The following is a 113,476-nucleotide window of genomic DNA, read 5'->3' as shown; positions in this document are numbered from 1 at the left end:
CACGGCCGCCCAGGACCGAGCAGGTCCGACCCCCACGGCACAGGACCCAGCGGTTCCGACCCGTACGGCACAGGACCCAGCGGTTCCGACCCGTACGGCGCGGGATCGGGTGGGGGGAACCCGTACGGCGCCGGACGTGACGCGTTCAGCCGCCCGCCCGCGCAGGAGCGTCCGCAGGACTCGGAGCGCACCGTGAGCATGATGCGCCCGAAGACCCCGCTCCCCCAGACGCCGAGCCCGCAGGGCCCGCCCCCGCAGCGCGGGCCGCACTCCGACGAGGGCGCCTTCACCACGACCCGTCTCCCCCGCCCCCAGCCGAACTCCCCCGGCCTCCAGGTCTACCCGCCCGCCCCGCAGCAGCAGCCCGGCCAGGGCCCGCAGCAGATGCCGCACCCGTCGGGCCCTCAGCAGATGCCGCCGCGTCGGCAGCAGCAGCAGTTCCCGCCGGCCCTGCCGCCGGAGCCGGACGACGCGCCCGGTCTCGGCACCGACCTGTTCTCGATCGTCGGCCCCGAGCAACGCCCCAGCAACCGCACCGGCATGCTGGTGCTCATGGGGGTGGCCGCCGCGGCCGCCGTGGTGATCGCCATCCTCGTCGTGGCACTGCTGACGAACTGATCCGCCCGCTGTGGGTAAGACTGGGAGGCATGACCGAGTATCGCGTTGAACACGACTCGATGGGCGAGGTGCACGTCCCCGTCAGCGCCAAGTGGCGCGCGCAGACCCAGCGGGCGGTGGAGAACTTCCCCGTTTCCGGCCGTGCCCTGGAGCCGTCCCACATCGCCGCCCTCGGCCTGATCAAGGCGGTGGCCGCCGAGGTCAACGGCGAGCTCGGGGTGATCGACAAGGATCTGGCCGAGGCGATCGCCCAGGCGGCCGCCGACGTGGCGGAGAACGAGCATGACGCCCACTTCCCCGTCGACGTCTTCCAGACCGGCTCCGGCACCTCCTCCAACATGAACGTCAACGAGGTCGTCGCGACGCTGGCCGAGGAGCGGCTGGGCCGTCCGGTCCACCCGAACGACCACGTCAACGCCTCGCAGTCGTCCAACGACGTGTTCCCGACGTCGATCCGCGTGGCGGCGGCGACGGAGGTCTCGTTCCACCTGCTGCCCTCGCTGGAGCATCTGGCGGTCGCGCTGCGGACCAAGGAGCTGCAGTTCGGCGACGTGGTGAAGGCCGGGCGGACCCACCTGATGGACGCCACGCCGGTGACGCTGGGCCAGGAGTTCGGCGGCTACGCCACCCAGATCGAGCACGGCGTGGTCCGGGTGCGGCGGGCTCTCGGCCACGTGCTGGAGCTCCCGCTGGGCGGCACCGCGGTCGGCACCGGCATCAACACCCCGCCGGGCTTCGCCGAGAAGGCGATCGCCAAGCTCCGCGAGGCCACGGGCATCGACTTCCGCGAGGCGGCCGACCGCTTCGAGGCCCAGAGCACGCAGGACTCCATCGTGGAGCTGTCGGGCCAGCTCAAGGTCGTGGCCGTCTCGCTCAACAAGATCGCCAACGACCTGCGGTGGATGGGCTCCGGCCCCCGCGCGGGCCTCGGCGAGATCAACCTGCCCGACCTGCAGCCGGGCTCGTCCATCATGCCGGGCAAGGTCAACCCCGTCATCCCCGAGGCCACGGCCATGGTCGCCGCCCAGGTCATCGGCAACGACGCCGCCATCACCTTCGCGGGCGCCTCCGGCTCCTTCGAGCTGAACGTCCAGCTCCCGGTCATCGCCCGCAACATCCTGGAGTCCGTGCGCCTGCTGGCCGGCATCTCCCGCCTGCTGGCCGACCGCTGCGTGGCCGGCATCACGGCCAACGTCGACCGCATGCGCGAGTACGCCGAGTCCTCCCCGTCGATCGTCACCCCGCTCAACCGGTACGTCGGTTACGAGGAAGCCGCCAAGATCGCCAAGCAGGCCCTCGCGGAGCGCAGGACGATCCGCGAGGTGGTCATCGAGCGCGGTCACGTCGCTGACGGCACCCTGACGGAAGCCCAGCTGGACGCCGCCCTCGACGTGCTGTCGATGACCCGCCCGTCCTAACGGGCGGTCTGCCGCTGGGTGGCGGCGGCCCACCGTTCGAGGAGGTCGGTGGCGGCTCCGCTGTCGACCGCCGTCCTGGCTCGCTCGTACGCCTTCTCCAGCGCGGGCGTGAGGTCGTCGGCGCCCGGCGCGCCCTCGGCGGCGACCAGGGCGGCGGCGGCGTTCAGCAGCACGATGTCGCGGACGGGCCCGCGCACGCCCGACAGCGTGTCGCGGGCCACCTCGGCGTTGCGGGCCGGCGGGCCGCCGCGCAGGTCGCCGGGATCGCAGCGCGGGATGCCGAGGTCGGCGGGGTCGAAGCGGGTGCGGCTGACGGTGCCCTTGCGCACCACGTAGATGGTGGAGGGGCCGGAGGTGGTGAGCTCGTCCAGGCCGTCGTCGCCGCGGAAGACCAGGCTGGAGGCGCCGCGCTCGGCCAGCACGCCAGCGATGGTCTCGGCCATCGTGGGGTGGTAGACGCCGATGGCGGAGGCGGTGGGCAGGGCCGGGTTGGTGAGCGGGGCGAGGAAGTTGAAGACCGTGGGCACCCCCAGCTCGCGGCGCGGGCGTGAGGCGTGCTTGAGCGCGGGATGGAAGACGGGGGCGAAGCAGAACGTGATGCCCACCTCCTCCGCCACCTCCACGACGGCGGCCGGCGGCAGGTCGACGACGACGCCCAGCTCCTCCAGGACGTCGGCGGCGCCGGTGCTGGAGGAGGCGGCCCGGCCGCCGTGCTTGACCACCTTGGCCCCCGCGGCGGCGGCGACGACGGCGGCCATGGTGGAGACGTTGACCGTGTTGGCCCGGTCGCCGCCCGTGCCGACCAGGTCTACGGTCTCACCGGGGATCCTGATCGCGGACGTCCCGGCGAGCAGGCCGTCGGCCAGGCCGGAGAGCTCCGCGACGCTCTCGCCCTTGGCGCGCAGCGCGACGGCGAAGGCGGCGATCTGGGCGTCCGTGGCCCCGCCCGACATGATCTCCGACATGGCCCAGGAGGTCTGGGCCGAGCTGAGCGGCTCACCGTCGAGGAGCGTGGTGAGCAGTGCGGGCCAGGTGGTGGTGCCGGTCATGGATGACGCCCTTTCTCGTCTCGAATGCTCGACGGGGGGCGCCCCTTGCCGGGTGGCCGCCTCGTCGAGGCGGCCGGGGTGCGTACGCGCGCTGCAGGACCGCCTAGAGGGCGGGCCACCACAGCATCGGGTACGCGGTCATGAGCGCAAGAGTATCAGGCGAGCGCCCACACATAGGGCTGCACCGATCTATGTCGTGAGCACCCATGCCGTGGCCCGAGGGGCGACGCTTAGGGTCGGATCCATGGCGAAGGAGCTGACTGGGCGGACTGCGCTGGTGACGGGAGCCGGGAGCGGGATCGGCGCGGCGTGCGCCAGGCGGCTGGCCATCGACGGGGCGCGGGTGCTGGTCGTGGACCGGCTGGCCGAGCCGGCCGCCGAGGTCGCCGCGGAGGTCGGCGGCGTGGCGGTGGTGGCCGACCTGACGGACCCGGGGTTCGTCGCCGCGCTGCCGGACGAGCCGGTCGACATCGTGGTGAACAACGCCGGCTTCCAGCACGTGGCCGCGATCGAGGAGTTCCCGCCCGAGGTGTTCTCGGCGATACTCAAGGTGATGGTCGAGGCGCCGTTCCTGATCGCGCGGCGGGTGCTGCCGGGCATGTACGAGAGAGGGTGGGGACGTTTCGTCAACATCTCCTCGGTGCACGGATTGCGCGCTTCACCGTACAAGTCGGCTTACACGACGGCGAAGCACGCGCTGGAGGGGTTCTCCAAGACGCTGGCGCTCGAAGGGGCGCCGCACGGCGTGACCTCCACCTGCGTCTGCCCCGCGTACGTGCGCACCCCGCTGGTCGAGGGCCAGATCGCCGGCCAGGCCAGGGTCCACGGCGTCGGCCCCGACCAGGTCGTGGAGGAGATCATGCTGCGGCCCGCCGCGATCAAGCGGCTGATCGAGCCCGAGGAGGTGGCCGAGCTGGCCGCCTACCTCTGCGGGCCGGCCGGTTCGTTCATCACCGGGGTGTCCCTGCCGGTCGACGGCGGCTGGACGGCGCGGTAGTGCCCTCACGACGGCCGGGGCGGCGGCGATGACCAAGCGTTTCCTGGAGCTCCTCGCCAGGGAGGCGTCGGCGGTCGAGTTCGAGGGGCCGGTGATCGAGGCCAGGGCCGCGGGCGCCGATCCGGCCGCCGTCGAGGAGCTGGAGAGGGCCAAGGTCGAGGCGCTCAAGGTGCGGGCGCTGCTGCGGCGCAGGGCCAGGCGCGAGGCCGAGCTGTCGGCGCTGTACGACACGGCGGGCGACCTGTCGGCGCTGCGCGACCTGGACGCGGTGCTGGAGGCGATCGTGCACCGCGCCAGGCAGCTCCTGGCGACCGACACCGCCTACCTGACACTGCACGACCCGGCCCGCGGCGACACCTACATGCGGGTCACCGACGGCTCGATCTCGGCCAAGTTCCGATCGCTGCGGCTGGCCATGGGGTCGGGGCTGGGCGGGCTGGTGGCGCAGACCGCGGTCCCGTACGCGACCGCCGACTACTTCGCCGACGCCCGTTTCCGCCACAAGCACGACATCGACGAGGCCGTCACCGAGGAGGGCCTGGTCGCGATCCTGGGGGTGCCGCTGCGGCTGGGCCAGCGGGTGATCGGCGTGCTGTTCGCGGCCAACCGCAGCGCCCGGCCGTTCCACCAGGAGGAGGTCTCGCTGCTGGGCAGCCTGGCGGCGCACGCCGCGGTGGCGATCGACAACGCCCGGCTGCTGCAGGAGACCAGGAACGCGCTGGAGGAGCTGTCGCAGGCGCACCGCGTCGCCAGGGAGCACGCCGAGGCGGTGGAGCGGGCGGCGACGGCGCACGACCGGATGACCTCGCTGGTGCTGCGCGGCGGCGGCATCGAGGACGTGGCCGCCGTGGTGACGGACGTGCTCGGCGGCGAGCTGGCCGTGCTGGACGACCTGGGCAGGCCGCTCGCGGGCGACGCGGCCGGGCTCGACGCCGGCGTGTTCGAGGCGGCCCAGGCCTCGCGCGCGCTCGGCCGTACCGTGCGCAGGGGCGACCTGCGCATCGCGTCGGTGGACGTCGGCGGCGCGCCGCTCTGCACGCTGGTGCTGCGCAGCGACGACGCCGACGAGCGCATCCTGGAGCGGGCCGCGCTGGTGTGCGCGCTGCTGCTGCTGTTCCGCAGGAGCGTGGCGGAGGCCGAGGGGCGCGTACGGGGCGAGCTGCTGGACGACCTGATCTCCCGGCCCGGCTCGCCCGGCCTGCGCGACCGCGCCCTGCGGCTGGGCGTCGACCTGTCGGCGCCGCACGTCGTGGTCGTGGCCCGGCACGACGGGCAGCGTGAGCGGGCCGCGTTCTGGGCGTCGGCGGAGGCGGCGCTCCGGCACGGGCTGGCCGCGGGGCGCGGCGACGAGGTGGTGCTGCTGCTGCCCGGCACGGACGCGGGCCCGCTCGCCCGGCGCGTGGCCGCGGAGCTGAGCGTCTCGCTGCACGCCCCCGCGACGGCCGGCGCGGCCCGGGCCGGAGACGTCGCGGGCGCCTACCGCGAGGCGCGGCGCTGCGCGGACGCGCTGGTCGCGCTCGGCCGGGCGGGCGACGGCGCGAGCACCGCCGAGCTGGGGTTCGTCGGGCTGCTCATCGGCGAGGGCCGCGACGTGCCCGGCTTCGTCACGTCCGCGCTCGGCCCGGTGATCGAGTACGACACGCGCCGCGGCACCGCGCTGGCCGCCACGCTCGCGGCGTACTTCGCCGCCGGAGGCTCCCCCTCGCGCACGGCCGAGACCATGCACATCCACGTGAACACCGTCACCCAGCGGCTGGACCGCATCGGCAAGCTGCTCGGCGACGGCTGGCAGGAGCCGGACCGGGCGCTGGAGATCCAGCTCGCCCTCCGCCTGCACCGGCTCGGCCACACAGGCACCGGCGACAGTGTGGGTTCTCAGCCCATATGAGTGACGCCGGTCACTCCCTAGCGTGACGGCATGGCCACCACATCCATCAAGAAGATCGTCGGCGCGAGTCTGATCGGCACCACCATCGAGTGGTACGACTTCTTCCTGTACGGCTCGGCAGCCGCACTCGTGTTCAACAAGCTGTTCTTCCCCGAGTCCGATCCGCTCACCGGGACGCTGCTGGCGTTCCTCACCTACGCCGTCGGCTTCGTCGCCCGCCCGCTCGGCGGGCTGGTGTTCGGCCACTACGGCGACCGGTTCGGCCGCAAGACGCTGCTCGTCGTCAGCCTGCTGATGATGGGCGGCGCGACGTTCCTCATGGGCCTCCTGCCCACGCACGCCGCGATCGGCGCGGCGGCGCCGCTGCTGCTCACGACGCTCCGCCTGGTGCAGGGCTTCGCGCTGGGCGGCGAGTGGGGCGGCGCGGTGCTGATCGTCTCCGAGCACGGGGACGCCAGGCGCCGCGGCTTCTGGGCGTCCTGGCCGCAGGCGGGCGCGCCCGGCGGCAACCTGCTGGCGACCGGCGTGCTGGCCGCGCTCGCCGCCTGGCAGCCGGAGGAGCAGTTCCTCGCCTGGGGCTGGCGGATCCCGTTCCTGCTGTCGGGCGTGCTGGTGCTGGTCGGGCTCTGGATCCGGCTGACGATCACCGAGTCGCCGGTCTTCCAGCGGGCCGAGCCGGAGAAGGCGCCGCCGATCGTCGGCGTGCTGCGGCACCACTCCAAGGACGTCGTCATCGCGATCGGCGCGCGGATGGCGGAGAACATCTCCTTCTACCTGCTCACCGTCTTCGTCATCACCTACGCGAAGAGCACCGGGGTGTCGAACTCGACCGTGCTCAACGCGGTGCTGCTCGCCTCGGCCATCCACTTCGTCACGATCCCGATGTGGGGCGCGCTGTCGGACCGGATCGGCCGCCGCCCGACCTACCTCGCCGGGGCGGCCGGCGTCGGGGTGTGGATCTTCGCGTTCTTCCCGCTGATCGACACCGGCAACTTCCTGGCGATCACGCTCGCGGTCACGGTGGGTCTGCTGTTCCACGGCATGATGTACGGCCCGCAGGCGGCCTTCTTCTCCGAGCTGTTCGGGACCAGGATGAGGTACACAGGAGTCTCGATCGGCGCCCAGCTGTCGGCGATCGTGGCCGGTGCGCTGGCGCCGGTGATCGCGGTGGCGCTGCTCCGCGACTTCGGCAGCAGCCTGCCGATCTCCATCTACCTGGCGGCCGCGGCGGTCATCACGCTGGTCGCGGTCTACGCCGCCAAGGAGACGCAGGGACGCGACCTGGCCGAGAGGATACGCGCGTGAAGGTCACCACGCCGAGGCTCACCCAGCACGTCAGGACCGTCGACGGCAGGACCGGCGAGCCGGTGCTGTTCGTGCACGGCAACGTCTCCTCCGGCGCGTTCTGGCGCGACACCATGGCCGCGCTGCCCGGCGGCTTCCGGCCGCTCGCGGTGGACCTGCGCGGGTTCGGCGAGACCGACTCCCTCCCGGTCGACGCCACCCGCGGCGCGCGCGACTTCTCCGACGACCTGGCCGAGCTGGTCGAGGCGCTGGACCTGGCCCCGGTGCACCTGGTGGGCTGGAGCATGGGCGGCGGCGTGGTGCTCAGCCTGCTGCGCGACCGCCCGGCCGCCGTCCGGAGCGTCACCCTGGTCAACCCGGTCTCGCCGTACGGGTTCGGCGGCACCGAGGGCGCCGGCGGCCGGCTCACCCACCCCGACGGCGCCGGCTCGGGGGCGGGCGGCGTGAACCCCGACTTCGTGGCCAGGCTGGCGGCGGGTGACCTGTCGGACGAGGCGATGACCTCGCCGCGCTCGGTCTTCCGCGCCACGTACGTCAAGAACCCGGTCCCCGATGAGGACTTCTACGTCCGCGCCATGCTCACCACCCGCACCGGCGAGGGCAACTACCCCGGCGACGCGGCCACCTCGGAAGCCTGGCCGCACGTCGCGCCCGGCAAGACGGGCGTGCTCAACGCGATGGCCCCGACCCGCTTCCGGCTGGACGACCTGCACGAGATCGACCCGAAGCCGCCGATCCTGTGGATCAGGGGCGCCGACGACCAGATCGTCTCCGACACCTCGATGTACGACCTCGCCCACCTGGGCGCGCTGGGCCTGGTGCCCGGCTCGCCCGGCACCCCGGCCCAGCCGATGGTCACGCAGACCAGGGCCGTCCTGGACCGCTACGGCCGTTACCGGGAGGCGGTGCTGGCCGACTGCGGCCACAGCCCGCATCTGGAGCACCCGGAGGCGTTCGTCCGCCTGCTGGCCGGACACCTGAGGGAGGCCCGATCCTGACCGCTCTCAGTCCCTGAGGTAGCGGTGCTTGCCCGCGCGCGCCAGCCGGATGAGCCGGCGCGCGCCGGGCAGGCGGCGGGCCAGCCGCAGCCAGGCGGTGTCGCGGGCCAGCGGGAAGCGCCGTTCCGGGGTGACGGCCGTGGCGGGCCGCACCACCGCCCTGCCGTGCCGCAGCTCCACCGCGAACCGCAGCCCGAGCTCCTCCTCGGCGCCGCGCAGCGACGCCAGCCAGACGCCGGGCCCCAGGTTGTCCCTGCCGGGCATCCGCCGCTTGATCGGCACCTTGGCCACAAGCTGGCCGGCCAGCCTGCCGGGCACGCCCGCCTCCACCAGCGCGGGAGCCGACAGCTCGCGCTCGCGCCGCCCGCCCGTGCGCAGCACCAGCTCCAGCGGCGGCCCGCCGCTCGGCGGCACGTACGGCACGGGCAGCACCACCCACAGATGCTCGCCGAGCAGCTTGACGTTCACGCCGGGCGAGACCAGCGCGATCGACTCGGTGAACGAGCGCGGCTCGACGGCCAGCCCCAGCTCCCCCGTGTCCGTCCAGCACGGCACCACCAGCCGCGTCCTGGGCCGCTGGGCGAGCACGCCGAGGCAGTTGAGCGGCCCGTCCGGCCGCCGCACCCGGCTCCTGGCCTGGTGGGCGCCGCCGAACATGCGCACGTGCACCTCCCACTGGCCGGGCCTGAGCGGCTCGCCGTGCGCGGCCGTCGTCACGTCCACCCTGGCCTCGCCGAGGATGCGCACGCGGGCGTGCCTGCGCCCGTCCTGGACCTTGTCCACCTGGTACGCGACGGGTAGGAAGTGCACGTCACCGGTCTCGGCGTGGCGCACGTACACCTCGATGCGGGCGCGCTCGACGGCGCCGGTGACGTCGGTGACGCTCTCCGGCAGCAGCCTGGCGTCGACGGCACGCGGCGGCTTCCAGAACAGCCGGTCGCCGTCCGTCAGGAACCGCTCGGGCCTGCCCTCGCCGCTCAGCACCTCCACGCTCAGCCCGAGCGCCAGCACGTGCGCGTCCCAGCGGACCTCGGTCAGGTCGGCGCGCAGCCCGGCCCGCCGCCCGGAGTTGGCCAGCAGGACGAGCTGGTCCAGCCGTCCGGCCCTGATGAGCGCGGCCACGGCCCTGAGCTGGACGGGCAGGTAGCGGTCGAGGCGCTCGGGGAAGCGCTCTTCGACGAGCTCCTGGACCATGCGGAAGTAGGCGCCCCGGTCGATCGAGGAACCGGCGAACGCGGTCGTCAGGAACGGCCGCAGCACCGCCGAGCGGAACCAGTACGCGTACATCCGGTCACGCTGGCGGCCCTCGCCCACGTACCCGTCGATGTCGCCGAGCAGGGACCGGAGCTCGCGCACGGCGGTGCGCGGCTCCTCGGCGGCGACCTCGCGCGCGCCCAGGTGGCAGCAGACCTGGTCGGCGAGCACCGCGATGATCTTGGCGCGCAGGTAGGCGCGGACCACGAACGCCTGCTCGGCGATGACCCCGCCGGGCACGGCGAAGCCGAGCTCGTGCTCCTCCAGGAAGGCGCGGCGGTAGAGCTTGTGCGGGGTGAGCAGGGTGAGCAGGCGGTCGCGGAGGATGTCGGCGCGGGGCTTGTTGCGGTCGAAGGCGGTCATGGGCGGCCCGCCGTCGCGCACCAGACGCCCCACGAGCACGTCGGCGTCGGCCTCCACGGCCCGCTCGTGCATGCGTTCCAGGCCGTCGCGCGCCAGCCGGTCCTGCTGGCCGAGCATGAAGACGTAGTCGCCCTTGGCGGCGGCCACGCCGACGTTCCGGCCGCGCATGGGGGAGCCCGTGTGCGGCAGGTGCAGCACGCGCACGTTCCTGCGGACCGCGGCGATGGTGTCGAGCCGCTCGGCTATCCCGTCCGTGGACCCGTCGTCCACGAAGATCACTTCGTACGCGTCCGCTGGGAGGGTCTGTTCCAGCGTCGACCGGATGCACGGATCGGCTGAGTCACCCGGATTGTGGACATTGACGATCACACTGACCTTCACACCCATGCGGCCAGCGTGCGGGGTCCTTCCCGGACGGGCGTGACGGCTTGCCGATTACAGGGGGAAAGATGCCTTGTTAATACCATCCCCTGGCCTGGGAGTGCCCCCAGGCTCCACAGGGAGTGCCGTAGCGGCCCTTGATGTAACCGAGACCCCACTTGATCTGGGTGGCGGGGTTGGTCTGCCAGTCGGCGCCGGCGCTGGCCATCTTGGTGCCGGGCAGCGACTGCGGGATGCCGTAGGCGCCGGAGTAGCGGTTCATCGCCCGCTCGTTCCAGCCGCTCTCCTTCTGCCAGAGGCTCTCCAGGCAGCCCCACTGGTCGGTGCCGAAGCCGAACGAGCCGAGCATCTCCTTGGCGACGGCCTTGTTGGAGCCGGGTGAGGGGGTGCTGCCGGGCGGGAAGTTGGCGGGCGGGAAGCCGTCGCCGCCGGGCGCCTTCTTCTTGATGATGATGGTGTCGAGCGGGTCGTTGCCCTGGCGCGACTGCTTCAGCCTGTCGGCCTTGTGCGCCTGCACGGCGGCGGCCTTGAGCTGGTCGGTCTTGGGGTCGGCGCCCGACAGGTCGCCGCTGGCGATGCGGGCGAACTCCTCCAGCGTGGGCCCCTCGACCGGTGGCCTGTTGGCGTTCTCGATGGCGCGGTGGACGACGAAACCGCCGCCGCCGAACACGACCACGGCGGACAGGCCGATGATCATCACCCGCTTGGGGCTCAGCCGCGAACGCTTGCGCGCCGCCCGGGCGGCCTGGCGCGTGGGACGTTCGCTCAAAGTCGGACCTGGACTCACGGTCCATGAGCTTGCCCTGACTTGGGGGGTGCTCCGCAACCGAATCGGTCAATTCGCTTGGCACTCCCTTGGCCAACCAGCAGGTAGGCCCGACTTTCTCCCCTGTGTGATTTTGGTCACACAGGGCGGCCTGCCCTCCGGGCACCCGATTCCGGAGGGAAGGCCGGTATTCAGGGTCGGTCAGCCAGTTGTTCATGGCATGCGCGGCACGTCACAGTTTAGTTACAGAACGCGGGCATACCCGACATAGCACAATAATGTGGCCGTGGCTGGCATTCTCCTCGTCGAAGACGATCCCTCGGTGCGCACGGCGCTCGAACTCGCGCTGTCCCGCCAAGGGCACTCCGTCACCTCGTACACCACAGGCGAGGAGGCTCTCGACCACATCAGGGCGCGCCGTCCCGAGATCGCCATCCTGGACGTCATGCTGCCCGGGATCGACGGCGTCGAGGTGTGCCGGCGCATCCGCAAACTCGACCAGCTCCCCGTGATCCTGCTCACCGCGCGCGGCGACGACCTGGACATCGTGGTCGGCCTGGAGGCGGGCGCCGACGACTACGTGGTCAAGCCGGTCGAGCCGCGCGTCCTGGACGCCCGCATCAGGGCCATCCTGCGCAGGGCCGAGTCCGCCGCCTCCGACCGCATCACCTTCGGCGACCTGGTCATCGACCGGGGCGCGCTCAAGGTGACGCTGGCCGGCAAGGAGATCCACCTGACGCCCACCGAGCTGCGCCTGCTGCTGGAGCTGGTGCGCCACCCCGGGCAGGTGCTCAACCGGCGCTACCTGCTGCGCTCGGTCTGGGACCACACGCACGTCGCCGACTCCCGGCTGGTCGACGCGTGCGTGCAGCGGGTCCGGGCCAAGATCGAGCCGAGGCCCGCCGAGCCGGTGTTCATCCACACCGTGCGCGGCTTCGGCTACCGGTTCAGCCCTCCGTGACCGGCTCGTGATCAGGTTCCCCACCGGGTTCCGCGCCCGGCTCGTCTTCACCTTCACCCTGGTCGCCATCACCGCCTCCGTCCTGGTGGCCACCATCGGGTTCGAGCTGGCCAAGTCCGCGCTGGTGAAGCGCGCCGAGGACACCGCCATCGACCTCGTGACCAGGGAGCTCAACCGGATAACGTTCCCCATCGGCAGGCTCAGGCAGGGCGAGGCCGCGCCCGGCATGAGCGAGCTGGCCGACCTCGCGGACGCGCTCGACGGGCCGGGGCGCAGCGTCGTCATCGAGTACGGCGACCTGCTCCACTCCGACGGCCCGATGACGCTGAACGACGTGCCCAACGAGCTGCACGGCCGGGCCAAGCGGTTCGTCGTCACCCAGCGCAAGGTGGTGCGCAACGAGCTGTGGCTCATCGTCGGCTCCGCCGTCTACCGCGACAACGGCCAGGAGCCCGAGGCCACCGGCCTGCGCGCGTTCGTCTTCTTCCCGATGCGCGACGAGCAGAGCCAGCTCGTCACCCTGCGCACCACGATGGCCCAGGGCGGCGGGGCCATCGTGCTCATCGCCCTGGTGGTGGCGCTGGCGTCGGCGCGGCAGGTGCTGCGGCCCGTCGGGCGGCTCAGCGCGGCCGCGCAGGCGCTCGGCCAGGGCCGCCTGGACACCCGCCTGCCCGTGCACGGCCAGGACGAGCTGGCCGAGCTGACCGCCCGGTTCAACGACGCCGCCGCCGCGCTGGAGCTCAGCGTGTCGGAGCTGCGCTCGCTGGAGGCCATGTCGCGCCGGTTCGTCGCCGACGTCTCGCACGAGCTGCGCACCCCGCTCACCGCGATGACCGCCGTGGCCGACATGCTGTACGAGGAGGCGAACCGGCTGCCCGACGCCCCGGCGGAGGCCGTACGGCTGGTGCTGCACGAGATCGAGCGCCTGCGCGAGCTGGTCGAGCACCTCATCGAGGTGAGCCGGTTCGACGCCGGCACCGCGACGCTCAGCCTGGAGCCGGTGAACGTGGCCGACACGATCCAGGACTGCCTGGAGGTGCGCGGCTGGACCGAGCAGGTGCGGGTCAACGCCTCCCGCAGCCTCGTCGTCAACCTGGACCCGAGCAGGTTCGACGTCATCGTGGCCAACCTGGTCGGCAACGCGCTCAAGCACGGCGCCCCGCCGGTGCTGGTCAACGCCAGGGGCACGGAGAACGGCCTGGAGGTGAAGGTGCGCGACCACGGCAAGGGCATCCCTCCCGAGGCGATGCCGCACGTCTTCGACCGCTTCTTCAAGGCGGGCGCGGGCCGCAGCCGCAGCCAGGGCAGCGGCCTGGGCCTGTCCATCGCGCGCGCCAACGTGCACCTGCACGGCGGCACGATCTCCGTACGCGCGCAGAACCCCGGCACCCTGTTCACGGTCTGGCTCCCGCACGCATGAGGGCGGCACGCGAGCTCCTGGGCGCGGCGGCGCTGGTGGTCGGCGTCGCCGCCTGCGGCATCCCGCCCACCGACGTGATCGAGCGGGCCGCGGCGCCCGTCATAGAGGTCCCGCCCCCGTCCAAGACCATCTACCTGCTCAAGGACGGCGAGCTGACCATGGAGCCGGCCGACGTGAGCTCGGCCTCGGTGGAGAGCCTCCTGCGCGCGCTGTTCGCCGCCTCCACCCAGCCGCTGGGCAAGCTGGACACCGCCCTGCACGGGTTCGTCTTCGACGGCATCGAGGACTCGCTCAACCCCATCCAGCGCGACGAGGTCAAGCTGCCCAGGACCTCCACCCTGACCGTGTACGTGAGAGGCGACGGCACGCTGAGCAAGACGGCGATGGCCCAGATCGTCTGCACGGCCCAGCAGGACACGGCCATCGAGGGCGTGAAGATCGTGCAGAAGTTCGGAGACCGCCCTCCGGTGACGGAGAGCGGTCTCACGTGCGGCGAGCTCCGGTGAGCCCGCCGGACGACTAGATGGTGATGTCCTCCAGCATCTCCGTCACCAGCGCCGCGATCGGCGAGCGCTCCGACCTGGTCAGCGTGACGTGCGCGAACAGCGGGTGGCCCTTGAGCTTCTCCACCACCGCCACCACGCCGTCGTGCCGCCCGACGCGCAGGTTGTCGCGCTGGGCGATGTCGTGCGTGAGCACCACGCGGGAGTTGGCGCCGATGCGGCTGAGCACGGTCAGCAGCACCCCGCGCTCCAGCGACTGGGCCTCGTCCACGATCACGAAAGCGTCGTGCAGCGACCGCCCGCGGATGTGCGTGAGCGGCAGCACCTCCAGCATGCCGCGGTCGAGCACCTCCTCGATCACCTCGGGCGAGGTGACGGCGCTCAGCGTGTCGAAGACCGCCTGCGCCCAGGGGCCCATCTTCTCGCCCTCGGTGCCCGGCAGGTAGCCCAGCTCCTGGCCGCCGACCGCGTACAGCGGGCGGAAGACGACCACCTTGCGGTGCTGGCGGCGCTCCAGGACGGCCTCCAGGCCCGCGCAGAGGGCGAGCGCCGACTTGCCGGTGCCGGCCCGGCCGCCGAGCGACACGATGCCGATCTCCGGGTCCATCAGCAGCTCCAGCGCGATGCGCTGCTCGGCGGAGCGGCCGTGCAGGCCGAACACCTCGCGGTCGCCGCGCACCAGCCGCACCGACTTGTCGGGCTGGACCCGGCCGAGCGCCGAGCCGTTGGCCGACAGCAGCCGCAGGCCGGTGTGGGTCGGCAGTTCTCTGGCCTCCTCAAGGTCGGCGGTGCCGGAGTCGAAGAGCGACTCGACGTCCTCCGCCGTCACCTGCATCTCTGCCATCCCCGTCCAGCCGGACTCGATGACCAGCCCGGCGCGGTACTCCTCGGCCGCCAGGCCGATCGAGGCCGCCTTGACCCGCATGGGCAGGTCCTTGGAGACGAGCACGACGTCCTGGCCCTCGGCGGCCAGCGAGCGGGCCACGGTGAGGATGCGGGTGTCGTTGTCGCCCAGGCGGAAGCCGACGGGCAGGATGGACGGATCGCTGTGGTTGAGCTCGACCCTGATCGTGCCTTCCCCTGTGGGCATCGGCTCGTCCAGCCGGCCGTGCTCGACCCGCAGCTCATCCAGGTAACGCAAGGCCTTTCTCGCGAAGTAGCCCAGCTCCGGGTGATGCCGCTTCCCCTCAAGCTCCGTGATGACGACGATCGGCAGGACGACATCGTGCTCCGCGAAGCGGGTCATCGCCGCCGGGTCGGCCAGCAGGACCGAGGTGTCCAGCACGTAGGTGCGCTTGGCGGGACTGGTCGTAGGGTTGCTCGAGGACACTGCCACACGTTCTCCCCCGGGCGCCCGTGCGGACGGGCACCCTGCAGACGAGGCGGGATTCGGACCGGACCCGTGCCCCCGACCGCGACGTGCCGCCGGCGCCGGATTCCGGCCCCCTCGGCTCGAATCGGCGCAAAGGCGGGCCCTTTCCGGAATGTCCGGCCTTTGACCGGACACTTCCAACGTTACGTCCCAAGTGCCGGGATGTCCCGTTATGAACCGTAACGCCGGTGTCTCGCGGCGTAATCCCGCAGGGCTCGCAGGAAGTCCACCCTGCGGAAATCCGGCCAGTAGGCCTCGTGGAAGTAGAACTCAGAGTGAGCGCTCTGCCACAACATGAAGCCCGACAGGCGCTGCTCGCCCGAGGTCCGGATGAGGAGGTCCGGGTCGGGCTGGCCGCGAGTGTAGAGATGCTCAGCGATGTGTTCGACATCGAGACCCTCCACGAGGTCCTCGATGCTCGCGCCCCTGCTCGCTTGCTCCTGCAGGAGTGAGCGCACCGCATCGGCAATCTCACGCCTTCCTCCATACCCAACTGCAACGTTCACAATCAGGCCGGGACGGTGCGATGTCACTTCTTTTGCGTTCTTCAGGACATTGGCCGTGCGGTCCGGCAGCAGGTCCAGCGCCCCCACAGGGCTGATCCGCCAGCCCTGGTCGACCAGCTCCTGGACGACGTCCTCGATGATGCGCAGCAGCGGCTCCAGCTCGTTGGGCGGCCGGTTGAGATTGTCGTTGGACAGCATCCAGACGGTGACGACCTCGACCCCGGTCTCGCGGCACCACGTGAGCAGCTCGGAGATCTTGTCGGCGCCCTTGCGATGCCCTTTGGCGACATCGGTCATGCCCATGGCACGCGCCCAGCGGCGGTTGCCATCGATGATCACCCCGACGTGCCGGGGGATGCTGTCCTTGGACAGCTTGGCCTCCAGCCGGCGCTCGTACAGCCGGTAGACCAGGTCGCGCAGGCTCACGGAGTCCCTCCCCAGCACTGCCATGTACAGGTCGGAAGACCCGACAGGCCATTATCACCGTGTTTCGCCCGTGCCCGTGCCCTGAACGCGGACCTTGCCCGGGTCCGTATTGCCCAGGCAGCCCTCGGCCTCGTCCACCAGAGCGCGCACGAACCCCGCCAGCTCACCGGAGGTGAGGATCGCCCGCGTGCCCAGGCCGCCCACGCCCCACGCCTCCACGAAGGCCCTGCGGGTCAGCCGCCACTCGCCGCGCTGCTCAGGCCGGGGTGTCCAGAGGGGGATCGTGCGCAGCTGACAGCGCAGCTCGCCGCCCGCGACGCCGCCCCACCTGCTGCGGTACCGGAACGAGAAGAGTTCGGCCCCGCCCTCTTCCGGCGGGAACCGGTCGTCGGGATCCGGCCACCGACCAGCCTGCCCGTGGTCGCGCCGGGCCGCCTCCACGCCGCGCGCCAGGCGCGCTAGCCGCCACGCGCACCGCTCGCCGACGGTCCCGTACGGGACGCCGTCGTGGCACAGCTCCAGCGTGACCTCGTACGGCATGCCCGCGCTGTCGTTGCAGAGCACCGGTGTCACGGAGAGAAAGGAGCCGTCGGCGCAGCGTAGTCCCACCACGCCGGTTCCCTTCCCTCACGAAGGCGGGTGAATCTCCTGGTCAAGGCCATAGACGCGGGCGGCGGTCGCGCCGAAGACCTGCTCGGCGCCGGCGCCGCCGAGCAGCGCGCGGGCCGCCTCCAGGACTGTCCGGTAGTCGGCCGCCAGCAGGGCGACCGGCCAGTCGCTGCCGAACATCAGCCGCTCAGGCCCGAAACACGCGACCGCGTGCTCCACGTACGGCCGCAGGTCCTCCACCGACCACCGCTCGTGGTCGGCCTCGGTGACCAGGCCCGACACCTTGGCGAAGACATTCGGGTACGCGGCCGCGGCGGCGATCTTCGTGGCCCACGGCTCCCACGCGCGGTCCCTGATCCGCGGCTTCGACAGGTGGTCGACGACCAGCTTCAGCCCAGGATGGCGCCCGGCCACCGTGACCACGTGATCCAGGTGCCTGGGCAGCAGCGACACCACGTCGAACGCGAGCCCGGCCGCGGCCAGCAGCCCCAGCGACTCCAGCACCCCGTCGCGGACCAGCCAGTCGGGGTCGGGCTCGTCGTGGATCAGGTGGCGGACGCCGACGAACTTCGGGTGCGGCCGGTAGCGGTCGAGGGCCTTCGCCGCCTCGCCCGGGTCGGTCAGGTCGATCCATCCGACGACTCCGGCGATGAACGGGTGCGTGTCGGCGTGCGCGAGCATCGCGTCCGTCTCGGCGCGGGAGTCGGCGGCCTGCACGAGCACCGTCCGATCCACCCCGGTGGCGCGCAGCTCAGGGATCAGGTCCTCGGGGGCGTAGGTGCGGTAGAGCACGCCGGAGGCGGGGGTCAGCCAGGGGTACTCGACGGTCTCGAGGTTCCAGAAGTGCTGGTGCGCGTCCACGATCACAGGGAAAACCTAGGATCTCTGCACCGCCCCCGGCAAGAGTCACCCGCCGCATCCCCCGCACCCGCCGCCTCCGCAACCGGAGCCTCCGCCGTCGCCTCCCGACCCGAAGTCGCCGCCGCCGTCGCCCGCCGGGTCGGTGCCGAGGCCGAACACGGTCCTGTCCTCGCCGGTGCCACCGCCGCAGGCGCCCGCCCCGCAACCCGCGGACCCGTCCTGCACCCGCTTGAGCTCCGCCACGACGCGCGCGTCGTCCAGGTGCTCCAGCCCGAACACCGCGACGGGCGCGAAGGCGAGGATCCGGCCACCGCCCTCCGCGTAGGCGTCCCGCGCCTCCAGCCGCCCTTCACGTACCGCGTAGGCGTCCCGCGCCTCCAGGAGCCGCTCACGTCCCGCGTAGGTGAGCAGATTGTCCATCACCGCCCGCTTGCGCCGGTGCAGCCGCACCCCCCGCGCCCCCATCACGACGAAGACACCCGCCGCGCCGAACAGCACGAAGGCCACCTCGCCCGACAGCTGGGCGACCGGCACGCCCGCGAGCGCCGAGGCGACCGCCACCCCCATCGTCACCCACGACCAGCGGCGCAGCCGACGGAGCAGCGTGCGTACCTGGGCCAACTGGTCGTCCCCGGCCAGCAGCGCCATCCCCTGGAGCCGGTGCCGCACCGCCTCCACCTCCCGGCCCGCGGAGACCTCGCGCCGCGCCTCGGGCACCCCGAGCCGCCCGCCGTGCCGGTCGACGGCGTCGAGCAGGGCCCGTTCGACGTCGTACTCCCCCGGATCAGCCCCGGCCACCCGGTGCAGCACCCCGCCCCTGGAAAGGCGCAGCCGCCCGGTGCCGAGCAGCGCGGCCAGGCCGGTGTTCACCACCCGCAACGGCCCGCCCGCCAGAAAGGCCAGCTCGTACGTGCCGAGCCCGCGCCCCCGCCTGTCCCGCGCGCCGCCGCGCATGCGCCGGTACGCCTCCTCCGCCTGCGACGCGATGCCGGAGACGGACATGCCGAGAAGAGCGCCGACGACCACGGCGAGAGTCAACGCGATCATGAACGCCACGACGGCCTCCACCGAGAGAATCGAGAGCGGGTCGCGCTCCGATGCCATGGTCTCGCCGGGAAGTCAGCGACGCAGCAGCCGTGACCACCAGAGTCTGCTACCGGCGGGCCGTGTCCTCGCCCGCCGCCGGAGCCAGGCGGCGAAGTCGTCGGCGTCCGCCCGGTAGCCGGACGGCGGCTCGGCCCGCTCCGCCGCGTAGGCGGCGAACAGCGCCGCCAGGTCGTCCCCGGCAGCCGCCGCGGCGTCCGGACGCAGCCTCGCCACCACGCTCCTCCGCTTGGCCACCAGGCTCCGGGCCTGCACCCGCATCCGCTCGGCGTCGAACCCCTCCGGCACCTCACCCCCGGCCACCAGGGCGGCCACCACCCGCCCCTGCCGCTCCGCCAGCCTCCGCCGCGGCTCCTCGTTCACGAGGGGATCCTCGTCATGGCGGCGGCGACGCGGGACAGCTCGGCCGCGAGCGCGGCGTCGCTCGGGTAGGTGTCGTCCCATTCCAGCAGGACGCCCGGCGGGGCGGCGCGGGCGCAGAGTTCGGCCAGGACGTCCAGGATCGCCTCGGGCACCGTGGCGGTGTGGGTGTCGTGCCAGAGCCCGCCGTGCTCCTCCCCGCCCGCGACGTGGACGTAGGCGAGCCGCGAGAGCGGCAGCCGGTCCAGCGCCTCGACGGCGGACAGGCCGAGGTTGACCTGGTTGGTGTAGAGGTTGGCCACGTCGACGAGCAGCAGCACGCCGGTGCGCTCGACCAGCTCGGCCAGGAACTCGGCGTCGGTCAGCTCGTCGTCGGGCCAGCCGAACAGGGCCGCCACGTTCTCCAGGGCGAGCGGCACCGGAAGGGCGTCCTGGGCGCGGCGCACGTTCTCGGTGACGACGTCGAGCGCCTCCCGGGTGCGCGGCACCGGCAGCAGGTGGCCGGCCTCGACACCGCCCGCCCTGACGAACGCCAGATGCTCGCTGACCAGCGGCGAGTCCAGCGCCAGGGCGCACTCCGCCAGGTGGGCCAGCCGGGCGGGGGAAGGCGGTTCGGCGCCGCCGACGCCGAGTCCGACGCCGTGGGGCACCACGGGCACGCCGCGCCCGCGCAGCACCCGCAGCGACTCGGGCAGCCGGGCCGGCCGGATGTGCTCGGCGACCACCTCGACGAACTCCACCCCGGGCAGCCGCTCGACGGTCAGGTCGATCTCGGCCCGCCAGCCGATCCCCAGCCCGAGCCTGGGCAGCTCAGCCGCCGCCACCGCAGCCACCTCCTCCGCAGCCCGACCCGCCGCCGCCGTCCCCGCCGCCGGAGTCGCCGTGGGAGCCGCACGCGGCGGCACCGCTCGACACGGGCGCCTTCTGCCGGCGGGACGACCTGGCCAGCTCAGTGAACCGCGGCTCGTCCCGCCCGTCCAGACCGTGCAGCGCCACCGGGATCGCGGGGCCGAGCCGCTCCTGGGAAGCCGTCAGCGTCTCTCGCCCGTACCGCTCCAGCACCTGGCGGCCGGCCCACGTGGGCGCGTCGCGCAGGGCGCGGCGCTCGCCGGCGTGGCGGGTGAAGCCGACGACGCCGGTCGCCGCCATGGCGAGCGTGCTCAGACCGGTGAACCCGTCGGGCGCGAGCACGGACGCGACGGCCCCCACCGCCGCCATGCCCCAGGCCAGTACGGGGACGGCCAGCAGGAGAGCGAGCTTGGCGCGTACCGGGCCGGTGCCGGACGGCCGGTGCACCAGCCCAGCGCTCACGAGCCGCCGCCGCAGCCCGGCCACCTCGGGCCCACGCGCGACGGTCCGCAGGGGACGCCCCGCGTCCATGCCGCCGCGGCAGGCCCGTACGGCCGCGAACAGGGCGCGCTCGACGTCGGCGGCGGGCTCAGCAGCCCCGGCGACGGCGTGCAGGTCGCCTGTCCTGTCGAGGCGCAGCGCCTCGTCCGCGATGAGGACGGCGGCGGCGGTCTCGGCGACCCGCCACGGCCCGCCTGCCAGGAAGGCCAGCTCGTACACGTCCAGGCCGGCGGACGGAGCGGGGCCGGGCCCGGTGCGGTGGGCGTCGAGCCGGATGTCCCCGGATTACCACGTTCACCCGACGTCAGAATCGCTTTCCTGACATGATTCCTGCGTTCGAAACGGGCAGGGCTTGTCCGTCGCCTCTCAGTCCGGGGAGCGAGAAGCCGCTCCCTGAGGGAGCGGAGGAGTCACAAAGAACTCCTCCCGTGTGGAGAGGGTTCCCGCCGAAGCGGAAACGCGATGGCGCCGGCCGTCACGGGGACGACCGGCGCCGCGATGATCGATCAGCCGAGGCGGTCGAGCAGCGCCTGGTGCTCCTCCCACAGCTCCTTGGGCAGCTGGGCGCCGAACTTCTCGAAGTGGGCCGGGATCAGCGCGGCCTCCTCGCGCCAGACCTCGCGGTCGACGCCGAGCAGCGTGCGCAGGTCCTCCTCGGACAGGTCGAGCCCGTCGGTGTCGAGCGTCTCGGGCACCAGCCCGATCGGCGTCGGGACGGCCTTCGCCTCGCCGTTGAGCCGGTCGACGATCCACTTGAGCACGCGGCTGTTCTCGCCGAAGCCGGGCCAGATGAACCTGCCGTCGGCGTCCTTGCGGAACCAGTTGACGTAGTAGATGCGCGGCAGCACGACGTCCTCGCGCCGGCCCAGCTTCAGCCAGTGGCCGAAGTAGTCGCCCATGTTGTAGCCGCAGAACGGCAGCATGGCGAACGGGTCGTGGCGCAGCTCGCCGACCTTGCCTTCGGCGGCGGCGGTCTTCTCGGAGGCGACGTTGGCTCCGAGGAAGACGCCGTGCTGCCAGCTCAGCGATTCGGTGACCAGCGGCACCGCGGTGGCGCGGCGCCCGCCGAACAGGATCGCCGAGATCGGCACGCCCTTGGGGTCCTGCCATTCCGGTGCGATGGTCGGGCACTGGGAGGCCGGGGTGGTGAAGCGGGCGTTCGGATGGGCCGCGGGCTCGCGGCTGTCCGGCGTCCAGGACCGGCCCTTCCAGTCGGTCAGGTGAGCGGGCGGCTCCTCGGTCAGCCCCTCCCACCACACGTCGCCGTCGTCGGTCAGCGCGACGTTGGTGAAGATGCTGTTGCCCCAGAGCGTCCTGATCGCGTTGGCGTTGGTGACCTCGCCGGTGCCGGGCGCGACGCCGAAGAACCCGGCCTCCGGGTTGATGGCGTACAGCCGCCCGTCGTCGCCGAAGCGCATCCAGGCGATGTCGTCGCCGATGGTCTCCACCTTCCAGCCGGGAATGGTGGGCTGCAGCATGGCCAGGTTGGTCTTGCCGCAGGCGCTCGGGAAGGCGGCGGCGATGTAGCGGACCTCGCCCGACGGCGGGGTCAGCTTGAGAATGAGCATGTGCTCGGCCAGCCAGCCCTGGTCACGGGCCATGACGCTGGCGATCCGCAGCGCGTAGCACTTCTTGCCGAGCAGCGCGTTGCCGCCGTAGCCGGACCCGTACGACCAGATCTCGCGGGTCTCCGGGAAGTGGCTGATGTACTTGGTCGTGCTGCACGGCCAGGGCACGTCCTCCTGGCCCGGCTCCAGCGGCGCGCCGACGCTGTGCACGGCCTTGACGAAGCTGCTGTGCTCATGGTCGCGCTTGCTGCGGCCTCCGTTGGCTCGTTCCTCGCTCTCTCCGGCCTTTCGCGCCGCTCCGCGCTCCTCGATGAGCCGCAGCGCCCTGTCGCCCATGCGGGTCATGATCCGCATGGACACCGCGACGTACGGCGAGTCGGTGATCTCGACGCCGACCTGGGAGATCTCTCCGCCGAGCGGCCCCATGCAGAACGGCACCACGTACATGGTGCGGCCGCGCATGCAGCCCTTGAAGAGCTCTCCGAAGGTCTCGCGCATCTCGGCGGGCGCGATCCAGTTGTTCGTCGGGCCGGCGTCCTGCTCGCGCTCCGAGCAGATGAAGGTACGGTCCTCCACCCGGGCGACGTCGCTCGGGTCGGAGGCGGCGTAGAAGCTGTTGGGCCGCTTCGCGAGACGCGTGAACGTGCCCTGGTCGACGAGGAGGTTGGTCAGGCGCGTCCACTCCTCCTCCGAACCGTCACACCATTCGATCCGGTCCGGTTGGGTAAGCGCGGCTATCTGATTGACCCAGGTGACCAATTCGACGTTGCTGGTCGGGGCGGGAACTTCCACGGTTACAGACACGACAGCGGCTCCTCCACTCTCTCAGGGCTCGCTCATCATTAACGACGAGGACACCCGGAAGCCAATTGGCGTAGACCTCTTGGCCCCGGGCGTCGCCGCAGGCAGCGGCCTTGACGACTGGGGGACCCTACCCATCGCGACAGGGTTTAAAAAGAACTCACCAGCCCACTGGTATATACCAATGCGGCTGGTCTAAACCAATTCCGCAAATGGTTTAGTCCATTCTCCGGGAATTCACGTCGGGCCCTTCGGACCGCACCCGGTCGACATGTTGCAGCGCGTCGCGCAGTTCGGCCAGCCAGGTGTCGGCGTTCTGGCCGACGAGCCGGACGCACCAGGCGAGGGCGTCGCTGCGGCTGCGCGCCACGCCGGCGGCCACCAGCGTGTCGAGAACCTGACGCTCCGGCTGCCGCAGCCTGGTCATGACGGGCACGGACAGTGTGGTGAACATCACAGCCTGGCCGCCGCAGGTGACGCCCCAGGAGACCTTCTGGCGGAACCTCCGCTCGGCCTCCTTGGCGATCTCGACGCGCCGCTCCCTGGTCTCCTCGCGGAAGCGCCCGATCAGGCCGTCGATGAGCGCGGCCCGCTCGCCCTCGTCCATCTCGCCGGGCGGGTCGGGCAGCGTGCCGAGAACCGCGATCTCCTCGCGGTCCCTGATGATCTCGGGCGCGCCGGTGAACCAGCCCTCGGGGAGCCGCCCGGCGAACCATCCGCGCACCTGCGCGGTGCCATCGTCGCTTGCCATGTAATCACCATTACACAGTTGCGAGGAAAAAGCACCCCCTCCCCGCACGGTCCTGGCAGGTGCGGGGGCCGGGGGTGGGGGCGTAGTTTACGGAGCGTGGACCTGGAATTCGTCAGCCGCCACGCGGGCCGCCCGGCCGCCGCGCTGACCCGCAGAGATCTGGCCAGGGCGCTGCTGGCCGTGCCCTCGGGCGTGGCGCTGGTGGCGCTGCCCGACCTGCGCAGGGCCATGATGGCCGCGGGCAACCCGCTGTCCCGCCCGTTCTGGGAGTCGGCCAGGACCACGCTCGCCGCCATCGAGTCCGGCGCGGCCACGGTGGGTGACGTCCAACGCTGGGTCGAGTCGACGGGCACCGAACCCATCCTGATGACGCCGAGCTACTTCGTCTGGCCGGAGGAGAACGAACGCGGGCCGGTGGCCCACGAGATGCACGACCGGCTCGTGGCCCACCTGGAGGAGCGGGTGCGCGCGGGCGAGATCGACCCGGACGCGCTCGCGTCCGGCGATCTTCAAGCCCGCAGGGCGTACGAGGAACTGCAGGAGAGCTGGCTGGCCACGCCGCTGCCCGATGGGCGGGTGCCGGGGTTCTCGGTGAGCGACGAGCAGGACGAGGAGCTGTTCGCGGCCTGGGACGAGGAGGAGGAGTTCGCGCTGTCGGAGCTGCGGCGCATCCTGGGCGAGCTGGTCAAGCAGCCCGAGCTGCCGATCGCCGAGCTCGACCGCGCCGTCACCCGCCTGCGCGAGCTGCTGGCGGTCGCGGGCTACCCGGGCAACGTGCTGCGGGCCTGCGCGGGCTTCGAGGGCGAGCCGATGCCTGACGACGACGTGGAGCTGTGGCTGACCGTGGCCGCCGGCGTCGCCGGGCCGGTCTCGGACCTGCCGGAGGAGGGCGACCTGCTGGAGGAGTTCGCCGACCTGAACGGCGAGGTCAGCCTGGAGGACGAGATGATGGCCCACATCTGCGCCATCCAGCACGCCGACTGGCTCGCCGCCGTGACGGCGCTGGCCCGGATGGGGCCCGGCGCGCTCGCCTCGCCGGAACGCATCGCCCGCCTGATCGCCGAGTCGGAGGACATCGACGCCGACGAGCAGGACTCCGACGACCTGGCCTCGACCGAGAGCCTCTTCAGGCCGGTGGTCGCGCTGTGGGCCCAGCTCGGCATCGTCGACGAGGACGACGTGCTCACGCCGCTCGGCTGGTGGGGCCTGCCCAAGGCGTTGGAGCGCGCCTGGTCAGCCGGTGACTGAGGGATCGAGCAGGTCCTTGTAGGCGGGGTTGCGCTCGATGTAGCCGGCGACGTACTCACACCGGGGCACGACCTTCAGGCCGGTGTCGCGGGTGAGGTCGAGCGCGTGCGCGACCAGCCGGCCCGCGAGCCCCTGCCCGCCGTACTCGGGCAGCACCTCGGTGTGGGTGAAGACGACCTTGGTGGGCAGCAGCAGGTAGTCGGCGAACCCGGCGACCTTCCCGTCCACGCGGATCTCGAAGCGGCTCTTCCCCGGGTTGTCGACGACCTCTTCAGACATCTACTCGGCCTTCTTCTCGAGCTCGCGCTCCTCGTCCTCGAGGTCGCGCTCGTGGGGCACCTCGATCTTGCCCATCTGCTTGTTCATGGACTTGACCAGGAAGTAGAGAGCGAACCCGAGAAGGGCTACCACGACGAAGCCGAGCAGGCCCGGGCTGACTTCACCTGCTGCTAGAACCATCACCCTTCCAGTCTGCCACCCGGGGGTCGTGCCCGGACCTCCGGATCAGTGGCAGGCCGGGGACGTCTCCTCGGCGTGGATGCCGGAGAACAGGTCGTCCTCGGGCAGACCGGTGTCGACGAGCGAGCGGGCCAGGTGGTAGTCCTCCGTCGGCCAGATCTCCTGCTGCAGCTCGCGCGGGCAGACGAACCACCAGCCGTCGGGGTCGACCTGGGTGGCGTGCGCCATGAGCGCCTCGTCGCGGATCTGGAAGTAGTCGCCGCAGGGCACCCGGGTCGTGACCTCCCACTTGGCGGGGCGGTCCTCCCAGCGGGCGATCCAGTCGCCGTACGGGGAACCCATGTCGCGCTCCTGCATGGCCTCGTGCAGCGCCTCGAACCGGGCCCGGTGGAAGCCCATGTGGTAGTAGAGCTTGAGCGGCTGCCACGGGTCGCCGGTGCCGGGGTAGCGGTCGGGGTCGCCGGCCGCCTCGAACGCCTCCACCGACACCCTGTTGGTCATGATGTGGTCGGGGTGCGGGTAGCCGCCGTCGTCGTCGTAGGTGAGGATCACGTGCGGCCTGAACTCCCGCACGGCCGCCACCAGCGGGGCCGCCGCGACTTCGAGCTTCTGCAGCCCGAAGCAGCCCTCGGGCAGCTCCTCCTCCTCGCTCTCCGGCAGCCCCGAGTCCACGAAGCCCATGAACCGCTGCCGCACGCCGAGGATCTCGCGCGCCCGGTCCATCTCGGCCTTGCGCACCCGGGCGATGTCGGCCACGATCTCGGGCCGGTCCATCTTGGGGTTGAGCACGGAGCCGCGTTCACCACCCGTGAGGGTACAAACCAAGACGTCAACGCCTTCGCGGACATAGCGCGCCATCGTCGCGGCGCCCTTGCTCGACTCGTCGTCGGGGTGGGCATGGACGGCCATCAACCTCAGCGGTGCACTCACGGGCTCGACGTCTCCTCAGACACATGGACCGATCAGTCGCCCACAGAGGCTAGTTTCTGCTGGGCGGTCGCGAGGGCATGACCCCCGCGGGCGACAATTGTCTCGGATAACGCCGAGGGAGTGCAGGGAGATTCCACCATGGCCACCAGAGATGCCGGGAACGGCCCAGTTCTCGGCACACCCGACGACTTCCCGGACCGTCCCGAGCGAGGCGGCCGGATCGTCGTGCACGTCGTCATCGGCGTGCTCGTGGCCATCATCGCCGGAGGCTGGGGCTACGTCATGTGGTCGATGAACGGCAGCGCCAACGGGGCGATCGCCCAGGTAGTCTCATTCCACGTGCGGGGGCCGTCAGAGGCCGAGATCGCGTTCACGGTGAGCAAGCCCGACGACCGCGAGGCGGTGTGCCGCATCCGTGCGATGGACGTCCACCACGTGGAAGTGGGCAGCAAAGAAGTAAGAATCCGGCCTGGTGAGGGTACGAAGCAGGTCAAGGAACGCCTGGGCACCAGCGCCGAGGCGACTTCCGTCCACATCCAGTACTGCAATCTCGTATAGTGAGACATTTGGGGAAGCGTTCGTGCGACTGACTTGTTAGCCTTTCGCAATTCAACCGTACGTAACCTTCAGTGATCTCAGGGCCCCCTAGGCAAGCAAGGAGAACCCGTGGCCGACTCTCGCGATGAGAACGTCACATGGCTGACGCAGGAGGCGTACGACCGCCTGAAGGCCGAGTACGAATATCTCTCGGGGCCCGGGCGCGTCGATATCGCCAAGAAGATCGAGGCCGCCCGGGAAGAGGGCGACCTGCGCGAGAACGGCGGCTACCACGCCGCCAAGGACGAGCAGGGCAAGATGGAGGCGCGGATCTTCCATCTGCGCCAGATCCTCGACAACGCGCGCGCCGGCAAGCCGCCCGCGGCCGACGGCATAGTCGAGCCGGGCATGACCGTGACCATCCGGTTCGTCGGCGACGACGACGAGGTCACCTTCCTGCTCGCCTCGCGTGAGGAGAGCGGCGCGCCGATCGACGTCTACTCCCCCAAGTCACCGCTCGGCGCCGCGATCAACGGCAAGAGGATCGGTGACAAGGCGACCTACAGCCTGCCCAACGGCCGCCAGAACACCGTCGAGATCCTCGAGGCCGTGCCCTACATCGGCAACTGATGCACCCCGAACGGCACCGCCGGGCCCACCAAGGCCCGGCGGATCTCACGCGCGGTGGCTCCGGCATCCGTCAGGACCTCGGCTTCCTGCTGAGGTCCCGCAGACGCCGTGACCACCGCCGTCTGATCCCGTTCATCGTGGTGACGCTGGTCGCGGTGCTCACGGCCGACGTGCTGCTGCTCACGGAGAACCGTGAGGCCGCCGACGAACCGGCCGCCGCCGAGCCCGTACGTGCCCGCCAGACGCCCCAGCAGAGCCTGATGGCCGACGCCCACACCGTGCGGCCGGTGGCGCCGGTCGGCAGGCTCCACAAGCCGCACGTGTTCGTGGTCACGCGCAAGCCGTTCAGCCAGAAGCAGTTACAGAAGATCGCCCGCCTGTCCGGGATCCGCGCGATGGAGCTGGCCGACGCGGCCAGCGTCATGCTCGACGGGAAGCGGGTGCAGACGCTGGCCGTCGAGCCGTCGACCTTCCGCGCCTACACGCCGAAGGTGACGGCCACCTCCGACCCGTTGTGGAACAACGTGGCCGCGGGTGACGTCGCGGTCTCGTTCGTGCTCGGCAACGACGGCGGCCTCAGCCTGCACCGCAAGATCAACGGCCCGTCCGGGCCGCTGCGCATCGGCGCCTACGCCACCACCGGCTTCGGCGCCGTGGACGCGGTCGTGTCCAAGGACACCGGCCGCGAGCTCGGGCTGCCCCGCGACAACGCGCTGATCATCAGCGCGCCCAAGGCCGACTCGGCGAGGCTGCGCGACCGGGTGCTCAAGCTGCTGCCCAAGGGCACCCAGGCGGCCCTGGTCAACCCCGTGCGGCCGCAGCCGCAGGTCAGGGCCCGCGACTGGCCCACCGGGGCGTTCATGACCGGAGACCAGCTCACCGTGGCGCTGCGGGCCGCCGCCTCCAAGCTGGGCAGGCCGTACGTGTGGGGCGCCGAAGGGCCTGACAGCTTCGACTGCTCCGGGCTCGTGCAGTGGGCCTTCGCCCAGGCCGGCATCAGGATGCCGCGGGTGACGCACCAGCAGTGGGTCACCGGCCCGCAGGTGCCGCTCTCGCAGGCGCACCCGGGCGACCTGCTGTTCTGGCGGCACGACCCGACCAATCCCGGCTACATCTCCCACGTGGCGATCTACTGGGGCGACGGCAAGATGCTGCACGCCCCGCGCACCGGCGACGTGGTGAAGATCGTCCCGGTCAGCACCCGCAACCTGGCCGGGGTCGTCCGCGTCAGCCCGCAGGCCGCGGCGAAGGTCCGCTGACCCGCCCCCGGAGGAGCATGTGAGAGCCTGAACTTATGAACAGGCTCGGTAGTGAGACGTCTCCCTACCTCCTTCAGCACGCAGGGAATCCGGTCCACTGGTGGCCCTGGGGCGAGGAGGCGATGCGGGAGGCCAAGCGGCGTGACGTGCCCCTGCTGGTCAGCGTGGGCTACTCGTCCTGCCACTGGTGTCATGTCATGGCTCACGAGAGCTTCGAGGACCCCGCGACCGCCCGGCTGATGAACGAGCACTTCGTCAACGTCAAGGTCGACCGCGAGGAGCGGCCCGACGTCGACGCCGTCTACATGAGCGCCACCCAGGCGATGACCCAGCAGGGCGGCTGGCCGATGACGGTGTTCGCCACCCCGGAAGGCCACCCGTTCTACTGCGGCACCTACTTCCCCCGCCCGCAGTTCCAGCGGCTGCTGACGGGGCTGCACAACGCCTGGACCACCGACCGCGACAACGTCCTGAAGCAGGGCGCCAAGGTGGTGGAGGTGCTCAACTCCGGCACCGCCCTGCCCAACGGCCCGCTGCCCACGGCCGAGACGCTGGAGCAGGCCCTCGCCAACCTGCGCGAGTCGTTCGACCCGGTGCGCGGCGGGTTCGGCGGGGCGCCGAAGTTCCCACCGTCGATGGTGCTGGAGTTCCTGCTGCGCTCGGGCGAGCGCGAGATGTCCGGCAGGACCCTGGAGTCGATGGCCCGCGGCGGCATCTACGACCAGCTCGCGGGCGGGTTCGCCCGCTACAGCGTGGACGCCGGCTGGGTGGTGCCGCACTTCGAGAAGATGCTCTACGACAACGCGCTGCTGCTGCGGGTCTACACCCACTGGTGGACCGCGACGGGCGAGCCGCTGGCCCGCCGGGTCGCGCTGGAGACCGCCGGCTGGCTGCTGCGCGAGCTGCGCACCCCCGAGGGCGGCTTCGCCTCCGCGCTGGACGCCGACAGCGAGGGCGAGGAGGGCAGGTTCTACGTCTGGACCCCCGAGCAGCTGCGCGAGGTGCTCGGGCCCGACGACGGCGACTGGGCGGTGCGGGTCTTCCAGGTGACCGGCACGTTCGAGCACGGCACGTCGGTGCTGCAGCTCCCGGAGGAGCCCGACGACCCCGAGCGGCTGGCGCGGGTGAGAGAGCGGCTGCTCGCCGCGCGGGAGCTGCGGGTACGTCCTGAACGCGACGACAAGGTGGTGGCGAGCTGGACCGGGCTGACCATCGCGGCCCTGGCCGAGACCGGCGTGGTGTTCGACCGGCCCGACCTGGTGGAGGCGGCCACGGCCGCGGCGGTGCTGCTGGACGAGGTCCACGTCGACGGCGGCAGGCTGCTGCGCACCTCGCGTGACGGGCGGGCGGGGCGCAACGCCGGCGTGCTGGAGGACTACGCCAACCTGGCCGAGGGGCTCATCGCGCTCTACGGGGTGACCGGGGAGACGCGCTGGTTCCGGCTGGCGGGCACGCTCCTCGACACCGTGCTCGACCGGTTCGCCGACGGCACCGGCGGGTTCTACGACACCGCCGACGACGCCGAGCGGCTGTTCCAGCGCCCGCAGGACCCCACGGACAACGCCACGCCCTCCGGCCAGTACGCGGCGGCGGGGGCGCTGCTGTCCTACGCGGCGCTGACCGGGTCCGCCCGCCACCGGGAGGCGGCGCACGCCGCGCTCGGCACGGTGTCGGTGCTGGCCGGGAAGCACGCCAGGTTCGCCGGATGGGGGCTGGCGGTGGCCAGGGCGGCGCTCGACGGGCCCGTCGAGGTGGCGGTCGTGGGCCCGCCCGGCGATCCGCGCACCCGTGCCCTGCACCGCGAGGCCTACCTGTCCGGCTCCCCCGGCCTCGTGGTCGCTCCCGGGCCCGCCCCGGACGACGCCGTGCCGCTGCTGCTGGGGCGCGACCTCATCGGCGGGGCGCCGGCGGCGTACGTGTGCCGGGGGTTCACCTGCGAGCTGCCGGTGACGACCGCGGAGGACCTGCGGGCCCAGCTGAGCCGGTGAGGGCGCCGGAACTCAGTCGAAACGCGGGCCGCCGTCGCCGTCGGTGGCGGCCGTCGGCTCGGGGACGGACTCCTCGACGGAAGGCGGCCCGAAGTCCTGGTCGAACGTTTCTGACCGGCGGGCGTCGTCCTCAGGTTCCAGGTCGGCGGGCGGCTCCTCGTCCGTGAACGGCGGCTGGGTCGGCTCGGCCGTGGGCCCCTCGTCCCACTGCTCCGGCTCGCGGGACCGCGTGTCGTCGCGCCAGCCGCGATCCTGGTCGCGCGGCTGGTCGTAGCCGGGCGCGTGGCCCACGCCCTGCGGCTCGGGGAACTGCTCGACCGGCTCGCCGTCCATGGCCTCGGCCATGAACGCCCGCCACACCTGCGCGGGCAGCTGGCCGCCGAACTGCACCCCGTAGCCGGGGATGTTCACGGTCTCGTTGTCGTCGCGGAACATGTTGACGGCGGTCGCGAGCTGCGGCGTGAACCCGTTGAACCACACGGCCTTGGAGTCGTCGGTGGTGCCCGTCTTGCCCGCCACGGGACGGTCGTAGAGGCGGGCGGCGGTGCCGGTGCCGTACTCGACGACCTGCCGCATGGCGTAGACGGCGTCGGCGGCGGCCCCCTTGCCGATCGCCTGGGAGGCGGCGGGCTTGACGACGTCCTTCACCCCGTCGGCGTCGGTGACCGACTTGATCACGTGGGTCTCCATGTGGACGCCGGCGTTGGCGAGGGTGCCGAAGCCGGCGGCGTTCTGCACGGCGCTGACCGAGGCCACGCCGAGCGGGAACGAGGCGGCGTCCACGTGCTGTTCGAGCTGCTCGGCCGGGATGCCCATGGCCTCGGCGGTGGCGGCCACCTTGCGCGGCCCGACCTTCTGGGCCAGGTCCACGAACGCGGTGTTGACCGAGTTGCGGATGGCGCTCACCAGGTCGATCTGGCCGTAGGAGCGGCCGCCGTCGTTGGGGATGGGATGGTCGGGGTCGGCCGCCACGCGCATCGGCGAGTTGCCGTCGACCCTGGTCGACAGGCTCAGCCCGTTGTCCAGCGCCGCCGCCAGCGTGTAGGGCTTGAAGGTGGACCCGGCCATGACCTTGGCCGAGAACGCGTTGTCGTACTGGGACTTGTCGGGGTTGCCGCCGTAGAAGGCGACCACCTCGCCCGTGTCGGGGGCGACGGCCGCCAGCCCGGTGCGCACCTTCTTCGGCGTGGCCTGCGGCAGCGTGCCCTTCACGGCCCGCTCGGCCGCCTCCATGAGCTTCTTGTCGAACGTGGTGACGATCTTCAGCCCGCCGCCGTTGATGTCCTCGTCGCTGTAGCCGCGCCGGTTGAGCTCGTCGGTGACCTGCTGGAGCATGTACTGAGCCTGGCCCTTGAGCTGGAACGGCTTCTTCGGCTCCTTGAGCTCGGGGAAGCGCTGCGCGGCCGCCTCGTCGGCGCCGAGCGCGCCCGTCTCGGCCATGGCCCTGATCACCGACTGCCAGCGGGCCTTCGCCGCGTCGAGGTCGGCGCCCTCCGGGTCGGCGAACCGGGACGGCTGCTGGATCACCGAGGCCAGGTAGGCGCCCTGGGCCACGTCGAGATCGTCGACGCCCTTGCCGAAGTAGGCCTGGGCGGCTGCCTGCACGCCGTTGGCGCCCCGGCCGAAGTAGATCGTGTTGAGGTACTGCTCCAGCACCCAGTCCTTGGACTGGGACTGGTCGACCTTGATCGAGATCATGATCTCTTTGGCCTTGCGGACCACCGAGCGTTCCTGGCTCAGGCCGCTGTAGTAGTTGCGCACGAGCTGCTGGGTGATGGTGGAGCCGCCCTGGAGCTGCTGCCCGGTGACGGTGGACCACAGGGCGCGCGCGGTGCCCTTGACCGAGACGCCGCTGTCTTCGTAGAAGGAGCGGTTCTCGGCGGCGATGACGGCGTCGCGCACGTGCCGGGGCACCTTGGCCAGCTCGACGTTCCTGCGGTCGATGCCCTGCCGGGCGATGACGGTCTTGCCGTCGCGGTAGTAGATGACCGAACCCTGGGCCGTCGCGTCCTCCTGCGTGCTGTCGGGGATGGGCGTCAGCGCCCACGCGACGCCGAACAGCGCCGCCAGCACCAGGACCCCCGCCGCGACCACGATCAGCAGCCAACGGAGCACTCGCCGTTTTCGCATCGCCGTCTTCACCACCCGGTCACGCCTCCCCGACCCCCCGTCATCTGGGCGAACGTCAAGGGTAAGCGCTCGATAACGGTGCCTCGTCCCTTCGGGTGATGCTACGGCTCGCGCATCGCCCGGCGTGGGACATCGGCGACCAACGGCAGCACCCGGTAGGGAACGGGAGTGTCCAGGGCGACGATCGAGGAGGTCCTGAGCACGCCCCGGACCTCGACGATCTCGTCGATGACGCGCTGGAGATCGGCGTTCGTCCGCGCCACCACCCGGCACATGAGGTCGCTCCCGCCGGTGACCGTGTGGACCTCCAGCACCTCGGGGATGTGCGCCAGCCGGTGCGCCACCGGGTCGTGGCCGGACACCTGCCGGATCTCCAGCAGCACGAACGCGGTCACGTCGTAGCCGAGCGCCACGGCCGAGACGTCCGGCCCGAACCCCGTGATGACGCCCCTGGACATGAGCCGGTCCAGCCGCGCCTGGACGGTCCCCCTGGCCACGCCGAGCCGGCGCGAGCACTCCAGCACGCCGAGCCTCGGCTCGGCGCTCAGCAGCGCGATGAGCCGGGCGTCCAGTTCGTCGATCGTCATGATGTACAGATTCTCCGCGGTACAGGCCGGTCAACTAGGCAGATTGTCCACTCATTCAAGCAACTCTTGCGCAACTCGTCCAGATATATCGAGAGTTGTCGGTATGAGTGATGTCTTTCCGGTGAACGGTATGCACGCCGTGGTCTTCGCTGTCGGCAACGCCAAGCAGTCCGCCCACTACTACTCGACCGCGTTCGGCATGAGGCTGGTGGCCTACCGCGGGCCGGAGAACGGCAGCCGCGACGAGGCCGCCTACGTGCTCAGTTCCGGCGGCGCCACCTTCGAGTTCCGTGCCTCCCTCCGGCCGGGCACGGACCTGGCCGGACACGTGGCCGAGCACGGCGACGGGGTGATCGACCTCGCGCTCGACGTGCCCGACGTGGAGGCCGCCTACCGGCACGCCGTCTCCCACGGCGCCCGCGGGCTGGCCGAGCCGCACGTGCTGGAGGACGAGCACGGCAAGGTGGTGGTCGCCGCCATCGCCACGTACGGCCAGACCCGCCACACGCTGGTCGACCGGTCCAACTACACCGGCCCCTACCTGCCTGGTTACGCGGCCGCGCGGCCCCTCGTGGCCCCGCCCGCCACCAAGTCGGGACGGCTGTTCCAGGCCGTCGACCACTGCGTCGGCAACGTGGAGCTCGGCAAGATGGACGAGTGGGTGGCGTTCTACCGCGAGGTGATGGGCTTCACGAACATGGCCGAGTTCGTCGGCGACGACATCGCCACCGAGTACTCGGCGCTGATGTCGAAGGTCGTGGCCGACGGCTCGCGCAAGGTCAAGTTCCCGCTCAACGAGCCGGCCGTCAGCCGCAAGAAGTCGCAGATCGACGAGTATCTGGAGTTCTACGGCGGGCCGGGCGTCCAGCACGTCGCGCTGGCGACCAACGACATCCTCACCACGGTCGACCACATGCGGGCGGCCGGGGTCGAGTTCCTCGACACGCCTGACTCGTACTACGAGGACCCCGAGCTGCGCGCCCGCATCGGCACCGTGCGCGCGCCCATCGAGGAGCTGAAGAAGCGCAAGATCCTGGTCGACCGGGACGAGGACGGCTATCTGCTGCAGATCTTCACCAAGCCGGTGCAGGACCGGCCCACGGTGTTCTTCGAGCTCATCGAGCGCCACGGCTCGCTGGGTTTCGGCAAGGGCAACTTCAAGGCCCTGTTCGAGGCGATCGAGCGTGAGCAGGAGCGCAGGGGCAACCTCTGAACCGGGTTCCCATGAGCGGGTGGCGATCAGAGGTTGACCGAGCGTACTCTTCTGATCACTGACCGGAAGGGGGCGCTCCCGCTCATGGGGTCGATGACACAGCGGGCCGCCGCGCTGCTGGCCACGCTGAGCCTGCTGGCGTGCGGCGCGACGGACCGGCCGTCCGAAGGGGCGACCGGTGCCGACTCGGGCTCCCCCCGGACCGCCGCGCCGGCCGGGCCGACGCGGGGCGCGCCCGGCATCGGCGACCCCGACTTCCCGCTCGACGGCAACGGCGGCTACGACGTCGCCCACTACGCGCTGAAGATCGGCTACGTGCCGGAGAGCAAACACCTCGACGGCGAGGCGACGATCCGGGCGACGGCCACCCAGTCGCTGTCGCGCTTCAACCTCGACCTGCGCGGGTTCGAGGTGAGCGGGGTGTCCGTCGACGGCGCCGCCGCCACGTTCTCCCGCGAGGGCGACGAGCTGTCCGTCACTCCCGCCCGGCCGCTGGCGCGCGGGGCCGCCTTCGCGGTGAAGGTGACCTACTCCGGGGTGCCGCGGCCGGTGCGCGGCTCGTCCAACCTCGGCTCCTACGGGTTCATCCCGACAGGGGACGGCGCGTTCGTCGCGTGCGAGCCCAACGGCGCCAGGACCTGGTTCCCGGCCAACGACCACCCGGCCGACAAGGCCACCTTCGACTTCGAGATCACGGTGCCCGCCGGGGTGACCGTGCTGGCCAACGGCGAGCTGGTGAGCCGCGAGCCGGCCGCCGGCGGCGGCACCACGTTCACCTGGCGCGAGTCCCACCCGATGGTCACCTACCTGGCCACGGCCACCATGGGCGAGTTCCAGCTCCGCGAGGGCAGAACCCCGGGCGGCATCCGCAACCTGGCGGCGGTCGACCCGCGCTTCGCCGGCGAGCTCGGCGACCTCTACACGAGGTCGGGCCAGATCACCGACCACTGGGTGACGGTCTTCGGCCCCTACCCGTTCTCGTCCACCGGCGGCGTGGTCGACGACTTCTCGGCGGGCTACGCACTGGAGAACCAGACCAAGCCCATGTACGGCGGCTTCAGGCCCGACCAGTCGATCATCGCGCACGAGCTGGCCCACCAGTGGTTCGGCAACAGCCTGAGCATCGAGCGCTGGGAGGACCTCTGGCTCAACGAGGGGTTCGCCACCTACGCCGAGTGGCTGTGGACCGAACACACCGGCGGCGACACGGCCGACGAGCGCTTCCGGGCCGGCCACGACCGGCCGGCGGGCGACCCGATCTGGTCCTACCCGCCCGGCGACGCCCGGCCCGACGACCTGTTCAACGAGTCCGTCTACCTCCGCGGCGCGATGACGCTGCACGCCCTGCGCGAGAAGATCGGCGACGACACGTTCTTCCGGCTGCTCAAGACCTGGACTGCGGAGCACGAGCACGGCAGCGTGACGACGGAGGAGTTCACGGCGCTGGCCGAGCGGCTGTCCGGCAAGCAGCTCGACTCCCTTTTCGACGCCTGGCTCTTCCAGCCCCGCCGCCCGGCGGCCTGACCACTCGCCGGGCTTGCCCGCGTCCCGCAGCTCGTGGATCGGTGCCGTCGGTGTTCTCGCTCACCGCGTAGCCCGGCCTATGCGGTGTTCTCGCTCACCGCGCAGGCCGCGCTCGCGGTGCCGATCAGCGTCGGCACGGCGACCGCCGCCGCCGCGCTCAGCACCAGCCGACGGCCTTCATGACGGCCGCGGCCGCGCTGGTCACCGAGCGCTCTCCCGCGTCCACCACCACGTCCTCGACCCGGGCCGCCACGAGGATGTCATCGAGCGCGCCGGAGCGGTCGAGATGCCAGCGCAGCCCCGCCTCGTCACCCTCGTGGCGTCGCGCGAGGCGCTGGTGGACGACGGGGATCGGGACCCGCAGCCGGCACACCGTGAGGTCCACGCCGACGGCCTCCTGGTGGCGCCGGCGCTCGTCCCGCGACTCGACGACGCCGGCCAGCACGAGCCGTCGCGCCCCGGCCTCCAGGTGGTTGCGCGCGACGTCGCGCAGGTTGCGCAGGGTGAGTTCGAGATTGAACGGGTCGTCCGCCGGGGCGGGCCAGGACCGGCGGAGCCAGTCGAGGTCGATGACCGCGTGCGGGATCCCGGCGGCGGCGAGAAGATCACCGGCCGCGTCCGCGACCGACGTCTTGCCGGCCCCCACGGTCCCGGTGATCAGCAGAGCGGCGGGCATCCCACCAGGGTGGCAGCGCGAGCGCTGACCGGGCAAACCGTCAGTACATGTCGCTGAAGGTGCCAGCGCGAGCGGTGACCGAGCAAAACCTCAGTACATGCCGCTAAGAGCTGCGGCGCGAGCGGTGACCGGGCGAACCGTCAGTACGTGTCGCTCGCGAGGATCAGGGCGGCGGCGCCGATCAGGCCCGCGTCCTGGCCGAGCGACGCGGGCACCACCCGCAGGCGGCGGGCAAACTCCATCCGGGCGTGCTCCCCCAGCGCCTCCTCCAGCGGGCCGAACAGCGGCTCCCCGGCCTGTGACAGGCCGCCGCCGATGGTGACCAGGTCCAGGTCGCACAGGTGGGTGGCGGAGGCGATGGCGATCCCGAGCGCCCGGCCCGCCCTGCGCATGGCGGCCACGGCCACCTCGTCGCCCGCCCGCGCGTCCGCCGCCAGCGTCCGGGCGGTGACGGCCCGCTCCTCCCGGTAGTCCCCCTGAGCCGCGGGATCGCCCGGGGTCCAGCCGTGGCCGAGCGCCCAGGCGGTCAGGGCGGGGCCGCGGGCGACCGCTTCCAGGCAGCCGTGGCCGCCGCAGCCGCACGGCGGCCCGCCGTCCGGCTCCACCACCACGTGGCCGATGTGCCCAGCGTTGCCGGTGCCGCCGTCGACCAGCCGCCCGCCCAGGACGAGCCCGCCGCCGACGCCCGTCGAGACCACCATGCCCAGCATGTCCGCCACGCCCCGCCCGGCACCGCGCCAGTGTTCGGCCACCGCCAGGCAGATGGCGTCGTTGTGGACCCGTACCGGAACCCCGGGGAACAGCCCGGAGAGCCGGGCACGCAACGGGAAGCCCCGCCAGCCGGGGATGTTGAGAGGTGAGACCACGCCGGACGGCCACTCCATCGGCCCGCCGCAGCCGACGCCCACGCCCGCGACCCCGTCGGAGAGCGGGCCGATCACCTCGCGCAGGGCCCGCCAGAGCGTCTCGGCGTCCGCGTCCTGCGGGGTCGCCGCACGCCTGGTCTCCACGATCGCGCCCTCGGGGGACACCCGGGCGGCCGCCAGCTTGGTCCCGCCGACGTCGACCGCCAGGATCACTCTCCGCCCGCCGAGGAGAACACCAGGACCGACGCCGTGAACCCGTGCACGTGGTTGTGCCCGCCCACCGGCCCGACCTCGCCGGCCGCGAAGAAGCCCGCCACGCCGATCGGCCCCAGCGTGTCGCGCAGCGCCAGCGGGTCGTGGTCGGCGGTGCCGAACATCGCCGACCCGCGCCCGTTGCACGAGAACAGCAGCGCCCCGTCGACCCTGCCCAGCTCCTGCCGGTGCGCGTCGAGCATGTCGTACAGGTCCTCGTCGGCGGTGGCCGCGTCGCGCACCTGGAAGCGCACCGTACGGCCGATCTCCACGATGTCGCCGATGGCCACCGCCTCGCGCTCCGGGTCGATGCCGATCACGCCGCGGATCAGGAAGTCGCCGCGCTCGTGGCGCTCGGCGTACTCGTCCATGGCGAGCCCGATCTGCAGCCCGGCGGCGACCAGCTCGCGGTCGTCCTCGTCCAGGTCGGTGACGATGTCCTCCAGCCGGGACAGCGCGGGCTGCCCGGCCAGCTCCAGCAGCAGGTTCTCCTCGGCGCGGGTGACGACCATGTTGGGCCCGATCGGCCGGCAGCCCTGGCTGACCACGGTGGTCACGTTGACGGACCCGCTGATCAGGACGCCGATGGCGCCCTCGGTGTACATCTCGCCGTCGGCGAACAGCCGCACGGAGCCGCGCCCCTGCACCCCGTTGGCCAGCCCGCCGACCAGCGGCAGGTCGCCGAGCACGTCCATGGAGCGCTCGACGAAGGCGTCGGCCGGGAACGAGTACGGGTCGGCCAGCAGGATCGCCACGTGGTCGTCGGGGCTGCGCTCGGGCAGCCCGACCACCACGAACCGGTCCTCGGCCGTGAGCGTCTCCAGCGCGAACGTGGTCAGCTCGGCCCCTTCCAGGGTGGCCGCCCAGGCGCTCACGGAGGGCGTCAGCTCCACCCCCGTGTCGCCGCCGATCACGCCGGTGGCGCTGCAGCCGATCACGTGCGCGTCGGGCGCCATCCGCATCGCGCGCTCGCCCGCTCTGGCCACGTCGTCGGGATCGTCGCCGCACACGAAGAAGCAGACCAGGTCAGCCTGGCCGCTGAGTCGCGACAGGGCCTGGTTCACGGCCCTCTCCGCGGCTCCCACCAGGTCGGAGTCCACGGCGAGGCCGTCGGCGAAGCGGCTTGTCATCACTGCCACGCGTCTCGCCTCCCTCTGCTGGTCCAAGTACCCTAGGCCCGATTCTCCCCACTAACGGACCGAGCACGCATACGAACCGTGACGGAATAGCCGAGATCCTGATATCTCCACCAGATGCGAAACTCCCTGCCGCATCGCGTCCGGGGGACGTAGTCTCGATCCCGTGCATCAGCCTCGTATTCTGCGCGAGTTGCGAGAGAGCGGCCACGTTCATCGCACCGTAAAAGCCGAGGTCCGCGAAAACCTGCTGGCCAAGCTCCGGGCGGGCGAGCCCCGCTTTCCCGGCATCGTGGGCTTCGACGACACTGTCCTGCCTCATCTCGAACGGGCGCTGCTCGCCGGTCACGATCTGGTCCTGCTCGGTGAGCGCGGCCAGGGCAAGACCCGGCTCATCCGCACCGTCGCCGGCCTCCTCGACGAGTGGACGCCCGTCGTCGAGGGCTGCGAGATCAACGACCATCCGTACGCTCCGGTCTGCGGACGCTGCCAGGCCCTGGCCGCCGAGCTGGGCGACGAGCTGCCCGTGGCGTGGAAGCACCGCGACGAGCGCTACGGCGAGAAGCTCGCCACGCCCGACACCTCGGTCGGCGACCTGATCGGCGACATCGACCCGATCAAGATCGCGGAGGGCCGGCGGCTCGGCGACCCGGAGACCGTCCACTACGGCCTGGTGCCGCGCACCAACCGCGGCGTGTTCTCCGTCAACGAGCTGCCCGACCTGGCCGAGCGCATCCAGGTGTCGCTGCTCAACGTGCTGGAGGAGCGCGACATCCAGGTCCGCGGCTACAACCTGCGGCTGCCGCTCGACATCCTGCTCATCGCCAGCGCCAACCCCGAGGACTACACCAACAGGGGCCGGATCATCACCCCGCTGAAGGACCGCTTCGGCGCCGAGATCCGCACCCACTACCCGACGTCGGTCGAGGACGAGCTGACGCTCATCCGCCAGGAGTCCGTGCCCGACATCGGGGCGGACGTGCCCGAGCACCTCGTCGAGGCCATCGCCCGCTTCACCCGCCTGGTGCGCGAGTCCACCGCCGTCGACGCCCGGTCGGGCGTGTCGGCCCGGTTCTCGATCGCGGCCGCCGAGACCGCCGCCGCCTCGGCCGTGCGCCGGGCCGCGCTGGCCGGCGAGGAGCAGCCGGTGGCGCGGGTGTGCGACCTCGGGCCCGGCGTCCACAGCCTGCGCGGCAAGGTGGAGTTCGAGGTCAGCGAGGAGGGCAGGGAGACCGAGATCCTCGCCCACCTGCTGCGCCGGGCCGTCGCCGAGACGTTCAGGAGCCGGCTGGGGGGCATGGACCTGTCGCCGCTGACCGACAAGTTCGCCGAGGGCAACCAGGTGGAGTCGGGCGAGCTGGTGCCGGCCGGAGAGCTGCTCCGCCGCATCGGCCCGGTCCAGGGGCTGGCCAAGATCATGTCCAGGCTGGGCATGGGCGCCGGCGACGAGTCGCCCGGTCACGCGGCCGCCGCCCTGGAGTTCACGCTGGAGGGCCTCTACCTGATGCGCCGGCTGTCGAAGGACGACCTCGACGGGGTCACGGTCTACCGGACATGACGGGCATCCCGGCTCGGGTTAGCGTGGGTTCGTGATGGCCTACCGCTACGGCGAGTACCACGACGGCCCGGATCCCCTCGCTCCGCCCTACGACGTGCGGGCGGCGCTGGACGAGATGGGTGACGCCATCCTGTCCGGCTCGACCCCGGTGCACGCGCTGCGCGACCTGCTCAAGCGCGGCCTGCCCGGGGCCCGCGACCGCCGCGGCCTGGACGACATGCTGCGCGAGGTGCGGCGGCGGCGGCGCGAGCTTCGCGAGGGCGGCCGGCTCGACGGCACGCTCGAACGGGCCAGGGCGCTGCTCGACAAGGCCGTCGGCCAGGAGCGGGCCGAGCTGTTCCCCGACCCGGCCGACGACGCCAGGATGCGTGAGGCCGAGCTCGACTCGCTGCCGGAAGACACGGCCAGCGCCATCCAGCAGCTGAGCTCGTACGAATGGCGCTCGGAGGCGGCCCGGCGGACCTTCGAGGAGCTGCGCGACCTGCTGCGGCGTGAGGTGCTCGACAGCCAGTTCAGGGGGATGCGCGACGCGCTGGCCAACCCGGACCCGGAGGCGATGGAGCGGGTCCGGCAGATGATGACGGACCTGAACGACATGCTGGACAAGGACGCCAGGGGCGAGCACACCCAGGCGGACTTCGACGCCTTCATGGCCAAGTACGGCGACATGTTCCCGGAGAAGCCGCGCGACCTCGGCGAGCTGGTCGACGTCCTTGCCCGCCGCGCCGCGGCCACCCAGCGCATGCTCGCCTCCATGACCCCGCGCCAGCGCGAGGAGCTCGGCAACCTGATCAACCAGACCCTCGACCAGGCCGGCCTGTCCGAGCAGATGCGCCGCCTCGGCGAGGCGCTGCACGCCCGCCGCCCCGACCTGGCGTGGGACTCCAGCGAGCGGATGACCGGCGACGAGCCGCTGGGCATGGGCGACGCCGTCACCGCCCTGGAGGAGCTGGCCGACCTGAGCCGGCTGGAGTCGGCGCTGCGCCAGGACTACCCGGGCGCGCGGCTGGACGACATCGACGAGACCGCGGTCCGCCGCGCCCTGGGCCGCTCCGCGGTGGACGACCTGGAGGCGCTCAAGCGCATCGAACGCGAGCTGGAGGAGCAGGGCTATCTCCTGCGCCGCCGCGGCAAGCTGGAGCTGACCCCCAAGGCGGTGCGGCGGCTCGGCGAGACCGCGCTGCGCCGGGTGTTCTCCTCGCTCGACGCCGGCCGGCGCGGCGACCACGACCAGCACGACGCCGGCTCGGCCGGCGAGCTGACCGGCTCGTCACGGCCCTGGCGGTTCGGCGACGAGCAGCCGCTCGACGTGGTGCGGACCCTGGTCAACGGCGTGCGCGCGGGCGGCCTGCGCACCACCGGCGACGGCCCGTCCGTCCGGCTGTCGGTGGACGACTTCGAGGTGGCCGAGACCGAGCGGCGCACCGCCGCGGCCGTCTGCCTGCTGGTCGACCTGTCGTACTCGATGGCGCTGCGCGGCACCTGGGCCGCGGCCAAGCAGACGGCGCTGGCCCTTCAGGCGCTGGTGTCGTCCAAGTTCCCGCAGGACGCCGTGCAGATCATCGGCTTCTCCAACTACGCGAGGGTGCTGCAGCCGGACGAGCTGGCGGGCCTCGACTGGGACATGGTCCAGGGCACGAACCTGCACCACGCGCTGCTGATCGCCGGCCGCCACCTGGACCGCCACCCCGACTTCGAGCCGGTGGTGCTCGTGGTCACCGACGGCGAGCCGACCGCCCACCTGCTGCGCAACGGCCACTCCGCCTTCGAGTGGCCGCCGTCGCCGGAGACGCTGGAGCTGACTCTGGCCGAGGTCGACAAGATGACCCGCCGCCGGGCCACGATCAACGTGTTCATGTTGGCGGGCGACGACCGGCTCAAGGACTTCGTCGACGAGGTGGCCCGCCGCAACGGCGGACGCGTCTTCTCCCCCAGCGCCGACCGGCTGGGCGAGTATGTGGTCAGCGACTTCCTGAGAGTGCGCCGGGCGCGCTGGCGCTAGCGGTGTAGTAGTCGAGCGCCACGTCGAAGCCGTCGCGGCAGTTGCGGTGGGAGCGGTAGCAGGGGCGCCAGGCGGTGCTGGAGCCGAGGCCGGCGCGGGCGTCGCGGAGCGCCTCCGGCACCCGCTCCGGCCGGGGCACCAGCCCGTTGCCGAGGTAGCGGACGCCGGTCAGCTCGGTGCGGCCGCCGGCCTCTCCCGCGACGAGACGGCCCAGCCGCCACCCGCTCTCCTCGTCCCACACCAGCGCGGCGCCGTCGGCGAGGCGGATCGTCGCCTCGCGCGGCTCGCACGGGCCTTCCCACCATCCGCCGGCCTCGGCCCCGAGCTCCTCGACGACCCGGCTCACGTAGCGGCTCGGCTGGTGAAGCCACTCGTCCGAGTACGGCTCGACATGCCTGATGGCCACGGACGGCACCCCCTTGTGCCCTAAGAGTAAGGAAAAAGCAGCGGTCAATAACCCTACCCGCGATGAACGGATGCCGTCGCCCGCGCATCTAGTCATTACGGGCGATATTCGCTTCGTTTACGGGGAAGGAGGGAGCACCTATGTTCGCCATGATTGTTTTGATCGTGCTGATGGTCGTCGCCGTCACAGCCATGGAGTTGATCATGCGCAGCTCCCCCGAGGGCAAAGAGAGTGTCGAGTCTCCCTTCGAGATCGTCGGGGACTAGTCTCTCCCGCATGTCGACCCTGTTTCTTCTGCTGCACGTCGGGTTCGCGATCTTCACCCTCGGCCCGCTGACCGCGGCCCTCATGGCCGCGCCGCGTGCCATCAGGGGCAAGAACGTGCCCGTGCTGCGCAACATCGAGCGCACGACCCGGATCTACGGTTTCGCGTCGCTGGGCGTGTTCGTGTTCGGCCTGGTCCTCGGCATCGTCATGGGCGGCGGTGTGCTCGGCCGGTGGTACATGAGCGCCTCGATGACGCTGTTCATCGTCGGGATCGTGCTGCTGTTCCTCATCGACCGTGACCTGCGCGCCGCCACGAAGGCCCTCGCCAGCGAGGACACCGGTGACGACGCGCAGGTCCAGAACGGCCGGATCGCCGCGATCGGCGGCCTGCTGGCGCTGATCTGGCTGGTGATCCTGGTCCTGATGATCGTGCCTGAGTGATCAGGCGAGGGCCCGGGTGAGGTCGGCGAGCAGGTCGTCGACCGTCTCGATGCCCACCGACAGGCGCACCAGGTCGTCCGGCACCTCCAGCGGGGAGCCGGCCGCCGAGGCGTGCGTCATCCTGCCCGGGTGCTCGATGAGCGACTCGACCCCGCCGAGCGACTCGCCCAGCGTGAACAGCTCGGTGCGGCCGCACACGTCGACGGCCTCCTGCGCGCCGCCGGCCACCCTGAACGACACCATGCCGCCGAAGCGCCGCATCTGCTTGGCCGCGGTCTCGTGGCCGGGGTGCTCGGCGAGCCCCGGGTAGAGCACCTCGGTCACCTTCGGGTGCGCCAGCAGCAGGTCGACGACCCGCTCGGCGTTGTCGCAGTGACGGTCCATGCGCACGCCGAGCGTCTTGAGCCCGCGCAGCGTCAGCCACGCGTCGAACGGCCCGGCCACCGCGCCCATCGCGTTCTGGTGGTAGGCCAGCTCCTCGCCCAGCTCCCGGTCGGCGGCCACCAGCGCGCCGCCGATCACGTCGGAGTGGCCGCCGATGTACTTCGTCGTGGAGTGCACGACCACGTCGGCGCCGAGCGCGAGCGGCTGCTGGAGGTACGGCGAGGCGAAGGTGTTGTCGACGACCAGCAGCGCGCCGTTGTCGTGGGCGAGCTGGGCCAGCGCCGCGATGTCGTTGACGCCGAGCAGCGGGTTGGTCGGCGTCTCCACCCAGACGACCTTCGTCTTCTGGGTCATCGCCGCCGCCACCGCGTCGAGGTCGCCGAGCGGCACCGGGTCGAAGTGCAGGTCCCAGCGCTCGTAGACCTTCGAGAACAGCCGGTAGGTGCCGCCGTACGCGTCGTTCGGGATGATCACGTGGTCCTGCGGCCGGCACACCGCGCGGAGCAGCGCGTCCTCGGCGGCCAGGCCGGAGGCGAACGCCAGCCCGCGCGTCCCGCCCTCCACCGCGGCCAGCGCCTCCTCCAGCGCGGTCCTGGTGGGGTTGGCCGAGCGGCTGTATTCGTAGCCGTTGCGCAGGCCGCCCACGCCGTCCTGCTTGTAGGTGGACGTGGCGTATATGGGCGGCACCACCGCGCCGGTCACGGGGTCCGGGTCCTGACCTGCGTGGATCGCCAAAGTTTCGAAACCATTGGTCATACCGCCACGGTAACGGACCCGGCCCGCGATCCGGTCCCCTGCGGATCGCGGGCCGGGCCCCGGCGCCGTTCCCCGACGGCGCCATGGACGCTCGCGGCCCCTGCGAAGGCGCGAGCCCGTCTCTCAGGCCGCCGTGTGCTCCTCCGCCAGGCGGGTCTCGCGGCGCGGCAGCGGCACCACGCGGTCCTGGTCGATGTAACGGCCGCTCGCCCCCTGGGCGGGCTCGCCGTTGATGCGGGAGAGCAGCACGGGGTCGGTCAGCGCCAGCAGCACCCCGACGAGGAGCCCGGCACCCAGCAGAACGAATCCGATCGTCACCATTTCTTGCCCCCTTCTCGGACATATCCAGAATCGGGCAACGGAGGGCTGCGGCGCCTCGGCTGAAGTGCCGGTCCGCGCGGTGGGGGGTCAGCCGAATGACTGATACGACTTATCCGACTTGCGACTTACTCTCAAGGGCGTGGGGGACTCCAAACGCGTCGTGTACTGGGTCCGCCGGCTGAGTGAGATCGCCATGCTCGGCTGGCTGGGCCTGATGCTCCTGGCCGACCTCGCGGTCGCCGCCGGCGGCCTCGGCGGCGGCCTGCAGTGGCTGGTGTTCGTCGCCGGCAACGCGGGCATCGCCGCCGTGATCCTCCGCCGCCGCCACCGCGTCGAGACGTACGGGATCATGCTGTGCCTGTCGTTCGCCGTGTCGGTGCTCATGGGGGTGACCGGGACCTCCGGCGTGCCGGGGGCGGCGGAGACGGGCGCGCTGCTCATCCTGATGCTGGGCGTGCTCCGCCACGTCGAGCCGGTCAGGGACGCGGCGATGCTCGCCGTCGCCGGGCTGATCGTGCTCATGGCCGAGTCCATCGGCCGGGCGTCCACCATGGAATCGCTCGCCTACTCGTTCATGCTGTTCGCCGGCTGGTCGACGATCGCGGGCGTCGGCGGCTACCTCCGCTTCCAGCAGGAGCGCCGCAAGGAGGCCGTGCACTCCGTACGGCGCGCCGAACGGCTGGAGCTGGCCAGGGAACTGCATGACCTGGTGGCCCACCACATCACCGGCATCGTCGTCCAGGCCCAGGCGGCGCGCACCGTCGCCACGACCAGGCCGGAGGCGGTCCTGCCCGCGCTGGACGCCATCGCCGCGGCGGGCGGCGACGCGCTGACCTCCATGCGCCGGATGGTGACCGTGCTCCGCGCCGAGGAGGCGGCCCGCACGCCCGGCAGCTCACTGGCGGACCTGCGGCTGCTCACCGAGCGGTTCTCGACGGAGGGGCCCAAGGTGGCGTTCGAGATCGGCTCCGGGATCGACGACCGGACTCTGCCGCCCGAGGTCCTCACCACCCTGCACCGGGTGCTCCAGGAGGCGCTCACCAACATCCGCAAGCACGCCCAGCAGACCGCGTGGGTCGAGGCCGACCTGCGGCGCCACGACACGGCGGTGGTGCTGCGCGTACGCAACCACGGCTCGGCCGCCAATCCCCGCCTGGCCCGCCTGGGCGGCGGCTTCGGCCTGGTGGGCATGGCCGAACGCGTCGAAGCCCTCGGCGGCCGCCTGCACGCCGGCCCCACCCCCGAAGGCGCCTGGCAGGTCACCGCCGAGTTCCCGCTCTCCTGGTCAGGAGCCTGACCCGTACGCCTGGTGGAACCGCTCCTCGCCCAGGGCCGCGAGGGTTCTGGCCGTGATCCGGTCGACGTCGTGGCGCTCGCCGTGGGCGAGCGGGGTGCCCACGGCCTCACGGAGCGCCGCCGCACGGCCCAGGAGCGTCGCGGCGCGGCCGGGGTCGCCCGCCAGCGAGTACGCTCCCGCCAGCCCTTCCAGAGCGAGCGCCTCGGCCCTGGGCTCGCCGAGGGCGGCGTCGTACCCCTCCCGGTGCAGGGCCAGGGCCGTCTCCGCGTCGCCCCGCTGCTCGGCGGCGAAGCCGAGCTCCGCCAGGAAGAACGCCAGGCCCGGCGTGCCCCCTACCTCGCGCAGCCAGCCCAGCCATCGCACCAGCAGTTCCTCGGCACGCTCGTACCGCCCCTGCCGCCGGGCGCTCATGGCCAGGCCCAGCTCGGCATGCTCCTCCGCCGACTTGTACGACTGCTCGACGGCCAGGCGGCGGGCCCGCTCGTGGTAGTCGTCGGCGCGGGCGTGGTCCCCGGCCAGCAGCGCGATCCGCCCGACGGCCGACAGCCTGAACGAGACCTCGGAGCCCAGTTCCTCGGCCAGCTTCAGCTCCTCGTGCCGCAGCCGCTCGGCCTCGGCGTAGTCGCCGCGCTTCTCGGCCAGCCGGTCGAGGCTGTCCATCGCCTCGATCTGCCCCCACCCGTCACCGAGTTCGCGGAAGATCGCCAGGCTGCGCTCGGCGTCGCGGCGCATCCCCGGCAGGTCACCGCGCCGCTCGGCCAGCTTGGACCTGAGTGCCAGCACCGCGGCCACGCCCCACCGGTCGCCCAGCTCCTCGTACGCCCGCAGCGCCCGCCCCGCCGCCTCCTCGTGCGCGGCGAGGTCCCCGTACGCCCACCGCACGTGGCTGAGGAACCAACCGGCCAGCGCCCGGCCCTCCAGGTCCAGATCCTCGTACGGGACGGGCGTCGCGGTCTCCCCGGTCGCCATCGTCACCCCGGCCAGCCACACGGCCGCCCGCGCCCGCTCCTGCCTGCCCACGGCCGCCTCCGGGCCGGTGGACGCGAGGGCCGCCGCCAGGGAGCGGCGGGCCTCGCCCAGCCTGCCCCGCAGGAACCAGTACCAGGCGAGGGCGTTCACCAGTGGCAGCGGGTCCGGCCCGGCGAGGGCGCGCCGGAAGTTGGCGCTCTCCTGGTCCAACCGGGCCAGCCACTCGCGTTGCCGCCGCCCGCGCAGCTCGGCCCGCTCGGCGAGCCGGGTGTAGTGGCGCGCGTGCCGTTCCCTGATCAGGTCGTCCTCGCCCGCCTCCCGCAACCGCTCCACGCAGTACGCCGACACCGACTCCAGCAGCCGGTAACGCGGTCCCGGGGTGACCAGGGACCGCTGGACCAGCCGTACCAGCACGTCCACCACGTCCACGCCGGGCTCCGCGCAGACCTCCTCGGCCGCCTCCAGCGTGCACCCGTCGGCGTGCGCGGCCAGCCGCCGCAGCACGATCCGCTCGGGCCCGGACAGCAGCTCCCAGCTCCAGTCGATCATCGCCCGGAGCGTCCGCTGCCGGGCGGGCGCGTCCCGCATGCCGGAGTTCAGCAGCCGGAACCGGTCGTCGAGCCGGGCGGCCAGTGCCTCGACGCCGAGCGCCCGTACCCGGGTGGCCGCCAGCTCCAGCGCCAGCGGGATGCCGTCGAGCCGCTCGCAGATGGCGGCCACGGCCGGACCGGGCTCGATCCCCGCGCGATCGGTGAACAGGCGCACCGCCGCGTCCCCGGAAAGGGGCGCCACCACCCTGACGTGCTCGCCCGTGACGCCGAGCGGCTCCTGCCCGGTGACCAGCACGTCCAGTCCGGGCGCGGCCTTGAGCAGCGCGGAGACCACCTCGGCCGCCTGCTCGACCAGGTGCTCGCAGTTGTCGACGACCAGCAGCGTGCGCCGGGCCGCCAGCACGCGCGCCAGCCGGGGCAGCAGCGGCCCTGACGCGTCGTCCCGCACCCCGAGCGCTCCCGCGATCGCCTCGGCCACGTCCCCCGCGCCGATCAGCTCGACCAGCCACACGCCGCCGGGGTACACCTCCGGCGAGGTCAGCCCGCCCGCCGCCGCCACGGCCAGCCGGGTCTTGCCCACCCCGCCGGGCCCGGCGAGCGTCACCAGCCGCCTCTCCCCGAGCAGGGCGCGCACCTCGGCCACGTCACCGTCCCGGCCGATCAGATCAGTGACGGGTGCGGGCAGATTGGTGCGCGCGCCCGGAGAACCGTCCACCGTACGAGAAGCGCCGACCTGAGACGAGCCGGGTTGGAGCAGGGCGGCATGAGACGGGGTGGTGCGGCGGGTCGGGAGGGACGGGTCCTGGCGGAGGATGGCCTGGTGCAGGTCCCTCACCTCGGGAGCGGGGTCGACGCCCAGTTCCTCGGCGAGCCGGGCGCGCAGGGCGGCGAAGGCCGCCAGGGCCTCGCTCTGGCGGCCGTCCCGGTACAGGGCCCGCATGTGGAGGGCGGTGAGGCGCTCGCGCAGCGGCTGCTCCGCCACCAGGGCGCCCAGGTCGACGGGCTCGCCGAGGGTCAGCCGGATCTCCGACAGCTCCTCCAGCGCCGTCAACCGCTGCTCGCCGAGGCGGGCGATCTCCGGAGCAACGAAGCCCTCGTCGGCGAAGTCGGCGTACGCGGGCCCGCGCCACAGCGCGAGGGCCTCCTCGACAACCGCGGCGCGCCCCGGCGCCCCTCCCCCAGGAGAGGCGGGGACGCGAGAGGTGAGCAGGGTACGGAAGAGGTCCGCGTCCACCGTCACCCCGTCGAGGCGGTACCCGGAAGGACCGTGGCGCACCAGCGACGGCGAGCCCAGGGCGCGGCGGAGCTGGGAGACGCGGGCCTGGAGGGTGCCCGCGGGATCGCGCGGCGGCCGGTCACCCCAGATGTCGTCGATCAGGCGGTCAGCCGGGACCGGGCCGCCCCCGCGCGCCACCAGGGCCGCCAGCAGCACGCGTACCTTGCGATCGGGCACCCGCAGCGGCGCGCCGGCGTCCGACCACGCCTCCAGCGGCCCCAGCACTCCGATACGCACCACGTCATGGTCAACCCGTGGCAGGCCGTAAGGATTTCCGAAGGGGCCCGCAACAGTCTGGACCCATGAGTGAAGTGACAGTGATCGGCCTGGGGCCGATGGGATCGGCCATGGCCGAGACGTTCCTGGCGGCGGGTCACGAGGTGACCGTGTGGAACCGTACCGCGAGCAAGGCGGACCCGCTGGTGGCCAAGGGCGCCACGCGGGCGGCCGAACCCGCGACGGGCGAGTTGCTGGTGATCAGCCAGACCGCCTACCAGGCGATGTACGAGAGCCTCGGCGAGGCGAGGCTGGACGGGAAGACGCTGGTCAACCTGAGCTCCGGCACCCCTGACGAGCTACGTGAGGCGGCCGGGTGGGTGGCGGAGCGGGGCGGCACGCTGGTCACGGCGGGCATCATGGTGCCGCCGCCGGGGATCGGCCAGCCGGGCGCGTACACGTTCTACAGCGGCCCGAAGGAGGCGCTCGACCGGTACGCGGGCATCCTGGAGGCGCTGTCCGAGGTGACGTACGTGGGCGAGGACCCCGGGCTGGCGATGATGTACTACCAGGCCCAGCTGCTGATGTTCTGGTCGTCGCTGACGAGCTTCATGTACGCGGCCGCGCTGGTGGGGACGGCGGGGGTGCGGCCGACGGCGTTCGCGCCCCTCGCCCAGGGGCTCCACGGCGAGCTGGCCGCCGACGGCCCCATGGGCTACATCAAGATCCTGAGCGAGGAGCTGGAGTCGGGCGTCTACCCGGGTGACGAGAACAGCCTGCACATGCAGACCGTCGGCATGGGCCACGTGGTGGAGACGCTGCGCGCCGCCGGGCTGGAGACCACGGTGCCGGAGGCCCTGCACAGACTGTTCGCCCGCGCCGACGCCGAGGGACACGGCCACGAAGGCATCACCGCCGTGGTCGAGTCGATCAGGAAGCCGGGGTGAAGGGAACCCGCTCAGCTCCATGAGCGGGTTCCCAGGTGACTAGTGGTTGGCCAGGAAGGCGAGCAGGTCCTGCCGGGTGAGGAGCCCGGCGGGCTTGCCCTCCTCCAGCACCACCGCGGCGTCCGCCTTCTCCAGCGCCTCGACCGCCCGCGACACCGGCTCGCCACTGCCGATCATGGGCAGCGGGGACGACATGTGGTCGGCGATCGGGTCGTCGGAGGAGAGCTTGCCGCGGTAGAGCGCCTCCAGCAGGTCGCGCTCCACGATGGAGCCGACCACCTCGGCCGCCATGACCGGCGGCTCCTCCTTCATGACCGGGAGCTGGGAGACCGAGTATTCGCGCATGATGGAGATCGCGGTGCCGACCGACTCGTGCGGGTGGGCGTGCACGAACTTGGGCAGCCCCTCGCCCTTGCGGGCCAGCACGTCGCCCACCAGCTCCTCCTCCGAGGAGGTGGTGAGGAAGCCGTAGTCGGCCATCCAGTCGTCGTTGAAGATCTTGGACAGGTAGCCGCGGCCGCCGTCGGGCAGCAGCACCACGATCACGTCGTCCGGCGCGGCCTTGGCCGCCACCTGGAGCGCCGCCACCACGGCCATCCCGCACGAGCCGCCGACGAGCAGCCCTTCCTCGCGGGCGAGCCTGCGGGTCATGTTGAACGAGTCCTTGTCGGACACCGCGATGATCTCGTCGCAGATGCCGGTGTCGTAGGTGTCGGGCCAGATGTCCTCGCCCACGCCCTCCACCAGGTAGGGCCTGCCGGAGCCGCCCGAGTAGACCGAACCCTCGGGGTCGGCACCGATGATCTTGACCCGGCCGCCGGAGACCTCCTTGAGGTAGCGGCCGGTGCCGCTGATCGTGCCGCCGGTGCCGATGCCGGCCACGAAGTGGGTGATCCGGCCCTCGGTCTGCTCCCAGATCTCGGGGCCGGTGGAGTGGTAGTGGGACTCCGGGTTGTCGACGTTGGAGTACTGGTCGGGCTTCCAGGCGTTCGGGATCTCCGCGGCCAGCCGGTCGGACACCGAGTAGTAGGACTCGGGGTGGTCGGGCGCGACCGCGGTCGGGCAGACCACCACCTCGGCCCCGTACGCGCGCAGCACCGCGATCTTGTCGTGGGCCACCTTGTCGGGCACCACGAACAGGCACCGGTAGCCCTTCTGCTGGGCCACGATGGCCAGGCCCACGCCGGTGTTGCCGGACGTCGGCTCGACGATGACGCCACCGGGCCGGAGTGCGCCGGAGGCCTCGGCGGCCTCGATCATGCGGACCGCGATGCGGTCCTTCACCGAGCCGCCCGGGTTGAAGTACTCGACCTTGGCGAGCACCTGAGCGGGCAGCCCCGACGAGACCTTGTGCAGGCGGACGAGCGGCGTGTTGCCTATGAGCTCGACCAGGGAATCATGTACGCGCACCGAGGTGTTCACCTTCTTTGCCGAAGCTTGGTCAGCCGATTCGTGGCCGGGAACCCGTGAGGGTGGCGGGCACTCAGCTAGTTTCAACCAAACGCTACCGCCGAGCTGGGGTGGAGGGGAAAACGCACGTGGTGTGGGCAGCGGGCGCGGCGCGGGCCGCGCGCAGGATCGCGGCCGCGGCGGCGCTCGGGGGCGGCGGGCTCACGGCTCTCGGCGCGACCGCGTACGCGTTGCTGATCGCCGAGGGCCTGCTGGCCCGCCGCACGATCGGCACCCCGCACGGCCTGTACGGCCCGTCGTCCGACGGCGTCTACGGCGACTATCCGGGCCCGCCGCTCAAGATGGCCATGCTCGGCGACTCCACCTCCGTCGGGCTGGGCATGACCGATCCGGGCAAGACGCCCGGCGTCCTGATCGCCTGCGGGCTCGCGGCCGTCGCCGAGCGGCCGGTGGAGCTGCGGGTCGTCGGCAAGTCCGGGGCTCCCTCCGCCGAGCTGGGCGAGCAGGTGGACGCGGTGCTGCCGATGCGGCCCGACGTCGCCGTGATCTTCGTGGGCGCGAACGACGTCATCACCAAGACGCCGCCGGCCACCGCCGTCCGCCACCTGATCAAGGCGGTGCGGCGGTTGCGCGAGTCGGGCGCCGAGGTGATCGTCGGCACCTGTCCCGACCTGGGCACGGTCCGGCCGATCGCGCAGCCGCTGCGCTGGGTGGCGCGCCGCTGGAGCCGCCAGATCGCCGCCGCGCAGACGGTCGCGGTGGTCGAGGCGGGCGGGCGTACGGTGGCGTTCGCCGGTCTCCTGGGCAAGGAATTCCACGCAAATCCGGGCGAGATGTTTGGACCGGATCGTTTCCATCCATCTGACCGAGGTTATGCACAGGCTGCTTACGCGGTGCTACCTTCTGTATGCGCCGCGCTGGGGTTGTGGCCCGAGCCGCGACCCGAGCCCGGCGAAGGACTGCAACCGATCTACATCGCGGCGGCGACGGCCGCGGAGGAGCCCGGCACCGAGGTTTCGGCAACCCAGGTCGACGGGCGGACGACCGGCACCCACGGCAGGTGGGCGACGTTGTTCCGCCGCCGTCGGCTCGGGGGGCAGCTCAACGACGCCTAGATCCGGTCACTCTCCGATCTGGAGTCGTCACTCGGTGTCCCTTTGGAGGGATTTGCCCGTGCTCCGGCCTTCCGCTCTCGCCCTCGCCGGCACCCTGGCCCTGGCCGGCTGCTCCGGCAGCGACGCCGCCACCGCCGACTTCCCGACCTGGCACAACCCCGCCGTCAACGCGGTCAGCCGGATGGCCACGGCCGGCGGGGTGGTGACCACCACCTCCATGAAGTCCGACGGCACGCTGGAGACCGTCGCCCTCGGCCTGTCCGACGGCAAGAAGCTCTGGGCCCACCCCGCGACCATGGCGGGCCGCCTCCCCGGCATGGGCGTCTCCGCCCCCGCCATCGTCGAGACGACGGGCGGCCAGGCGATCGTCGCGGCCCTCGACCCGGCGAAGAAGGGCCGCTGGAAGGCGACGCTCATCGTCCGCGACGCCCGCACCGGCGAGCAGAAGTGGACCCGCCCGGTCCACTCCACGTTCGGCCCGCAGCGCTGCGGCCCCTACCTGTGCATGTCCGAGCACACCGCGCTGTCCTCGGCCCGCGTGGTGGTCCTCGACCCGGCCACCGGCAAGCAACTGTGGAAGCTGCCCGGCATCGCCGAGGTCGAGTGGTCCGACTCCCAGCAGGTCGTGATGCTCCGGCTGGCCGCCAACCCGACGCTCGAGTCGTACGAGCTCAAGACCGGCAAGCTGCGGTGGCAGCAGCCGATCGAGCAGGCGCTCGGGCCGGGCATCGACCTGTCGGGCGGCTGGGCGTTCGGCGCCAGCGGCGACGACCTGATCGGCTACGTCGCCCCCTACACCAACCCGCAGACGAAGAAGACCTCGGCGTTCGGGCTGTTCTCGGCGAAGATCAGCGACGGCACGATCAACTGGATGCGGCCCTCGGTGGTGCGCGTCTACCCCAGCGGCAGCCCCGGCTACGCCCCCGTGGTGCGGCCGGTCGACCAGCGCGGCGCCTACGGCGGGTTCGCCAGGCTCGATGCCGGCAACGGGCGCGTCATCGGCCAGATCACCGCCGCCGACGTGCCGGGCTCGGGCTGGTGGCTGGCGTTCCCCAACCACATGGACAAGCTCGGCTTCCTCAAGCACGGCCACAAGGGCACCGCGTTCGACCTGGTCAGCGGGAAGCCGGTGGCCGTCGAGGACCAGCGCGGGTGGTCCTTCTGCGTGACCGACCCCAAGCCGCTGCCCCTGCGCGGGCAGGCGCCCGGCTTCTACTCCATCGCCGCCGTGTGCGAGTTCGACCTGGCGTCGGGCAAGCGGATCGCCGACGCGTCCGCCCCGCCGTCCTGGTTCACCGGCAGCCAGCAGGGCTGGCGGCTGTGGCGCGACGAGAAGGGCGCCATGCACGCCGTCCACGACGGCACCGCGCCCACTCCGGGGATGTACGGCTGACCCACGGGCCTCGATCGCGGGAAGAGGGCGGGGCCCCTGATGTTGCGCGAATGGTATTGGAATATAGTTCTAATACTGTGCCGACAAAGGAGGGGCCATGCCCGAGGCCGTCATCGTAGCCACCGCCCGCTCGCCCATCGGGCGGGCCTTCAAGGGGTCGCTGAAGGATATGCGCCCCGACGACATGACCGTTCAGATGATCCAGGCGGCCCTGGCCAAGGTGCCCCAGCTCGACCCGCACTCCATCGACGACATCATGCTGGGCTGCGGCCTGCCCGGCGGGGAGCAGGGCTACAACATGGGCCGCGTGGTCGCGGTGATGCTGGGCCTGGACGACGTGCCCGGCACCACCGTCACCCGCTACTGCTCGTCGTCGCTCCAGACCACTCGGATGGCGTTCCACGCGATCAAGGCCGGTGAGGGCGACGTGTTCGTCTCCGCCGGCGTGGAGGCGGTCTCCCGGTTCGCCAAGGGCAACTCCGACTCCCTGCCCGACACCATGAACCCGATCTTCGGCGAGGCCGGTGAGCGGACCAAGTCGTACGCCGCCGGCGGCAAGACCTGGCATGACCCGCGCGAGGACGACCAGGTGCCCGACGTCTACATCGCGATGGGCCAGACGGCCGAGAACGTCGCCCAGCTCAAGTCCGTCAGCCGCCAGGAGCAGGACGAGTTCGGCGTGCGGTCGCAGAACCTCGCGGAGAAGGCGCTGGCCGACGGGTTCTGGCAGAAGGACATCACGCCGCTGACGCTGCCCGACGGCACCGTGGTCAGCAAGGACGACGGCCCGCGCGCCGGCACCACCTACGAGAAGGTCTCGACCCTGCAGCCGGTCTTCCGTCCGGACGGCACGATCACGGCGGGCAACTGCTGCGCGCTCAACGACGGCGCGGCCGCGGTGGTCGTGATGAGCGACACGAAGGCGGCGGAGCTCGGCATCACCCCGCTGGCCAGGATCGTCTCGACGGGCGTCTCCGGCCTGTCGCCGGAGATCATGGGCCTGGGGCCGGTGGAGGCCAGCAAGCAGGCCCTCGCCAGGGCCGGCATGGCGATCGAGGACGTCGACCTGGTGGAGATCAACGAGGCGTTCGCCGCTCAGGTCATCCCGTCTTACCGCGAGCTCGGCATCGACGTCGACCGCCTCAACGTGAACGGCGGCGCGATCGCGGTCGGGCACCCGTTCGGCATGACGGGCGCCCGCATCACCTCGACGCTGATCAACAGCCTCCAGCACCACGACAAGACGATCGGCCTGGAGACCATGTGCGTGGGCGGCGGCCAGGGCATGGCGCTGCTCCTTGAGCGCCTGAGCTGACGACCGCGAGTGGGGGCCGGGCTCAGCCGTGGAAGTCGGGCCCGGCCCGCTCCGGCGTGATGCGCAGGACCACCCGCCGTTCGCGGACCATGGCCGCGCGGTAGTCGTCCCAGTCGGGATGCTCGCCGGAGATGTCGCGGTAGTAGGACACCAGGTGGTCCATGGCCTCGGGCAGGGAGATGATCTCCGCGGTGCCCTCGACCTGGATCCACTGGCCGTAGAAGGCGTCGGTGAAGGCGCAGATGGCCACGTGGGGGTCCCTGCGCGCGTTGCGGGTCTTGACCGCCGTCTCCCTGGAGCTGACGACGATGCGGCCCTCGGCGTCGACGCCGACGACGACCGGTGACATCTGCGGCCGTCCGTCGGCGTGCCGGGTCAGCAGGACGGCCCTGTGGTTGCGGGCGAGGAACTCTCGCGCTGTCTGCAGATCCATGGGGATCATCGTACGGAGCGGCGTCGTGGAGGAGGTCGCCGTGCCGTCGTGATCGCGTCGTGATGTCCCGAGGGGGCATGCCTGCGCCCGTGCCGCGGCACGGGCGCAGGGTAGGCGGTGGGGGCTCTAGATGAAGCCCATGCGGTTACGGCGGAACCGCTCGTGCTCGTGAACGATCGCGGCGGCGTAGCCGTGGGTCAGCCCGTGCTCGTCGGCGAGCCAGTTGGCCCGCTCGGCGCACCTCAGGAAAGACGGGCCGTTGTCGATGGCTTGGAACCACTCTGGGAGTTCGCGTCCCGTGATGGCAGGGACTCTGGCGATCAGCTTCGTCTGCGTCTCCGGTGAGTGGTTCAAGGACATGGGCACCTCCACGGATTAAGGTCCTTTGCTTGACACTGCAACACCACTTGCGGAAAGGCAAGACCCCAGTTCGCGATCCTTTTGTTACGGCAGGTGGATTTCCGGTCGCACAAAGAGAGGGCCCCGCCGAACGGCGAGGCCCTCTGGTGCTGACGGTGTCAGTCGCTACTGGTGAAGTAGCTGATGAGGCGGAGCATCTCGATGTAGATCCACACCAGGCTCAGCGTGAGGCCGAAGGCGCACTGCCAGGCGAACTTCTCCGGGGCGCCCTGCTTGACGCCCTGCTCGACCGAGTCGAAGTCGAGGAGCAGGAAGAAGCAGCCGAGCAGGATCATCGCGACGCTGAAGACGATGGCCAGCGGGCCGCCGTCACGCAGGCCCAGGCCGCCCTCGACGAAGAAGCCGGCGATCAGGTTGACCAGGATCAGGCCGAGCGCCGCGACCGCCGCCGCGACGACGTACTTGACCAGCTTGGGGGTGACGCGGATGATGCGCAGCGTGTAGACGGCGAGTGTGCCGGCGAACGCCATGGCGGTGGCGAGCACCGCCTGGACCACGATGCCGTTGATCTGCGAGTCGAACACACTGCTCACGGCGCCGAGGAAGACGCCCTGGAAGGCGGCGTAGCCCAGGATGAGCGCCGGGTTGGTGCTCATCGTGAACGAGGCGATCAGGCCGAGGACCAGAGCCACGATGGCGGAGCCGATGGCCACGGCCAGGGGGACGTCGAGATACCACGAGGCGGCCGCCGCCACGACGAGCGTGCCCAGCGTCATGAAGCCGCGGACCACCACGTCGTCGATGGTCATCGTGCGGTAGGCGGGCTGCGCCGGGGGGGCGTACGACGGAGAGTCGTACATGTTCTGCAACTGCTGTGGGGTCGGGGTCGCCTGGCTGCCCCAGCCTGCCGACTGTGACCTACTGAATACGGGGTTCTTGCTCTGCATCGCTGCCTCCTGCGCCGAGCCTATGGGACCGGGCGGCACCTAGGTCAACTAGCGCTCAGATCTATGTAGCTTCGAGACTTCAGCAGGGAGGTCAACGTACGTGACGCTCCGGAAGTTCCCGACGAGGTAAAGCCGAAATTCGCTGCATTTCCCGTGGTAGAGAGCCGGTGCCCCCGGCGGGATTCGAACCCGCACCGCAACCCTTTTAAGGGGTTTGCCTCTGCCATTGGGCTACGGGGGCGCCGCAATCATACGAAACGGACCATGCTTCCGGTGGGCACAACTTCGCATCACCCGCCACATCTGTGAAGTCTGCGGTGAAGTGATAGGGCTCCGGACACTCTGTCCAGGAAGAGTATGCCGTCCAGATGGTCCAGTTGGTGCTGAATACACCTGGCTTCGAATGCGTCAGCTTCGATGGTGACGGGCTCTCCGCTTCCTGGCAAACGCCCACGTACGGTGATATGTGTGGCCCGCCGGACATCGGCGGTGAGGTCCGCGACGGAGGCGCAGCCCTCGCGCCCGGAGTCCCAGCGGGCGGCCTCCGCGAGGCGAGGATTGACCACCACGAGCTCTCCCGCCCAGGACCGGGTCCGGGGGTGGCTGCGGGCGTCGAAGGCGATCAGGCGCCAGCTCAGGCCGATCTGGGGCGCCGACAGCCCGGTGGCGGGCTCGCGGCGGAGGGTGGCGAGGAGGTCGGCCGCGGCGGACACGACCGCCGGCGCGGTGGGGTCGACCTCCTCGGCCGGCGACGACAGGACGGGATGGGGGGCGGGCAGCACCGGCCGCGCCGTCCCCGTCACGCCGGAAGTCTGCGCCCCGGGCGCCCCGGAGCCGGTCACAGCAGATCGGGTTCGACGGGGCGGAAGGTGATCTCGGAGTCGAGCCCGGCTCCGACGGCGGCCAGCCGCCGCATCAGGTCGGCCACGTCCACCTTCTCCGGCAGCTCGACGTCGGCGATGAGCACGTACAGGCGGCCGGTGAGCCGGGTGCTCATCCCGGTGATGTTGCCGCCGTCGGCGGCGAGCACGGTGCTGATCCCGGAGATGATGCCCGGCCGGTCGGGACCGTGCACCGTGAGCACGTAGCCGAGGCCGTTCTCCCGGCGGCGGAAGTCGCGGCGGGCCGCGACGGCGGCGGCGGTCACCACCAGGTCGGGCGCCGTGAGGTGCTTGGTCAGCTCGTCGGCGCTCAGCTCGCCGTTGACCAGCAGCATCATGGCGACGTGCCCGCCCAGCAACGTCATCGTGGAGTCCTGGATGTTGGCCCCGCACCCGGCCAGCGCCCCGGTGACCGCGGCGATCACTCCCGGCCGGTCCACGCCCAGCACGGTCACCGCTGACAGCCCCACCCGCGATCCCCCTCCGATCGGCCGGTGGGCGCCGGCACGCCCCGGCGCTCACCGGGGCGCGTCGCCGATCCGGGCTCAGCGGCGCATCGTCGCGACCGCCGCCCTGAAGCCCTCGCGCGGGTGTTCCATCTCACCCAGGGAGATGGTCTCCCGCTTGAAGAACAGGGCCAGGGTCCAGTCGACGACGACGCGGACCTTGCGGTTCAGCGTCGGCACCCGCGACAGATGGTAAGTGCGGTGCATGAACCATGCAGGGAATCCGCGAAGCTTGATGCCATAGACGTTGGCCACGCCCTGATGCAGGCCCAGACCGGCGACCGATCCGACGTACTTGTGGCTGTATTCGGCCAGTTCCTGCCCGCGGAGGTAGCGGACGATGTTGTCGCCGAGCACCTTGGCCTGGCGGACGGCGTGCTGGGCGTTGGGCGCGCAGAACTCGCCCGGGTTCGTCAGGTCGGGCACCGCCGCCAGGTCGCCCGCCGCGAAGGCGCCGGGGGTGTCCTCGACGGCGAGGGTGGCCAGGGTCCTGATCCGGCCGCGCTCGTCGAGCGGCAGGTCGCTGGAGCTGACGACCGGGCTGGGCTTGACGCCGGCCGTCCACACGAGCGTCTCGGCGTCGAACTCGGTGCCGTCCGACAGCACCACGTGGCCGCCCGTGCAGGACTCCAGCCGGGTCTCCAGCCTGACGTCGATGCCGCGCTCGCGCAGCTGCTCCAGCGTCCACTTGCCCATTTCGGGGCCGACCTCGGGCAGCACCCGGTTCGTCGCCTCGACGAGCACCCAGCGGACGTCCGACGGCTTGATGTTGCGGTAGTAGCGGGTGGAGTCCTTGGCCATGTCCTCCAGCTCGGCCAGCGCCTCCACGCCGGCGAAGCCCGCGCCCACGACCACGAAGGTCAGCGCCCTGCGGCGCACCTCGGGGTCGTCGGTCGACTCGGCCACGTCGAGCAGGTGGAGCACCCTGTTGCGGAGCGCGATGGCCTCGCCCACGGTCTTGAATCCGATGCCGATGTCGGTGAGCCCGGGGATCGGCAGCGTACGGGAGATCGAGCCCGCCGCCATGACGACCACGTCGTAGGCGAGGTCGCGCGCGTCGCCCTCGGGCGGCTGGAAGGTGACGGTCCTGGCCGCGTGGTTGACCTTGGTCACCCGTCCGTTGAGTATCCGCACCTTGGGCAGCACCCGCCGGAGCGGGGCCACCATGTGCCGGGGCGAGAGGTTGCCCGCCGCGGCCTCCGGCAGGAACGGCTGGTAGGTCATGTAGGACTGGGGATCGATGATCGTGATGCTGACGGAGCCGTCGCGCAGCTCCCGGCGCAGGCGGCGCTGCAGGCGCAGTGCCGTGTAGAGGCCGACGTACCCACCGCCGACGATCAAGATGTGCTTGTTCATCCTGAAGCCCCATCCCTCGTGGAGTGCTTGTGAAAGCATTCACAAGCCTACGTCCGCCTCTCCCCGGACGCCAATCTCCGCGTGATGGGATGCGTCACACCGACAGCTCGCCCGCCCGTATGAAGACCGCGTCGAGCATCTCGGCGGTGACCCTGCCGGTGAACGTGTTCTGCTGGCTCGGGTGGTAGCAGCCGAGCAGCGTGACGGGCGCGTCCCCGTACGAGACCGCCAGCTCGACGCCGTGGCCGAACGGCGGGCGGCTGCGCGGCAGGGCGTAGCCGGCCTCCTTGAGCGCGGGCCACATGGCCTGCCAGGCGTAGCCGCCGAGCGCGACCACGACCCGGACGTCCGGCGCCACCAGCGCGAGCTCACGGGCCAGCCAGGGGAAGCAGGCGGCCTTCTCCTCGGGCAGCGGCTTGTTCGCGGGGGGCGCGCAGCGGACCGAGGCCGCCACCCTGGCGCCGATCAGCTCCTGCCCGTCGCCGGCGTGCGTGCTGGTCGGCTTCGCGGCCAGGCCGGTGCGGTGGAGCGAGGCGAACAGCCAGTCGCCGCTGCGGTCGCCGGTGAAGATCCGGCCGGTCCTGTTGCCGCCGTGCGCGGCGGGGGCCAGCCCGACGATGAGCACGCGCGGACGCTCGTCGCCCCACCCGGGGACGGGGCGCCCCCAGTAGGTCTCGTCCGCGAAGGCCCGCCGCTTGACCTCGGCGACCTCCTCGCGCCAGGCGACCAGGCGCGGGCAGGCCCGGCAGACCGACTGCCTGGCGGTGAGCTCCGCCAGCGTGGCGCTGCTCTCCGCGAGGCGGCGCACGCCGCCGGGGTCTCGGGCGACCGGGGTGTCGGCGGTGGCCGGGTCGTCCGGCCACCCGGTGCCGGGAGGTACGAAGCTCATGCATCGATGGTGCCGGATGTCCGGGACCGCCACGAACCAGGCCGGACAACGAAGAACCGGGCGGCGTCACGTGGACACCGCCCGGCTCAGCTCGACTGATCAGGCAGGCTTCTCAGTCTGCGGGGCCTCCTTGGGCGGGCAGGTCGCGCTGAACTGCGACGTGCCGGAGGAGGTCGCGTTGGGGCTGACGACGACGAGCTCGACAGAGCCCGCGGTCACCGAGGCGCCACGCGTGCCGCCGACGCCCCACGTCACGTCGAGGCTGCCGTTGACCTGGCGCTCGAGCGTGTTGTGGTCACGCTTGCCGTCGACCACCCAGTAGTACTGGACGGTCGCCGGGCCGGTGCTGGTCAGGGTCGCCTTGAAGTCGACCCCGGGGCCCCGGTTGTCGGCGCACATCTCGTTGCGCTGACCGGCCACCGAGACGCTGGAGACGGAGACCGTGGGCTTCGGAGCCTGGCAGGCGGCGTACGACTGCGCAATGCTGTCGCGGTCGTTGGAGCCGAACACCGACAGGCGGACGGTGCCGCCGTTCTTCGCCGCACCCGAGAGCGCGGTGTCGGACAGGGTGACGGTCTTCGCGCCGCCCCGGTGGAAGGTGGTGGAGCCCGAGTCGACGGTGCTGCCGTTCACCGACCACACCCAGCGGACGCGGTCGGAGCCGCTGGCGCTGACCCTGGCGTGCGCGCTCACCTTGCACCCGTCGTGGTTGGTCGCCGTCACCAGGTTGGAGGCGTCGACCTTCACCCGCGGAGCGGGCGCCGGGGTGTAGTCCTTGCAGTGGACCTTGTAGTAGGCACGGTTGGAGACCGCACGGTCCGGGCTGAGGACCTCGAGCACCGCGGAGCCGCTGTGGCTGTGGCGCGGCGAGAAGCCGACGCCGACCTTACGCGAGTCCCGCACCTTGACCTTGCCGTAGTCGACGGTCTTGCCGTTGACCACCCAGCGGTAGCGGACCCAGGACGGGCGCTCCACGCTGATCCGGCCGACGAAGTCGATCTTCGAGCCGGGGTTGCAGTAGCCCACGTACGTGGACGGGCTCGCCCATGCCTTCGCCGACACCCGCTTGTCGAGGTGGGTGCGCGTGACGTCCTTGGCCTGCACGCAGTCGACCGAGAAGTAGCCCTTCTTGGAGACGACCTTGCGCGGGCTCAGGACCTCGAGCCGCTGCCAGCCCTTGACGTCGCCCTTGAAGGTGGCCTTCTCCGAGAGCTTGATCGACTTGGTGCCCTTGGCCGAGACCTTGACGGTCTTGACCTTGCTCTTGGAGCCGTCGCCGTGGAGCCAGCGGTAGGCGACCGTGGTCTTGCCGTTGAGCTTGACCTTGACCGTGGCCGAGAACGTGATGTTCGCCGGGCACGACCCCTGGTAGTCGCGATCGGAGGCCTTCGGCGTCGAGACCGACACCTTCGGCTTGACCCGCGGCTTGGCGGCAGCCTGCGCGGGGGAAGCAGCCAGACCGGCGACCAGACCGGCCAGCACGGCGGTGGACGCGACCGCGGCCACCTTCCGTACTAAGGCAGAGGACTTCATAGGAGAGTGACTCCATTCCGTGAGAGTAAGAACGCACACGGAGACGGTTGCCACGCCGACATTCATCTCTGCCCGGCCATATGGCAAAGCCCCCGTTACTGCAACGATCACTAAAGCACAAGGGCATTGCGCATTCAATACGAACACGCCGGTTATATGTGTAGATTTGGCGACTTAACGGACGAGAGACCAGGCAATTCCGTCAAGGATGTCGTGTTCGCTCACGACGACCTGCTCGAATCCGAACCTCCGGACGATCCGGTCAAGGATGAGCGCCCCCGCTCCGATGACGTCCACCCGGCCCGGGTGCATCACCGGCAGCGCCGCCCGCTCGTCGTGGGTCATCGCCAGCAGCCGCCGGGTCACGTCGTGCACCTGCTCGCTGGAGAGACGCGCGTGGTGGATCCGCTCCGGCAGGTAGGCGGGCAGGTCGAGCGCGACGCCCGCCACCGTCGTCACCGAACCGGCCAGCCCCACGAGCGTGCGCGCGTCGCGTACCGGAACCTCGTCCTCGACGCGGGCGAGCGCGGCCTCCACGTCGGCCACCACCGCCTCCAGCGCCGCCGCGGACGGCGGGTCACCGGCGTCGCGCAGGTGACGCTCGGTCAGCCGCACGCAGCCGATGTCGACCGAGATCGCCGACTCGGCGTGCTCCGAACCCACCACGAACTCCGTCGAGCCGCCCCCGATGTCGACCACCAGGTAAGGCGGCAGCGGCCCCTGCGGCACCTCGGTCTCCGGCGACAGCCGCACCAGCCCCCTGGTGGCGCCGGTGAACGACAGCTCGGCCTCCTCGGACCCCGAGATCACCTCCGGCTCCACGCCGAAGATCTCGCGCACCCCGTCGGTGAACTCCTGACGGTTCGCCGCGTCGCGGGTCGCGCTGGTCGCGACCACGCGGGTGGCGCCCGCGCCGTGCTGGTCGATCAGCTTGCGGTAGGCGCGCATCGCGCCGAACGTGCGCTCCAGCGCCTCCGGCGCCAGCCGCCCGGTCCGGTCGACGCCCTGGCCCAGTCGTACGATCTCCATCCGCCGCTCGACGTCGGCCAGCGCGGCCTCGCCGACGTCGGCCACGAGCAGGCGCACCGAGTTGGTGCCGCAGTCGATGGCGGCTACACGCATGGTCCGTCACTCCACCACTCGGGGAGGGCCTCCAGCGCCTCCCTGCCGAACGGGTTGCTCCCCGGGGCCGCGAGCTCGTGCGCGACGAGCGCGTGCAGGCACTTGACCCGCAGCGGCATGCCGCCGGCGCTCTGCATGCCGGGCGCCAGGGGCTCCAGCCCCTCCTCCGCGGCGACCTCGTCGCGCCTGGCCAGGTAGGCGTCGTGCGCGGCCTGGTAGGCGGACGCCAGCTCCGGGTCGTCGGCCAGCCTGTCCTGCATCTCGCGCATCAGCCCCGAGCCCTCCAGCGTGCCGATGGCCGAGGCCGCCTTCGGGCAGGTCAGGTAGTAGAGCGTGGGGAACGGGCTGCCGTCGGCCAGCCTGGGCGCGGTCTCCACCACGTCGGGGTTGCCGCACGGGCAGCGGTGCGCCACCCGGCGCAGCGACCGGGGCGGCCGCCCGAGCTGCTTCTCGACGGCCTCGGCGTCCTTACTGTCCAACGCTCTCCTTCTGCTTCTCCGGCTGCTTCTCCGGCTGCTTCTCCGGCTGCTCGGCGGGCTGCCCGGTGGGCTGCTCTGTCGGCTGTCCGGTCGGTTGCCCTGCCGATTGGCCGGGCGATTGCTCGGTCGCGCGCCGGCCCGTGCCGTCGTCGGCCGCCTGGACCGACTCCCACAGCGTCTGGTACCACGGCGGCTGCTGCGCCGGCCGCTGGGCCGCCGCCTGCCCCTTGCCCGGGTCGGGGTCCATCACCACGAAGCACCTCTCGCCCTGGCCGCAGTAGTGGAGGCGCTCCTTGGCCGTGCGCCTGACCCAGTTGGGGTCGCCGACCTGGCGGCTCTCGGCCAGCAGCCGCTGCCGCTCGGCCTCCACCTTGGCCTTCTCCTCCCGGAGCTCGGCGATGTCGCGCCGCTGGGCGATGTAGGTGCGGACGGGGTACGCCAGGCTCATGGCGATCGCGCAGACCACCACCGCGAGGATCGCGGCCCGCCCCGTCAACTGCGGTTTCTTCGCCACCTCCGGCACCCACCTCCCCGTACGAACCGCCCGCGGCGCCATCGGACCGCCGCGGGCAGCTACCCGAAATTACTGCTGGAAACGCGGAAAGGCCGCGCGACCCGCGTAACGGGCGGCGTCGTCGAGGATCTCCTCGATGCGCAGCAGCTGGTTGTACTTGGCCACCCGGTCGGAGCGGGCCGGGGCGCCCGTCTTGATCTGGCCGCAGTTGGTCGCCACCGCCAGGTCGGCGATCGTGGTGTCCTCGGTCTCGCCGGAGCGGTGGCTCATCATGCACCGGTAGCCGCTGCGGTGGGCCAGGTCGACCGCGTCGAACGTCTCGGTCAGCGTGCCGATCTGGTTGACCTTGACCAGCAGGGCGTTGGCGGTGCCCGACCCGATGCCGCGCGCCAGCCGCTCGGGGTTGGTCACGAACAGGTCGTCGCCGACGAGCTGGACCCGGTCGCCGAGTGCCTCGGTGATGGCCTTCCAGCCCTCCCAGTCCTCCTCGTCGAGCGGGTCCTCGATGGACACCAGCGGGTAGTTGTCGACCAGGTCGGCGTAGAAGGCGATCAGCTCCTGGGCGGACAGGCCCTTGCCGTCGATGGTGTAGACGCCGTCCTTGTGGAACTCGGTGGCGGCCACGTCGAGCGCCAGCGCCACGTCGGCGCCGGGGGTGAAGCCGGCCCGCTCGATGGCCACCAGGATCAGGTCGAGCGCGTCGCGGTTGGACGGCAGGTTGGGCGCGAACCCGCCCTCGTCGCCGAGACCGGTGGCGTAGCCCTTCTCCTGCAGCACCTTCTTGAGCGCGTGGTAGACCTCGGTGCCCATGCGCACGGCCTCGCCGAACGACTCGGCGCCGATCGGCGCGATCATGAACTCCTGGATGTCGACGTTGGTGTCGGCGTGCGCGCCGCCGTTGAGGATGTTCATCATCGGCACCGGCAGCACGTGGGCGTTGGGGCCGCCGAGGTAGCGGAAGAGCGGCAGCTCGGCGCTGTCGGCGGCGGCCTTGGCCACGGCCAGCGAGACGCCCAGGATCGCGTTGGCGCCCAGCTTGGCCTTGTTGGGCGTACGGTCCAGATCGATCATGATCTGGTCGACGATGCGCTGGTCCTCGGCCTCGATGCCGTGGATCTCGTCGAAGATCTCGTCGGTCACGGCCAGCACGGCCTTGCGCACGCCCTTGCCGCCGTAGCGGTCGTCGCCGTCACGCAGCTCGACGGCCTCGAACTGGCCGGTGGACGCGCCGCTGGGCACCGCCGCCCGGCCGGTGCTGCCGTCGTCGAGGACCACGTCGACCTCGACCGTCGGGTTGCCCCTGGAGTCGAGGATCTCGCGAGCGTAAACGACCTCGATGGTAGCCACGGGATGCGCTCCTGAATCGATAGGCAATATGCGTTCAGAGCCTATCGGTAGAGGGCATCACGACCGGCGCGACTCCCACGCGCGCACCCGGTCGCGATACGTCCGCGCCGCGGCCCGCAGCTCCGCCTCCGGGTCGACGCCCGCCGAGCGCGCCCGCTTCACCAGATCGAACAGCTCGCGGGCGACCCCCTGGCCGACCGCCGCGGACAGGCCGTCAGGCACGCCCGACCGCTCGGCGCGGCGCAGCAGCTGGGCCGCCAGCGACAGCGCCGGCTGGCCCATCGGCACCCCGTCGAGCAGCGACTCGTCGCCCCGGGAAGCCCGCTCGGCGGCCTTGATCGCCTCCCAGTTGTCGTTCACCTCGTCGGCGCTCTCCGCCTTGACCGAGCCGAACACGTGGGGGTGGCGCCGCACCAGCTTGCCGACGATGCCGTCGGCCACGTCGTCGACGTCGAAGCCCTCCGCCACGCGGGCGTGGAAGACCACCTGGAGCAGCAGGTCGCCGAGCTCCTCGCGGAGCGCGTCGTGGTCGCCGTCCTCGATCGTCTCCAGCACCTCGTAAGCCTCTTCGAGCAGGTAGGGCACCAGCGACTCGTGCGTCTGCTTGCGGTCCCACGGGCACTCGGTGCGCAGCCGGTCCATCACCCGTACGAGATCGAGCACGCGCGCGCCCGGCAGGTCGTACGAGCCGGGCACCACCTCGATCAGCGGCGGGTCGTCGAGCGCGATCGCGGCGTGGCCGAGGGCGCGCATGAAGTCCTCGTCGCCGTCGGCGGCGAGCCACACCACCGTCTCCCCCGCCGCCCGCGAGACCAGCCCTGCCGGGTCGGGGGTGACGACCGCGACCTCCACCCCCGCCTCGGCGAGGTACGGCAGCTGCGGATGGTCCGGCGAGCCCGTCAGCACCGGGCCGGACCGGAACGCCTGCCACGCCTGGTGGCTGAGCAGCCCAGGCGCGACGCGCGGCGAGGTGGTGACGACGACGAGCGGCATGTCAGCCCTGCGGCTGCTGCGCGGCCTGGGCCGGCTTGCCGAAGCGGCCCGGGTCGACGAAGCCCTGACCCTGCTGGAGGGTGCCGTAACGGGGGCTGAAGGTCGTCTTGATCGAGTTGAACTCCTGCTGCACCTTGGCGGCGGCCTGCTGGTTGCCCGCGCCGCCGAACTTGTCCATGACCTTGCGGATGCCCACCTCGGCCTTGACGTAGTCGCGCGCGTCAGCCGGCGAGACGCCCTTGGACAGCAGGTTCATCTCGGGGTCCTGGAACTCGCCCGGGTCCTTGAGCGCGGCGTCGATCTCCGTCTCGCTGACCGTGACGCCGTGCTTGTCGGCCAGCTGCTGGTAGCGGAGCTGGTTGGTCATGCTGAAGAGGACGAACTGCGCGACGGGCGCCGTGAGCTGGTCGGGCCCGATGTTCGCCCTCTCCAGCGCGGCCTGGTAGCTCTTCACGTTCGCGTTCAGGTCGCTGGAGGAGATGCGCTGATCACCGACGATCGCCGCCGCTCCGGCCTCGACAGGGGTAGAGCAGGCGGCCAGGCCGAGGAAGCTCACCCCGGCTGCCGCGGCGGCCACAGCCACTCGTATCGACTTCACGTGTGTCCCTTTCCGACAAAAACCCCAGTCAGCTTACCGGCGCGAGTTCGAGGAACATCGCCTCGACCAGGTCGCCGCACCATTTGAGCAGATCCATGTCGCGCAACGGCTGCCCACCCAGCGGCTTCGTCTTGGGCACCGGCACCAGCAGCGTCTCCGCGGCCTGCTTGTAGACCGACTTCTTGTACAGCCGGTCGAGCCGGATCTGCTGCGACTCCCGCAGCCGCGCCGGGCCGAACTTGATGTACTGCCCCTGCAGCGTGACGTCCGTCAGCCCGGCCTTGCGCGCCCTGAGCCGGAACGCGGCGACCTCCAGGAGGTTCTCCACCTCGACCGGCGGCTTGCCGTAGCGGTCGGTCAGCTCGTCGCGCACCTCGTCGATGTGCGCGGGCTCGGCGATGGCCGCGATCCGCTTGTAGGCCTCCAGCCGCAGCCGCTCCGAGGTGACGTAGTCGTGCGGGATGTGCGCGTTGATCGGCAGCTCGACCTTGACGTCGTGCTGCTCGGGGGCCGCCGCCACGCCTTCGAGCTTGGCCTTCTGCTCCTGCACCGCCTCGGCCATCAGCCGGACGTACAGGTCGAAGCCCACGCCCGCGATGAAGCCCGACTGCTCGGCGCCCAGCACGTTGCCGGCGCCGCGGATCTCCAGGTCCTTCATCGCCACGTACATGCCCGCGCCCATCTCGGTGTGCTGGGCGATCGTGGCCAGCCGCTCGTGGGCGGTCTCGGTCAGCGGCTTCTCCGGCGGGTAGAGGAAGTAGGCGTAACCGCGCTCCCGGCCCCGCCCGACCCGCCCGCGCAACTGGTGGAGCTGCGACAGGCCGTAGTTGTCCGCCCGGTCCACGATGAGCGTGTTGGCGTTGGGCACGTCCAGCCCGGACTCCACGATCGTGGTCGAGACCAGCAGGTCGTACTCGCGCTCCCAGAACCCGACCATGATCTTCTCAAGCTGGTGCTCGTTCATCTGCCCGTGCGCCACCGCGATCCGCGCCTCCGGCACCAGCTCGCGCAGCCGCGCGGCCACCCGGTTGATCGACGCCACCCGGTTGTGCACGAAGAACACCTGGCCGTCGCGCATCAGCTCGCGCCGGATCGCCGCCCCGATCTGCTTCTCCTCGTACGGGCCCACGAACGTGAGAATCGGGTGGCGTTCCTCCGGCGGGGTGAGGATGGTCGACATCTCGCGGATGCCGGTCAGGCCCATCTCCAGCGTGCGCGGGATCGGCGTCGCCGACATGGCCAGCACGTCCACCTGTGTGCGCAGGTGCTTCATGGCCTCCTTGTGCTCGACGCCGAACCGCTGCTCCTCGTCGATGATGATCAGCCCGAGGTCCTTGAACCTCACCTCCGGGCTGAGCAGCCGGTGGGTGCCGATCACCACGTCGACCGCGCCGGAGCGCAGCCCGTCGAGCGTGCCCTTGACCTCGGCGTCGTTCTGGAAGCGGGAGATCGGCTTGATGGTGACGGGGAAGCTGGAGAACCGCTCGGTGAACGTCGACATGTGCTGCTGCACCAGCAGCGTCGTCGGCACCAGCACCGCCACCTGCTTGCCGTCCTGCACGGCCTTGAACACCGCGCGCACCGCGATCTCGGTCTTGCCGTAGCCGACGTCGCCGCAGATCAGCCGGTCCATCGGGACGCCGCGCTCCATGTCGCGCTTGACCTCGTCGATGGCCTCCAGCTGGTCCGCGGTCTCCGCGTACGGGAACGCGTCCTCCATCTCGCGCTGCCACGGCGAGTCCTGCGCGAACGGGTGGCCGGGCGAGGCCATGCGGGCCGAGTAGAGCCGGATCAGCTCGCCGGCGATCTCCTTGACCGCCTTCTTCGCCCGCGACTTGGCCTTGGCCCAGTCGGCGCCGCCCATCCGGTTGAGCGTCGGCGACTCGCCGCCGACGTAGCGGGTGACCTCGTCGAGCTGGTCGGTCGGCACGTACAGCCGGTCGCCCTTGGCGTACTCGATCACCAAGTACTCGCGCGTGGCGCCCTGGACCGTGCGGCGCACCATCTCGATGTAGCGGCCCACGCCGTGCTGCTCGTGCACCACGTGGTCGCCCACCTTGAGCTGCAGCGGGTCGACCATGTTGCGGCGGCGCGACGGCAGGCGGCGCATGTCCTTCGTGGACGCCTTCTGGCCCACCAGGTCGAGATGGGTGAGCACGGCCAGGCCCGGGGTGACGAACCCGTGCTCCAGCAGCCCGGTGGTGACGTGCACCACCTTCGGCTCCGGCGCCTTGTCGACGAACCGCTGCAGGCGGGCCGGCACGTCTACGCCCTTGAGCAGCTCCACCATGCGCTCGGCGGACCCGTGGCCCTCGCTGATGAGCACGACCGCCTTGTCCTCGGCCAGCCAGCCCTTGATGTCGTCGAGCGCCTTGCGGGTGTCGCCGCGGTAGGCCTCCGAGTCGTGCGCGGCCAGCTCCACGCCGCCGCCGAACGGCGCCATCGTCCACCACGGCTGTCCCAGCGCCTCGGCGTGGCCGCGGATCTCGTCGAGCGTGCGGAACGCCGCCGCGTCCAGGTCGATCGGCGCCTCTCCCCCCGCCGCCGCGTTGATCCAGGACGCCTCCAGGAACTCCTGCGACGTGCGCACGAGCTCCTCGGCCCGGCTCCTGATCCGCTCCGGATCGCAGACGAACACCGCCGACCTCACCGGCAGATGGTCGACCAGCAGGTCCATCTCACCGGCGAGCGCGGGCGCGAACGCCTCCATGCCCTCCACCGGCGTGCCCTCCGCGAGCTGGTCGAGCACCTCGGCCAGCGCCGGATAGCGCTCCGCCAGCTCCCGCGCCCGCTCCCGCACCTCCGCGGTCAGCAGCAGCTCCCGGCACGGCGGCGCGAACAGCCCCTCCTCCGCCGCCTCCAGCGAGCGCTGGTCGGCCACCTTGAACCAGCGGATCTCCTCGACCGTGTCGCCCCAGAACTCCAGCCGCAGCGGGTGCTCCTCCGTCGGCGGGAACACGTCCAGCAGCCCGCCGCGCACCGCGACCTCGCCGCGCCGCTCCACCATGTCGACCCGGTGGTAGCCGTTCTCCACCAGGCGCGTCACCACCTCGTCCAGGTCGGCGTCGTCGCCCGCCCTCAGCCGGATCGGCTCCAGCTCGCCCAGCCCTTTGACGATCGGCTGCAGCAGCGCCCTGATGGGCGCCACGACCACATTCAGCGGGCCCGCCGCGCTGTCGCCCTTCACCGGGTGCGCCAGCCGCCGCAGCACCGCCAGCCGCTGCCCCACCGTGTCGGACCGCGGCGACAACCGCTCGTGCGGGAGCGTCTCCCACGCCGGGAACACCGCCACGGACCCGGGGTCGATGAGGCTGCTCAGCGCCGCCGCCAGATCCTCCGCCTCCCGCCCCGTCGCGGTGACGGCCAGCACGGTGCGCTGATCGTGCCCGGCCAGCGCGGCCACGCCGAACGGCCGCAGCGCGGCGGGCGCCACCAGCGCGACGTCACCGCCCCTGTCGAGGGCGGCGGTCAGCTCGGGGTCGGCGACGACAAGGTCAAGTAGTCCGGAAAGACTCATCAGTTAGCCCCACGATGGCAACACGACTACCCCCGGCCAAGCGGAGCGCGGGGGTGATGACATCCAGCCTACTTCCCACCCGCCCCCTGCTCGCGCCTGCGCCCCGTCCAACCCCACGGGCCTGTGTCCGGTGGGGAGCCGAGCTCCTCACCTCCCTTGCCGTGTGACTCCCGGCCCCGGGCGACGATCGACATCGTTCCCGAAAGCTCTCAAGTGACCCTGTGACCGGGCACGCTGGGCCATCTGACGGTGAGGACCACCGACTCGTCCTCCGCCAGCCACGAGTGGTCGACGCCCTCGCCCCACACCACGTAGTCGCCCCGCTCGGCCAGCAGCACGCTGCGCCCCGGGAGCTCGACGCGGAACCGGCCGCTGATCAGGATGAGCAGGGCGGTGCGGTTCTCGCCGGTGACCCATCGGGCGCGCTCGTCGCCGGGCTTGTGCAGGCCCCACTTGATCTCGACGGCCTCGCTGTGCCGCACGTCGCCCGGGGGCTTGAAATGACCGAGCAGCCACCCGCCGTCCAGCGGCCCGTCCACGCCGGCATTGCCGACGTACACCCGGTCGTCCTCCGCTGGGGACCCATCCCTTTCCACCACGTCCGGGGACGCTAGCACCCGCGGGCGAGGCCCGGGATCACACCAGTTCGACGTCGAGCACGCGTACGGGGAAGAGCCGCCCGGCCTGGTCCCACCGGCCGCGCAACCCGTCATGGAGTGCGGCGGCGGCGCCCCAGGTGGAACGGAACCCGCAGGAGGCGGGCACGGCGAGCCGGCGCAGGAGCCGCCCGATGAGAGGAGCTCCTCCAGCGGCACATCCTGCAGAGACCTGCCGGAGTCGAGCCGCTCCAGCAGGAGCGCGCCGCTGTCCAGGTCGGCGTCGACCAGCAGTACGGTCCCCCGCCCGCCCCACAGCCGCAGGCCCTCGCCCTGTTCCACGACCGAGCGGTCAGGCCAGCCGACCTTGAGCACCAGCGGTTCGTCACCGCGCCTGACGGGCACCGCCAGGCCGTTGTACCCGTGCATCGGACGACCATCGATCACCAGATCCCAGCGGGCGCAGTGTTCGGCGACGATACGGGGAAGCGCGGACAACCATCGCCTCCCGGCTTCTCCCTCAAGCTGCCAACGGCCCAAGGCCCGGAACGACTCCGGGACCGTGATCGAGTGCCGCATCTCCGCCATCCTCATGATCGACAACCGCTCCGCACCGTGGGCGGATGCGCCCTCAAGGGTGAGGAATTGATACCTGGACCCTTGAGAGCCAACAGACCGTAGCCCGCTGGCCTGCGAGGCCCGCGGTGGCCGGAGCAGGCGATCGACGGCCCATAGGGCTCGCCCCTGCGGCACTGCCCGTGAGCCTCACCATCATCTGGAAACACGCCCCTCCAGCCCAGCGATCAATCAGCCGAGGTCACGACGAAGCCCAGCCGGGCCTGTCATGCGTGATGCCCCTGCTGCCCCACTCCCCTGGGTGCCTTACCGCCTCGGTGAGTTGTCCTCATGTGGGACAGCACACATGCGGTGTCCCTGCCCGGGTGCCTTACCGCCCCGACATGCTCACATCTTGATCCATCTCACGCACGGGGGTCCAGGGGGCCGGGAGGCCCCGGCGAGGGGGGCGGGGAGCTCGGCTCCCCGCTGAGCACAGTCCGAGACGATCGGCGCGGAGCGCCTGGGTTGCGAGGGCCATGCCGTTGGGTGAGCGTCCGGCGCCTGCAAAGCGTTCGGAAAGCCTTCGAGCGAGAACCGCGTCAGCGCGCCGGGCCGAGTCGGGCGTAGGCGGCTGGAGGCATGCCCACCACGGCGGTGAAGTCGCGGGTCAGGTGGGCCTGGTCGGTGTAGCCGAGTTCGGCGGCCAGGGTGGCGAGGTCGAGGCCCTGGTAGACGCGCTCCGCGGCTTCGTGCAGCCGGAAACGGCGGATCACCCACTTGGGGCCGATGCCGACGTAGTCCCTGAACAGCCGCTGCAGCGAGCGCACCGATCGCCCCGATCGGGCAGCCAGTTGGTCGACCCTGGTCACGGTGACGTCGTTCTCCGCCATCACGACCAGCGCCGCGACCTCTTCGGCGAGCGGGTCCCGCTCCGGCCGCAGGCCCAGCAGGAACGTCTCGACGATCGCGATGGCGGCCGGGATACGAGGTTCGGCCAGGACGCGCTCCACCATCGTCGAGCCCGCGGCGCCGTACATCTCGCCGATCTCGTGGAAGCGGCCGGTCAGCCGGTGCACGGGACCGCCGAGGAACGGCCGGAAGCCGCCGGGGGCGAAGCGGATGCCGAGGACGCGGCCGCTGCCCCGCATGGTGTACGAGAACCCGCCCCTGATCACCCCGGCGATCCGGTGGAAGTCGTGGGTGATCGTCATGTTCACGGTCGGGTGGGAGACGATGCGCTGCTCGTACGGTTCGGCGAGGTCGGTCCAGGTGACGACCCAGAAGTGGTCGACGTAGGGAGCGAGCGCGGGGGACGGCGCGTGCCGGGCGAAGTCGAAGGCGGCGAGCCCGGCGTACGGGTCGACCCAGCCTCGCAGTCGTGTTTTTACAAGCCCCGCGGCGGGCCGGTCCGGCATCATCGCTGCCATGGAAGACATGATGCCGCTGATGACGCGTGCTACCGAACAGACCGCGAGACTGGTCCGGGCGGTGCGGCAGGAGCAGCTCGGGCTCCCGACCCCGTGCGAGAAGTACGACGTGAAGGATCTGGTCAACCACCTCGAATGGGTGGCGGAGATGTTCGCGTCGCTGGCTCGCCATGAGGCGCCCGCCGAGCAGGGGCCGTACGCGGGCGACTTCCCTGAGCGGGCGGAGCGCACGCTCGCCGCCTGGTCACGGCCGGAGGCGTGGGAGGGCGTCAGCCAGGGCATGGGCATGCCGATGACCACGCTGGCCCACATGTATCTCGTCGACATGGTGGCGCACGGCTGGGACCTGGCCAGGGCCACCGGCCAGGAGTACGCCCCGGACCCCGGGACGGTCGCGCGGGCGCTGAGCTTCACCGAGCAGATGGCGGAGAAGGGCAGGCAGGGCGGCGTCTTCGGGCCTGCGGTGGCGGTGCCGGACGACGCCTCGCCGCTCGACCGCCTGCTCGGCGTCACCGGCAGGGATCCGGCCTGGACCCCCTAGATCCCGCCTCTGACTCCTGAAGATGCGCCACTATTGGCGTTCCTGTGATTACTGTGGGTCACATGTCTGAGGTGCGGGCGGTGGCCCGGGGTGGGGGTCTGTTCAGTCAGCGGATCCGCGAGCAGTGGGCGGGGCAGCTCGGCCGGCGGCTGGACGTGCTGGTCGCCGGGTGCGCGCACGACGAGCCGCTGGTGCTGGACCGGATCGAGACCCGGGTGTCCGGGATCGACGAGGACCTGCCGGAGATCCGGCGGGTGGTGGAGGAGCGGGCCGACCTGGTGACGTGGTCGCTGGGCGATCTGCGGTCGGCGCCGTTGCCGCCGCGCTCGTACGACGTGATCCAGTTGTCGTTCCTCCTGGAGCGGATCCAGCACGCGGAGCTGGTGTTCGACCGGCTGCTGCACGCGTTGCGGCCGGGCGGGCTGGTGCTGCTGCGGATGCGTGACCGCGAGTCGGCCTACGGGCTGCTCGACCGGCTGACCCCGTCGTGGGTGCGGCGGCTGCTGTGGCGGCGGCTGGTCGCGGAGGGCACCCCGGGGCCGCTGCCGGCCAGGTACGGGACGCTGGCTTCGGCCGACGGGATGCACGCGTACTGTCTCGCCCGGGGCCTGATGGTCACCGACGAGGAGCGGGCGACGAGCGGGCCGGCGATGGGCCGGGTGGGGTCGGCGGCGGTGGCGGTGACGGCGCAGCTCACGCGCGGCCGCTATCCCGCCAGCCACGACGAGATCACCATGGTGATCAGGAAGCCGCACTACCACTTCGCCCGTCTCATCTAGTATCTCCCCGGCGCCAGCGGGTAGGGTTGCCTACCATTGCAGTCGGGATAGTTGGGATCAATCACCGTGGAGTGGACTCCGGAGCCGCGCGAGCTGGCCGATCTCGAACTGCTGCTGTCGGGGGCGTTCCAGCCGCTGACCGGGTTCCTCGGCCATGACGACGTGCACGCGGTGCACGAGCGCGGCACCCTCGCCGACGGCACCCCCTGGCCCGCGCCGGTGACGCTCCACCTGCCCGAGGGCGCGGGCGGCGAGGTGACGCTGCTCGACCCCGAGGGCGTCCCGCTGGCCACGCTCACCGTGACCGAGCACGGGCCCGACGGGCTGGCCGCGGGGCCGGTCAAGGGGCTGGGCGCGCCCGAGCACGGCCCGTTCGCCCGCCTGCACCGCACCCCCGCCCAGGTACGCGACGAGCTGGGCGGGCGCCCCGCGCTGGCCGTCACGATGCGCGGCCCGCTGGACGACCTGGACGAGGTGGCGGCCACCGCCAAGGAGATCGACGCGGTGATCGTGCTGCTGCCTCTCTCGTACGGTGAGGACGGCCCCGGCGTGGTCAGGGCGGCGCTGCGGGCCAGGGACCGGCTGCCGGCGGGCACGCTCGTCGTCCCGGTGCCGCTGGCGCCGCGAGAGGAGCCCGAGATCGACCTGGAGCTGCGCGAGCACGTCGCGTCCGCCTACGGCGCGGCCGAGCACCTGGCGGGGCCCGAGCCGGTGCGCATCCCCGGCCCGCCGCACCGGCGCGGGCTGGTGGTGTTCTTCACCGGCCTGTCCGGGTCGGGCAAGTCGACGATCGCCCGCGGGCTCCGCGACGCCCTGCTGGAGCTGGGCACCCGGACCGTCACCTACCTCGACGGCGACGTGGTGCGGCGGCTGCTGTCGAAAGGGCTGTCGTTCTCGAAGGAGGACCGTGACCTCAACATCCGCCGCATCGGGTTCGTGGCCGCCGAGGCCGCCCGCCACGGCGGCCTGGCCATCTGCGCCCCGATCGCCCCGTACGCGGCGACCCGGGCCGAGGTGCGGGAGATGGTGGAGTCGGTCGGCGCCGACTTCCTGCTCGTGCACGTGGCCACGCCGCTGGAGGAGTGCGAGCGGCGCGACCGCAAGGGCCTGTACGCCAAGGCTCGGGCCGGGCTGATCCCCGAGTTCACCGGCATCTCCGATCCCTACGAGGAACCCGACGACGCCGAGCTGGTCGTCGACACCACGCACGTCTCGGTCGAGGCCGCGGTCGAGCGGGTGCTGGGCACGCTGCGCGCCGGAGGGTGGGTGCGATGATCGACTTTCCGCTGATCGTCGGGTCCTTCCTGGTGGCGATCGTGGTGGGGCTCACCGGCATGGGCGGCGGCGCGCTCATGACGCCGATGATGATGCTGTTCTTCAACGTGCCGCCGCTGGCCGCGGTCTCCAGCGACCTGGTGGCCTCGGCCGTGATGAAGCCGGTGGGCAGCTTCGTCCACCTCCGTCACGGCACCGTCAACCTGCGGCTGGTCTGGTGGCTGTGCGCGGGGTCGGTGCCGACGGCGTTCTGCGGGGTGTTCCTGGCGCGGGCGTGGGCGGTGGGCGACGGGGTCAAGTACGCGCTCGGGGTGGCGCTGCTGCTGGCCGTCGCGGGGCTGGCCGCCAAGACGCTGATGGGCGACAGGGGAGGCACGGCGGGCGCGAACGAGATCCGCGTGCGCCCCATCCCGACCGTACTGGTCGGTATGGTAGGCGGATTGATCGTGGGGGTCTCCTCCGTGGGCTCCGGTTCGCTGATCATCGTGGCGCTCATGGCCCTCTACCCGGCGCTCAAGGCCAACCAGCTCGTCGGCACCGACCTCGTCCAGGCCGTGCCGCTGGTCGTCTCGGCCGCGCTCGGCCACCTGCTCTTCGGTGACTTCCAGTTCGACCTGACCGTCTCGCTGCTGATCGGCTCGATCCCGGGCGTCTATCTCGGCGCGCGGATCTCGTCCCGCGCGCCGGGCGGCCTGATCAGGGCGATGCTGGCGATCGTGCTGCTGGCCTCGGCGCTCAAGCTGCTGAACGTGGACAACATGATCACGCTGGCCGCCCTGGCGGTCGCCACCGTGGTGATCGTGGTCGGCTGGCGCCTGCGGGTCAGGGCCGCGGCACGCGCGTCGCGCGGAAGTGCGGATCTCTCGCGAGCTCGGTGAACGCCTTGCCGGCCGTCTCGGCGGTGTCGAACCTGGTGTCGCCCCGCGGCGCGTGCGGCGAGTCGAAGTAGACCATGGCCTTGATCTGCGGGTAGCGGCGGATCTGGTGGCGCACCGACTCGAAGAACGCCCGCTTGAAGGCCGGGTCGTCGGGCCGCTCGAACACCCCCCACTCGGCGATCATGACCGGTTTGCCGGGGAAGCGCCACTGCATCCACCGGTAGAAGCCGGGCCACTCGTCGAAGTCGGCGCGCGTCTTGTTCACCAGGGAGCCGAAGTCCTGCACCCGGTGGTCGGCGTAGGGGTCCATGGCCACCCAGTCGACCACGTCGTCGCCCGGGTAGAGCTCCTCGAACCAGGGTTTGACCGCCCAGTTGGGGGCGCCCATGTAGGTCATGACGGTGACCGCGTTCTTGACGCCCTTGTGGCGCAGCCGGAGCACCACGTGGCGGAACATCGCCGCGTAGTCCTTGGCCCGCATGCCGGAGCCCGCCGCCGAGCCGACGTCGTTCTCCGGCTCGTGGTGGATGGTGAGGAAGAACCGCTCGGGGAACGTCCGCCTGAGGTGGTCGGCCAGCCGGTCGATCCGGTCGTCGACGGCGCCCCCGGCGACCTCGGCCCAGGTGTGGGTGAGCGACGGCTTCCAGTTGATCAGCAGCAGCCGCGGGTGCTCGGGATCGCGGGCGAGCCGGATCTCCTTCTCGTTCGGGAACAGCTCCTTGCCCCGGTGGTAGACGTGCACGATGTCGGCGGGCGCGGCCATCCGCCGCTCGGCGCTCGCCACCGCCTCCACCACGTCGAGCCCGGTGAAGATCTCCGGAGCGATGCCCCACCAGGCGCCGCATGACGGGATCAGCCGGCCGGTGACCGCGCAGTCGGGCGAGTCGGCGACGAGCGGGGGGTTCCCGGCGCGGGCAGGCCTCTGAACGGCGCCGCCCGGCCCCGCCGAGCAGGCGGCGAGCACGGCGGCCAGCCCCACCGCCAATCCGGAGAAAGCTGCTCTATACGGAAATACCCGTCGAGCCACAATCGTCGCCCCCTTTTTCCCAGGACCCCCGCCCTATCAAACCTGAACCTTGCCACGCCATTCCCGGAACTTCAGCCAGAGCCGAACTCCTCCCAGCTCAACCCACCCGCCGACCGCCCCGACAAACGCCGATAAATCGCTTTATAAAGGTACGATTCCGCGCCCGTACGAGAGAAAATCTTGCGGATCTCGCGTGACCGATAACCCGCGCCCCTATAGTGGGCGCACACCACGGCGCGTGACGCAGAGTCGTCAGTAAGCGACTATCCGCACACACTTCAGGGAGACTCGCCTCATGAGCCTGCCGCCGGACCGTCCGGTTCACCGTTCCGGCGCCGATCTGGGAGACCATCTCGCCCTGCTCCGCCGGCGCTGGCTGCTGTTCCTGGGATGCTTCCTCGCGGGCGGCACCGTGGGGCTGGCGATCATGCGCGTCACCCCGCCCGCCTACACGGCCACCACCTACGTGCTGGTCACCTCGGTGGGCGTCCCGGAGCCCGGCAACCAGGTGACCAGCCGGCAGCGCGAGCAGCTCAACCTCGACACCGAGGCACAGATCGCCCAGTCGGCGGTGGTCGCCACCAGGGCCGCCGCGCAGGCGGGCACCGCCGACCTCGAACCCGTCGAGGTGTCCGTCCCGCCCAACTCGTCGGTGCTGACGATCTCGGTCACCGCCGCCGAGCCCGGCGACGCCGCGCTGCAGTCACGGGCGTACGCGCAGGCCTACCTGGAACACCGCGCCGACAGCGCGCGCGCGGAGATCGCGGCGCAGCAGCAGCTCGTGGCCGTCAAGCTGCGGCAGGCGAACGCCGCCCTGTCCACGGTCATAGGCGAGCTGCCCGCGCTGCCCAGAGGAGGCCCCGAGCACACCCGCGCGGCGCTCCGGCAGACCGTGCTCTCCCGGCAGGTCGCCGTGCTGACCCAGAAGTACGACGCGCTCAAGACGGTCACGGTGACGCCCGGAGAGGTCATCAGCGCCGCCACCCCTCCCCAGGACCCCAGCTCGCCCAGCCTACCGCTGCACCTCGGGTCGGGGCTCATGGCCGGGCTGCTGATCGGGGCGGCGGCCGCGCAGGCGCGCGACCGGCTCGACACCCGGCTGCGCACGGCGGCCGACGTCGAACGGCTTACCGGGCTGCCCGTGCTGGCCGACGTGACCCGCCCGCTCGACCACGGCGCGCTGCACGAGCTTTCTTCGGCCGTGCTCGCCTCGTGTCCCGGCAAGCGGCTGCTGGTCAAGGCGGTCCCCCCGGCGCTCGGCGGCACGCCGGTGGCCGTGCCGCTGGCCGCGAACGTGCCGCTGGCCGTGCTCGACGGCACCGACGTGGGCGACCTGGCCAGAGCGGACGCGGCGCTCCTGCTGATCGGCCTCGACGGGGCCGACGCCTCCGACGTGGCGTCCACCGTACGGCTGCTCAGCAGGCAGAGCGTGCCCATCATCGGCGCGGTCACCACGACCGACCTGACGGCCGAGCCCGTCCGGGCGCCGCGCGGCCAGCACACCTCGCTCGGCAAGCTCGTCGCCAGCGGCGAGATCGAGACGGGCATCGGCGCCAGGACCACCGCGCCCATGCACCCGATGCGGCGGCCCCCCGGCTCGGCGACGTGAGAGGACCCGCATGGCCCGTCGCGGCGCTGCTGCTCGGCTACCCGCTCTGGTGGGCGCTGGGGTTCGGCGGGCTGTCGGTGGTCGTGCTGGCCGTGCCCATGGCGGTCATCCTGTGGCGGCGCAGGCCGGTCAGGGTGCCGCCCGGCTTCGGGCTGTGGGTGCTGCTGATCGCCGGCTACCTGCTGAGCGGCCTGATGCTGGGCGAGATGCCGCCCGGCACCTACGGCGAGCTCGGCGCGGGCCGGCTGATCGGCTACGGGATGCGCCTGGCGCTGTACGTGGCGGCCCTGATCCTGGTGGTCTACCTGGGCAACCTCACCGAGCGGGAGCTGCCGCAGCTGCGGCTGGTGCGGATGCTCGGGGTGCTGTTCCTCACGGCGGTGGCGGGCGGGCTGCTCGGCGTGTTCGTGCCCGGCCTCTCCTTCACCTCCCCGCTGGAGCTGGTGCTGCCCGACTGGATCTCCGAGCACCCGTTCGTGCAGAACCTCGTCCATCCGACCGCCGGGCAGACGCAGAAGGTGCTCGGCCACGCGCTTCCCAGGCCGGAGGCGCCCTTCGAGTGGGCGAACGCCTGGGGCGGCAACCTGTCGGTGCTGCTCATCTGGTTCGTGGTCGGCTGGTGGGTGTACGGCTCGCGCCGCCGCCGGATGCTGGCCGTGGCGCTGGTGGCGGTGGCGGCCGTGCCGATCGTCTACTCGCTCAACCGGGGGCTGTGGATCGCGCTCGGGCTGGCCGTGCTCTATCTCGCCCTCCGGGTGGGGGGCCGGACCCGGATGGCGCTCTGCGCGGTGACGGCCGCCGCGGCGCTGGCGTTCGTGCTCAGCCCGCTCGCTCCCCTGGTGGCGAAGCGGCTGGACAGCCCGCACTCCAACGACATCCGGGCCTTCACCGTCTCGGCCACCGTCGCGGCGACGGGCCACTCCCCCGTCATCGGCTACGGCAACACCCGGCGCGCCATGGGCAGCCATCGTTCGATCACCACCGGCAAGACCTCGTGGTGCCCCGGCTGCGGCCACCCGCCGCTGGGCAGCGACGGTCAGCTCTGGCTGCTGCTGATCTCGCAGGGGCTCACCGGGGCGGTGCTCTACGTGGCGTTCTTCGCCGGGGCGATCCGCCGCCACTGGGCCGACCGCTCGCCGATCGGGCTGGCCGGGGTGCTGGTGATGTGCCTGGTCCTCTTCTACATGCTCGTCTACGACGGCCTGGTCACGCCGCTGAGCCTCTACGCGATCTCGTTCGCGCTGCTGTGGAGGAACACCTCATGAACGACGCCCGGATCCGGCTGATCTACCTGGCCGGCACGATCGACCTGCTCTACCCCGGCCCCGGCGGGCAGCGCGCCTACACCCTGCTGCCCCACGCCCGGCTGCCGCGCCGGCTGGCGCCGCGCCGCTGGTGGCATCCGGGCCGGCCGCTCGCGCTGCCCACGCACGGGTCGATCGCCGAGCATCTGGGCGAGGTGTTCGGCGCCCCGGTGGAGACCGTGGTGCACGTACGGCCCGCGCGCCGGGCCAACCGTAAGCCGGTGCTGGAGGCGTACCGCGGGGGCGAGCGGATCGCGTACGTGAAGATCGGCGACACCGCGCGGAGCCGCGCCCTGGTCGCCAACGAGGCCGCCGCGCTGGACCGGCTCGCCGGCCGGGCGCTGAAGACCGTCGTCGTGCCCTCGGTGCTCCACCACGGGAGCTGGCACGGTCTCACCGTGCTGGCGCTGTCGCCGCTGCCGGTGCGCCGGGGGCGGGTGACCGCCTCGCTGCTGACCCGCGCGGTCGAGGAGATCGCGGCCACCGGCGACGCCGGCGGGCACGCCTGGCACGGCGACCTCTCACCGTGGAACCTCGCGCCCTCCGGTGACGGGCGGCTGCTCGTGTGGGACTGGGAACGGTACGAGACCGGCGTCCCGTACGGGTTCGACGCCCTGCACCACCTCTTCCAGCGGGCGCTGCGGCGCATGGACCCGGCCACGGCGGCGCGTGCCTGCCTGGCCCGGTCGGGGCGGACGCTGGCCCCGCTCGGGCTGTCGGCGGCGCAGGCCAGGCAGACGGCGCTGCGCTACCTGATCGCGCTGGCCGACCGGCACGCCGCCGACGGCCACGAGCCGCTCGGCCCGCCGGGCCACTGGCTGAACCCCCTCGTCGACTATCAGGAGGCCCTGCTGTGAAGACCGCGAAGCAGACGGCGCTGTCCGTGTCCAGGACCACCGGGCGGATGACCTCCGCCGCGCGGATCCTGCCGTCGTTCCTCATCATGGGCGCCCAGCGGTGCGGCACGACCTCGATGTACCGGGCGCTCGCGCAGCATCCGCTGCTCTACAAGCCGGTGCTGCGCAAGGGCGTGCACTACTTCGACACCGACTACTGGCGCGGGCTGCAGTGGTACCGGGCGCACTTCCCGCTGAAGGTCGGCACGGCGCTGCTCACCCGCCGGTTCGGCGGGCTTCCGCAGGCGTTCGAGTCGTCGCCCTACTACCTGTTCCACCCGCTGGCGGCCGAGCGCATCGCCGCCGATCTGCCAGGGGTGAAGCTGATCGTGCTGGTGCGCGACCCGGTCGAGCGGGCCTGCTCGGCGCACGCGCACGAACTGGCCCGCGGGTTCGAGACCGAGGAGAGCTTCGAGCGGGCGCTGGAGCTGGAGGAGGAGCGGGTGGCCGGGGCCGAGGAGCTGCTGCGGACCGGCCCGCACGCCGTGCACCACGCCCACCGCCACCTCGCCTACCTGGCCCGCGGCCGCTACGCCGACCAGCTCGAACGGCTGGAGCCGCTGTTCGGGCGGGAGCGGATCATGGTGATCGACAGCCACCGGTTCTTCGCCGAGCCCGAGCCCGTCTACGACCGGCTGCTGCGTTTCCTCGGCGTGGCGCGGTTCGGTTACCCGGGCTTCTCCCGGCACAACTGGCGGCCGCGGCCCAAGCAGCTGCCCGACTCGCTGCGGCGGGAGCTCATGGACGGGTTCGAGGAGCACGACCGGAGGTTGGTCCGCTGGCTGGGCGGTGAGCCGTCGTGGCGGTGCTGAGACGGGTCGCCCGGGGCGGGCTGGCCGGGGTCACCGGGGCGGCGGTGGGGGCGCTGGCGCAGTTCCTCCTGGTCGTGGTGGTGACCAGGGCCTATCCGGTGGAGGTCGCCGGGGCGTTCTTCACCTCGATCGCGCTGGCGCTGATGGTGGCCGGGGTGGCGAAGCTGGACGCGGGGAACGGGCTGGTGTTCTTCATCGCCCGCGCCGAGACCTACGGATATCACGGCGTTTCGGGATATGTCAGGGCGGCGTTGGTGCCGGTGGCGGTCGTCGCGACCGCCACCGGCCTCCTGCTGTGGCCGGTGCTCGGCGTGCTCGCGCTCGTGCCGCCCGCCATCGCCGTGGCCGACGTGCTGCTCGCCGCCTGCCGGGGCTTCGGCTCGATGCGCCCGACGGTGCTGCTGGACGGGGTGCTGCTGCCGCTCTCCCAGCTCGCCCTGGTCGCGGCCGCGGCCATGGCCGGGCTCTCCGGCGCCTCGCTCCCCCTCGCCTGGGCGCTCCCGTACCTGCCCGTCGTGGCGCTGGCGGCGCTCGCCCTGCGCGGCCGGGCGCCGCGCACCCCCTACCTGCCGGGAACGGCACGCGACCTGTGGCGGCACACCGCGCCCCGGTCGGCGGCGGGCGCGATCCAGGCGGTGTTCCAGCGGCTCGACATCGTGATCGTGGCCGCGCTCGGCGGCCCGGTCCAGGCCGCCGTCTACACCGCCGCCACCCGGTTCAAGGTCGTCGGCCAACTCGCCGGCCAGGGCCTCGCCCAGGCCGCCCAGCCCCGCCTGGTGAAGGCGCTGGCCGACGGCGACCTGTCCAGGGTCAGGGAGCTCTACCAGGTGACGACCATGTGGCTGGTGCTGGCGACCTGGCCGATCTGGCTCGGGTACGCCGTGCTGGCGCCGTGGCTGCTGCGCGTCTTCGGCCCCGGCTACGCCTCGGCGGTGCCGGTGGCGCTGGTGCTGGCGGCCACGATGATGGCGGCGACGGGGTGCGGCATGGTCGACGTGGTGCTCACCGCGGCCGGCCACACCACCGCCAGCCTGCTCAACCTCACCGCCGCCGTCACCTGCACACTCGCGCTGGACCTGGCGCTGATCCCCTCTCACGGCGCGCTGGGGGCGGCGATCGGCTGGGCGGGCGGCGTGCTGGTCAAGAACGCGCTACCGCTCTGGCAGCTCCACCACCGCTACGGCCTGCGCCCGTTCGGCCGCCACAGCCTGGCCGCGCTCCGCCCGCGCACCTGGGCGGCGGCGTGAGCGGCCCGCCCGTGCTGGTCACCGGGCTGCCCAGGAGCGGGACGAGCTGGACGGGCAAGATGCTGACGGCCGGCGGTGAGCTGGTCTACGTGAACGAGCCGCTCAACCCGCAGCACCCGCCCGGCCACTGCCCCGGAGTCCTGCGCGCCCGGGTCTCGCACCGCTTCCAGTACATCTGCGACGACAACTCCGCCGCCTGGCTGCCCGCCTTCCGCGCCACCGTGGCCCTGCGCTACGGCTGGGCCGCCGAACTCCGGGTCAACCGCACGCCGTACGATCTGGCGCGCATGGTCCGGTACGGTGCCGCGTTCACCCTCGGGCAGCTGACGGGGCGGCGGGCGCTGCTGGACGACCCGTTCGCGGTGCTGTCGTCGGCCTGGTTCGCCGAGCGGCTGGGGTGCCGGGTGATCGCCCTGGTCCGCGACCCGGTGGCGTTCGTGGCGAGCTGGCAGCGGCTCGGCTGGACGATCTACTTCCACGAACTGCTCGAACAACCGCTGCTCGTCCGCGACCACCCCGAGGTGCTGCGCCTGCGCGCCCTGGTCGGCTCTCAGGACCGGGTGGCCAAGGCGGCGGCGCTGTGGCGGGTGACGCGCACGATCCTGTCGCGCGTCCCCGGCATCCTGGTGACCTCCTACGACGACCTGGCCGCCGACCCGGTGCCGGGCTTCCGCGACCTGTACGGGTACGCCGGCCTGCGCTGGAGCCCCGCCGCCGAACGCCGGATCGTCCAGGCGTGCACCGGCGGCGGCCCGCCCGCCGGCGGCTTCGCCTGGTCGGGTCTCTCGCGCACGGCGTACCGTCCCATGGACTCCCGCCTCGCCGCCCGCTCCGGCTCCCGCGGCCTCACCGAGGCGGAGATCGCCCGCGTCCGGGAGCTGACCGGCCCGGAGACGACCACCGTCCGAGCTTGAGTCGCCCGGCCGCTACGCGCGCCGTCCGCGCGGCAGGCAGCGGCGCAGCGCGCTCGTGGCGAGCAGGCGCGCGGCGAAGGGCAGGTCGTCCACCAGGTAGCGCCTGGCCAGCCGCCGGGGCTCGGTCATGAGCCGGTGCAGCCATTCCAGCCCTCGGCGGCGCATCCAGGCGGGCGCGCGCGACACCGTCCCGGCCGCGAACCCGATGGCCGCCCCGCACCCCAGGAACCACGCCTCGGGCAGGTCGCGCCGCAGCTCGGCGATGAGCAGGTCCTGCCGGGGGAACCCGAAGCCGGCGAACACGATCGCCGGCCGCGCCGCCACGACCTTCCGCCGCACCCGCTCCCGTCCCTCCGCCGTCCGGTCGAACCCGTACGGCGGCGCGTCCACCCCGCGCACCTCCAGGCCGGGACAGCGCCGCGCCAGTTCCCCGGCCGCCGCCTCGGCCACTCCCGGCGGCCCGCCCAGCAGGTAGACCGGCCAGCCGGCGCGCGCCGCCATCGCGCTCAACGACCAGATCAGATCCGCTCCCGTCACCCGCCCCGGCAGCGGCGTCCCGCGCAGCCGGGCCGCCCACACCAGCGGCATCCCGTCGGCCACCACCACGTCGGCCCCCGCCACGAGCTCGGCGAGCCCCGGATCCCGTCGCACGGCCCGGCAGATGTCCACGTTGGGCGTCACGATCCGCCCTCCGCGCCCCGCCGCCAGCTCGCCGGCCACCCACGCCACGACCTCGTCCTCGCCGACGGGGTCGATCCCCACCCCGCCCACGACCACCCTCGGCGCACGAGGCGGCGCCGCTCCGTGGGCACGGGTCTTCAGGGTCTCCGGCGTACGGGACCGGGTCTGGGCGGTCAAATGCCACGTCCTCGCTGGTGAAGAAGGGAGAGGACCGCGGAGGCAGGCAGGAGACCGGCGGCGACGGCCAGGGCCAGCAGGGCGCGGGGTTCGGCGGGGCGGGCGGCCCAGGTGCGGGCGGCCCACCGGGCGGCGGCGCGGCGGCGGCGCAGCGCGGCGTGGGCGAAGGCGAGCTGGCCGTAGACGCGGGCGGCGCCGCGGGAGTCGCCGGTCAGCTCGGGATGGCGGGCCAGCATCCACTCCAGCCCGGCGATCCGGTCGGACCAGCGGGAGGCGTAGTGGGAGCCGCCCCAGCGGACGCGGACCAGCGGCCGGTCGGCGCAGGCGATCGGGCGGCTCTTGGCGGCGCGCAGGGCGAGGTCCCAGTCCTCGTTCTGGCCGCCGGGCGCGCTCTCGTCCACCCAGATCACCCCGCGCCGGAAGAGGAACGTCGAGGAGTGCACCATCACCATCCGCGACCTCACCAGGTCGGCCGCCGTCACCGTCTCGGTCCCGGCCTGCCTGGGCACCACCCGGCCGCCGTACTCGACCTCGATCCCGCAGCTCGCGAACCACGCCCCGGCGTCCATCGCCGCCACCTGGGCGGTCAGCTTGCCCGGCAGCCACACGTCGTCGTCGTCGCAGAAGGCGACCAGGTCGCTGCCGCACGCGGCGATCCCGGTGTTGCGCGCCCCGGGCAGCCCGGGGCTGAGCCGGTTGGGCAGGACGCGCACCGGCAGCCCCGCCACCTGGTCCTCCACCACGCGGACGTCGACCCCGTCCGCGACCACCACCACCTCGCACGCCCCCGCGTAGTCCTGCGCCAGCACCCCCTGGACGGCCTCCCGCAACCACTCGCTCCGGTCGCCCCGGGTGCAGATCACGACACCGACCGACGGGGCGGAGCCACCCCTCGAAGGGCCTCCCGGTGAAGCTGTCATGTCGCGCTCCCGTACCCGTAGCGGGCTCTGAGCGGCCAGGTGAGGGCGGCGACCAGGCTCTGGCGGCGGCGCGGCAGCCCGTGGCGCCAGGTGTCGTCGCGGGAGAGCTCGATCGGCCCCGCCCCGAACCGCATCGGGTTGCCGGACGCCGTGTGGGCGGTGGTCAGGTGGGCGGTGGCGCCGTGCAGGAAGGGCAGCCGGGACGGCGGCAGCCCCAGCTCGCCGGCCAGCGCCCCGAGCGTGTCGCCGGGCGCCGCCACCAGGTCCTCGTAGCGGACCCGGGTGACGCGGGCGCCACGGCGGGCGAGCAGCTCCAGGGCGAGGTTCTGGGCCGTCCAGTGGACGGCGGTGCGCACGGGACCCCAGCGGGTCATCGGCCTGCCGTTCTCCGGGCGCTCGACCGTCCTGCCCCAGGAGTGGGCGACGGCGCGCGGCTCGCGCACGACCTGCACGATGTGCGGGTCCAGCCCGCCTTCGAGCAGGCAGTACGCGAGCGAGGCATGCTTGCTGGAGTCGACCACCAGACCGGCTCCCGCGACCCCGGCCGCGGCCTCGTAGAGCAGGCGGTAGGCCCGGACGTACTCGGGGAGGTCGGCGTGGGCGCGGCCGAGCCGGCGCGTGCGGTCGACCCGGCGGCGCAGCGCCATCACCCGCCCGGCCAGCCCGGGAGTCCATCCCCCGAAGGCCCTCTCCCCCACCTGCCGCCAGAACGGGCAGGCCGGGAACGCCCTCCCGCACCCGCACGGCTCACCGGCCAGCACACCCCGCTCCCACAGGTGCACCACCTCACCGAGCGGCGCCACCCCGGGCAGCTCGCCGAGCAGGCGTTCGAGCAGGGTGGTGCCACTGCGGCCGAGGCCGCCCAGGAAGATCACACGTGGGGTCACGGACGGAGCTCCACCTCGCGGACACGGAACGTGGAGACTCTAGCGCGGAGAGTAATCGTACGATCGCGAAACGTAAAAAGGATCTACCCACCGCGACAGAAAGCCCGGGCCTTCGGCGGAAGGCCCGGGCCGCCGTGTCGGCGCGACGTGAAGGTCAGCGGGAGTCGATGATCATGCCGGCGCCGACCGTGCCGTTGGTGGACTCGTCGATCAGGATGAAGCCGCCGGTGAGGCGGTTGCGCCCGTAGTCGTCGACGAACAGCGGCTGGGTGACCCGCAGCGTGACGCGGCCGATCTCGTTGAGGCCCAGCGAGGTGGCCTCCTCGTCACGGTGGAGCGTGTTGACGTCGAGGCGGTACTGCAGGTCGCGCACCAGCGCGCGGGCCGTGCGGGTGGTGTGCTTGATGGCGAACTTGGAGCGCGGCGCCAGCTTCGCCCCGTCGCCCATCCAGCAGATCATCGCCTCCAGGTCCTGGGCGACCTGCGGCTGGTTGTTGGGCCGGGCGATCATGTCGCCGCGCGAGATGTCGAGGTCGTCCTCGAAGCGCAGCGTCACCGACATGGGCGGGAACGCCTCCTCCACCGGCCCGTCGAAGGTGTCGATGGCGGCGATCCGGGTGGTGAGCCCGGACGGCAGGTGGACGACCTCGTCGCCGGGCTTGAGCACACCGCCGGCCACCTGGCCGGCGTAGCCGCGGTAGTCGTGGAAGGCGTGGTCGGTGGCCTTCTGCGGACGGATCACGTACTGCACCGGGAAGCGCACGTCGACCAGGTTGCGGTCGGAGGCGATGTGCACGTTCTCCAGGTGGTGGAGCAGCGAGGAGCCCTGGTACCAGGGCATGTTCTCGGAGCGGGACACCACGTTGTCGCCGTGCAGCGCCGAGATGGGGATGAACGTCAGGTCGCCCACGTTGAGCTTCGAGGCGAAGGCGGTGAACTCCTCGCGGATCTCCTCGAAGCGGTCCTCGGAGTAGCCGACGAGGTCCATCTTGTTGACCGCGAGGACCAGGTGGGGCACCCGCAGCAGCGAGGCCAGGAAGGCGTGGCGGCGCGACTGCTCCAGCAGGCCCTTGCGGGCGTCGATCAGGATGATCGCCAGGTCGGCGGTGGAGGCGCCGGTCACCATGTTGCGGGTGTACTGGATGTGACCCGGGGTGTCGGCGATGATGAACTTGCGGCGCGGCGTCGCGAAGTAACGGTAGGCCACGTCGATGGTGATGCCCTGCTCCCGCTCGGCGCGCAGGCCGTCGGTGAGCAGCGACAGGTCGGTGTATTCGGTGCCGCGGTCGCGGGAGGTGCGCTCGACGGCTTCGAGCTGGTCCTCGAAGATCGCCTTGGAGTCGAACAGGAGCCGCCCGATCAGGGTGGACTTGCCGTCGTCGACGCTCCCCGCAGTGGCAAAGCGAAGAATGTCCATTAGAAGTAGCCCTCCCGCTTGCGGTCCTCCATGGCGGCCTCCGAGGCGCGGTCGTCGGCCCTGGTGGCCCCGCGCTCGGTGATCCGGGTGACCGCGATCTCCTCGATGATCTCCTCGACCGTGGCGGCCTTCGACTGCACGGCGCCCGTGCAGGTCATGTCGCCTACGGTGCGGTAGCGTACGACGGCCTCGAAGAGCGGCTCGTCGTCGCCGCGCTGGACCACGTCGCTGTCGGGCAGCAGCATGCCGTCGCGCTCGAAGACCTTGCGCGTGTGGGCGAAGTAGATGGAGGGGATCTCGATGCCCTCACGCCGGATGTAGTCCCAGACGTCGAGCTCGGTCCAGTTGGACAGCGGGAAGACCCGGATGTGCTCGCCCCTGCGGATGCGGGCGTTGTAGAGGTTCCACAGCTCGGGGCGCTGACTCTTCGGGTCCCACTGACCGAAGTCGTCGCGGAAGGAGAACACCCGCTCCTTGGCCCTGGCCTTCTCCTCGTCGCGCCGGGCGCCGCCGAAGACGGCGTCGAACTCGTGCTCCTCGATGGCGTCGAGCAGGGGGACGGTCTGGATCCGGTTGCGGGAGGCCCGCCTGCCGGTGTCCTCGGTGACCCGCCCGCTGTCGATGGCGTCCTGGACGCTCGCCACGACGAGGCGGGCGCCGAGCTCGGCGGCCCGCCGGTCGCGGAACTCGATCACTTCCTCGAAGTTGTGGCCCGTGTCGACGTGCATCAGCGGGAACGGGATGGGCGCGGGCCAGAACGCCTTCTCGGCGATGCGTAGCATGACGATCGAGTCTTTACCGCCGGAGAAGAGCAGACAGGGTCGCTCGAATTCGGCCGCCACCTCGCGCATGATGTGCATGGCCTCGGCTTCGAGTACGTCGAGCTGCGACGTGGTGTAGTCGCGCTGGAGCATGAGGGTCTTCCTCCGGCGGTTCAGCGGTGCAGGTCCCGGATCCCGGCGAGCAGTGATCGCGCCAAGTCGGGTAGGGAAACCAGGATATCGGGTAGTGAGGGGTCGGCTTGGTTATAGACCGGGGGCGTGCCGTCGATGCGGCTGGCGTGCGCCCCGGCGGCGAGTGCGACGGCCACCGGCGCGGCGGAGTCCCACTCGTACTGGCCGCCGGCGTGCACGTAGGCCTCGACCTCTCCGGTCAGCACGGCGGAGATCTTCGCGCCCGCCGATCCGATGGGCACCAGGTCGGCGCCGACGTGGTCGGCCAGCCGCCGCACGAACTCCGGCGGGCGGGTGCGGCTCACCGCGATGCGGAAGCGGCCCTCGGGGGCGGCGGGCAGCTTGGGCGGCTCGGCCGTGGTCAGCGTGCGGCCCTGGGCGGGCAGGGCGACGGCGCCGGCCGCCAGCCGGCCCCGCTCCCACAGCGCGACGTGCACGGCCCAGTCGGCGCGGCCCTCCTCGGAGAACTCGCGGGTGCCGTCGAGCGGGTCGACGATCCACACCCGGTCGGCGCTCAGCCTGCGCGGGTCGAGCCGCTCCTCACGGGTGGCCTCCTCCGACAGGACGCTGTCGTCGGGCCTGAGCCGGGCCAGCGCCTCCATCAGGAACTCGTGGGCGGCCCTGTCGCCCTTCGCGCGCAGCGCGCCGGGGTCGCCGAACCCCTCGCGCTCGCGGACCGCCAGCAGGAGAGCTCCCGCCTCGGTCGCCAGATCGGCTGCGACGGTGTGGTCGTCGCGATTCGTCATCAATATGCTCCTTGCCCACGTGCGACGGCCGACCAAGTCTTCCACAGGATCTGGAGATCGAGCGTGAGCGACCAGTTCTCCACGTAACGCAGGTCCAGTCGGACGGATTCCTCCCAGGACAGGTCGGACCGGCCCTTCACCTGCCAGAGCCCGGTCAGCCCCGGGCGGACGAGCAGCCTCCTGCGCACGTCGTCACCGTAGCGCGCCACCTCCTCGGGCAGCGGCGGACGCGGCCCGACCAGCGACATGTGGCCGAGCAGCACGTTGATGAGCTGGGGCAGCTCGTCGAGCGAGTAGCGGCGCAGGTAGACGCCGAGCGGGGTCACCCGGGGGTCGTGGCGGACCTTGAACAGCGGGCCGTCGCCGTCGCTGACCAGCGTGAGCTTCTGCCGCTCCGACCCGCGCCGCATGGTGCGGAACTTCAGGATGGTGAAGAGCCGGCCGTCGCGCCCCACCCGCGTCTGGCGGAACAGCGCCCGCCCCGGGCTGGTCGCGCGCACCGCGATCGCCAGCCCGGCCAGCAGCGGGGAAAGCAGCACCAGCAGCGAGGCGGCCACCAGGCGGTCGAACACGTTCTTGACGAGCTGGCGGGCGCCGGCCAGTTGGGGGTGCTCGACGTGCAGCAGCGGCAGCCCGGCCGCGGGCCTGATCGTGGTGCGCGGCCCGGCGACGTCCATCAGCGCCGGGGCCACCACCAGCTCCGTGTGGGTCGCCTCCAGCCGCCAGGCCAGCCGGCGCAGCGCCACGCCGTCCATCTCGGGGCAGGCGAGCACGGCCACGGTGTCGGCCTGCACCTGGTCGACGACGAGCGGCACGTCGCTGAAGTGGCCGGCCACGGGCACCTGGGTCACGCCACTGGGCGACGCGCCGTCGGGCAGGCAGGCCGCCACCACGTCCAGCCCGTGGTGGCGCTCCAGCCGGAACAACCGCACCAGCTCGTCGATCGACGGCCCGTGGCCCACGGCCAGGACCCTGCGCATGCAGGCGCCTCCGGCCCTGCGCCGGTGCAGACTCCGGCGCAGCGCGTACCGGAACCCGAGCGTCAGCAGGGTGACCAGCGGCAGCGCGAGCACCACGTAGCCGCGGGCGACGTCGGCCTTGGTGAGGTACGAGCCGACGGCGAGGGCCGCGGTGAGCCCGACGCCGCACCGCACGATTCTCTGGAACTCCTCGGAGCCGATGCCGATCATGCGCGGCTCGTACGCCCTGTTGAGCGCGACCGCGCACACCCACACCGCCGGCAGCACCGCGCTGAGCAGGAGGTACGGCAGCGCGTAGGCGGTGACGTCGCCGAACCTGCAGCAGAAGGCGGCGGTGGCGGCGAGGCAGGCGGCGAGCAGGTCGGCGGCCATGGCGCGGATCTGGTAGCCGCGCACCCAGGTGGGCCGCCTGGGCCCCGCAGGCCAGGCGAGGGAAGGGCCGGCTTCGACGACGGCCAGCCCTTCGCCACGAGATCCCTCACGCACGCGCCCTCCCCGTGACCGATAGTTGACACACAGTCACCAGATCGTAGCGGTGGGTGAGGGGTGCCGCCCGCGAACGTCTCTATGCGGGGATCAGCGAGGAGGGCCGGAAATCTTGAGATCTGACCGGTGGAAGTCGTTCTGGGTGGCTTCGAGCCCGCGTTCCATCAGCGACTCGGCCACGTCGGCCGCCCGGTCGACGAGGAAGGGCAGGTCCTTGCGCTCGGCGGTGGCGAAGTCCTTCAGCACGAAGGCGGCGGGGTCCATACGGCCGGGCGGGCGCCCGATGCCGAACCGGACCCGCAGGTAGTCGCGGGTGCCGAGGCTCTTGGTGATGGACTTGAGCCCGTTGTGGCCGTTGTCGCCGCCGCCCAGCTTGGCGCGGAGCGCGCCGTACGGCACGTCGAGCTCGTCGTGCACCACGATGAGCCGATCGGGCCCGATCTTGTAGAAGTCGGCGAGCGCCTTGACCGGCCCGCCGGAAAGGTTCATGTACGTCAGCGGCTTGGCCAGGACGGCGGCCCGCGTCTCCAGCGCCTCGGCCCGGCTCTTGTGCGCCTTGAACCGCCCGCCCGCCCGGGCGGCCAGCTCGTCGAGCACCATGAAGCCCGCGTTGTGCCTGTTGCCCGCGTAGCCGGGACCGGGGTTGCCGAGCCCGACGATCAGCCAGCGGTCCATGTGTTCCTCTCAGAACGGGACGGGGCAGCGGGCGCACGGCCCGCTGCCCCGTCACCGGACGTCACTCGGCGGCGGCCTCGGCGGTCGCCGCTTCCTCGACCACGGGGCCCTCTTCCTCGGCCGGGGCCTCGGTCGGCTTGGCGATCACCTGGACGATCACGGTCTCCGGGTCGGCCTCCTTGAGCGAGGCGCCCTCCGGAAGCTGGATCTGGGCGGCGGTGATGGCGGCGCCGACCTGCAGGCCCTCGACGTCGACCTCGACGCCGGTCGGGATGTTGGTGGCCTCGGCCTCGACCGACAGCGTGGTGAACTGCAGGTCGAGCAGGCCCTCGGGGTTGACGACGCCGACCGTGTTGACCGGGATCTCGACGGTGACCTTCTCGCCGCGCTTGACCAGGAGCAGGTCGACGTGCTCGACGAAGCCCTTGATCGGGTCGCGCTGGACGCCCTTGGGCAGCGCCAGCTCGTTGACGCCGTCGCCCTCCAGGCGGATCAGCACGTTGGCGGTGCGCAGCGCGAGGAGGACCTCGTGGCCGGGCAGCGTGAGGTGCTTGGGCTCGATGCCGTGCCCGTAGAGGACGGCGGGCACCTTGTTGTCACGGCGGATCTTGCGGGCGGCGCCCTTGCCGAACACGGTGCGCGGCTCGGCGGCGATACGGACTTCAGACACGACATCTCCTAGGGATGCAGAGATCGGATTACTGCGCTCCCCCTCACCCGCCCTAGCGGAAGGCGTTACGAGCGCAACCTGGTCAGTCTATAGCGTCGCGCGGCGGGCTCCGTCAGCGTCGGCTGCCGGGCCCGCCGCCGGTGGCTAGGAGTCGCCCTCGAACAGGCTGGTCACCGAGCCGTCGGTGAAGATCTCGGTGATGGCGCGGGCGATGAGCGGCGCGATCGACAGGACGGTCAGCTTGTCGAACTGCTTCTCCTGCGGCAGGGGCAGCGTGTTGGTGACGATGACCTCGGAGATGCGGGAGTTCTTCAGCCGGTCGACCGCGGGGTCGGAGAAGACCGCGTGGGTCGCGGCGACGATCACGTTGGTGGCGCCCTGCTCGTAGAGGGCGTCGGAGGCCTTGCAGATGGTGCCGGCGGTGTCGATCATGTCGTCGATCAGCACGCAGGTGCGGCCGCGCACCTTGCCGACGACCTCGTTGACCTTCACCGAGTTGGCCACGTCGAGGTCGCGGCGCTTGTGGATGAAGGCCAGCGGGGTGCCGAGCGTGTCGGCCCAGCGCTCCGAGAGCCGCACCCGGCCGGTGTCGGGCGAGACCACGGTGGTGTTGGCCAGATCGAGCCGGTTCTTCAGGTGGCTCTCCAGCACCGGCATGGCGAACAGGTGGTCGACCGGGCCGTCGAAGAAGCCCTGTATCTGCGAGGTGTGCAGGTCGATCGACATGAGCCGGTCGGCGCCGGCGGTCTTGAACAGGTCGGCCATCAGCCGGGCGGTGATGGGCTCGCGGCCGCGGCCCTTCTTGTCCTGCCTGGCGTAGCCGAAGAACGGCATGACCACGGTGATGCGCTTGGCGGAGGCCCGCTTGAGCGCGTCGACCATGATGAGCTGCTCCATGATCCACTGGTTGATCGGCTCGGTGTGAGCCTGGATCACGAAGGCGTCGCAGCCTCGTACGGATTCGAGGTAGCGGGCGTAGATCTCGCCGTTGGCGAAGTCGGTCAGTTTGGTGGGGGTGAGGGAGACGCCGACGTGTTCGGCGATCTCCTCGGCCAGCGCCGGGTGCGCTCGCCCGGAGAAGAGCATGAGGTTCTTCTCTCCGGGCTGCTTGATGCTGGTCATGAGCCATTCTCCCGCTGTTGCTGCTCGGCCAGCGCCCGCTCGGCGGCCGCTGCCGACTTCGTGCCCGCGCGCCTGCGCAAGACCCATTTCTCGATGTTGCGCTGACGCGCTCTCGCCACCCCGATCGCCCCGGGTGGCACGTCGCCGTCGATGACCGAGCCGGCCGCCGTGTAGGCGCCGTCGCCGATCGTCACCGGGGCGACGAGCATGGTGTCGCATCCCACGAAGGCGCCGTCGCCCACCGTGGTGCGGTGTTTCTCGACGCCGTCGTAGTTGACGAAGACCACGGCCGCGCCGATGTTGGCACCGTCGCCGATGTCGGCGTCGCCGGCGTAGGTCAGGTGTGGCACCTTGGACCCCTCGCCGACCTTGGAGTTCTTCATCTCGACGAAGGTGCCGGCCTTGGACCTGCGGCCGAGGACCGTGCCGGGGCGCAGGTAGCAGTAGGGGCCGACGCTGGCCTCCGGGCCGATCTCGGCCTGGTCGGCGACGGCGTTGCGCACGACGGCCCCGGCGCCGACCCGGGTGGCGGTCAGCGTGGTCGCGGGGCCGACCTCGGCGCCGGCCTCGACGACGGTGCGGCCGTGGAGCTGGGTGCCGGGGTGGATGACGGTGTCGGGCTCGATCACGACGTCCACGTCGACCCAGGTGGTGTCGGGGTCGACGACGGTGACGCCGGCGCGCATGTGGCGCTCCAGCAGCCGCCGGTTGAGCACCTTGCGGGCGAAGGCGAGCTGGACGCGGTCGTTGACGCCCTCGACCTCGGTGTGGTCGGCGACGGTGCAGGCGCCCACGCGGTGGCCGTCGCCGCGCAGGATCGCCAGCACGTCGGTGAGGTACTCCTCGCCCTGGGCGTTGTCGGTGGAGACCCGCTTGACGGCGTCGGCCAGCAGCTCGCCGTCGAAGGCGTAGATGCCGGAGTTCATCTCCCTGATCGCGCGCTGCTCCGCGCTCGCGTCCTTCTCCTCGACGATCTCCATGACGGCGCCGTCCGCGTCGCGCACGATGCGGCCGTAGCCGGTGGGGTCGGGGACCTCGGCGGTGAGCACGGTGACCGCGTTTCCGTCGGAGTCGTGGCGCTCCAGCAACTCGGCCATGGTCTCGGCGCGGAGCAGCGGGACGTCCCCGTACGTGACCAGGACCGTGCCGGAGATCGTGCCGACCTCCTCCAGGACGGTGCGGACGGCGTGGCCGGTGCCGCGCTGCTCGCGCTGGACGACGGCGCGGGCGTCGGGGCTGGTGCGGGCGAGGTGGCCGCCGACGCGTTCGAGCGCGTGGCCGATGACGACGACGAGCCGCTCGGGGCCGAGGTCACGGGCGGCGGCGAGCATGTGGTCGACCAGGGCTCGGCCGCACAGCTCGTGCAGGACCTTCGGGGTCTGGCTCTTCATCCGGGTGCCCTCGCCCGCGGCGAGGACGATGACTGCTGCCGGGCGCGGCACACTCACGGACTGAGGCTCCCTGTGGATTGATTGATCAGGGCAAAGGCGCGGCTACCGCACCGCCACCCTCCCGACACCGTGAGAATACCTGCCCGCCATGTGGCGCCCCTATGGGGGGAGCGGCGGTAAAGCTCCCGGAAGAGGATTCGAACCCCTACAAAGTGGACCAAAACCACTTGTCCTGCCGATTAGACGATCCGGGACCGGCCAGACGCCAGGCGCCCGACACATCCCTACGATACCGACCCCGCGCCCGGGTCCGCGCCCCGAATACCGGCTACACGCCGGGGCAGTCCGGCACATTGAGGTCTTCCTAACTTACGTTTGCGTAGGTTACGGTGACGTAGGAAGGACATTAGTCCCGGAAAGATCCAGAGAGGTTGCCCATGACCGTTCTTGCCGAGCGCTCGACACCCGGCCCGAAGCCCGACTTCGAACCAGAGCCACGCACCAAAGCCGAACTCGTGACCTTCGCGCTCGTCGTCGGGCTCCCCCTGGTCGCGATCGCGGCGGCGGTCCCCTTCGCCTGGGGATGGGGTCTCGGCTGGACCGACATCGCCATCGCCGGCGTCTTCTACGTGGTCTCCGGGCTCGGCGTGACCGTCGGGCTGCACCGCTACTTCACGCACGGCTCCTTCAAGGCCAAGCGGCCGCTCAAGATCGCTCTGGGCGTCGCCGGCAGCCTCTCGCTGGAGATGTCCGTGCTCGACTGGGTGGCGACGCACCGCAAGCACCACAAGTTCTCCGACAAGGAGGGCGACCCGCACTCCCCCTGGCGCTTCGGGCCCGGCTTCAGGTCGATGTCCAAGGGCCTGCTCTACGCCCACATGGGCTGGCTGTTCGACGCCGAGCGCACCAACCGCGAGAAGTACGCCCCCGACCTGGTCAAGGACCCGGACGTGATGAGGCTGCACCGGTGGTTCGGCGCGCTGGCCCTCACCTCGATCGTGCTGCCCGCCGTCATCGGCGGCCTGGTCACCTGGTCCTGGCAGGGCGCGCTGACCGCCTTCTTCTGGGGCACGCTGGTCCGCATCGGCCTGCTGCACCACGTCACCTGGTCGATCAACTCGATCTGCCACGTGTTCGGCGAGGAGGAGTTCCAGGTCCGCGACAAGTCGCGCAACGTCTGGTGGCTGGCCATCCCGTCCTTCGGCGAGTCCTGGCACAACCTGCACCACTCCGACCCGACCTGCGCCAGGCACGGCGCGCTGAAGGGCCAGATCGACATCAGCGCGGCCATCATCCGGCTCTTCGAGAAGCTCGGCTGGGCCCACGACGTCCGCTGGCCGTCGCCGGAGAGGCTGGCGGCGAAGCGGATTGTCTGATATTTCGACGGCGGTGGCCGGTGATCCGCCTGTCACCGCCATTATGGGAACCGTGACCGAATCCCGTTCGCGCAGGCGCATGACCGGTAGAGAGCGCAGAGAGCAACTGATCCTGATCAGTCGCACGCTGTTCGCCGAGAAGGGGTTCGACGGGACCTCGATAGAGGAGATCGCCGCGACGGCGCAGGTTTCCAAGCCGGTGGTCTACGAGCACTTCGGCGGCAAGGAAGGCGTCTACGCCGTGGTCGTCGACCGGGAGATGCAGAAGCTCCTGAGCATGATCACCGAGGCGCTCTCCGCCAGCCACGCCCTCGTCAAGCTGGAGCGCGCCGCCCTGGCGCTGCTGCGCTACATCGAGGAGAGCAGCGAGGGCTTCCGCATCCTGGTCCGCGACTCCCACGCGGCCTCCGGTACCGGCACGTTCGCCAGCCTCATCAGCGAGATCGCCAGCCAGGTGGAGGACGTGCTGGCCGACGAGTTCGCGGAGCGCGGCTACGAGCCGAAGCTGGCGCCGATGTACGCGCAGATGCTCGTCGGCATGGTGGCGCTGACCGGCCAGTGGTGGCTCGACGCGCGCAAGCCGGCCCGCGAGGAGGTCGCGGCCCACCTGGTCAACCTGGCCTGGAACGGTCTGACCGGGCTGAACCCGCAGCCGGCGCTCTCCGCGACCACCCGCCAGCAGGTGCCGGCCAAGCCGCGCGCCGGCGACAAGGAGCTGCGCGAGCTGGAGAAGGCGCGCGAGAAGGAGCTGAAGGAGGCCGAGAAGGCCCGCCAGCGCGAGCTGCGCGAGGCGGAGAAGGCCAGGCTCCGCGAGCTCAAGGAGCGCGAGCGCCAGCTCAAGGAGGCCGAGAAGGAGCGCGAGAAGGTCCTCAAGGAGGCCGAGAAGGCCCGCGAGCGCGAGGAGCGGCTGCGCCAGCGCGAGGCCCGGCTGGCCGAGCGCGCCGCCCGGCTGGGGCAGGGCGAACCACCCGAATAAGTCGTTGCGGGAGAGTTAACGTCCCGTTCAACCTAAGTGGGCATATTTCAGATATGTCCGTTGAGCCACTCCCGCCCGATCACGACCTGCCCCTTCCGCAAGAGCGGTTCCTCAACCGCGAGGAGAGCTGGCTGCAGTTCAACGAACGGGTCCTGGAGCTGGCCGAGGACCCGTCGCTGCCGCTGCTGGAGCGGGTCCGCTTCCTGTCCATCTTCGCCAGCAACCTGGACGAGTTCTTCCGCGTACGGGTCGCGGGCCTGAAGCGCCGCATGGCCACCGGCCTGCTGCTGCGCACCAAGAGCGGGCTCAAGCCGAGCGAGGAGCTGGCCAGGATCGCCACCGTGGCCGACGCGCTCGCCAAACGGCACGCCGCCGCCTTCCACGAGCAGATCCGCCCGCGGCTCGCCGCCGAGGGCATCGAGATCGTCCGCTGGGACGAGCTGGGCCGCGAGGAGCGCACGGAGCTGCGCAAGCTCTTCAGGGAGCGGATCAGGCCGGTGCTGACGCCGCTGGCCGTCGATCCCGCGCATCCGTTCCCGTACATCTCGGGTCTGAGCCTCAACCTGGCCGTCGTGGTGCGGAACCCGTCGAACGACCACACCGTGTTCGCCAGGGTCAAGGTGCCCTCGCAGCTGCCGCGGCTGGTCCAGCCGTCCCCGAACCGGTTCGTGCCGCTGGAGGACGTGATCGCGGCCCACCTGGGGCAGCTGTTCAAGGGCATGGAGATCGTCCAGCACCACGTCTTCCGGGTGACCAGGAACGAGGACCTGGAGGTCGACGAGGACGTCACCGAGAACCTCATGCAGGCGCTGGAGAAGGAGCTGCGCCGCCGCAGGTTCGGGCCGCCGGTGCGGCTGGAGGTCGAGGACACGATCTCCCAGGAGGTCCTCGACCTGCTGGTGGAGGAGCTGGAGCTCGATCCGCACGAGATCTACCGGATCCCCGGGCCGCTGGACATGACCGGCCTGAACGTGATCGCGGACCTGGACCGCGGTGAGCTCGCCTACCGCCCTTTCGTGCCGGCCGAGGCGATCGGCGCCGCCGATGACGTCTTCGCGGTGCTGCGTGAGCGCGACGTGCTGCTGCACCACCCGTACGACTCGTTCGCCACCAGCGTGCAGCGCTTCATCGAGGCGGCCTCCGCCGACCCGCGCGTGCTGGCGATCAAGCAGACCCTCTATCGCACCAGCGGCGAGTCCCCGATCGTGGACGCGCTCATCGACGCGGCCGAGGCCGGCAAGCAGGTCGTGGTGGTCGTGGAGATCAAGGCCAGGTTCGACGAGCACGCGAACATCTCCTGGGCGCGCAAGCTGGAGCGGGCCGGCTGCCACGTGGTCTACGGCGTGGTGGGGCTCAAGACCCACTGCAAGCTGGCGCTGGTGGTGCGGCAGGAGCCGTCGGGCGAGCTGCGCCGCTACTGCCACATCGGCACCGGCAACTACAACCCCAAGACGGCCAGGCAGTACGAGGACTTCGGCCTGCTCACCGCGGACCCACTGGTCGGCGAGGACGTCACGGACCTGTTCATCCACCTGACCGGCTACTCCCACCACTCGGCCTACCGGCGGCTGCTGGTCGCCCCGCACTCGCTGCGCGGCGGGCTGCTGGCCAGGATCGAGCGGGAGATCGCCCACCAGCGGGCGGGCCGCCCCGCGCGGATCAGGATCAAGACGAACTCGCTGGTGGACGAGCCGATCATCGACGCGCTCTACCGCGCCTCGCGCGCCGGCGTGCCGATCGACCTGTGGGTGCGCGGCGTGTGCACGCTGCGCCCCGGCATCCCGGGCCTGTCGGAGACCATCCGGGTGCGGTCGGTGCTGGGCCGGTTCCTGGAGCACTCCCGGGTGTACGAGTTCGGCCTGGGCAGGCGGCCGGAGGTGTGGATCGGCAGCGCCGACCTGATGCGCCGCAACCTGGACCGCCGGGTGGAGGCCCTGGTCAAGGTGACCGCGCAGCAGCACAAGGCGTACCTCGTGGACCTGATGGACCGGGTGATGGCCGACACGACGAACACCTGGTGGCTGAACGGCGACGGGAACTGGGTCCGCCACCCGGGCGAGGACCTGCAGAGCCGCCTGATCGGGATGCGCCGCTGGAGGAGCGTTGACGACTGACCCGCTCCGCGCCGCCGGAGCCGTGATCTGGCGCGGCGAGGAGAGCCGCCCCGAGGTCGCCCTCGTCCACCGCCCCCGCTACGACGACTGGACCTTCCCGAAAGGGAAGCTGAAGGCCGGCGAGCACGTGATCGCCGCCGCGCTGCGCGAGGTGCGCGAGGAGACCGGGCTGACCGTGGCGCTCGACCGCGCCCTGCCGCCCGTGCACTACCCGCACGGGACCCGGCTCAAGCGGGTGGACTACTGGGCGGGCCGGGTGGCGGAGGAGGGCCCGTTCGTCGCCGGCGACGAGGTCGACGAGCTGCGCTGGCTCCCCGTCGACCGGGCCCGCGAGCTGCTGACCTACGAGTGGGACACGGGCCTGCTGCGCGCGCTGTCGGCCGCGCCGCTCGCCACCGTCCCGCTGGTGCTGGTACGGCACGCCTCCGCCGGGTCGCGCCAGACCTGGCAGCGCGCGGACTCGCTGCGCCCGCTCGACGCCGAAGGGCTGGCCCAGGCGGCGGCGCTGGCCACCGTGCTGCCCGCGTACCGGCCCGCCGTCCTGCTCAGCTCGCCCAGTCTCAGGTGCGTCCAGACGCTCGCGCCGTACAGCTCGCACCTGCGGCTGGAGCCGCTGCTCAGCGAGGAGGGGCAGGACCCGCGCAAGACCACCGCCCTGGTCGGCGAGCTGACGGAGCGCGCGGCCGTGTGCAGCCACGGCAAGGTGCTGCCCCCTCTCATCGCCGCGCTCAGCGGCAGGGACGTGCGCCTGCGCAAGGGCGCGTTCGCGGTGCTGCACCGGGTGGGCGAGCGGGTGGTCTGCGCGGAGCGGTACGGGCTATAGCACCTTCTCGACGCCGGCCATGGTCTCCGACCAGACGCGGGGGAAGTCCTCGTGCGCCCGGTCGGCGGCGGCGCGCTCCAGCCCGGCCAGGACGCCGTAGGTGAAGGTGTCCTCGCCCGCCCGGCGCGCGGCCCCCGCCTCCTCGGCCAGCGTCTCCTGGGCGACGACCCCGTCCTGGTGGGCGCCGAGCACCTCCTGCACGTCCTCTGCCAGCTTGGCCAGCGTGCCCATGCGCTTGCCGAGCGTGTCGCGCAGCGCCTCGGCGGTGTAGCGGGCACGCTTGGCCGCCTTGCGCACGTCGTGCATGGCGATCTCGCGCTGCTCGGGGTCGTCGATGGCCTGGGCGGTCTCGTACGCCTTCGTCACCCGGTTCCAGTTGGCGGCGGCGACGTCGGCGAGCCGCGTCTCGGCCGGGTCGGCCGCGGCCTTGCCCAGCTCGGGCTCGGACACCAGCGCGTCGAGGGCGTCGAGCAGGGCGTAGTAGCGGTCGCCGCCGAGCGTCTCCCTGATCGTGTCGTAGCCTTCCCGCTCGCGCCTGAGCAGGTCGTCGCCGAGCCGGGCCCGGACGGGGCCGACGACCAGCTCGGGCGGGAGCCCGGCCAGCTCGCGGGCGAACCTGGCCCTGATCACCTCCAGGTCGCGGACCTCGCCCAGCACGCCGCCGAGCCAGCGCAGCTCGTCCTGGATCTCGCTGGTGTTCCTGACGACGGGTTTGAACGCCTTGAGCGCGCTGCGGAGCCTGCGGGCGGCGACGCGCATCTGGTGCACCGCGTCCTCCTCCTCGCGGCGCACCCGGGGGTCCTGGGAGAGGAGGTCCGTCACCTGGCCGGACAGATAGGCCATGACGGTGTGGCCCGCGGTTCCCGGTTCGAGGCCGGCGTGGGGGGCGGGCGGCGGGTCGAGGAGCTTGGCCAGCTTGCTGGTGGCCGGCGACGGCGTGGCGCCCGCCTTCCTGAGCCGCTTGCCGGTCTTGGCCAGCAGCTTCTCGTCGCCCTCCAGCAGCTCAGCCTCGACCTCGCGCCAGCGCATCACCGCCGGCGGGTCCGTGCCGTACACCGTGCCCTTGACCCGGTCGTCGGCGATCTCCACCAGCTTGCGGTCGCCGTCCTTGAGCAGGGTGACGCTCCTGCGGGTGTCGAGCTCGGCCACCACGCCCAGCTCGGCGCCCCGGGTGTAGGCGCGCACCAGCTCGGCCAGCTCGGCCGGGACGACCTTGGTGCTGCGGGTCAGCGGGATCGCGATCTCCTGCCGTACCCCTTTGGCCTTGGGCAGCTTCAGGTGCCAGCCGGGGTCGGCGCCGCCGCGCCTGCGTCTGAGAGTGACGCCGCGCCTGGCCAGCCGCAGGTCGGGGGTGTCGTAGTAGAGGGCGACGAGTTGGAAGCTCTTCGGGCCGACGACCTCGGCCAGGCCGCTCAGGTCAGGCAGCTGGTAATCGGCGGTGACGTCGAACTTGTCCTCGATCTCGATGCCCACGACACCTCACAAAAAGGTCGGATTTCGGACAATAATGCCACTCTACGCAGGCTCGTCACATGGCCTGAAGCAGCTCGATCCTGTTCCCTACCGGATCTTCGACGTACACCCTCCGGAAGCCCGGGAACAGGTCGTCGGGCACCGCGCCGGGGAGCTGGGCCACGAGCGCGTCCAGATCGTCCACCAGGAACGCCGGGTGCGCCTTGCGCGGCGGGCGGAAGTCCTCCTCCATCCCGAGATGGACCTCCAATCCGGGGCCGCGGAACCAGACGCCGCCCCACTTGGCCAGCTCCGGCGGCTTCGGCACCTCCCGCAGGCCGAGGATTCCGGCGTAGAACGCCCTCAGCTCGGGTTCGCTGCCGGGCGGCGCGGCGAGCAGGACGTGGTGCAGGCCAGTGATCATTTCTGCGCCACCACGAAGATCCGGCGGAACGGGAACGGCGTCCCGTACGACCCTGCCGGGTAGGCCCGCGCCAGCCGTTCGGCCAGCTCGGCCGTGAACCGCGCGCGCTCGCGGTCGTCCAGCCGGTCGAGCACGGGCCGCAGCGCGGTGCCGGAGACCCAGCCGAGCACCGGGTCCTCCCCCTCCAGCACGTGCACGTACGTGGTCTCCCAGGCGTCCACCCGGCAGCCGAAGCCGCTCAGCAGGTCCAGATACTCGACCGCGTCGCCGACGGGCCTGCCCCGATCGAGGTCGCCGAGCCGGTCCACCCAGCCGGGGGACGCGCACAGCTCGCGGATGGCGGCGTGGCTCGGGGCGTCGTAGTTGCCCGGCACCTGGAAGGCCAGCCAGCCTCCGGGTCTCAGCGCGTCCACCCACCGCTCGACGACGACGCGGTGCTCGGGCACCCACTGGAGGGCGGCGTTGGAGACGATCACGTCGACCGGCCTGTCAGGGTGCCAGGTGGCCACGTCGGCGACGGCGAAGGAGACCCCGCCGCCCAGCTCCCGCGCCTTGGCGATCATGGCAGGCGAGGAGTCGAAGCCCAGCACCTCCGCCCCGGGCCAGCGCCGGCCCAGCTCGGTGGTCAGCTCGCCGCTGCCGCATCCGGCGTCCACCACATATGCCGGGCTCTCGGCCCGTACTCTGGCCACGAGATCGAAGAACGGGCGCGACCGTTCTTCGCCGTAGCGGGCGTACGTGTCAGGGTCCCACATATCTCTTGACATAGAGATAATTGATATCGAGCTATTTATCTCGATGTCAAGACAGTACACTCGGGGCCATGACGGAAGCGCAGGACGAGGTCGACCGGCTCGTCGCGGCGTGGCGGGCGGAGCGGCCCGACCTCGACGTCGAGCCGCTGCAGGTGCTCTCGCGGATCTCCCGCCTGGCCAAGCACCTCGACCGGGCCAGGCGCGCGGCGTTCGCCGAGCACGGGCTGGAGCCCTGGGAGTTCGACGTGCTCACCGCGCTGCGGCGGGCCGGACAGCCCTACGAGCTGAGCCCCGGCGCGCTGCTGCGCGCCACCCTGGTCACCTCCGGCACCATGACCAACCGCATAGACCGCCTCGCCCAGGCGGGTCTCGTACGGCGCCGCCCCGACCCCGAGGACCGCCGCGGCGTCCTGGTCTCCCTGACCGACGCCGGGCTCGCCCGCGTCGACGCCGCCTTCACCGACCTGATCAGGCGCGAGCACACGCTGCTCAGCAGTCTGGAAGCGGACCAGCAGCACGCCCTGGCCGGGCTGCTGCGCACGATGCTGGCGCCCTTCGACACTTGATCGCGGGGTCAGTGCTCGGGCCGCAGCGACGAGCCGACGTACATGGCGGCGAGCATGGTGAACAGGTAGGCCTGCAGGAACTGGATGAAGATCTCGAACGCCGTCAGCACGATCGTCATGGCCACCCCGAGCACGCCCACGGCGAAACCCGGCAGAGTCGGCCGCTCGATCAGGAACCAGAACCCGACGGCGCTGAAGAACGCCAGCAGCGTGTGCCCGGCGAACATGTTCGCGAGCAGCCGCACGGCATGCGTGAACGGCGCGGTCACGAAGAAGTAGACCAGCTCCAGCGGCGCGTACAGGACGATCGCCAGTGCCCTGGGCAGCCCCGGCGGGAACATCATGCCCTTGAGATAACGGAACACCCCGTGCCGGGTGAAGGCCACATACAGCTTGACCAGGTAGACGGCGATCGCCAGCACCCACGGGAACGACGCCCGCGCGGTCACGGGGAACTGGAGCAGCGGGACGACCGCCAGCAGGTTCCAGACCAGGATCAGCAGGAAGAGGCTGAGCAGCAGCGGCATCCAGCGGTCGGCGTCCCGGCCTAAAAACGGCCTGGCTATCTGGTCGCGCACGAACAGGTAGACGTACTCGCCCACGTTCTGCACGCCGCGCGGCACCAGCTTGGGCCGGGAGTAGGCCGCCCAGGCGAACGCGCACACCGCCAGCGCCCCGAGGACGGCGAGCAGCACCGGCTTGGTCACCCACCCCTGCCACAGCGCGGGAAACTCGAACAGGTCGTCCGGGGACGGCGCACGAAAGTCGGGGGCGGCGGCCATGCATGCTCCTTCAGGGACAACCGGGTACGGTGTACCTAGTTTTCCAGCCCGGTACGGTGTACGCAATATGGAAAACGTGTGGATGCGGCCCGAGCGGCCCGCTCGGGGGCCTCGGCCCGGCTTCAGCAGGGCTCAGCTCACCGAGGCCGCGCTGCGGGTCGCCGACGCCGAAGGACTCGACGCGATCTCGATGCGCCGCCTCGCCGCGGAGATCGGCTCCGGCACGATGTCGCTCTACCGGTACGTCTCGGGCAAGGACGATGTGATCGACCTGATGGTCGACGCCGTCTCGGCGGAGTTCCTCCCGCCTGACGTCCCCAGCGGCGACTGGCGGGCCGACCTGCGCGCCCTGGCCATCCAGGGCCGCCAGGCGATGCACCGGCACCCGTGGATGGCCCGGGTGACCGCCACCCGGCAGTCCAGCGGCCCCAACGGCGTGCGGACCTTCGAGCGCGCCCTGTCCGTGGTCGACGGGCTGGGCCTGAGCATCGACGTCATGCTCGCCCTGGTGGGGTCGGTGTTCGCCTACGTCAACGGGTACGTGGCCGCGGAGATGGGCGAGCTGGAGGCCCGGCGGCGCACCGGCCTGGACGTGCAGCAGTGGATGGCGCGCCAGGCCCCCTATCTGGAGACGCTGCTCAAGAGCGGCGACCATCCGTTGTTCGCCCGGGTGGTCGCCGAGAGCGGGCGTGAGCTCGCCGACCCGGACGAGCGCTTCGCCTACGGCCTGGACCGCCTGCTCGACGGCATCGCCGCCGCACTCCCTGGCGGCTAGTCACCGAGGCGGTCGGCGGTCTCCAGCCATTCGGCCTCGACGGTCTCCTTCTGGGCCAGCAGGTCGCGGAGCCGCGCGTCGAGGTCGCCGAGCTTCTCGTAGTCGCCGGCCGCGCCGGCCATCTCGGCGTGCAGCTTGGCCTCCTGGCCGGCCAGCTTGTCGAGCTGCCGCTCCAGGCGGTTGAGCTCCTTGCGCAGCTCCCGCTCCTCCTTGGCCGACAGCCCCTGGGGCGCCGCGGGGGCGGACGGCTCGGGCCGGGCCTCCGGCTGGGCCGCCACCCGGGCCGTCTGCGCGGTGCCGGCCGCGCGCCGCTCCAGGTACTCGTCCACACCGCCGGGCAGGAGCGACAGCCTGCCGTCGCCGAGCAGGGCCACGCTGCGGTCGGTCACCCGCTCCAGGAAGTAGCGGTCGTGGGAGACCAGGATCAGCGTGCCGGGCCAGCCGTCGAGCAGGTCTTCGAGCTCGTTGAGCGTCTCGATGTCGAGGTCGTTGGTGGGCTCGTCGAGCAGCAGCACGTTGGGGTCGTCCATGAGCAGCCTGAGCAGCTGCAGGCGGCGCCGCTCGCCGCCCGACAGGTCGCCGACCACCTTCCACTGCGCCTCGCCCTTGAAGCCGAGGCGCTCCAGCAGCTGGGAGGCGGTCCACTCCTTCTTGCCGACCTGGACGTACTTGCGGATCTCCTCGACCGTCTCCAGCACCCGCCGGGTGGGGTCGAGCTCCGCCAGCTCCTGCGACAGGTGGGCGAGGCGGACCGTCCGGCCCTCGACGACGCGGCCGGAGTCGGGGGCGACGGTGCCGGCGAGCAGGCGCAGCACCGACGACTTGCCGGAGCCGTTGACGCCGATCAGCCCGACCCGGTCGCCCGGGCCGAACTGCCACGTGCAGCGGTCGAGCACCTTCGGGCCGGCGCCGGGGCCGCCCGCGTGGAGGGTGACGTCTTCGAGGTCGTAGACGGTCTTGCCGAGCCGGGCGCTGGCGAACTTCAACAGCTCGACGGTCTCGCGCGGCGGCGGCTCGTTCGCGATCAGCGCCTGGGCCGCGTCCACCCGGAACTTGGGCTTGGACGTGCGGGCGGGCGGGCCGCGGCGCAGCCAGGCGATCTCCTTGCGCATGAGGTTCTGGCGGCGCTCCTCGGCGGCCTGGGCGACGCGCGCCCGCTCGGCCTTGGCCAGCACGTAGGCGGCGTAACCGCCCTCGTAGCGCTCGACGCGGCCGTCGACGACCTCCCAGGTGCGGGTGGAGACGGCGTCGAGGAACCAGCGGTCGTGCGTCACCACGACCAGCGCGCTCCTGCGGCCGGACAGGTGGCCGGCCAGCCAGGCGATGGCCTCGATGTCGAGGTGGTTGGTGGGCTCGTCGAGCATGATCAGGTCGTGCTCGACGATGAGCAGCCGGGCCAGCGCGGTGCGCCTGCGCTCGCCGCCGGACAGGTCGCCCGCCTTGGAGTCGAGGTCGAGGTCGCCGATCAGGTTGCCGAGGATCTCGCGGACGCGCTGGTCGCCGGCCCATTCGTGCTCGGCCATGTCGCCCAGGACGAGGTCGCGCACGGTCATGCCGGGGTCGAGCGGGTCCTGCTGGGAGAGGAAGCCGACGCGCAGGCCGCGGGTGTGGGTGACGCGGCCGCTGTCGGGGCTCACGCCGCCCTCGATCACGCGGAGCAGGGTCGTCTTGCCGCCGCCGTTGCGGCCCACCACGCCGATGCGCTCGCCGTCCTCGATGCCGAGGGAGATGTCGGAGAGCAGCGGCTTGGGCCCGTAGGCGTGGGAGACCGACTCGAGATTGACCAGATTCATCGCATCCCCAGGGTATCGGCTCGCGACGAGCACACCACCCGGCGCGGGACGGACGTCGGGCCGCCACCCGGTGAGTTCGCGAGCGCGGGTCAGACGAGGGTGGCGCCCGGGGCGGGGCCTTCGGCGACGACGGCGGCGCGGGTGCCCGGGGTGGTGGCGAGCGCGCGGGCCAGCTCCGCGGCGTGCGCGGCGTCACCGGCGAGGAAGGCGCAGGTCGCGCCGGAGCCGGAGACGATCGCGCCCAGGGCTCCCGCGTCGCGACCGGCGCGCAGGGTGTCGGCCAGCGGCGGGTGGAGCGCGAGCGCGGCCGGCTCCAGGTCGTTGGCGAGGCGGCGGCCCAGCTCGGCGGCGTCGCCGTCGCGCAGCGCGGCCAGGAGCGCCGGGTCGGGCCGGGGCTCGGGGACGGGCGCGCCCTCCCTGAGGCGGTCGCACTCCTTGTAGACGTGGGCGGTGCTGAGCCCGGTGTCGGCGACCGCGAACACCCAGTGGAAGGGGCCGCCGACGGGCAGCGGGGCCAGGCGCTCGCCGCGCCCCGTGCCGAGCGCGGTGCCGCCCATCAGCGAGAACGGCACGTCGCTGCCCAGCTCGGCGCCGATCTCCATCAGCTCCTCGCGGGGCAGGCCGAGCCCCCACAGCTCGTCGCAGGCGACCAGCGCGGCGGCCGCGTCGGCGCTGCCGCCCGCCATGCCGCCCGCCACCGGGATCGTCTTGTGGATGACGAGCTCGGCGCCCCGATCGAGGCCCGCCCGCGCGGCCAGCGCACGGGCCGCGCGGACCGCCAGGTTGCCGTCGTGCAGCGGCACCTCGGCCGCCCAGCCGCCGGTCACCGAGACCGTGATCGAGCGGGCCTCCCTGGCCACCACCTCGTCGAAGATCGACACGGCGTGGAAGACGTTGACCAGGTCATGGAAGCCGTCCTCCCGCAGCGGGCCGACGGAGAGCTGCACGTTCACCTTCGCGGGCACCCGTACGGTCACCGAGCTCATCAGATCTTCTGCCACTTCCGTCGCTCCGAGGGTCGAGGACACTCGATCGTATCCGCGCCCGCACACTCCGCGTACCGGACGCGGGGCGCGCACCGACGGGACGGTGTTCAGCCGGTGACCGCCACGGCGTCCACCTCGAACAGCATGTCGGGCAGGGCGAGCGCGGCCACTCCGATCAGCGACTGCGTGGGCGGCAGGTCGCCCCAGATCTCCCGTACGGCCTCCAAGAGGATGTCCAGCTTGCCCGCGTCGTGGCCGACGATGTACGTCCGGATCTGGACGACGTGGCCGTAGTCCGAGCCGGCCGCGGCGAGCGCGGTGCCGAGGTTCGCGAACGACTGCCTGACCTGCTCGGCGAAGTCGCCGGAGGTCACGTGACCGTCGGGCCCGGAGGCGTACTGCCCGGCGATGAGGACGAGGTCCCCGGAGGCTCGTGCGATGTGGCTGTAACCGAAACCGGTGGGGTCGTGCAGCGTGCTGGGGTTAATGATGGTGGGTTTCATGATCGTGTTCCTTTCTGGATGTGCCGCGTCCGATTGACGCCGACGATGAGCGCGGCGGCCAGGGCCAGCCCGGAGGTCACCCACAGGACACCGGCGACGGCGACCCCGTCAGCGGTGAACCCGCCGAGCACGGCGCCGAAGGCGATGGACAGGTTGAAGGCCGCCACGAACAGCGACGACGCCGATTCGGTCATCTCGGGCGCGGCCTTGAGCATCCAGGTCTGCAGTGTCACCGACACCCCGCCGTAGGCCAGTCCCCAGACGACGAGCAGGACGGTGCCCGCGAACGGGCCCCCGGTCAGCGCGAACAGAGCAGTGGCCGCGGACAGGACGGCGGCGATCAGGATGAGCGTGCCGCGCAGGTGCGCGCGCACCCGGTGGCCGGCGAGGAAGTTGCCGACGACGCCCGCCAGCCCGTACGCCATCAGCAACGCGCCGATCCAGCCGTCGTCGATCCCGGCGAGGTCGTGCAGCAGAGGGCGGGCGAAGGTGTAGGCGGCGAAGTGCCCGGTGATCAGCAGGGCGGTGACGATCACGCCGATCCGGACACCCGTGTTCGCGCGCAGCAGGGCGGGCAGGTCGGGCAGGCCGATCGTGCGCTGCGCCGGCAGGCGAGGCACCAGAAGCAGCAGAGCGGCCAGCGCCACCAGCCCCAGGATCGCGACGCCGGCGAAGCCGCCGCGCCAGCCGGTCAGCTCACCGATCAGCGTCCCGGCCGGGACGCCGAGCACGGACGCGGTGGAGACGCCGCCGAAGATCACGGCGGTCGCGGCGGCGACCTGTCCGGGCGGCACCAAGCGGACCGCGAGCCCGCCCGCGATGGCCCAGAAGCCTCCGACGCTCACCCCGACGACGAGCCGTGCCACCAGCACGACGGCGAAGTGCGGGGCGAGTGCGCAGACCAGGTTCGCCACCGCCATGAGCCCGATCAGCCCGGCCAGCATGACCTTCCGGTCCACCGTTCCGGCCCGCGCCGTGAGCAGCGGGGCGGCCAGCCCGGCGACGAGCCCCGGGACGGTGACCATCAACCCGGCCGTGCCCGGCGAGACGTCCAGTGCCTCGCCGATCGGTGTGAGCAGGCCCACGGGAAGCAGCTCCGAGGTCATCAACACGAAGATCCCCAGCGTCACCGCCGAAACCGCTGACCACCCTTGCACCTTTTCCTCTAACTGGATAGGAAACATCTAGGATTTTCTCCAAAGAAAGCCGCTTCGGGAGAGGAGCCCCTCCCTTTCGCGGGCGCGGATTCAAGCTCGCCGGCTTCGCAATCCCTGGCGGGTCTCGTTCGGCGCGCCGGGGAACCGCGACTCGACCGTGGCCTTCACATCGGCGAGAGTGCGCGCGGCCAGCTCCGCCCGCCAGAGCAGCTCCGCCTTCCGCATGACCTGGGAGATCACACAGGTTTCCCGGTAGTCGATCCCCGGCTCGCCGTCGGGGGCGTCGCGCAGGATCTGGGCGCACTGGAACGCGTCCTCCGGCCCCTCGATCGCCACCACCACGTCCAGCACAGTGATCTTCCGAGGGTCGCGGGCGAGTTGGAACCCGCCACGCGGGCCGGAGACCGACGACACGATCCCCGCCCTCGCCAGCGCCTGCAACTGCTTGTTGAGGTACGCCGGAGGCAGCTTGAAGTAGTCGGCCAGGACCGCGGCCGGGACGGGGCGGCCGTCCTCGATCCACGTCAGGTTGAGGCACGTGTGCAGCGCCCACTCCACGCCCTCGCTCATCTTCACAATCCTGGATATTACGTATCCAGGATTGCCGCCGCAACTCCTGCGGATACCCGGTGGCCGCGACGACCGCCCGCCGTGAATCCTGGAGTGGAGGCCGGTCGCCGCCCGATCTGATCGACGGCGACTTCATGGAAGGAATGCGTCGTGGGTGGAGTGACGGTCATCGAGGTGCCGCAGTGGCGTGGGTCCGGGGCGGCGACGGCGGAGCGGCTGGTGGAAGGAGCCCGACTGCTGGGCGAGATGGTGCCGGCGGACAGGCGGGTGCGGGTCGAGGCGGACGACGACCTCGTGGTGACCGCGTCGCGCGTGCGGGAGGCGCTGTCGGCGGTAGGCGACGGTCTCGTGGTGACCGCGTCGCGGGCGCGGGAGGCGCAGGCGGGGAGCGGCGGCGGTTTCGTGGTGACCGTGGGCGGCGACTGCGGGGTGGAGCTGGAGCCGGTGGCGGCGGCGCGGCGCGCGTACGGAGATCGGCTGGTCGTGGTCTGGTTCGACGCGCACGGGGATCTGAACACTCCCGAGTCCTCGCCTTCGGGGGCGTTCCACGGGATGGTGCTGCGGGCGCTGGTGGACGAGGGGCCGCGAGGGCTGACCGCCGACCCCGGCGTCGATCCCCGGCGGGTGGTGCTGGCCGGGGTTCGGGATCTTGACCCCGGCGAGGCCGCGTTCGCGGCCGAGGCCGGGGTCGGGCACGTGAGGACCGCCGACCCGGACGCGCTCGTGCAGGCGGTGACGGCCGCGGGTCTGCCGGGCGCCGGCTCCTCCGGCCGGTTCCCCGCGTCCGGTCCGGGGGACGCGAGCGGCCCGCTTGCGCACGACATGGATACCGGGAAGGACCGCGACCCGGTGGTCTACGTGCATGTCGACCTCGATGTGCTGGAGCCGGAGGTGTTCGGGAGCGTGGGAAGCCCGGTGCCGGGCGGGTTCCTGCCGGAGGAACTCGTGCGCATGGTGACGGCTCTGGGCGAGCGGTTCGAGGTGGCCGGGCTCGGGATCACCGAGTACGAGCCCGGCCGGCCCGAGGATCGGGAGGTGCTCGCGCCCGTGGTGAAGGCGCTGGTCGAGGCGTGTGCCGGTCAGCCCGGACGCACCGCGCCACGGTAGACCGACCCGAAGTAGGGCGAGCGGAGGAACCGGACGATCTTGACCACGTCGCCGGTCTTGGGGGCGTGGACCATGAGACCCGCCCGGAGGTAGAGGCCGACGTGGGAGGGGTCGCCCGTCCCGCCGCCGAAGAAGACCAGGTCGCCCGAGCGGAGCCGGGACAGGGGGACGCGACGGCCCTGCCGGAACTGGGTGCCGGTGTAGTGACCGAGCCGGACCCCTGCCCTTCCCCATGCGTACATGGTCAGGCCGCTGCAGTCGAAGCCGACGGTGGCGGCTCCCCTGCCGATGCCCCTGGTGGGGCCGGAGCGGGACCCGCCGCCCCAGGAGAACGGGGTGCCGATCCGCGCCAGGGCGGCGGCCGCCGCGACCTCGCCCTTGAGGCGCCTGGTGACCGTGTCCGGCTTGGAGCCGGTGTCCGGTCTGGTGGCCCTGTCCGGCTTCGTGGCGCGCTCCGCCTCGCCCAAGCCGCTCACCTCGGGCAGGGAGAGACGGCACAGGGACGGGTGGTCGAAGAAGCCGCTGCCCGGCGCGGGACACAGAGCGGCGGCGTGGGCGGGGACGGGCACGGAGACGAGCCCACCGGCGAGAGCGAGCCCTATCAGACGGGTACGTGACTTCATGGTCGGCCTCCTCGTGATCGGGGAGGCCCAGGATCATCCGCGCGGCATGCCCGCCAACGGGCCGAACGGGGTTCTGGGGACAATGTCGAGCTGTCCACAGTCATGCGGACGGAGCTTGGACGACACGTCAACCCACGGACTGAGGTCGAGCATGGCGTCGCAGCCGGGTCTTGACCTAGATGTGAAGGGTCAGCGCGGTATGAGGGCCCACACGACTCGTTCGCCTACTTGCGTGCGGTCGGTGCCCCAGCATCCGTTGGTGAGGTCGTCCACAACCCACAGGCCCCTACCTCTCGTCTCCTCGGGGCCAGGCATCGAGGGCAGCGGAACACCCCCCGATACGCCGGAATCCACGACGCTCAACCGCCAGTAGCGCCTCTCCCTCTCCTCCACCGCGATCAGGCTCATCCTCACCCAGGGGCCGCCGCCGTGAACCACCGCGTTCGTCACCAGTTCGGATGCGATGAGTGTGGACGGTCAGGAATTTCTCCAGGTGGGCGGCCAGCCTGATCCAGGCTGGCGGCCATGAAATCTCCAGGTAGACGGACACGTAAAGTCCAGGT

The 113,476-nt window shown here is 71.7% G+C and carries 107 protein-coding genes and 2 tRNA genes (1 of these 109 cut by a window edge); 42 read left to right on the top strand and 67 right to left on the bottom strand.

The genetic code is table 11. The features are described 5' to 3' along the window. Both AB0K05_RS33850 and AB0K05_RS33845 read left to right on the top strand, forming a co-directional pair. Positions 1-618 carry the 3' end of a protein kinase gene (locus AB0K05_RS33850; RefSeq protein ID WP_364234642.1) on the top strand. 1,110 nt of this gene lie to the left of the window's left edge, so 618 of the gene's 1,728 nt are visible here — the last part of the coding sequence; the start codon falls outside the window, past its left edge; its stop codon occupies positions 616-618. Between the two features lie 29 nt (positions 619-647). Then, on the top strand, positions 648-2,036 hold the full coding sequence (locus AB0K05_RS33845) for a class II fumarate hydratase (RefSeq protein ID WP_219544038.1): 1,389 nt from the start codon (positions 648-650) through the stop codon (positions 2,034-2,036). Here AB0K05_RS33845 and trpD read toward each other — a convergent pair. Next, positions 2,033-3,085, bottom strand: coding sequence for an anthranilate phosphoribosyltransferase (trpD, locus tag AB0K05_RS33840; protein ID WP_364234640.1), 1,053 nt, complete (start codon positions 3,083-3,085; stop codon positions 2,033-2,035). The two genes, AB0K05_RS33845 and trpD, sit on opposite strands and share 4 nt — an antisense overlap. A 244-nt stretch (positions 3,086-3,329) precedes the next feature. On the opposite strand from trpD, the gene AB0K05_RS33835 reads away from it, so the two are divergent. Genes AB0K05_RS33835 through AB0K05_RS33820 form a run of 4 tightly spaced genes read left to right on the top strand, consistent with a single transcriptional unit; the run spans position 3,330 to position 8,273 of the window. Further along, complete coding sequence (locus AB0K05_RS33835; protein ID WP_219544040.1) at positions 3,330-4,082, top strand: 3-hydroxybutyrate dehydrogenase; 753 nt, start codon at positions 3,330-3,332, stop codon at positions 4,080-4,082. Positions 4,083-4,110: 28 nt separating this feature from the next. After that, positions 4,111-5,970 (top strand): helix-turn-helix domain-containing protein, encoded by a 1,860-nt coding sequence (locus AB0K05_RS33830; RefSeq protein ID WP_364234637.1) that lies wholly within the window; start codon positions 4,111-4,113, stop codon positions 5,968-5,970. Positions 5,971-6,000: 30 nt separating this feature from the next. After that, positions 6,001-7,275, top strand: coding sequence for an MFS transporter (locus AB0K05_RS33825; RefSeq protein WP_271275812.1), 1,275 nt, complete (start codon positions 6,001-6,003; stop codon positions 7,273-7,275). After that, positions 7,272-8,273 carry an alpha/beta hydrolase gene (locus AB0K05_RS33820; RefSeq protein ID WP_271275811.1) on the top strand — a complete coding sequence of 334 codons (1,002 nt, stop codon included), beginning with the start codon at positions 7,272-7,274 and terminating at the stop codon, positions 8,271-8,273. Before AB0K05_RS33825 ends, AB0K05_RS33820 begins: the two co-directional genes overlap by 4 nt. Before the next feature lie 6 nt (positions 8,274-8,279). Here AB0K05_RS33820 and AB0K05_RS33815 read toward each other — a convergent pair whose 3' ends face one another. After that, complete coding sequence (locus tag AB0K05_RS33815) at positions 8,280-10,277, bottom strand: glycosyltransferase (protein WP_148029175.1); 1,998 nt, start codon at positions 10,275-10,277, stop codon at positions 8,280-8,282. Between the two features lie 70 nt (positions 10,278-10,347). Further along, positions 10,348-11,040, bottom strand: coding sequence for a transglycosylase SLT domain-containing protein (locus tag AB0K05_RS33810; protein WP_246639506.1), 693 nt, complete (start codon positions 11,038-11,040; stop codon positions 10,348-10,350). 283 nt (positions 11,041-11,323) lie between these two features. Between AB0K05_RS33810 and AB0K05_RS33805 the strand changes: the two genes are divergently transcribed. From AB0K05_RS33805 to AB0K05_RS33795, 3 genes are read left to right on the top strand one after another with little or no spacing between them, the layout of a single operon-like run. Next, positions 11,324-11,998 (top strand): response regulator transcription factor, encoded by a 675-nt coding sequence (locus AB0K05_RS33805; protein WP_148029174.1) that lies wholly within the window; start codon positions 11,324-11,326, stop codon positions 11,996-11,998. A gap of 7 nt (positions 11,999-12,005) precedes the next feature. Beyond that, positions 12,006-13,418 carry a HAMP domain-containing sensor histidine kinase gene (locus AB0K05_RS33800; protein ID WP_148029173.1) on the top strand — a complete coding sequence of 471 codons (1,413 nt, stop codon included), beginning with the start codon at positions 12,006-12,008 and terminating at the stop codon, positions 13,416-13,418. Then, on the top strand, positions 13,415-13,924 hold the full coding sequence (locus AB0K05_RS33795) for a hypothetical protein (protein ID WP_148029172.1): 510 nt from the start codon (positions 13,415-13,417) through the stop codon (positions 13,922-13,924). Before AB0K05_RS33800 ends, AB0K05_RS33795 begins: the two co-directional genes overlap by 4 nt. Positions 13,925-13,937: 13 nt before the next feature. On the opposite strand, the gene AB0K05_RS33790 is transcribed toward AB0K05_RS33795, so the two are convergent. The 10 genes from AB0K05_RS33790 to AB0K05_RS33745 all read right to left on the bottom strand — a co-directional run bounded on the left by AB0K05_RS33790 (position 13,938) and on the right by AB0K05_RS33745 (position 23,629). Next, positions 13,938-15,257, bottom strand: a complete 1,320-nt coding sequence (locus AB0K05_RS33790; RefSeq protein ID WP_261808298.1) for a PhoH family protein — start codon at positions 15,255-15,257, stop codon at positions 13,938-13,940. Between the two features lie 206 nt (positions 15,258-15,463). Continuing rightward, positions 15,464-16,225 carry an isoprenyl transferase gene (locus AB0K05_RS33785; RefSeq protein WP_148029171.1) on the bottom strand — a complete coding sequence of 254 codons (762 nt, stop codon included), beginning with the start codon at positions 16,223-16,225 and terminating at the stop codon, positions 15,464-15,466. Positions 16,226-16,279: 54 nt separating this feature from the next. Continuing rightward, positions 16,280-16,837: a hypothetical protein gene (locus AB0K05_RS33780; RefSeq protein ID WP_271275809.1), complete on the bottom strand. Its 558-nt coding sequence runs from the start codon at positions 16,835-16,837 to the stop codon at positions 16,280-16,282. 15 nt (positions 16,838-16,852) lie between these two features. Continuing rightward, the gene (locus tag AB0K05_RS33775; RefSeq protein ID WP_364234630.1) at positions 16,853-17,701 is read right to left on the bottom strand and encodes an amidohydrolase family protein; all 849 of its coding nucleotides are present in this window, start codon (positions 17,699-17,701) and stop codon (positions 16,853-16,855) included. A gap of 39 nt (positions 17,702-17,740) precedes the next feature. Beyond that, positions 17,741-18,799, bottom strand: a complete 1,059-nt coding sequence (locus AB0K05_RS33770; protein ID WP_364234628.1) for a TIGR04222 domain-containing membrane protein — start codon at positions 18,797-18,799, stop codon at positions 17,741-17,743. Between the two features lie 15 nt (positions 18,800-18,814). Next, positions 18,815-19,162, bottom strand: coding sequence for a hypothetical protein (locus tag AB0K05_RS33765; protein WP_364234626.1), 348 nt, complete (start codon positions 19,160-19,162; stop codon positions 18,815-18,817). Continuing rightward, complete coding sequence (locus AB0K05_RS33760) at positions 19,159-19,983, bottom strand: DUF692 domain-containing protein (RefSeq protein WP_364234623.1); 825 nt, start codon at positions 19,981-19,983, stop codon at positions 19,159-19,161. Before AB0K05_RS33760 ends, AB0K05_RS33765 begins: the two co-directional genes overlap by 4 nt. Continuing rightward, the gene (locus AB0K05_RS33755; RefSeq protein WP_364234819.1) at positions 19,970-20,785 is read right to left on the bottom strand and encodes a TIGR04222 domain-containing membrane protein; all 816 of its coding nucleotides are present in this window, start codon (positions 20,783-20,785) and stop codon (positions 19,970-19,972) included. The genes AB0K05_RS33760 and AB0K05_RS33755 overlap by 14 nt, the downstream gene beginning before the upstream one ends. A 230-nt stretch (positions 20,786-21,015) precedes the next feature. After that, positions 21,016-22,881 carry a phosphoenolpyruvate carboxykinase (GTP) gene (locus tag AB0K05_RS33750; RefSeq protein ID WP_364234620.1) on the bottom strand — a complete coding sequence of 622 codons (1,866 nt, stop codon included), beginning with the start codon at positions 22,879-22,881 and terminating at the stop codon, positions 21,016-21,018. Between the two features lie 214 nt (positions 22,882-23,095). Beyond that, positions 23,096-23,629, bottom strand: coding sequence for a hypothetical protein (locus AB0K05_RS33745; RefSeq protein WP_148029165.1), 534 nt, complete (start codon positions 23,627-23,629; stop codon positions 23,096-23,098). A gap of 96 nt (positions 23,630-23,725) precedes the next feature. On the opposite strand from AB0K05_RS33745, the gene AB0K05_RS33740 reads away from it, so the two are divergent. After that, positions 23,726-24,877: a hypothetical protein gene (locus tag AB0K05_RS33740; protein ID WP_187280935.1), complete on the top strand. Its 1,152-nt coding sequence runs from the start codon at positions 23,726-23,728 to the stop codon at positions 24,875-24,877. Here AB0K05_RS33740 and AB0K05_RS33735 read toward each other — a convergent pair. The 3 genes from AB0K05_RS33735 to mca are packed head-to-tail and all read right to left on the bottom strand — an operon-like array spanning position 24,863 to position 26,266. Further along, positions 24,863-25,156, bottom strand: coding sequence for a GNAT family N-acetyltransferase (locus AB0K05_RS33735; RefSeq protein ID WP_148029164.1), 294 nt, complete (start codon positions 25,154-25,156; stop codon positions 24,863-24,865). The two genes, AB0K05_RS33740 and AB0K05_RS33735, sit on opposite strands and share 15 nt — an antisense overlap. Further along, on the bottom strand, positions 25,157-25,339 hold the full coding sequence (locus AB0K05_RS33730) for a hypothetical protein (protein WP_261808297.1): 183 nt from the start codon (positions 25,337-25,339) through the stop codon (positions 25,157-25,159). It lies immediately after the preceding gene. A 42-nt stretch (positions 25,340-25,381) separates the two neighbouring features. Then, positions 25,382-26,266, bottom strand: a complete 885-nt coding sequence (gene mca, locus AB0K05_RS33725) for a mycothiol conjugate amidase Mca (RefSeq protein ID WP_148029163.1) — start codon at positions 26,264-26,266, stop codon at positions 25,382-25,384. 138 nt (positions 26,267-26,404) lie between these two features. On the opposite strand from mca, the gene AB0K05_RS33720 reads away from it, so the two are divergent. The 4 genes from AB0K05_RS33720 to AB0K05_RS33705 all read left to right on the top strand — a co-directional run bounded on the left by AB0K05_RS33720 (position 26,405) and on the right by AB0K05_RS33705 (position 30,680). Beyond that, positions 26,405-26,824, top strand: coding sequence for a DUF4307 domain-containing protein (locus AB0K05_RS33720; RefSeq protein WP_148029162.1), 420 nt, complete (start codon positions 26,405-26,407; stop codon positions 26,822-26,824). A gap of 108 nt (positions 26,825-26,932) precedes the next feature. Continuing rightward, positions 26,933-27,433 (top strand): transcription elongation factor GreA, encoded by a 501-nt coding sequence (gene greA, locus AB0K05_RS33715; protein ID WP_148029161.1) that lies wholly within the window; start codon positions 26,933-26,935, stop codon positions 27,431-27,433. Next, entirely contained in the window at positions 27,433-28,692 is a 1,260-nt protein-coding gene (locus AB0K05_RS33710; RefSeq protein ID WP_364234615.1) for a C40 family peptidase, read from the top strand. Before greA ends, AB0K05_RS33710 begins: the two co-directional genes overlap by 1 nt. A 35-nt stretch (positions 28,693-28,727) precedes the next feature. Next, positions 28,728-30,680, top strand: coding sequence for a thioredoxin domain-containing protein (locus AB0K05_RS33705; protein ID WP_364234612.1), 1,953 nt, complete (start codon positions 28,728-28,730; stop codon positions 30,678-30,680). 12 nt (positions 30,681-30,692) lie between these two features. Here AB0K05_RS33705 and AB0K05_RS33700 read toward each other — a convergent pair whose 3' ends face one another. Next, a complete protein-coding gene (locus tag AB0K05_RS33700) occupies positions 30,693-32,810 on the bottom strand; it encodes a transglycosylase domain-containing protein (protein ID WP_364234610.1) in 2,118 nt (705 codons plus the stop codon). Between the two features lie 101 nt (positions 32,811-32,911). After that, positions 32,912-33,397 (bottom strand): Lrp/AsnC family transcriptional regulator, encoded by a 486-nt coding sequence (locus AB0K05_RS33695; protein ID WP_148029157.1) that lies wholly within the window; start codon positions 33,395-33,397, stop codon positions 32,912-32,914. Positions 33,398-33,500: 103 nt separating this feature from the next. Between AB0K05_RS33695 and hppD the strand changes: the two genes are divergently transcribed. Both hppD and AB0K05_RS33685 read left to right on the top strand, forming a co-directional pair. Beyond that, on the top strand, positions 33,501-34,610 hold the full coding sequence (gene hppD / locus AB0K05_RS33690) for a 4-hydroxyphenylpyruvate dioxygenase (protein ID WP_364234606.1): 1,110 nt from the start codon (positions 33,501-33,503) through the stop codon (positions 34,608-34,610). 93 nt (positions 34,611-34,703) lie between these two features. Further along, positions 34,704-36,134 carry a M1 family metallopeptidase gene (locus tag AB0K05_RS33685; protein ID WP_364234604.1) on the top strand — a complete coding sequence of 477 codons (1,431 nt, stop codon included), beginning with the start codon at positions 34,704-34,706 and terminating at the stop codon, positions 36,132-36,134. Between the two features lie 157 nt (positions 36,135-36,291). On the opposite strand, the gene AB0K05_RS33680 is transcribed toward AB0K05_RS33685, so the two are convergent. From AB0K05_RS33680 to AB0K05_RS33670, 3 genes are all read right to left on the bottom strand, one after another. Beyond that, complete coding sequence (locus AB0K05_RS33680) at positions 36,292-36,810, bottom strand: adenylyl-sulfate kinase (protein WP_364234601.1); 519 nt, start codon at positions 36,808-36,810, stop codon at positions 36,292-36,294. Positions 36,811-36,950: 140 nt separating this feature from the next. After that, entirely contained in the window at positions 36,951-37,889 is a 939-nt protein-coding gene (locus tag AB0K05_RS33675; RefSeq protein WP_364234598.1) for an ROK family protein, read from the bottom strand. Next, positions 37,886-39,058 (bottom strand): FIST N-terminal domain-containing protein, encoded by a 1,173-nt coding sequence (locus AB0K05_RS33670; RefSeq protein WP_148034262.1) that lies wholly within the window; start codon positions 39,056-39,058, stop codon positions 37,886-37,888. Before AB0K05_RS33670 ends, AB0K05_RS33675 begins: the two co-directional genes overlap by 4 nt. A 172-nt stretch (positions 39,059-39,230) precedes the next feature. Here AB0K05_RS33670 and AB0K05_RS33665 point away from each other — a divergent pair, with 172 nt between their 5' ends. Together AB0K05_RS33665 and AB0K05_RS33660 are read left to right on the top strand one after the other, a co-directional pair. Continuing rightward, positions 39,231-40,622, top strand: coding sequence for a sigma 54-interacting transcriptional regulator (locus AB0K05_RS33665; protein ID WP_219544060.1), 1,392 nt, complete (start codon positions 39,231-39,233; stop codon positions 40,620-40,622). Between the two features lie 34 nt (positions 40,623-40,656). Next, on the top strand, positions 40,657-42,624 hold the full coding sequence (locus AB0K05_RS33660) for a hypothetical protein (RefSeq protein ID WP_219544105.1): 1,968 nt from the start codon (positions 40,657-40,659) through the stop codon (positions 42,622-42,624). Here the strand turns inward: AB0K05_RS33660 and AB0K05_RS33655 are convergent. After that, positions 42,584-43,030, bottom strand: a complete 447-nt coding sequence (locus AB0K05_RS33655) for a DUF6292 family protein (RefSeq protein ID WP_261808295.1) — start codon at positions 43,028-43,030, stop codon at positions 42,584-42,586. The genes AB0K05_RS33660 and AB0K05_RS33655 overlap by 41 nt on opposite strands. A 140-nt stretch (positions 43,031-43,170) precedes the next feature. Here AB0K05_RS33655 and AB0K05_RS33650 point away from each other — a divergent pair, with 140 nt between their 5' ends. Together AB0K05_RS33650 and AB0K05_RS33645 are read left to right on the top strand one after the other, a co-directional pair. Continuing rightward, the gene (locus AB0K05_RS33650; RefSeq protein ID WP_261808294.1) at positions 43,171-43,296 is read left to right on the top strand and encodes a hypothetical protein; all 126 of its coding nucleotides are present in this window, start codon (positions 43,171-43,173) and stop codon (positions 43,294-43,296) included. Between the two features lie 10 nt (positions 43,297-43,306). After that, positions 43,307-43,738: a hypothetical protein gene (locus AB0K05_RS33645; protein WP_148029152.1), complete on the top strand. Its 432-nt coding sequence runs from the start codon at positions 43,307-43,309 to the stop codon at positions 43,736-43,738. Here the strand turns inward: AB0K05_RS33645 and AB0K05_RS33640 are convergent, their stop codons facing one another. Together AB0K05_RS33640 and AB0K05_RS33635 are read right to left on the bottom strand one after the other, a co-directional pair. After that, positions 43,739-44,878: a cystathionine gamma-synthase gene (locus AB0K05_RS33640; RefSeq protein ID WP_345482904.1), complete on the bottom strand. Its 1,140-nt coding sequence runs from the start codon at positions 44,876-44,878 to the stop codon at positions 43,739-43,741. It abuts the gene before it with no gap. 123 nt (positions 44,879-45,001) lie between these two features. Beyond that, positions 45,002-45,199, bottom strand: coding sequence for a hypothetical protein (locus AB0K05_RS33635; protein ID WP_148029150.1), 198 nt, complete (start codon positions 45,197-45,199; stop codon positions 45,002-45,004). 139 nt (positions 45,200-45,338) lie between these two features. Here AB0K05_RS33635 and AB0K05_RS33630 point away from each other — a divergent pair, with 139 nt between their 5' ends. Continuing rightward, positions 45,339-46,496, top strand: a complete 1,158-nt coding sequence (locus tag AB0K05_RS33630; RefSeq protein ID WP_271278599.1) for a histidine kinase — start codon at positions 45,339-45,341, stop codon at positions 46,494-46,496. Here the strand turns inward: AB0K05_RS33630 and AB0K05_RS33625 are convergent. Beyond that, positions 46,485-49,529 carry a BTAD domain-containing putative transcriptional regulator gene (locus AB0K05_RS33625; RefSeq protein WP_364234593.1) on the bottom strand — a complete coding sequence of 1,015 codons (3,045 nt, stop codon included), beginning with the start codon at positions 49,527-49,529 and terminating at the stop codon, positions 46,485-46,487. The two genes, AB0K05_RS33630 and AB0K05_RS33625, sit on opposite strands and share 12 nt — an antisense overlap. A 65-nt stretch (positions 49,530-49,594) precedes the next feature. Between AB0K05_RS33625 and AB0K05_RS33620 the strand changes: the two genes are divergently transcribed. Beyond that, the gene (locus AB0K05_RS33620; RefSeq protein WP_364234591.1) at positions 49,595-50,455 is read left to right on the top strand and encodes an NAD(P)-binding domain-containing protein; all 861 of its coding nucleotides are present in this window, start codon (positions 49,595-49,597) and stop codon (positions 50,453-50,455) included. A 39-nt stretch (positions 50,456-50,494) separates the two neighbouring features. On the opposite strand, the gene AB0K05_RS33615 is transcribed toward AB0K05_RS33620, so the two are convergent. Continuing rightward, complete coding sequence (locus AB0K05_RS33615) at positions 50,495-51,865, bottom strand: cystathionine beta-synthase (RefSeq protein ID WP_219544068.1); 1,371 nt, start codon at positions 51,863-51,865, stop codon at positions 50,495-50,497. Between the two features lie 128 nt (positions 51,866-51,993). Here AB0K05_RS33615 and AB0K05_RS33610 point away from each other — a divergent pair, with 128 nt between their 5' ends. The 3 genes from AB0K05_RS33610 (at position 51,994) to AB0K05_RS33600 (ending at position 55,688) form a co-directional block, all read left to right on the top strand. Beyond that, positions 51,994-52,980, top strand: coding sequence for an SGNH/GDSL hydrolase family protein (locus AB0K05_RS33610; RefSeq protein ID WP_148029145.1), 987 nt, complete (start codon positions 51,994-51,996; stop codon positions 52,978-52,980). A gap of 58 nt (positions 52,981-53,038) precedes the next feature. Further along, a complete protein-coding gene (locus AB0K05_RS33605) occupies positions 53,039-54,373 on the top strand; it encodes a hypothetical protein (RefSeq protein ID WP_364234587.1) in 1,335 nt (444 codons plus the stop codon). Between the two features lie 97 nt (positions 54,374-54,470). After that, positions 54,471-55,688 carry an acetyl-CoA C-acetyltransferase gene (locus tag AB0K05_RS33600; RefSeq protein WP_219544070.1) on the top strand — a complete coding sequence of 406 codons (1,218 nt, stop codon included), beginning with the start codon at positions 54,471-54,473 and terminating at the stop codon, positions 55,686-55,688. A gap of 22 nt (positions 55,689-55,710) precedes the next feature. Here the strand turns inward: AB0K05_RS33600 and AB0K05_RS33595 are convergent, their stop codons facing one another. The 18 genes from AB0K05_RS33595 to AB0K05_RS33510 all read right to left on the bottom strand — a co-directional run bounded on the left by AB0K05_RS33595 (position 55,711) and on the right by AB0K05_RS33510 (position 73,744). After that, entirely contained in the window at positions 55,711-56,121 is a 411-nt protein-coding gene (locus tag AB0K05_RS33595; RefSeq protein ID WP_148029142.1) for a PPOX class F420-dependent oxidoreductase, read from the bottom strand. Between the two features lie 126 nt (positions 56,122-56,247). Next, complete coding sequence (locus AB0K05_RS33590; protein WP_148029141.1) at positions 56,248-56,481, bottom strand: DUF4287 domain-containing protein; 234 nt, start codon at positions 56,479-56,481, stop codon at positions 56,248-56,250. A gap of 158 nt (positions 56,482-56,639) precedes the next feature. Beyond that, positions 56,640-57,428: a Bax inhibitor-1/YccA family protein gene (locus AB0K05_RS33585; RefSeq protein ID WP_148029140.1), complete on the bottom strand. Its 789-nt coding sequence runs from the start codon at positions 57,426-57,428 to the stop codon at positions 56,640-56,642. Between the two features lie 168 nt (positions 57,429-57,596). Beyond that, positions 57,597-57,669: transfer RNA gene (locus AB0K05_RS33580), tRNA-Leu, on the bottom strand. Positions 57,670-57,718: 49 nt separating this feature from the next. Then, on the bottom strand, positions 57,719-58,231 hold the full coding sequence (locus tag AB0K05_RS33575) for a peptide deformylase (protein WP_148029139.1): 513 nt from the start codon (positions 58,229-58,231) through the stop codon (positions 57,719-57,721). A 35-nt stretch (positions 58,232-58,266) separates the two neighbouring features. After that, on the bottom strand, positions 58,267-58,779 hold the full coding sequence (locus tag AB0K05_RS33570) for an ACT domain-containing protein (protein WP_148029138.1): 513 nt from the start codon (positions 58,777-58,779) through the stop codon (positions 58,267-58,269). A 75-nt stretch (positions 58,780-58,854) separates the two neighbouring features. Then, positions 58,855-60,171 carry an NAD(P)/FAD-dependent oxidoreductase gene (locus AB0K05_RS33565; protein ID WP_364234581.1) on the bottom strand — a complete coding sequence of 439 codons (1,317 nt, stop codon included), beginning with the start codon at positions 60,169-60,171 and terminating at the stop codon, positions 58,855-58,857. Between the two features lie 94 nt (positions 60,172-60,265). After that, positions 60,266-61,060, bottom strand: coding sequence for a uracil-DNA glycosylase (locus AB0K05_RS33560; protein WP_148029136.1), 795 nt, complete (start codon positions 61,058-61,060; stop codon positions 60,266-60,268). 99 nt (positions 61,061-61,159) lie between these two features. Beyond that, complete coding sequence (locus tag AB0K05_RS33555; RefSeq protein ID WP_364234578.1) at positions 61,160-62,593, bottom strand: hypothetical protein; 1,434 nt, start codon at positions 62,591-62,593, stop codon at positions 61,160-61,162. 174 nt (positions 62,594-62,767) lie between these two features. Beyond that, complete coding sequence (locus tag AB0K05_RS33550; protein WP_364234575.1) at positions 62,768-63,715, bottom strand: Ppx/GppA phosphatase family protein; 948 nt, start codon at positions 63,713-63,715, stop codon at positions 62,768-62,770. Further along, the gene (locus AB0K05_RS33545; protein ID WP_364234572.1) at positions 63,706-64,194 is read right to left on the bottom strand and encodes a DUF501 domain-containing protein; all 489 of its coding nucleotides are present in this window, start codon (positions 64,192-64,194) and stop codon (positions 63,706-63,708) included. The genes AB0K05_RS33550 and AB0K05_RS33545 overlap by 10 nt, the downstream gene beginning before the upstream one ends. Then, positions 64,184-64,708: a PT domain-containing protein gene (locus AB0K05_RS33540; protein WP_364234569.1), complete on the bottom strand. Its 525-nt coding sequence runs from the start codon at positions 64,706-64,708 to the stop codon at positions 64,184-64,186. The genes AB0K05_RS33545 and AB0K05_RS33540 overlap by 11 nt, the downstream gene beginning before the upstream one ends. Positions 64,709-64,777: 69 nt before the next feature. Further along, entirely contained in the window at positions 64,778-66,055 is a 1,278-nt protein-coding gene (gene eno / locus AB0K05_RS33535; RefSeq protein WP_148029131.1) for a phosphopyruvate hydratase, read from the bottom strand. A gap of 57 nt (positions 66,056-66,112) precedes the next feature. Further along, entirely contained in the window at positions 66,113-67,048 is a 936-nt protein-coding gene (locus AB0K05_RS33530) for a MazG family protein (protein WP_364234567.1), read from the bottom strand. Between the two features lies 1 nt (position 67,049). Then, positions 67,050-67,646 carry a SurA N-terminal domain-containing protein gene (locus AB0K05_RS33525; RefSeq protein ID WP_364234565.1) on the bottom strand — a complete coding sequence of 199 codons (597 nt, stop codon included), beginning with the start codon at positions 67,644-67,646 and terminating at the stop codon, positions 67,050-67,052. A 28-nt stretch (positions 67,647-67,674) separates the two neighbouring features. Continuing rightward, positions 67,675-71,163 carry a transcription-repair coupling factor gene (gene mfd / locus AB0K05_RS33520; RefSeq protein WP_148029128.1) on the bottom strand — a complete coding sequence of 1,163 codons (3,489 nt, stop codon included), beginning with the start codon at positions 71,161-71,163 and terminating at the stop codon, positions 67,675-67,677. Positions 71,164-71,372: 209 nt separating this feature from the next. Further along, the gene (locus tag AB0K05_RS33515; RefSeq protein ID WP_364234562.1) at positions 71,373-72,257 is read right to left on the bottom strand and encodes an aminoglycoside phosphotransferase family protein; all 885 of its coding nucleotides are present in this window, start codon (positions 72,255-72,257) and stop codon (positions 71,373-71,375) included. Between the two features lie 659 nt (positions 72,258-72,916). Then, on the bottom strand, positions 72,917-73,744 hold the full coding sequence (locus tag AB0K05_RS33510) for a helix-turn-helix domain-containing protein (RefSeq protein WP_364234560.1): 828 nt from the start codon (positions 73,742-73,744) through the stop codon (positions 72,917-72,919). Between AB0K05_RS33510 and AB0K05_RS33505 the strand changes: the two genes are divergently transcribed. From AB0K05_RS33505 to AB0K05_RS33490, 4 genes are all read left to right on the top strand, one after another. Beyond that, a complete protein-coding gene (locus tag AB0K05_RS33505) occupies positions 73,743-74,285 on the top strand; it encodes a TIGR03086 family metal-binding protein (protein WP_364234558.1) in 543 nt (180 codons plus the stop codon). The genes AB0K05_RS33510 and AB0K05_RS33505 overlap by 2 nt on opposite strands. Before the next feature lie 62 nt (positions 74,286-74,347). Next, positions 74,348-75,064 carry a class I SAM-dependent methyltransferase gene (locus AB0K05_RS33500; RefSeq protein ID WP_364234555.1) on the top strand — a complete coding sequence of 239 codons (717 nt, stop codon included), beginning with the start codon at positions 74,348-74,350 and terminating at the stop codon, positions 75,062-75,064. A 66-nt stretch (positions 75,065-75,130) separates the two neighbouring features. Next, on the top strand, positions 75,131-76,339 hold the full coding sequence (gene cysC / locus AB0K05_RS33495; protein WP_364234553.1) for an adenylyl-sulfate kinase: 1,209 nt from the start codon (positions 75,131-75,133) through the stop codon (positions 76,337-76,339). Further along, a complete protein-coding gene (locus AB0K05_RS33490) occupies positions 76,336-77,217 on the top strand; it encodes a sulfite exporter TauE/SafE family protein (RefSeq protein ID WP_148029123.1) in 882 nt (293 codons plus the stop codon). The genes cysC and AB0K05_RS33490 overlap by 4 nt, the downstream gene beginning before the upstream one ends. Here the strand turns inward: AB0K05_RS33490 and AB0K05_RS33485 are convergent. Further along, on the bottom strand, positions 77,162-78,196 hold the full coding sequence (locus AB0K05_RS33485) for a hypothetical protein (protein ID WP_364234815.1): 1,035 nt from the start codon (positions 78,194-78,196) through the stop codon (positions 77,162-77,164). The two genes, AB0K05_RS33490 and AB0K05_RS33485, sit on opposite strands and share 56 nt — an antisense overlap. Positions 78,197-78,539: 343 nt before the next feature. Between AB0K05_RS33485 and AB0K05_RS33480 the strand changes: the two genes are divergently transcribed. From AB0K05_RS33480 to AB0K05_RS33455, 6 genes are read left to right on the top strand one after another with little or no spacing between them, the layout of a single operon-like run. Further along, entirely contained in the window at positions 78,540-79,853 is a 1,314-nt protein-coding gene (locus AB0K05_RS33480) for a Wzz/FepE/Etk N-terminal domain-containing protein (protein WP_364234550.1), read from the top strand. Further along, on the top strand, positions 79,850-81,118 hold the full coding sequence (locus AB0K05_RS33475; protein ID WP_364234547.1) for a hypothetical protein: 1,269 nt from the start codon (positions 79,850-79,852) through the stop codon (positions 81,116-81,118). Before AB0K05_RS33480 ends, AB0K05_RS33475 begins: the two co-directional genes overlap by 4 nt. Continuing rightward, entirely contained in the window at positions 81,115-82,014 is a 900-nt protein-coding gene (locus tag AB0K05_RS33470; RefSeq protein WP_364234545.1) for a hypothetical protein, read from the top strand. Before AB0K05_RS33475 ends, AB0K05_RS33470 begins: the two co-directional genes overlap by 4 nt. Then, entirely contained in the window at positions 82,011-82,865 is an 855-nt protein-coding gene (locus AB0K05_RS33465; protein WP_261808289.1) for a sulfotransferase, read from the top strand. The genes AB0K05_RS33470 and AB0K05_RS33465 overlap by 4 nt, the downstream gene beginning before the upstream one ends. Continuing rightward, a complete protein-coding gene (locus tag AB0K05_RS33460; RefSeq protein ID WP_364234543.1) occupies positions 82,853-84,112 on the top strand; it encodes a polysaccharide biosynthesis C-terminal domain-containing protein in 1,260 nt (419 codons plus the stop codon). The genes AB0K05_RS33465 and AB0K05_RS33460 overlap by 13 nt, the downstream gene beginning before the upstream one ends. Further along, complete coding sequence (locus AB0K05_RS33455; protein WP_364234541.1) at positions 84,109-85,026, top strand: sulfotransferase; 918 nt, start codon at positions 84,109-84,111, stop codon at positions 85,024-85,026. Before AB0K05_RS33460 ends, AB0K05_RS33455 begins: the two co-directional genes overlap by 4 nt. Positions 85,027-85,038: 12 nt before the next feature. Here AB0K05_RS33455 and AB0K05_RS33450 read toward each other — a convergent pair whose 3' ends face one another. The 12 genes from AB0K05_RS33450 to AB0K05_RS33395 all read right to left on the bottom strand — a co-directional run bounded on the left by AB0K05_RS33450 (position 85,039) and on the right by AB0K05_RS33395 (position 96,385). After that, positions 85,039-85,884, bottom strand: a complete 846-nt coding sequence (locus AB0K05_RS33450) for a WecB/TagA/CpsF family glycosyltransferase (RefSeq protein WP_364234539.1) — start codon at positions 85,882-85,884, stop codon at positions 85,039-85,041. Further along, entirely contained in the window at positions 85,881-86,804 is a 924-nt protein-coding gene (locus tag AB0K05_RS33445) for a glycosyltransferase (RefSeq protein ID WP_364234536.1), read from the bottom strand. Before AB0K05_RS33445 ends, AB0K05_RS33450 begins: the two co-directional genes overlap by 4 nt. Beyond that, positions 86,801-87,691, bottom strand: coding sequence for a sulfotransferase (locus tag AB0K05_RS33440; protein ID WP_364234534.1), 891 nt, complete (start codon positions 87,689-87,691; stop codon positions 86,801-86,803). The genes AB0K05_RS33445 and AB0K05_RS33440 overlap by 4 nt, the downstream gene beginning before the upstream one ends. A gap of 154 nt (positions 87,692-87,845) precedes the next feature. Further along, complete coding sequence (gene cysN, locus AB0K05_RS33435) at positions 87,846-89,108, bottom strand: sulfate adenylyltransferase subunit CysN (protein ID WP_148029113.1); 1,263 nt, start codon at positions 89,106-89,108, stop codon at positions 87,846-87,848. After that, on the bottom strand, positions 89,108-90,022 hold the full coding sequence (gene cysD / locus AB0K05_RS33430) for a sulfate adenylyltransferase subunit CysD (RefSeq protein WP_148029112.1): 915 nt from the start codon (positions 90,020-90,022) through the stop codon (positions 89,108-89,110). The genes cysN and cysD overlap by 1 nt, the downstream gene beginning before the upstream one ends. A 20-nt stretch (positions 90,023-90,042) precedes the next feature. After that, positions 90,043-90,807 (bottom strand): 3'(2'),5'-bisphosphate nucleotidase CysQ, encoded by a 765-nt coding sequence (locus tag AB0K05_RS33425; RefSeq protein WP_187280932.1) that lies wholly within the window; start codon positions 90,805-90,807, stop codon positions 90,043-90,045. Further along, positions 90,807-92,159 (bottom strand): sugar transferase, encoded by a 1,353-nt coding sequence (locus AB0K05_RS33420; RefSeq protein WP_364234813.1) that lies wholly within the window; start codon positions 92,157-92,159, stop codon positions 90,807-90,809. Before AB0K05_RS33420 ends, AB0K05_RS33425 begins: the two co-directional genes overlap by 1 nt. Before the next feature lie 204 nt (positions 92,160-92,363). Beyond that, on the bottom strand, positions 92,364-92,948 hold the full coding sequence (gene pth, locus AB0K05_RS33415; protein ID WP_148029110.1) for an aminoacyl-tRNA hydrolase: 585 nt from the start codon (positions 92,946-92,948) through the stop codon (positions 92,364-92,366). Between the two features lie 61 nt (positions 92,949-93,009). Next, positions 93,010-93,618 carry a 50S ribosomal protein L25/general stress protein Ctc gene (locus AB0K05_RS33410; protein WP_364234530.1) on the bottom strand — a complete coding sequence of 203 codons (609 nt, stop codon included), beginning with the start codon at positions 93,616-93,618 and terminating at the stop codon, positions 93,010-93,012. 144 nt (positions 93,619-93,762) lie between these two features. Further along, entirely contained in the window at positions 93,763-94,740 is a 978-nt protein-coding gene (locus tag AB0K05_RS33405) for a ribose-phosphate diphosphokinase (protein ID WP_148029108.1), read from the bottom strand. Continuing rightward, on the bottom strand, positions 94,737-96,188 hold the full coding sequence (glmU, locus tag AB0K05_RS33400) for a bifunctional UDP-N-acetylglucosamine diphosphorylase/glucosamine-1-phosphate N-acetyltransferase GlmU (protein ID WP_364234527.1): 1,452 nt from the start codon (positions 96,186-96,188) through the stop codon (positions 94,737-94,739). Before glmU ends, AB0K05_RS33405 begins: the two co-directional genes overlap by 4 nt. 125 nt (positions 96,189-96,313) lie before the next feature. After that, a tRNA-Gln gene (locus AB0K05_RS33395) sits at positions 96,314-96,385 on the bottom strand. Positions 96,386-96,568: 183 nt separating this feature from the next. Between AB0K05_RS33395 and AB0K05_RS33390 the strand changes: the two genes are divergently transcribed. The 4 genes from AB0K05_RS33390 to AB0K05_RS33375 are packed head-to-tail and all read left to right on the top strand — an operon-like array spanning position 96,569 to position 101,420. Further along, positions 96,569-97,507, top strand: coding sequence for a fatty acid desaturase (locus AB0K05_RS33390; RefSeq protein WP_364234525.1), 939 nt, complete (start codon positions 96,569-96,571; stop codon positions 97,505-97,507). A 43-nt stretch (positions 97,508-97,550) separates the two neighbouring features. After that, on the top strand, positions 97,551-98,483 hold the full coding sequence (locus tag AB0K05_RS33385; RefSeq protein WP_148029105.1) for a TetR/AcrR family transcriptional regulator: 933 nt from the start codon (positions 97,551-97,553) through the stop codon (positions 98,481-98,483). 53 nt (positions 98,484-98,536) lie between these two features. Then, positions 98,537-100,597, top strand: a complete 2,061-nt coding sequence (locus AB0K05_RS33380) for an RNA degradosome polyphosphate kinase (protein ID WP_271279481.1) — start codon at positions 98,537-98,539, stop codon at positions 100,595-100,597. Then, complete coding sequence (locus tag AB0K05_RS33375; protein WP_364234521.1) at positions 100,587-101,420, top strand: NUDIX hydrolase; 834 nt, start codon at positions 100,587-100,589, stop codon at positions 101,418-101,420. Before AB0K05_RS33380 ends, AB0K05_RS33375 begins: the two co-directional genes overlap by 11 nt. On the opposite strand, the gene AB0K05_RS33370 is transcribed toward AB0K05_RS33375, so the two are convergent. Genes AB0K05_RS33370 through AB0K05_RS33360 form a run of 3 tightly spaced genes read right to left on the bottom strand, consistent with a single transcriptional unit; the run spans position 101,415 to position 104,051 of the window. After that, positions 101,415-102,893, bottom strand: coding sequence for a CYTH and CHAD domain-containing protein (locus AB0K05_RS33370; RefSeq protein WP_364234518.1), 1,479 nt, complete (start codon positions 102,891-102,893; stop codon positions 101,415-101,417). The genes AB0K05_RS33375 and AB0K05_RS33370 overlap by 6 nt on opposite strands. A 55-nt stretch (positions 102,894-102,948) precedes the next feature. Next, on the bottom strand, positions 102,949-103,296 hold the full coding sequence (locus tag AB0K05_RS33365; RefSeq protein ID WP_364234515.1) for a VOC family protein: 348 nt from the start codon (positions 103,294-103,296) through the stop codon (positions 102,949-102,951). Beyond that, positions 103,293-104,051: a trans-aconitate 2-methyltransferase gene (locus tag AB0K05_RS33360; protein ID WP_364234513.1), complete on the bottom strand. Its 759-nt coding sequence runs from the start codon at positions 104,049-104,051 to the stop codon at positions 103,293-103,295. The genes AB0K05_RS33365 and AB0K05_RS33360 overlap by 4 nt, the downstream gene beginning before the upstream one ends. Before the next feature lie 68 nt (positions 104,052-104,119). Between AB0K05_RS33360 and AB0K05_RS33355 the strand changes: the two genes are divergently transcribed. Then, a complete protein-coding gene (locus AB0K05_RS33355) occupies positions 104,120-104,617 on the top strand; it encodes a MarR family transcriptional regulator (RefSeq protein WP_148029099.1) in 498 nt (165 codons plus the stop codon). An 8-nt stretch (positions 104,618-104,625) separates the two neighbouring features. On the opposite strand, the gene atpB is transcribed toward AB0K05_RS33355, so the two are convergent. Further along, a complete protein-coding gene (gene atpB / locus AB0K05_RS33350; RefSeq protein WP_148029098.1) occupies positions 104,626-105,399 on the bottom strand; it encodes a F0F1 ATP synthase subunit A in 774 nt (257 codons plus the stop codon). A 67-nt stretch (positions 105,400-105,466) separates the two neighbouring features. On the opposite strand from atpB, the gene AB0K05_RS33345 reads away from it, so the two are divergent. Further along, complete coding sequence (locus AB0K05_RS33345) at positions 105,467-106,174, top strand: TetR/AcrR family transcriptional regulator (protein ID WP_148029097.1); 708 nt, start codon at positions 105,467-105,469, stop codon at positions 106,172-106,174. Here AB0K05_RS33345 and AB0K05_RS33340 read toward each other — a convergent pair. From AB0K05_RS33340 to AB0K05_RS33320, 5 genes are all read right to left on the bottom strand, one after another. Continuing rightward, positions 106,171-107,967, bottom strand: a complete 1,797-nt coding sequence (locus AB0K05_RS33340) for an ABC-F family ATP-binding cassette domain-containing protein (RefSeq protein WP_364234507.1) — start codon at positions 107,965-107,967, stop codon at positions 106,171-106,173. The genes AB0K05_RS33345 and AB0K05_RS33340 overlap by 4 nt on opposite strands. Positions 107,968-108,056: 89 nt before the next feature. Further along, a complete protein-coding gene (locus AB0K05_RS33335; protein WP_271279489.1) occupies positions 108,057-108,953 on the bottom strand; it encodes a 4-(cytidine 5'-diphospho)-2-C-methyl-D-erythritol kinase in 897 nt (298 codons plus the stop codon). Between the two features lie 107 nt (positions 108,954-109,060). Continuing rightward, positions 109,061-109,456, bottom strand: coding sequence for a RidA family protein (locus AB0K05_RS33330; RefSeq protein ID WP_271279490.1), 396 nt, complete (start codon positions 109,454-109,456; stop codon positions 109,061-109,063). After that, positions 109,453-110,640: an MFS transporter gene (locus tag AB0K05_RS33325; protein WP_271279491.1), complete on the bottom strand. Its 1,188-nt coding sequence runs from the start codon at positions 110,638-110,640 to the stop codon at positions 109,453-109,455. Before AB0K05_RS33325 ends, AB0K05_RS33330 begins: the two co-directional genes overlap by 4 nt. A 63-nt stretch (positions 110,641-110,703) precedes the next feature. Beyond that, complete coding sequence (locus AB0K05_RS33320; RefSeq protein WP_271279492.1) at positions 110,704-111,183, bottom strand: Rrf2 family transcriptional regulator; 480 nt, start codon at positions 111,181-111,183, stop codon at positions 110,704-110,706. Between the two features lie 150 nt (positions 111,184-111,333). Between AB0K05_RS33320 and AB0K05_RS33315 the strand changes: the two genes are divergently transcribed. Further along, on the top strand, positions 111,334-112,290 hold the full coding sequence (locus tag AB0K05_RS33315) for an arginase family protein (protein ID WP_345482908.1): 957 nt from the start codon (positions 111,334-111,336) through the stop codon (positions 112,288-112,290). Here AB0K05_RS33315 and AB0K05_RS33310 read toward each other — a convergent pair. Beyond that, entirely contained in the window at positions 112,263-112,913 is a 651-nt protein-coding gene (locus AB0K05_RS33310; RefSeq protein ID WP_345482909.1) for an NlpC/P60 family protein, read from the bottom strand. The genes AB0K05_RS33315 and AB0K05_RS33310 overlap by 28 nt on opposite strands. Positions 112,914-113,476 lie beyond the last annotated feature (563 nt).

Source organism: Nonomuraea sp. NPDC049486 (assembly GCF_040676925.1).
Lineage (GTDB): Bacteria > Actinomycetota > Actinomycetes > Streptosporangiales > Streptosporangiaceae > Nonomuraea > Nonomuraea ferruginea.
This window is presented reverse-complemented; position numbering and strand designations above follow the sequence as displayed.

Bases quoted from the DNA above. Each gene is read 5' to 3' on its own strand.
- AB0K05_RS33640 (WP_345482904.1), bottom strand. From the start codon at position 44,878: ATGACCAATGGTTTCGAAACTTTGGCGATCCACGCAGGTCAGGACCCG.
- AB0K05_RS33745 (WP_148029165.1), bottom strand. From the start codon at position 23,629: ATGGCAAGCGACGATGGCACCGCGCAGGTGCGCGGATGGTTCGCCGGG.
- AB0K05_RS33425 (WP_187280932.1), bottom strand. From the start codon at position 90,807: ATGACGAATCGCGACGACCACACCGTCGCAGCCGATCTGGCGACCGAG.
- AB0K05_RS33555 (WP_364234578.1), bottom strand. From the start codon at position 62,593: ATGAAGTCCTCTGCCTTAGTACGGAAGGTGGCCGCGGTCGCGTCCACC.
- AB0K05_RS33405 (WP_148029108.1), bottom strand. From the start codon at position 94,740: ATGACCAGCATCAAGCAGCCCGGAGAGAAGAACCTCATGCTCTTCTCC.
- AB0K05_RS33560 (WP_148029136.1), bottom strand. From the start codon at position 61,060: ATGAGCTTCGTACCTCCCGGCACCGGGTGGCCGGACGACCCGGCCACC.
- AB0K05_RS33710 (WP_364234615.1), top strand. From the start codon at position 27,433: ATGCACCCCGAACGGCACCGCCGGGCCCACCAAGGCCCGGCGGATCTC.
- AB0K05_RS33645 (WP_148029152.1), top strand. From the start codon at position 43,307: ATGTCGACCCTGTTTCTTCTGCTGCACGTCGGGTTCGCGATCTTCACC.
- AB0K05_RS33845 (WP_219544038.1), top strand. From the start codon at position 648: ATGACCGAGTATCGCGTTGAACACGACTCGATGGGCGAGGTGCACGTC.
- cysD (WP_148029112.1), bottom strand. From the start codon at position 90,022: ATGCTCCAGCGCGACTACACCACGTCGCAGCTCGACGTACTCGAAGCC.
- atpB (WP_148029098.1), bottom strand. From the start codon at position 105,399: ATGGCCGCCGCCCCCGACTTTCGTGCGCCGTCCCCGGACGACCTGTTC.
- AB0K05_RS33530 (WP_364234567.1), bottom strand. From the start codon at position 67,048: ATGCCGCTCGTCGTCGTCACCACCTCGCCGCGCGTCGCGCCTGGGCTG.
- AB0K05_RS33490 (WP_148029123.1), top strand. From the start codon at position 76,336: ATGATCGACTTTCCGCTGATCGTCGGGTCCTTCCTGGTGGCGATCGTG.
- AB0K05_RS33705 (WP_364234612.1), top strand. From the start codon at position 28,728: ATGAACAGGCTCGGTAGTGAGACGTCTCCCTACCTCCTTCAGCACGCA.
- AB0K05_RS33355 (WP_148029099.1), top strand. From the start codon at position 104,120: ATGACGGAAGCGCAGGACGAGGTCGACCGGCTCGTCGCGGCGTGGCGG.
- AB0K05_RS33385 (WP_148029105.1), top strand. From the start codon at position 97,551: ATGGGAACCGTGACCGAATCCCGTTCGCGCAGGCGCATGACCGGTAGA.
- hppD (WP_364234606.1), top strand. From the start codon at position 33,501: ATGAGTGATGTCTTTCCGGTGAACGGTATGCACGCCGTGGTCTTCGCT.
- cysN (WP_148029113.1), bottom strand. From the start codon at position 89,108: ATGGACATTCTTCGCTTTGCCACTGCGGGGAGCGTCGACGACGGCAAG.
- AB0K05_RS33380 (WP_271279481.1), top strand. From the start codon at position 98,537: ATGTCCGTTGAGCCACTCCCGCCCGATCACGACCTGCCCCTTCCGCAA.
- AB0K05_RS33600 (WP_219544070.1), top strand. From the start codon at position 54,471: ATGCCCGAGGCCGTCATCGTAGCCACCGCCCGCTCGCCCATCGGGCGG.
- AB0K05_RS33660 (WP_219544105.1), top strand. From the start codon at position 40,657: ATGGCCTACCGCTACGGCGAGTACCACGACGGCCCGGATCCCCTCGCT.
- AB0K05_RS33340 (WP_364234507.1), bottom strand. From the start codon at position 107,967: ATGAATCTGGTCAATCTCGAGTCGGTCTCCCACGCCTACGGGCCCAAG.
- AB0K05_RS33635 (WP_148029150.1), bottom strand. From the start codon at position 45,199: ATGGTGACGATCGGATTCGTTCTGCTGGGTGCCGGGCTCCTCGTCGGG.
- AB0K05_RS33365 (WP_364234515.1), bottom strand. From the start codon at position 103,296: ATGATCACTGGCCTGCACCACGTCCTGCTCGCCGCGCCGCCCGGCAGC.
- AB0K05_RS33310 (WP_345482909.1), bottom strand. From the start codon at position 112,913: ATGAAGTCACGTACCCGTCTGATAGGGCTCGCTCTCGCCGGTGGGCTC.
- AB0K05_RS33585 (WP_148029140.1), bottom strand. From the start codon at position 57,428: ATGCAGAGCAAGAACCCCGTATTCAGTAGGTCACAGTCGGCAGGCTGG.
- pth (WP_148029110.1), bottom strand. From the start codon at position 92,948: ATGGACCGCTGGCTGATCGTCGGGCTCGGCAACCCCGGTCCCGGCTAC.
- AB0K05_RS33735 (WP_148029164.1), bottom strand. From the start codon at position 25,156: ATGTCTGAAGAGGTCGTCGACAACCCGGGGAAGAGCCGCTTCGAGATC.
- AB0K05_RS33700 (WP_364234610.1), bottom strand. From the start codon at position 32,810: ATGCGAAAACGGCGAGTGCTCCGTTGGCTGCTGATCGTGGTCGCGGCG.
- AB0K05_RS33680 (WP_364234601.1), bottom strand. From the start codon at position 36,810: ATGCCCGCCGCTCTGCTGATCACCGGGACCGTGGGGGCCGGCAAGACG.
- AB0K05_RS33390 (WP_364234525.1), top strand. From the start codon at position 96,569: ATGACCGTTCTTGCCGAGCGCTCGACACCCGGCCCGAAGCCCGACTTC.
- AB0K05_RS33445 (WP_364234536.1), bottom strand. From the start codon at position 86,804: ATGACAGCTTCACCGGGAGGCCCTTCGAGGGGTGGCTCCGCCCCGTCG.
- mfd (WP_148029128.1), bottom strand. From the start codon at position 71,163: ATGAGTCTTTCCGGACTACTTGACCTTGTCGTCGCCGACCCCGAGCTG.
- AB0K05_RS33335 (WP_271279489.1), bottom strand. From the start codon at position 108,953: ATGAGCTCGGTGACCGTACGGGTGCCCGCGAAGGTGAACGTGCAGCTC.
- AB0K05_RS33470 (WP_364234545.1), top strand. From the start codon at position 81,115: ATGAACGACGCCCGGATCCGGCTGATCTACCTGGCCGGCACGATCGAC.
- AB0K05_RS33500 (WP_364234555.1), top strand. From the start codon at position 74,348: ATGTCTGAGGTGCGGGCGGTGGCCCGGGGTGGGGGTCTGTTCAGTCAG.
- AB0K05_RS33330 (WP_271279490.1), bottom strand. From the start codon at position 109,456: ATGAAACCCACCATCATTAACCCCAGCACGCTGCACGACCCCACCGGT.
- AB0K05_RS33325 (WP_271279491.1), bottom strand. From the start codon at position 110,640: ATGTTTCCTATCCAGTTAGAGGAAAAGGTGCAAGGGTGGTCAGCGGTT.
- AB0K05_RS33670 (WP_148034262.1), bottom strand. From the start codon at position 39,058: ATGACAAGCCGCTTCGCCGACGGCCTCGCCGTGGACTCCGACCTGGTG.
- AB0K05_RS33590 (WP_148029141.1), bottom strand. From the start codon at position 56,481: ATGTCCTTGAACCACTCACCGGAGACGCAGACGAAGCTGATCGCCAGA.
- AB0K05_RS33620 (WP_364234591.1), top strand. From the start codon at position 49,595: ATGAGTGAAGTGACAGTGATCGGCCTGGGGCCGATGGGATCGGCCATG.
- AB0K05_RS33345 (WP_148029097.1), top strand. From the start codon at position 105,467: ATGGAAAACGTGTGGATGCGGCCCGAGCGGCCCGCTCGGGGGCCTCGG.
- AB0K05_RS33685 (WP_364234604.1), top strand. From the start codon at position 34,704: ATGACACAGCGGGCCGCCGCGCTGCTGGCCACGCTGAGCCTGCTGGCG.
- AB0K05_RS33720 (WP_148029162.1), top strand. From the start codon at position 26,405: ATGGCCACCAGAGATGCCGGGAACGGCCCAGTTCTCGGCACACCCGAC.
- AB0K05_RS33550 (WP_364234575.1), bottom strand. From the start codon at position 63,715: ATGCGTGTAGCCGCCATCGACTGCGGCACCAACTCGGTGCGCCTGCTC.
- AB0K05_RS33825 (WP_271275812.1), top strand. From the start codon at position 6,001: ATGGCCACCACATCCATCAAGAAGATCGTCGGCGCGAGTCTGATCGGC.
- AB0K05_RS33480 (WP_364234550.1), top strand. From the start codon at position 78,540: ATGAGCCTGCCGCCGGACCGTCCGGTTCACCGTTCCGGCGCCGATCTG.
- trpD (WP_364234640.1), bottom strand. From the start codon at position 3,085: ATGACCGGCACCACCACCTGGCCCGCACTGCTCACCACGCTCCTCGAC.
- AB0K05_RS33565 (WP_364234581.1), bottom strand. From the start codon at position 60,171: ATGAACAAGCACATCTTGATCGTCGGCGGTGGGTACGTCGGCCTCTAC.
- AB0K05_RS33830 (WP_364234637.1), top strand. From the start codon at position 4,111: ATGACCAAGCGTTTCCTGGAGCTCCTCGCCAGGGAGGCGTCGGCGGTC.
- AB0K05_RS33320 (WP_271279492.1), bottom strand. From the start codon at position 111,183: ATGAGCGAGGGCGTGGAGTGGGCGCTGCACACGTGCCTCAACCTGACG.
- AB0K05_RS33595 (WP_148029142.1), bottom strand. From the start codon at position 56,121: ATGGATCTGCAGACAGCGCGAGAGTTCCTCGCCCGCAACCACAGGGCC.
- AB0K05_RS33835 (WP_219544040.1), top strand. From the start codon at position 3,330: ATGGCGAAGGAGCTGACTGGGCGGACTGCGCTGGTGACGGGAGCCGGG.
- AB0K05_RS33770 (WP_364234628.1), bottom strand. From the start codon at position 18,799: ATGGCATCGGAGCGCGACCCGCTCTCGATTCTCTCGGTGGAGGCCGTC.
- AB0K05_RS33360 (WP_364234513.1), bottom strand. From the start codon at position 104,051: ATGTGGGACCCTGACACGTACGCCCGCTACGGCGAAGAACGGTCGCGC.
- AB0K05_RS33650 (WP_261808294.1), top strand. From the start codon at position 43,171: ATGTTCGCCATGATTGTTTTGATCGTGCTGATGGTCGTCGCCGTCACA.
- AB0K05_RS33420 (WP_364234813.1), bottom strand. From the start codon at position 92,159: ATGGCCGCCGACCTGCTCGCCGCCTGCCTCGCCGCCACCGCCGCCTTC.
- AB0K05_RS33795 (WP_148029172.1), top strand. From the start codon at position 13,415: ATGAGGGCGGCACGCGAGCTCCTGGGCGCGGCGGCGCTGGTGGTCGGC.
- AB0K05_RS33510 (WP_364234560.1), bottom strand. From the start codon at position 73,744: ATGGCAGCGATGATGCCGGACCGGCCCGCCGCGGGGCTTGTAAAAACA.
- AB0K05_RS33695 (WP_148029157.1), bottom strand. From the start codon at position 33,397: ATGACGATCGACGAACTGGACGCCCGGCTCATCGCGCTGCTGAGCGCC.
- AB0K05_RS33505 (WP_364234558.1), top strand. From the start codon at position 73,743: ATGGAAGACATGATGCCGCTGATGACGCGTGCTACCGAACAGACCGCG.
- AB0K05_RS33815 (WP_148029175.1), bottom strand. From the start codon at position 10,277: ATGGGTGTGAAGGTCAGTGTGATCGTCAATGTCCACAATCCGGGTGAC.